The 115,343-nt window shown below is 42.9% G+C and carries 89 protein-coding genes, 2 tRNA genes, 1 rRNA gene and 2 pseudogenes (1 of these 94 running past the window's edge); 60 read left to right on the plus strand and 34 right to left on the minus strand.

From position 1 onward, the window contains the following. Positions 1-6 precede the first annotated feature (6 nt). The 6 genes from rrf to der all read left to right on the plus strand — a co-directional run bounded on the left by rrf (position 7) and on the right by der (position 4,523). Positions 7-117, plus strand: a 5S ribosomal RNA gene (gene rrf, locus BQ7997_RS17545). A gap of 205 nt (positions 118-322) precedes the next feature. Further along, positions 323-901: a YceD family protein gene (locus tag BQ7997_RS17550; RefSeq protein ID WP_073347495.1), complete on the plus strand. Its 579-nt coding sequence runs from the start codon at positions 323-325 to the stop codon at positions 899-901. Positions 902-913: 12 nt separating this feature from the next. After that, positions 914-1,099, plus strand: coding sequence for a 50S ribosomal protein L32 (gene rpmF, locus BQ7997_RS17555; protein ID WP_004296852.1), 186 nt, complete (start codon positions 914-916; stop codon positions 1,097-1,099). Between the two features lie 86 nt (positions 1,100-1,185). Further along, on the plus strand, positions 1,186-2,193 hold the full coding sequence (locus BQ7997_RS17560; protein ID WP_044654976.1) for a beta-ketoacyl-ACP synthase III: 1,008 nt from the start codon (positions 1,186-1,188) through the stop codon (positions 2,191-2,193). Between the two features lie 86 nt (positions 2,194-2,279). Continuing rightward, the gene (era, locus tag BQ7997_RS17565; protein WP_073347496.1) at positions 2,280-3,161 is read left to right on the plus strand and encodes a GTPase Era; all 882 of its coding nucleotides are present in this window, start codon (positions 2,280-2,282) and stop codon (positions 3,159-3,161) included. Between the two features lie 48 nt (positions 3,162-3,209). Then, complete coding sequence (der, locus tag BQ7997_RS17570; protein ID WP_044654978.1) at positions 3,210-4,523, plus strand: ribosome biogenesis GTPase Der; 1,314 nt, start codon at positions 3,210-3,212, stop codon at positions 4,521-4,523. Positions 4,524-4,588: 65 nt separating this feature from the next. On the opposite strand, the gene lptB is transcribed toward der, so the two are convergent. Beyond that, positions 4,589-5,350: an LPS export ABC transporter ATP-binding protein gene (lptB, locus tag BQ7997_RS17575; protein ID WP_044654979.1), complete on the minus strand. Its 762-nt coding sequence runs from the start codon at positions 5,348-5,350 to the stop codon at positions 4,589-4,591. A 75-nt stretch (positions 5,351-5,425) separates the two neighbouring features. Here lptB and BQ7997_RS17580 point away from each other — a divergent pair, with 75 nt between their 5' ends. Both BQ7997_RS17580 and BQ7997_RS17585 read left to right on the plus strand, forming a co-directional pair. Further along, entirely contained in the window at positions 5,426-6,169 is a 744-nt protein-coding gene (locus BQ7997_RS17580; protein WP_073347497.1) for an MlaE family ABC transporter permease, read from the plus strand. Next, positions 6,166-6,936 carry an ABC transporter ATP-binding protein gene (locus BQ7997_RS17585; protein WP_044654981.1) on the plus strand — a complete coding sequence of 257 codons (771 nt, stop codon included), beginning with the start codon at positions 6,166-6,168 and terminating at the stop codon, positions 6,934-6,936. Before BQ7997_RS17580 ends, BQ7997_RS17585 begins: the two co-directional genes overlap by 4 nt. A gap of 111 nt (positions 6,937-7,047) precedes the next feature. On the opposite strand, the gene BQ7997_RS17590 is transcribed toward BQ7997_RS17585, so the two are convergent. Next, positions 7,048-7,293: an RNA recognition motif domain-containing protein gene (locus tag BQ7997_RS17590; RefSeq protein ID WP_004297160.1), complete on the minus strand. Its 246-nt coding sequence runs from the start codon at positions 7,291-7,293 to the stop codon at positions 7,048-7,050. 398 nt (positions 7,294-7,691) lie between these two features. On the opposite strand from BQ7997_RS17590, the gene tig reads away from it, so the two are divergent. The 4 genes from tig (at position 7,692) to recQ (ending at position 13,448) form a co-directional block, all read left to right on the plus strand. Then, a complete protein-coding gene (tig, locus tag BQ7997_RS17595) occupies positions 7,692-9,047 on the plus strand; it encodes a trigger factor (protein WP_044654667.1) in 1,356 nt (451 codons plus the stop codon). Between the two features lie 142 nt (positions 9,048-9,189). After that, positions 9,190-9,852 carry an ATP-dependent Clp endopeptidase proteolytic subunit ClpP gene (gene clpP / locus BQ7997_RS17600; RefSeq protein ID WP_004297164.1) on the plus strand — a complete coding sequence of 221 codons (663 nt, stop codon included), beginning with the start codon at positions 9,190-9,192 and terminating at the stop codon, positions 9,850-9,852. Positions 9,853-9,854: 2 nt separating this feature from the next. Further along, a complete protein-coding gene (clpX, locus tag BQ7997_RS17605; protein ID WP_073347498.1) occupies positions 9,855-11,099 on the plus strand; it encodes an ATP-dependent Clp protease ATP-binding subunit ClpX in 1,245 nt (414 codons plus the stop codon). A gap of 168 nt (positions 11,100-11,267) precedes the next feature. Continuing rightward, the gene (gene recQ, locus BQ7997_RS17610; protein WP_022137750.1) at positions 11,268-13,448 is read left to right on the plus strand and encodes a DNA helicase RecQ; all 2,181 of its coding nucleotides are present in this window, start codon (positions 11,268-11,270) and stop codon (positions 13,446-13,448) included. A gap of 260 nt (positions 13,449-13,708) precedes the next feature. Here the strand turns inward: recQ and BQ7997_RS17615 are convergent, their stop codons facing one another. Then, positions 13,709-14,647 carry a hypothetical protein gene (locus BQ7997_RS17615; RefSeq protein ID WP_073347499.1) on the minus strand — a complete coding sequence of 313 codons (939 nt, stop codon included), beginning with the start codon at positions 14,645-14,647 and terminating at the stop codon, positions 13,709-13,711. A 122-nt stretch (positions 14,648-14,769) separates the two neighbouring features. Further along, positions 14,770-15,531 carry a hypothetical protein gene (locus tag BQ7997_RS17620; RefSeq protein WP_139260926.1) on the minus strand — a complete coding sequence of 254 codons (762 nt, stop codon included), beginning with the start codon at positions 15,529-15,531 and terminating at the stop codon, positions 14,770-14,772. A 431-nt stretch (positions 15,532-15,962) separates the two neighbouring features. Here BQ7997_RS17620 and BQ7997_RS17625 point away from each other — a divergent pair, with 431 nt between their 5' ends. Both BQ7997_RS17625 and BQ7997_RS17630 read left to right on the plus strand, forming a co-directional pair. Continuing rightward, the gene (locus BQ7997_RS17625) at positions 15,963-17,768 is read left to right on the plus strand and encodes a hypothetical protein (RefSeq protein ID WP_139260928.1); all 1,806 of its coding nucleotides are present in this window, start codon (positions 15,963-15,965) and stop codon (positions 17,766-17,768) included. 569 nt (positions 17,769-18,337) lie between these two features. After that, positions 18,338-18,742, plus strand: a complete 405-nt coding sequence (locus BQ7997_RS17630) for a hypothetical protein (protein WP_073347502.1) — start codon at positions 18,338-18,340, stop codon at positions 18,740-18,742. Positions 18,743-18,849: 107 nt separating this feature from the next. Here BQ7997_RS17630 and BQ7997_RS17635 read toward each other — a convergent pair whose 3' ends face one another. The 9 genes from BQ7997_RS17635 to BQ7997_RS17680 all read right to left on the minus strand — a co-directional run bounded on the left by BQ7997_RS17635 (position 18,850) and on the right by BQ7997_RS17680 (position 30,340). After that, positions 18,850-21,435, minus strand: a complete 2,586-nt coding sequence (locus BQ7997_RS17635; protein WP_073347503.1) for a leucine-rich repeat protein — start codon at positions 21,433-21,435, stop codon at positions 18,850-18,852. Between the two features lie 458 nt (positions 21,436-21,893). Further along, complete coding sequence (locus BQ7997_RS17640; protein ID WP_073347504.1) at positions 21,894-22,439, minus strand: lipocalin family protein; 546 nt, start codon at positions 22,437-22,439, stop codon at positions 21,894-21,896. A gap of 455 nt (positions 22,440-22,894) precedes the next feature. Next, positions 22,895-23,482: a tyrosine-type recombinase/integrase gene (locus tag BQ7997_RS17645; protein ID WP_073347505.1), complete on the minus strand. Its 588-nt coding sequence runs from the start codon at positions 23,480-23,482 to the stop codon at positions 22,895-22,897. Between the two features lie 157 nt (positions 23,483-23,639). Beyond that, positions 23,640-23,912, minus strand: a complete 273-nt coding sequence (locus tag BQ7997_RS17650) for a hypothetical protein (protein ID WP_073347506.1) — start codon at positions 23,910-23,912, stop codon at positions 23,640-23,642. A gap of 312 nt (positions 23,913-24,224) precedes the next feature. Then, entirely contained in the window at positions 24,225-25,241 is a 1,017-nt protein-coding gene (locus BQ7997_RS17655; RefSeq protein WP_073347507.1) for a DUF3871 family protein, read from the minus strand. Positions 25,242-25,876: 635 nt separating this feature from the next. Beyond that, entirely contained in the window at positions 25,877-26,509 is a 633-nt protein-coding gene (locus BQ7997_RS17660) for a helix-turn-helix domain-containing protein (RefSeq protein ID WP_073347508.1), read from the minus strand. Between the two features lie 502 nt (positions 26,510-27,011). After that, complete coding sequence (locus BQ7997_RS17670; RefSeq protein ID WP_073347510.1) at positions 27,012-27,656, minus strand: hypothetical protein; 645 nt, start codon at positions 27,654-27,656, stop codon at positions 27,012-27,014. Further along, on the minus strand, positions 27,643-27,852 hold the full coding sequence (locus BQ7997_RS17675; protein WP_073347511.1) for a hypothetical protein: 210 nt from the start codon (positions 27,850-27,852) through the stop codon (positions 27,643-27,645). The genes BQ7997_RS17670 and BQ7997_RS17675 overlap by 14 nt, the downstream gene beginning before the upstream one ends. Positions 27,853-28,546: 694 nt before the next feature. Further along, positions 28,547-30,340 carry a site-specific integrase gene (locus tag BQ7997_RS17680; protein ID WP_073347512.1) on the minus strand — a complete coding sequence of 598 codons (1,794 nt, stop codon included), beginning with the start codon at positions 30,338-30,340 and terminating at the stop codon, positions 28,547-28,549. 174 nt (positions 30,341-30,514) lie between these two features. Between BQ7997_RS17680 and guaB the strand changes: the two genes are divergently transcribed. From guaB to BQ7997_RS17720, 8 genes are all read left to right on the plus strand, one after another. Next, positions 30,515-31,993, plus strand: coding sequence for an IMP dehydrogenase (gene guaB, locus BQ7997_RS17685; RefSeq protein WP_022137749.1), 1,479 nt, complete (start codon positions 30,515-30,517; stop codon positions 31,991-31,993). A gap of 106 nt (positions 31,994-32,099) precedes the next feature. Then, a complete protein-coding gene (locus BQ7997_RS17690; RefSeq protein ID WP_083589349.1) occupies positions 32,100-33,644 on the plus strand; it encodes a peptidylprolyl isomerase in 1,545 nt (514 codons plus the stop codon). A gap of 54 nt (positions 33,645-33,698) precedes the next feature. Further along, positions 33,699-34,544 (plus strand): hypothetical protein, encoded by an 846-nt coding sequence (locus BQ7997_RS17695; RefSeq protein ID WP_044654670.1) that lies wholly within the window; start codon positions 33,699-33,701, stop codon positions 34,542-34,544. A 9-nt stretch (positions 34,545-34,553) separates the two neighbouring features. Beyond that, positions 34,554-35,936, plus strand: a complete 1,383-nt coding sequence (locus BQ7997_RS17700) for a peptidylprolyl isomerase (protein WP_022137746.1) — start codon at positions 34,554-34,556, stop codon at positions 35,934-35,936. Positions 35,937-35,957: 21 nt separating this feature from the next. After that, positions 35,958-37,628: an OstA-like protein gene (locus BQ7997_RS17705; RefSeq protein WP_073347514.1), complete on the plus strand. Its 1,671-nt coding sequence runs from the start codon at positions 35,958-35,960 to the stop codon at positions 37,626-37,628. A 1-nt stretch (position 37,629) separates the two neighbouring features. Further along, complete coding sequence (locus BQ7997_RS17710; protein WP_022137744.1) at positions 37,630-37,929, plus strand: hypothetical protein; 300 nt, start codon at positions 37,630-37,632, stop codon at positions 37,927-37,929. A 115-nt stretch (positions 37,930-38,044) separates the two neighbouring features. After that, positions 38,045-39,946: a DNA mismatch repair endonuclease MutL gene (gene mutL, locus BQ7997_RS17715; protein ID WP_073347515.1), complete on the plus strand. Its 1,902-nt coding sequence runs from the start codon at positions 38,045-38,047 to the stop codon at positions 39,944-39,946. A 103-nt stretch (positions 39,947-40,049) separates the two neighbouring features. Beyond that, positions 40,050-41,237: an OmpA family protein gene (locus BQ7997_RS17720; protein ID WP_022137742.1), complete on the plus strand. Its 1,188-nt coding sequence runs from the start codon at positions 40,050-40,052 to the stop codon at positions 41,235-41,237. Positions 41,238-41,406: 169 nt separating this feature from the next. Here the strand turns inward: BQ7997_RS17720 and BQ7997_RS17725 are convergent, their stop codons facing one another. Further along, positions 41,407-42,045, minus strand: a complete 639-nt coding sequence (locus tag BQ7997_RS17725) for an HU family DNA-binding protein (RefSeq protein ID WP_073347516.1) — start codon at positions 42,043-42,045, stop codon at positions 41,407-41,409. Positions 42,046-42,375: 330 nt separating this feature from the next. Between BQ7997_RS17725 and BQ7997_RS17730 the strand changes: the two genes are divergently transcribed. Then, complete coding sequence (locus BQ7997_RS17730) at positions 42,376-43,779, plus strand: DUF3874 domain-containing protein (RefSeq protein ID WP_083589293.1); 1,404 nt, start codon at positions 42,376-42,378, stop codon at positions 43,777-43,779. 145 nt (positions 43,780-43,924) lie between these two features. Here BQ7997_RS17730 and BQ7997_RS17735 read toward each other — a convergent pair whose 3' ends face one another. Both BQ7997_RS17735 and BQ7997_RS17740 read right to left on the minus strand, forming a co-directional pair. Beyond that, positions 43,925-44,239 (minus strand): nucleotidyltransferase domain-containing protein, encoded by a 315-nt coding sequence (locus tag BQ7997_RS17735; protein ID WP_022137739.1) that lies wholly within the window; start codon positions 44,237-44,239, stop codon positions 43,925-43,927. Positions 44,240-44,241: 2 nt separating this feature from the next. Next, on the minus strand, positions 44,242-44,679 hold the full coding sequence (locus tag BQ7997_RS17740; protein ID WP_073347517.1) for an HI0074 family nucleotidyltransferase substrate-binding subunit: 438 nt from the start codon (positions 44,677-44,679) through the stop codon (positions 44,242-44,244). 645 nt (positions 44,680-45,324) lie between these two features. Between BQ7997_RS17740 and BQ7997_RS17745 the strand changes: the two genes are divergently transcribed. Next, positions 45,325-46,533 carry a hypothetical protein gene (locus BQ7997_RS17745; RefSeq protein WP_139260930.1) on the plus strand — a complete coding sequence of 403 codons (1,209 nt, stop codon included), beginning with the start codon at positions 45,325-45,327 and terminating at the stop codon, positions 46,531-46,533. A gap of 43 nt (positions 46,534-46,576) precedes the next feature. On the opposite strand, the pseudogene BQ7997_RS17750 reads toward BQ7997_RS17745, so the two are convergent. Together BQ7997_RS17750 and BQ7997_RS17755 are read right to left on the minus strand one after the other, a co-directional pair. Further along, a pseudogene (locus BQ7997_RS17750) lies at positions 46,577-46,867 on the minus strand (DUF4411 family protein); the annotation flags it as partial. Between the two features lie 13 nt (positions 46,868-46,880). Further along, positions 46,881-47,999, minus strand: coding sequence for an ImmA/IrrE family metallo-endopeptidase (locus BQ7997_RS17755; protein WP_083589294.1), 1,119 nt, complete (start codon positions 47,997-47,999; stop codon positions 46,881-46,883). 199 nt (positions 48,000-48,198) lie between these two features. On the opposite strand from BQ7997_RS17755, the gene BQ7997_RS17760 reads away from it, so the two are divergent. Continuing rightward, entirely contained in the window at positions 48,199-50,577 is a 2,379-nt protein-coding gene (locus tag BQ7997_RS17760; RefSeq protein WP_073348431.1) for a DUF2339 domain-containing protein, read from the plus strand. 94 nt (positions 50,578-50,671) lie between these two features. On the opposite strand, the gene trpS is transcribed toward BQ7997_RS17760, so the two are convergent. Continuing rightward, entirely contained in the window at positions 50,672-51,766 is a 1,095-nt protein-coding gene (gene trpS, locus BQ7997_RS17765; RefSeq protein ID WP_073347521.1) for a tryptophan--tRNA ligase, read from the minus strand. A gap of 347 nt (positions 51,767-52,113) precedes the next feature. Between trpS and carB the strand changes: the two genes are divergently transcribed. Continuing rightward, positions 52,114-55,335, plus strand: coding sequence for a carbamoyl-phosphate synthase (glutamine-hydrolyzing) large subunit (gene carB, locus BQ7997_RS17775; RefSeq protein WP_044653941.1), 3,222 nt, complete (start codon positions 52,114-52,116; stop codon positions 55,333-55,335). A gap of 269 nt (positions 55,336-55,604) precedes the next feature. Here the strand turns inward: carB and BQ7997_RS17780 are convergent, their stop codons facing one another. Then, positions 55,605-57,587 (minus strand): family 20 glycosylhydrolase, encoded by a 1,983-nt coding sequence (locus tag BQ7997_RS17780; protein WP_083589295.1) that lies wholly within the window; start codon positions 57,585-57,587, stop codon positions 55,605-55,607. A gap of 136 nt (positions 57,588-57,723) precedes the next feature. Here BQ7997_RS17780 and yaaA point away from each other — a divergent pair, with 136 nt between their 5' ends. From yaaA to BQ7997_RS17815, 7 genes are all read left to right on the plus strand, one after another. Continuing rightward, on the plus strand, positions 57,724-58,497 hold the full coding sequence (gene yaaA / locus BQ7997_RS17785) for a peroxide stress protein YaaA (protein WP_073347522.1): 774 nt from the start codon (positions 57,724-57,726) through the stop codon (positions 58,495-58,497). A gap of 209 nt (positions 58,498-58,706) precedes the next feature. After that, positions 58,707-58,781: transfer RNA gene (locus BQ7997_RS17790), tRNA-Val, on the plus strand. Positions 58,782-58,815: 34 nt separating this feature from the next. Further along, positions 58,816-58,890 (plus strand) — tRNA-Val (locus BQ7997_RS17795). A gap of 144 nt (positions 58,891-59,034) precedes the next feature. Further along, positions 59,035-60,381, plus strand: a complete 1,347-nt coding sequence (purB, locus tag BQ7997_RS17800; RefSeq protein WP_073347523.1) for an adenylosuccinate lyase — start codon at positions 59,035-59,037, stop codon at positions 60,379-60,381. A 74-nt stretch (positions 60,382-60,455) separates the two neighbouring features. Continuing rightward, positions 60,456-61,949 (plus strand): pseudouridine synthase, encoded by a 1,494-nt coding sequence (locus tag BQ7997_RS17805; RefSeq protein WP_073347524.1) that lies wholly within the window; start codon positions 60,456-60,458, stop codon positions 61,947-61,949. 105 nt (positions 61,950-62,054) lie between these two features. Continuing rightward, positions 62,055-63,458, plus strand: coding sequence for an asparagine--tRNA ligase (asnS, locus tag BQ7997_RS17810; RefSeq protein WP_073347525.1), 1,404 nt, complete (start codon positions 62,055-62,057; stop codon positions 63,456-63,458). Positions 63,459-63,597: 139 nt separating this feature from the next. Then, positions 63,598-64,089: a DUF4488 domain-containing protein gene (locus BQ7997_RS17815; protein ID WP_073347526.1), complete on the plus strand. Its 492-nt coding sequence runs from the start codon at positions 63,598-63,600 to the stop codon at positions 64,087-64,089. Positions 64,090-64,183: 94 nt separating this feature from the next. Here the strand turns inward: BQ7997_RS17815 and BQ7997_RS17820 are convergent, their stop codons facing one another. The 11 genes from BQ7997_RS17820 to BQ7997_RS17870 form a co-directional block, all read right to left on the minus strand. Then, a complete protein-coding gene (locus BQ7997_RS17820) occupies positions 64,184-65,362 on the minus strand; it encodes a glycosyltransferase (RefSeq protein WP_073347527.1) in 1,179 nt (392 codons plus the stop codon). Then, positions 65,359-66,432 (minus strand): glycosyltransferase family 4 protein, encoded by a 1,074-nt coding sequence (locus tag BQ7997_RS17825; RefSeq protein WP_073347528.1) that lies wholly within the window; start codon positions 66,430-66,432, stop codon positions 65,359-65,361. The genes BQ7997_RS17820 and BQ7997_RS17825 overlap by 4 nt, the downstream gene beginning before the upstream one ends. A 28-nt stretch (positions 66,433-66,460) precedes the next feature. Beyond that, positions 66,461-68,449 (minus strand): LTA synthase family protein, encoded by a 1,989-nt coding sequence (locus BQ7997_RS17830; RefSeq protein WP_083589296.1) that lies wholly within the window; start codon positions 68,447-68,449, stop codon positions 66,461-66,463. Further along, on the minus strand, positions 68,449-70,269 hold the full coding sequence (locus BQ7997_RS17835; RefSeq protein WP_235817321.1) for an LTA synthase family protein: 1,821 nt from the start codon (positions 70,267-70,269) through the stop codon (positions 68,449-68,451). The genes BQ7997_RS17830 and BQ7997_RS17835 overlap by 1 nt, the downstream gene beginning before the upstream one ends. After that, positions 70,266-71,315: a glycosyltransferase family 9 protein gene (locus BQ7997_RS17840; protein ID WP_073347529.1), complete on the minus strand. Its 1,050-nt coding sequence runs from the start codon at positions 71,313-71,315 to the stop codon at positions 70,266-70,268. Before BQ7997_RS17840 ends, BQ7997_RS17835 begins: the two co-directional genes overlap by 4 nt. A gap of 6 nt (positions 71,316-71,321) precedes the next feature. Next, a complete protein-coding gene (locus BQ7997_RS17845) occupies positions 71,322-72,281 on the minus strand; it encodes a glycosyl transferase family 90 (RefSeq protein ID WP_073348436.1) in 960 nt (319 codons plus the stop codon). Positions 72,282-72,326: 45 nt separating this feature from the next. Continuing rightward, positions 72,327-73,457 carry a glycosyltransferase family 4 protein gene (locus BQ7997_RS17850; protein WP_073347530.1) on the minus strand — a complete coding sequence of 377 codons (1,131 nt, stop codon included), beginning with the start codon at positions 73,455-73,457 and terminating at the stop codon, positions 72,327-72,329. After that, positions 73,448-74,191 (minus strand): 3-deoxy-manno-octulosonate cytidylyltransferase, encoded by a 744-nt coding sequence (locus tag BQ7997_RS17855; protein ID WP_073347531.1) that lies wholly within the window; start codon positions 74,189-74,191, stop codon positions 73,448-73,450. The genes BQ7997_RS17850 and BQ7997_RS17855 overlap by 10 nt, the downstream gene beginning before the upstream one ends. Before the next feature lie 12 nt (positions 74,192-74,203). Then, positions 74,204-75,103, minus strand: coding sequence for a lysophospholipid acyltransferase family protein (locus tag BQ7997_RS17860; protein ID WP_073347532.1), 900 nt, complete (start codon positions 75,101-75,103; stop codon positions 74,204-74,206). A 2-nt stretch (positions 75,104-75,105) separates the two neighbouring features. Next, positions 75,106-76,365 (minus strand): 3-deoxy-D-manno-octulosonic acid transferase, encoded by a 1,260-nt coding sequence (locus BQ7997_RS17865; RefSeq protein WP_083589298.1) that lies wholly within the window; start codon positions 76,363-76,365, stop codon positions 75,106-75,108. A gap of 97 nt (positions 76,366-76,462) precedes the next feature. After that, a complete protein-coding gene (locus BQ7997_RS17870; protein ID WP_073347533.1) occupies positions 76,463-76,795 on the minus strand; it encodes a helix-turn-helix domain-containing protein in 333 nt (110 codons plus the stop codon). A 595-nt stretch (positions 76,796-77,390) separates the two neighbouring features. On the opposite strand from BQ7997_RS17870, the gene BQ7997_RS17875 reads away from it, so the two are divergent. The 14 genes from BQ7997_RS17875 to tsf all read left to right on the plus strand — a co-directional run bounded on the left by BQ7997_RS17875 (position 77,391) and on the right by tsf (position 102,226). Next, positions 77,391-79,148: an ATP-binding protein gene (locus BQ7997_RS17875; RefSeq protein WP_073347534.1), complete on the plus strand. Its 1,758-nt coding sequence runs from the start codon at positions 77,391-77,393 to the stop codon at positions 79,146-79,148. Positions 79,149-79,411: 263 nt separating this feature from the next. Next, complete coding sequence (locus BQ7997_RS17880; protein ID WP_044653749.1) at positions 79,412-80,611, plus strand: glycoside hydrolase family protein; 1,200 nt, start codon at positions 79,412-79,414, stop codon at positions 80,609-80,611. Positions 80,612-80,808: 197 nt separating this feature from the next. Next, a complete protein-coding gene (locus BQ7997_RS17885) occupies positions 80,809-84,948 on the plus strand; it encodes a hybrid sensor histidine kinase/response regulator transcription factor (protein ID WP_073347535.1) in 4,140 nt (1,379 codons plus the stop codon). A 465-nt stretch (positions 84,949-85,413) separates the two neighbouring features. Beyond that, complete coding sequence (locus tag BQ7997_RS17890; RefSeq protein ID WP_073347536.1) at positions 85,414-88,017, plus strand: DUF4962 domain-containing protein; 2,604 nt, start codon at positions 85,414-85,416, stop codon at positions 88,015-88,017. Between the two features lie 24 nt (positions 88,018-88,041). Further along, the gene (locus BQ7997_RS17895) at positions 88,042-88,782 is read left to right on the plus strand and encodes a DUF3575 domain-containing protein (RefSeq protein WP_073347537.1); all 741 of its coding nucleotides are present in this window, start codon (positions 88,042-88,044) and stop codon (positions 88,780-88,782) included. A gap of 39 nt (positions 88,783-88,821) precedes the next feature. Next, on the plus strand, positions 88,822-89,832 hold the full coding sequence (locus tag BQ7997_RS17900; RefSeq protein WP_073347538.1) for a DUF6562 domain-containing protein: 1,011 nt from the start codon (positions 88,822-88,824) through the stop codon (positions 89,830-89,832). A 48-nt stretch (positions 89,833-89,880) separates the two neighbouring features. Then, a complete protein-coding gene (locus tag BQ7997_RS17905) occupies positions 89,881-91,434 on the plus strand; it encodes a hypothetical protein (protein ID WP_073347539.1) in 1,554 nt (517 codons plus the stop codon). A gap of 134 nt (positions 91,435-91,568) precedes the next feature. Further along, positions 91,569-94,121: a DUF4962 domain-containing protein gene (locus BQ7997_RS17910; protein ID WP_073347540.1), complete on the plus strand. Its 2,553-nt coding sequence runs from the start codon at positions 91,569-91,571 to the stop codon at positions 94,119-94,121. Between the two features lie 46 nt (positions 94,122-94,167). Continuing rightward, positions 94,168-97,380, plus strand: a complete 3,213-nt coding sequence (locus tag BQ7997_RS17915) for a SusC/RagA family TonB-linked outer membrane protein (protein ID WP_073347541.1) — start codon at positions 94,168-94,170, stop codon at positions 97,378-97,380. 20 nt (positions 97,381-97,400) lie between these two features. Beyond that, positions 97,401-99,095: a RagB/SusD family nutrient uptake outer membrane protein gene (locus BQ7997_RS17920; RefSeq protein ID WP_073347542.1), complete on the plus strand. Its 1,695-nt coding sequence runs from the start codon at positions 97,401-97,403 to the stop codon at positions 99,093-99,095. A 203-nt stretch (positions 99,096-99,298) separates the two neighbouring features. After that, on the plus strand, positions 99,299-99,760 hold the full coding sequence (gene rplM, locus BQ7997_RS17930; RefSeq protein ID WP_004314716.1) for a 50S ribosomal protein L13: 462 nt from the start codon (positions 99,299-99,301) through the stop codon (positions 99,758-99,760). A 6-nt stretch (positions 99,761-99,766) separates the two neighbouring features. Further along, entirely contained in the window at positions 99,767-100,153 is a 387-nt protein-coding gene (gene rpsI / locus BQ7997_RS17935) for a 30S ribosomal protein S9 (protein ID WP_044656423.1), read from the plus strand. A gap of 120 nt (positions 100,154-100,273) precedes the next feature. After that, positions 100,274-101,110, plus strand: a complete 837-nt coding sequence (gene rpsB, locus BQ7997_RS17940; protein ID WP_044656424.1) for a 30S ribosomal protein S2 — start codon at positions 100,274-100,276, stop codon at positions 101,108-101,110. A 123-nt stretch (positions 101,111-101,233) separates the two neighbouring features. Further along, positions 101,234-102,226 carry a translation elongation factor Ts gene (tsf, locus tag BQ7997_RS17945; RefSeq protein ID WP_073347543.1) on the plus strand — a complete coding sequence of 331 codons (993 nt, stop codon included), beginning with the start codon at positions 101,234-101,236 and terminating at the stop codon, positions 102,224-102,226. Between the two features lie 69 nt (positions 102,227-102,295). Here the strand turns inward: tsf and BQ7997_RS17950 are convergent, their stop codons facing one another. Then, a complete protein-coding gene (locus BQ7997_RS17950) occupies positions 102,296-102,646 on the minus strand; it encodes a translation initiation factor (protein WP_044655136.1) in 351 nt (116 codons plus the stop codon). Positions 102,647-102,821: 175 nt separating this feature from the next. Here BQ7997_RS17950 and BQ7997_RS17955 point away from each other — a divergent pair, with 175 nt between their 5' ends. From BQ7997_RS17955 to BQ7997_RS17970, 4 genes are all read left to right on the plus strand, one after another. Continuing rightward, positions 102,822-103,472 carry a redox-sensing transcriptional repressor Rex gene (locus tag BQ7997_RS17955; RefSeq protein ID WP_022136512.1) on the plus strand — a complete coding sequence of 217 codons (651 nt, stop codon included), beginning with the start codon at positions 102,822-102,824 and terminating at the stop codon, positions 103,470-103,472. Next, complete coding sequence (locus tag BQ7997_RS17960; protein WP_044654853.1) at positions 103,472-104,086, plus strand: fumarylacetoacetate hydrolase family protein; 615 nt, start codon at positions 103,472-103,474, stop codon at positions 104,084-104,086. Before BQ7997_RS17955 ends, BQ7997_RS17960 begins: the two co-directional genes overlap by 1 nt. 65 nt (positions 104,087-104,151) lie before the next feature. Continuing rightward, positions 104,152-104,634, plus strand: a complete 483-nt coding sequence (gene ispF / locus BQ7997_RS17965) for a 2-C-methyl-D-erythritol 2,4-cyclodiphosphate synthase (RefSeq protein ID WP_024987607.1) — start codon at positions 104,152-104,154, stop codon at positions 104,632-104,634. Positions 104,635-104,653: 19 nt separating this feature from the next. Continuing rightward, positions 104,654-105,661 (plus strand): metallophosphoesterase family protein, encoded by a 1,008-nt coding sequence (locus BQ7997_RS17970; protein ID WP_073347544.1) that lies wholly within the window; start codon positions 104,654-104,656, stop codon positions 105,659-105,661. On the opposite strand, the gene BQ7997_RS17975 is transcribed toward BQ7997_RS17970, so the two are convergent. Continuing rightward, a complete protein-coding gene (locus tag BQ7997_RS17975; protein ID WP_022136508.1) occupies positions 105,651-106,514 on the minus strand; it encodes an exodeoxyribonuclease X C-terminal domain-containing protein in 864 nt (287 codons plus the stop codon). The two genes, BQ7997_RS17970 and BQ7997_RS17975, sit on opposite strands and share 11 nt — an antisense overlap. A 784-nt stretch (positions 106,515-107,298) precedes the next feature. Then, a complete protein-coding gene (locus tag BQ7997_RS17980; RefSeq protein WP_235817322.1) occupies positions 107,299-108,123 on the minus strand; it encodes a DNA-directed RNA polymerase subunit alpha C-terminal domain-containing protein in 825 nt (274 codons plus the stop codon). A 416-nt stretch (positions 108,124-108,539) separates the two neighbouring features. On the opposite strand from BQ7997_RS17980, the gene mnmA reads away from it, so the two are divergent. The 9 genes and pseudogenes from mnmA to trmB form a co-directional block, all read left to right on the plus strand. Continuing rightward, positions 108,540-109,631 (plus strand): tRNA 2-thiouridine(34) synthase MnmA, encoded by a 1,092-nt coding sequence (mnmA, locus tag BQ7997_RS17985; protein WP_073347546.1) that lies wholly within the window; start codon positions 108,540-108,542, stop codon positions 109,629-109,631. Beyond that, positions 109,628-110,011, plus strand: a pseudogene (locus BQ7997_RS26160) (RNA-binding domain-containing protein); the annotation flags it as partial. The gene mnmA and the pseudogene BQ7997_RS26160, both read left to right, overlap by 4 nt. 90 nt (positions 110,012-110,101) lie before the next feature. Then, the gene (locus tag BQ7997_RS26165; RefSeq protein ID WP_338128002.1) at positions 110,102-110,329 is read left to right on the plus strand and encodes a Fic family protein; all 228 of its coding nucleotides are present in this window, start codon (positions 110,102-110,104) and stop codon (positions 110,327-110,329) included. Positions 110,330-110,341: 12 nt separating this feature from the next. Next, positions 110,342-111,712 (plus strand): S8 family peptidase, encoded by a 1,371-nt coding sequence (locus BQ7997_RS17995; protein WP_044655266.1) that lies wholly within the window; start codon positions 110,342-110,344, stop codon positions 111,710-111,712. Positions 111,713-111,759: 47 nt separating this feature from the next. Continuing rightward, complete coding sequence (gene xseA / locus BQ7997_RS18000; RefSeq protein WP_022136503.1) at positions 111,760-112,992, plus strand: exodeoxyribonuclease VII large subunit; 1,233 nt, start codon at positions 111,760-111,762, stop codon at positions 112,990-112,992. 79 nt (positions 112,993-113,071) lie between these two features. Next, positions 113,072-113,281 (plus strand): exodeoxyribonuclease VII small subunit, encoded by a 210-nt coding sequence (xseB, locus tag BQ7997_RS18005; RefSeq protein ID WP_044655268.1) that lies wholly within the window; start codon positions 113,072-113,074, stop codon positions 113,279-113,281. Between the two features lie 41 nt (positions 113,282-113,322). Further along, positions 113,323-114,354, plus strand: a complete 1,032-nt coding sequence (locus tag BQ7997_RS18010; protein WP_262481155.1) for a branched-chain amino acid aminotransferase — start codon at positions 113,323-113,325, stop codon at positions 114,352-114,354. A gap of 47 nt (positions 114,355-114,401) precedes the next feature. Continuing rightward, a complete protein-coding gene (locus tag BQ7997_RS18015) occupies positions 114,402-115,025 on the plus strand; it encodes a DUF975 family protein (protein ID WP_022136500.1) in 624 nt (207 codons plus the stop codon). A 112-nt stretch (positions 115,026-115,137) separates the two neighbouring features. After that, positions 115,138-115,343 carry the start of a tRNA (guanosine(46)-N7)-methyltransferase TrmB gene (gene trmB / locus BQ7997_RS18020; RefSeq protein ID WP_073347547.1) on the plus strand. 553 nt of this gene lie beyond the right edge of the window, so only the first 206 of its 759 coding nucleotides appear in the window; the start codon lies at positions 115,138-115,140; the stop codon falls past the right edge of the window.

Below are 115,343 nucleotides of genomic sequence, written 5' to 3' on the forward strand. Positions count from 1 at the left end.
CCTTCTTCAGGTGGTTATAGCACGAGGGTTCCACCTCTTCCCATTCCGAACAGAGAAGTTAAGCCTCGTCACGCCGATGGTACTGCGTAACAGTGGGAGAGTAGGTAGCCGCCGTTTTTAAGAAGCCTCGCTTGTCTATTTGACGGGCGAGGCTTTCTTTTTTTACTGTTCCGGCATTTATACGACTCTTTTTAACAGTCGCAAACCTTATAATACGTATTAAAAAAGTGAATATTTACAGGTAATTTGTATGTTATGAGGATATTTATTTGTATCTTTGTCGCCCGAATTGTAAGCTAACGATTTAAAAAAGAGAGAAGCTTTGGGAAAATTTGATAAATACAAAATTGACTTGAAAGGTATGCAAACAGACTCTGTTAAGTATGAGTTTGTATTGGATAACCTTTACTTCGCTCACATTGACGGACCTGAAGTTCAGAAAGGAAAGGTTAATGTTACATTGACCGTGAAAAGAACCTCTCGTGCTTTCGAGATGAGTTTTCAGACAGACGGAATGGTATGGGTACCATGCGACCGTTGCCTGGATGATATGGAGCTAACAATCAGTTCTTCTGATAAACTGATGGTGAAGTTTGGAAATGGATATGCAGAAGAAGGCGACAACCTTATTGTGATTCCCGAGGAAGAAGGAGAAATCAATGTTGCATGGTTCATGTATGAGTTTATTGCACTGTCTATCCCGATGAAGCATGTACACGCTCCCGGTAAGTGCAATAAAGCGGTAACAAGTAAGCTGAACAAGCATTTGAAAACAGATGCGAATGATGATAGCGATGATAATTTCGACACGGGTGGAGAGGACATCGTAATAGAGGAAGAAGCGGAGGAACAAATTGACCCTCGCTGGAATGAATTAAAAAAAATATTAGATAATAATTAAAGTTTTAAGAAAATGGCACATCCTAAGAGAAGACAATCAAGTACGAGACAAGCAAAGAGAAGAACTCATGATAAGGCGGTAGCTCCTACTTTGGCTATTTGCCCGAATTGCGGTGAATGGCATGTATACCACACTGTATGTGGCGCTTGCGGTTACTACAGAGGTAAGCTCGCTATTGAGAAAGAAGCAGCTGTATAATTAGTACAGTCATACTGAAACAGCCTGAGGGTAATTCTCTCCGGCTGCTTTAAGTATTATAGTATTGCTAATTTAAAATAGGTTTGATGGAAAAAATAAATGCAGTAATCACAGGAGTCGGTGGATATGTTCCCGATTATATCTTGACTAACGACGAGATATCAAAGATGGTGGATACCAACGATGAATGGATTATGACTCGTATCGGAGTAAAGGAAAGACATATTCTGAATGAGGAAGGATTAGGTAGTTCATACATGGCACGCAAAGCTGCCAAACAGTTGATGAAAAAGACTGGCGCTAATCCGGACGATATTGATTTGGTTATTGTGGCTACGAGTACTCCTGACTATCACTTCCCTTCTACAGCTTCTATTCTTTGCGACAAACTCGGACTGAAGAATGCGTTCGCTTTCGATTTGCAGGCTGCTTGTAGCGGTTTCCTGTATTTGATGGAGACGGGTGCGAATTTTATCCGTTCGGGAAGATATAAGAAAATTATCATTGTCGGTGCCGATAAGATGTCGTCAATGGTTAACTATACAGATCGTGCTACCTGTCCTATCTTTGGTGACGGTGCTGCCGCTTTTATGCTGGAGCCTACTACGGAAGATTACGGAATTATGGATTCGATACTGAGAACGGATGGTAAAGGCTTGCCTTTCCTTCATATGAAAGCCGGTGGTTCGGTTTGTCCGCCGTCTTATTTCACGGTTGACAATAAAATGCATTATCTGCACCAGGAAGGAAGAACAGTATTCAAATATGCTGTTTCCAGTATGTCGGACGTTTCTGCTGCCATCGCAGAAAAGAATGGACTGACAAAAGATACAATCGACTGGGTTGTGCCGCATCAGGCAAATGTCCGTATTATCGAAGCGGTGGCTCATCGTATGGAATTGCCGATGGACAAAGTGCTGGTGAATATCGAACATTACGGTAACACAAGTGCTGCTACGCTTCCTTTGTGTATTTGGGATTATGAAGATAAACTCAAGAAAGGTGATAACATCATTTTCACTGCATTCGGCGCCGGATTTACTTGGGGTGCGGTTTATGTGAAGTGGGGTTATGACGGAAAGAAGGAACAGTAACACTCGTTACTAAACTATAACACTCAAAAACGCATCTTATTTCGGTTCGATGCGTTTTTTTGTCTCAACCAATAAAATGAAGAGAAATGCATAAAGCAGGTTTTGTAAACATCGTAGGAAATCCGAATGTCGGAAAATCGACATTAATGAACGCTTTGGTGGGCGAACGTATCTCGATTGCCACCTTCAAGGCGCAGACTACTCGTCATCGCATTATGGGAATCTATAATACGGATGAAATGCAGATTGTTTTTTCTGATACTCCGGGAGTATTGAAACCTAACTACAAGCTACAGGAGTCTATGCTGAACTTTTCTACTTCGGCACTGGCGGATGCGGATGTTTTGCTTTATGTGACTGACGTGGTAGAGACACCGGATAAAAATAATGAGTTTATGGCAAAGGTACGTGAAATGACGGTGCCTGTCTTATTGCTCATTAACAAGATTGACCTTACCGACCAGGAAAAGCTGGTCAAGCTGGTAGAAGAATGGAAGGAACTGCTTCCGCAGGCCGAGATTATTCCGATTTCTGCCGCATCGAAGTTCAATGTGGATTATGTGATGAAGCGGATCAAGGAATTGCTGCCCGACTCTCCCCCTTATTTTGGGAAAGACCAATGGACGGACAAGCCTGCACGTTTCTTCGTGAATGAGATTATCCGTGAAAAGATTTTGCTCTATTACGACAAAGAGATTCCCTATTCGGTGGAAGTGGTCGTGGAAGAGTTTAAGGAAGAGCCGAAGAAGATTCAGATTCGGGCGATAATTTATGTGGAACGTGATTCGCAGAAGGGAATCATTATCGGTAAACAGGGAAAGGCGCTGAAGAAGGTTGCTACTGAAGCCCGCCGTGAACTGGAACGTTTCTTTGGAAAGACTATTTACCTGGAAACGTATGTGAAAGTTGATAAGGATTGGCGTAGTTCGGATAAGGAACTGCGTAATTTCGGTTATCAGTTAGATTAAGAGTATTCATGCGACTGGGATAGTCGTGAAAAAACAAGGTATTGAACTATGAGTAATTTAGTTGCAATTGTAGGACGCCCCAATGTGGGCAAGTCTACCTTATTTAACCGTCTGACGAAAACTCGTCAGGCTATTGTGAATGAAGAAGCGGGGACAACCCGAGACAGACAATATGGCAAGTCAGAGTGGCTGGGCCGTGAGTTTTCCGTGGTAGATACCGGCGGATGGGTAGTAAACTCGGATGATATTTTCGAAGAGGAAATTCGCAAGCAGGTATTGCTGGCAGTGGATGAAGCGGACGTGATTTTGTTCGTAGTGGATGTGATGAACGGGGTGACTGACCTGGATATGCAGGTAGCGGCTATCCTGCGCCGTGCCAACAGCCCGGTGATTATGGTTGCCAACAAGACGGATAACCATGACTTGCAATACAATGCCCCCGAATTTTATAAATTGGGATTGGGTGACCCTTATTGTATTTCTGCTATGACAGGAAGTGGCACGGGTGATTTGATGGACTTGATTGTCAGCAAATTCAAGAAAGAGGCTTCTGAAATTCTGGATGACGAGATTCCTCGTTTTGCCGTAGTAGGCCGCCCGAATGCCGGAAAATCTTCTATCGTAAACGCGTTTATCGGTGAAGAACGCAATATTGTTACCGAGATTGCCGGAACAACCCGCGATTCTATCTATACCCGTTACAATAAATTCGGATTTGATTTCTATCTGGTAGATACAGCCGGTATCCGTAAGAAGAACAAGGTGAATGAAGACTTGGAATATTATTCAGTGATTCGTTCGATTCGTTCCATCGAAGGTTCGGATGTTTGTATTCTGATGTTGGATGCAACGAGAGGGGTTGAAAGCCAGGACTTGAATATCTTCTCACTGATTCAGAAGAACCAGAAGGGATTGGTGGTCGTTATCAATAAATGGGACTTGGTGGAAGACAAATCGGTGAAAGTGCAAAAAGAATTTGAAACGGCTGTGCGTTCACGCTTTGCCCCGTTCGTGGATTTCCCTATTATCTTTGCGTCCGCATTGACCAAGCAACGTATCCTGAAAGTGCTGGAAGAAGCGCGTAATGTATATGAGAACCGGACAACAAAGATTGCGACTGCCCGTTTGAATGAAGAAATGCTTCCGTTGATCGAGGCATATCCGCCCCCTTCAAACAAAGGCAAATATATCAAGATTAAGTATATCACGCAGTTGCCGAATACACAAGTGCCTTCATTTGTCTATTTTGCCAATCTGCCGCAGTATGTGAAGGAGCCTTATAAACGCTTCCTTGAAAACAAGATGCGTGAGAAGTGGAACCTTACAGGTACGCCGATTAATATTTATATCCGACAGAAGTAAGATATATATCCAATAAAAAACGCCCGGAAACGTAATGCTTCCGGGCGTTTTTTATCGGGTAGTTTTTATTTCTCCAACTGGAAATCCTTGCGGCGTAGTACGAAACTGTTACTCAGATACTTTTCACGTACAATCTGATTCTCGGACAATTCTTCGGGTGTACCTTGGAAAAGAATCTTTCCTTCGAAAAGCAGATAGGCGCGGTCGGTAATACTGAGCGTTTCCTGCACGTTGTGGTCGGTAATCAGGATGCCGATATTCTTATCTTTCAGTTTCCACACGATTTGCTGGATATCTTCTACGGCAATCGGGTCGACACCGGCGAAAGGTTCGTCGAGCATGATGAATTTCGGGTCGATGGCAAGGCAGCGTGCAATCTCCGTACGGCGGCGCTCACCACCGGACAACTGGTTACCGTTGTTCTTGCGTACCTTTTGCAGGCGGAATTCCGCTATCAGGCTTTCGAGCTTTTCCTTTTGATATTCTTTGGGCTTGTTGGTCATTTCGAGCACGGCGGCAATATTGTCTTCCACGCTCATCTGACGGAATACGGAGGCTTCCTGGGCAAGGTAGCCGATTCCCGTTTGCGCCCGTTTATAAACCGGATATTTGGTAATCTCCAGGTCGTCGAGGAAGATGCGCCCTTCATTCGGGGTAATCAATCCTACGGTCATATAGAATGAAGTCGTCTTGCCGGCACCGTTCGGCCCCAGCAAACCCACAATCTCACCTTGCTTCACATTGATGGAAACGTGGCTTACAACGGTTCGTTTACCGTACTTTTTCACCAGGTCTTCCGTGCGGAGCACCATCTTGCTTTCTTCCATATTCTAGTTATTTTGCGGCAAATGTAGTAAAAATAAGCCGAAATAATGTACATTTGCAGACAAATAGTGTGAGTTATGATAAAAGCATTGAGAACCGTCGGAAGATATTTCATGCTGATGGGACGGACTTTTTCCCGTCCTGAACGTATGCGTATGTTTTTCCGGCAATACCTTAACGAGTTGGAGCAGCTAGGCGTGAACTCCATCGGAATCGTGCTGTTGATTTCGTTTTTCATCGGCGCGGTGATTACCATTCAGATTAAGTTGAATATCGAAAGTCCGTGGATGCCCCGCTGGACGGTAGGATACGTGACCCGTGAAATTATGTTGCTGGAGTTTTCTTCTTCCATCATGTGCCTGATTCTTGCGGGTAAAGTAGGGTCGAACATTGCTTCGGAGTTGGGAACAATGCGCGTGACGCAACAGATTGACGCGCTCGAGATTATGGGGGTCAATTCCGCCAACTATCTGATTCTGCCTAAGATTTCGGCTATGGTGACCGTTATTCCCATATTGGTGACATTCAGTATATTCGCCGGTATCATAGGGGCCTTTTGTACCTGCTGGTTTGCCGGAGTGATGAATGCCGTCGACCTTGAATATGGTTTGCAGTATATGTTTAATGAGTGGTTCATATGGGCGGGTATCATCAAATCTCTCTTCTTCGCCTTTATTATTGCAAGTGTGTCCGCTTTCTTCGGATATACGGTGGAAGGCGGTTCGATTGCTGTGGGAAAGGCTTCTACGGATTCCGTAGTGTCGAGCAGTGTCCTGATTCTGTTTGCGGATTTGATATTAACTAAACTTTTGATGGGATGATTGAGGTTAAGGGACTTTATAAATCGTTTGACGATAAGACAGTATTGAGCGATATCAATGCGGACTTTGAGAATGGAAAGACAAACCTGATTATCGGCCAGAGTGGTTCCGGTAAAACGGTGCTGATGAAATGTATCGTAGGACTGCTGACTCCTGAGAAAGGTGAGGTCTTGTATGACGGACGAAATCTCGTGATGATGGGGAAGAAGGAGAAGAAGATGCTCCGCAAGGAAATGGGAATGATTTTCCAGAGTGCCGCTCTTTTCGACTCCATGTCGGTGCTGGACAATGTGATGTTTCCTTTGAATATGTTCAGCAATGATACATTGCGCGAGCGCACCAAACGCGCCATGTTCTGCCTGGAACGTGTCAACCTGACTGAAGCGAAAGATAAGTTTCCCGGAGAAATCAGTGGAGGTATGCAGAAGCGTGTAGCTATCGCGCGCGCCATTTCGCTGAATCCGCAATACCTGTTCTGCGATGAGCCGAACTCGGGACTGGATCCAAAGACTTCATTGGTGATTGACGACTTGATTCACGATATTACACAGGAATATAATATGACCACGATTATCAATACGCATGATATGAATTCGGTATTGGGAATCGGTGAAAAGGTGATTTATATCTATGAGGGACATAAGGAATGGGAAGGGACGAAAGACGATATCTTCACTTCTACCAATGAACGCCTGAACAACTTTATCTTTGCTTCGGATTTGCTTCGCAAGGTGAAAGACCTTGAAGTGCAAAGCATGGAAGGTTGAAATGGGAAAGAATTGGAATAAGGCAATAAAAAAGGAAATAAGGCTATAAAAAAACTTCTGTCATCAAGTGGCAGAAGTTTCTTTTTTTTCTTGGCTATGTAGCGTCGGCAATTAAGCTCTGGGTCTAGCTTCTTTAACTACCATAGTACGTCCCATGTATTCAGCTCCGTTTAGTTCTGCGATAGCTTTGGCAGCTGCAGCATCGTCTTCCATTTCGATGAAAGCGAATCCTTTTGATTTACCGGTTTCACGGTCCATAACAACTTTAACTGATGATACTGCGCCGTAATCTTCCATCACTTGTTGCAGATCTCCTTCCTTAACACGGTAGTTAAGGTTTCCAACATAAATGTTCATAATGAAAATGATAAAAAATAAATAAATGAATAAAACTCTCTGGACAGATGGTTACTAATAAAAGGATTAAAACGACAGAGAGTTTACAAAAGCGTTTCTGGAACGGAAGTAAAAACCTTGTAATCAAATCGAGAAACTAATGGTCCATCAATCCGGGACAAAGAAAAGAATAATTTTTGGATTGACCATCTTTTTGAAGATTTTATTTGCAGAAAATGAGCAAAAAAGGAAAACGATTGTTGCAATGAAGTATTGTTTATCAGCGATTTGTTAGTTATGTATTCTAAATAGATACGAAATAAATCAGCAATGTCTTTTGAAATTTAAAAGATTAGCACTAATTTTGCACCCTCATTTGAGTATAGAACAAAGTATAAATCAAATAAATAATTGTCAGAATGAACGTTTCATTACAAAACATTGACAAAGTAAGCGCAGAGCTTACTGTGAAGCTTGAGAAAGCCGATTATCAGGAGAAAGTAGACAAAGAGTTGAAATCACTCCGTCAGAAGGCGCAAATCCCGGGATTCCGTAAAGGCATGGTTCCGGTGAGCCTTATTAAAAAAATGTATGGTAAGTCTGTTATTGCAGAAGTAGTGAATAAAGCACTGCAAGAAGCTGTTTACAATTATATTAAAGAAAATAAGGTGAACATGTTGGGCGAGCCGTTGCCTAACGAAGAAAAGCAACAGAATATTGATTTCGATACAATGGATGAATTCGATTTCGTATTCGACATCGCTTTGGCACCTGAATTCAAGGCTGAAGTAAGCGCTGAAGATAAAGTAGATTATTATACAATCGAAGTATCTGAAGAAATGATCGACAATCAGGTGAAGATGTACACTCAACGCACCGGTAAGTACGATAAGGTAGATGCTTACGAAGATAACGACATGCTGAAAGGTCTGTTGGCACAGTTGGACGAAGAAGGTAACACGAAAGAAGGCGGTATTCAGGTAGAAGGTGCGGTAATGATGCCTTCTTATATGAAGAACGACGATCAGAAAGCTATCTTCGCTAATGCAAAGGTGAACGATGTATTGGTATTCAACCCGAATGTTGCTTATGACGGAAACGCTGCCGAGCTGGGTTCTTTGTTGAAGATTGACAAGGAAATCGCGAAAGACGTGAAGTCTGATTTCAGCTTCCAGGTAGAAGAAATCACTCGCTTTGTTCCGGGTGAACTGACTCAGGAAGTGTTCGACCAGGCATTCGGTGAAGGTGTTGTGAAGACTGAAGAAGAATTCCGCGCTAAAATCAAAGAAGAAATTGCGGCAAGATTCGTTGCCGACAGCGATTATAAGTTCTTGATTGACATTCGTAAAGTGATGATGGATAAAGTAGGTAAGCTGGAATTTTCCGACGCATTGCTGAAACGCATCATGTTGCTGAACAACGAAGAGAAAGGCGAAGAATATGTAGCTGAAAACTATGATAAGAGCATCGAAGAACTGACTTGGCACCTGATTAAGGAACAGTTGGTAGAATCCAACGACATCAAGGTGGAACAAGAAGATGTTCTGAAGATGGCAAAAGACACAACGAAGGCGCAGTTTGCTCAATACGGCATGCTGTCTGTTCCCGAAGATGTGCTTGACAACTATGCACAGGAGATGTTGAAGAAGAAAGAAACTATCAACAACCTGGTGAGCCGTGTTGTAGATGTGAAGTTGGCTGCTGCCCTGAAAGCACAGGTAACTTTGGAAAACAAGAACGTTTCTATCGAAGAATTCAATAAGATGTTTGAATAATCGTTCGGTTGAACAGCATATAATGTCACAGAAACACAGAGTTTTTATAAAATTATAACTCTGTGTTTTTTTGTGTCTCTGTATTCTTTTTCGTTTCTTTGTACTTACGTTTATTTTAAATTTTAAGAAAGGAACAATTAACATGGATGATTTTAGAAAATACGCAACCAAGCATTTAGGAATGAATGGCATGGTATTGGATGATGTGATTAAATCGCAGGCCGGGTATTTGAATCCCTATATTCTGGAAGAAAGGCAGTTGAACGTAACTCAACTCGACGTTTTCTCACGCTTGATGATGGATCGCATCATTTTTCTGGGTACCCAGGTAGATGACTATACGGCAAATACGCTTCAGGCACAGTTGCTGTATCTGGATTCTGTAGATCCGGGCAAGGACATTTCTATTTATATCAACTCTCCGGGCGGAAGTGTATATGCCGGACTGGGCATTTATGACACGATGCAGTTTATTTCCAGTGATGTTGCCACCATCTGTACAGGTATGGCGGCTTCGATGGCGGCTGTATTGCTGGTAGCCGGTGCCGAAGGCAAACGTTCTGCGTTGCCCCACTCACGCGTGATGATCCACCAACCGATGGGCGGTGCGCAGGGACAGGCTTCGGACATTGAAATCACGGCTCGTGAGATTCAGAAATTGAAGAAAGAACTTTATACAATCATCGCCGATCACTCGCATACTGACTTTGATAAGGTATGGGCGGATTCAGACCGCGACTACTGGATGACAGCGCAGGAAGCGAAAGAATATGGTATGATTGATGAGGTATTGATTAAGAAATAAAAATGGCTGATTCAAGAACAAAGAAAAAGTGTAGCTTCTGCGGCAGGTCGGAGAATGAAGTCGGATTCCTGATTACGGGAATGAACGGTTACATCTGCGACAGTTGCGCTACCCAGGCTTATGAGATTACTCAGGAAGCTCTGGGTGAGGGCAAGAAAAGCGCCGGAGCTACCAAACTCAATTTAAAGGAACTGCCCAAGCCGGTAGAAATCAAGAAATTCATCGACCAGTATGTAATCGGACAGGACGACGCGAAACGTTTCCTTTCCGTATCGGTCTACAACCATTATAAACGCCTGTTGCAAAAAGACAACAGTGATGATGTGGAGATTGAAAAGTCTAACATCATTATGGTGGGTAGCACCGGAACGGGAAAGACATTGCTGGCGCGTACCATTGCCAAGTTGTTGCACGTACCGTTTACGATTGTGGACGCTACGGTGTTGACGGAAGCCGGTTATGTGGGCGAAGATATTGAAAGTATTCTTACCCGTCTGCTTCAGGTAGCCGATTATAATGTGGCGGAAGCGGAACAGGGTATTGTGTTTATCGACGAAATCGACAAGATTGCCCGTAAAGGTGATAATCCTTCCATCACTCGCGACGTGAGCGGTGAAGGCGTGCAACAGGGATTGCTGAAATTGCTCGAAGGTTCAGTGGTGAATGTTCCTCCCCAGGGCGGACGCAAGCACCCCGACCAGAAGATGATTCCGGTGAATACCAAGAATATCCTCTTTATCTGTGGCGGTGCTTTCGACGGCATCGAGAAGAAAATCGCGCAGCGGTTGAATACGCACGTCGTAGGTTATACGGCTTCGCAGAAAACAGCGACGGTAGACAAGAATAACATGATGCAGTACATCGCTCCCCAGGATTTGAAGTCATTCGGACTGATTCCCGAAATTATCGGACGTCTTCCGGTGCTGACTTACCTCAATCCGCTGGATCGTGAAGCGCTCCGTGCTATCCTTACCGAACCGAAAAACTCTATCATCAAACAGTATATCAAACTGTTTGAAATGGATAACATCAAGCTGACATTCCAGGATGCTGTCTTCGAGTATATCGTGGACAAGGCGGTGGAATACAAGCTCGGTGCCCGTGGATTGCGCTCTATTGTGGAAACAATCATGATGGATGTCATGTTTGAAATCCCCTCGGAGAGTAAAAAAGAGTATGAGGTGACGCTGGATTACGCGAAACATCAACTGGAGAAAGCGAATATGGCACGACTACAAACCGCTTAAAATCAGAGCGTAAGGCGACAAAAAATGATTGTTACTGTATTTTCTTGAAAATATTAGTCACATTTTGCTTGGTAATTACGAAGTTGTTTATAACTTTGTTTGGCTCTCTTGAAAAAGAGGGCTTACTTAAAGTTGAACCATGAACTGAATAAAACAACCTAAGTTAAGATGGCAGGGAAGATTAATTTAACAAATGAACTGAAGAAGTATTTCGGATTTAATAAGTTCAAAGGAACTCAGGAGGCAATCATTCAGAATTTGCTCAGTGGTAGAGATACCTTTGTGCTGATGCCTACCGGTGGCGGGAAATCTTTGTGCTATCAGTTACCTTCACTCTTGATGGAAGGTACGGCTATTGTAATTTCTCCGCTTATTGCGTTGATGAAGAATCAGGTGGATGCCATGCGTAATTTCAGTGAAGAAGACGGCATTGCCCATTTTATCAATTCTTCGTTGAATAAAGGTGCGATAGACCAAGTGAAAACGGATATCCTTGCCGGAAAGACAAAATTGCTATATGTGGCACCGGAGTCTCTGACGAAGGAAGAAAACGTAGAATTTTTGCGCTCAGTGAAGATTTCGTTCTACGCGGTAGATGAAGCTCACTGTATTTCTGAATGGGGACATGACTTCCGGCCTGAATACCGTCGGATCCGGCCTATTATCAATGAAATTGGAAAAGCTCCGTTGATCGCGCTTACTGCGACGGCAACGCCAAAGGTACAGCATGATATCCAGAAAAACTTGGGAATGGTAGATGCCCAAGTATTCAAATCTTCGTTCAACCGCCCGAACCTATATTATGAGGTACGCGCGAAGACTGCCAATATCGACCGGGATATAATCAAGTTCATCAAGAACAATCCGGAGAAATCAGGTATCATCTATTGCCTGAGCCGGAAAAGAGTGGAAGAACTTGCTCAAATCCTTCAGGCGAATGGCGTAAATGCGCGCCCGTATCATGCGGGGATGGATTCGTTGACGAGAACCAAGAATCAGGATGACTTCCTGATGGAAAAGGTGGACGTCATTGTGGCTACTATTGCTTTCGGTATGGGAATAGACAAGCCCGACGTGCGGTTTGTGATTCACTACGATATTCCGAAGAGTCTGGAAGGATATTACCAGGAGACAGGACGCGCCGGACGAGATGGTGGTGAAGGTCAGTGCATAACCTTTTATACAAACAAAGACCTGCAGAAGCTCGAGAAGTTCATGCAGGGAAAACCTGTGGCAGAGCAGGAAATTGGAAAGCAGCTTCTGTTGGAAACCGCTGCTTATGCCGAATCTTCCGTATGCCGGCGCAAGACGTTGCTGCATTATTTCGGCGAAGAATATACGGAGGAGAATTGTGGAAATTGTGACAACTGTTTAAACCCTAAGAAACAAGTGGAGGCTCAAGAATTATTGTGTACCGTGATTGAAGCGATTATCGCGGTGAAAGAAAATTTTAAAGCAGATTATATAATAGACATACTACAAGGTAAAGAAACTTCGGAAGTACAGGCACATTTGCATGAAGACCTTGAGGTTTTCGGTTCCGGTATGGGTGAAGAGGACAAAACATGGAATGCGGTGATTCGTCAGGCTTTGATAGCGGGTTACTTGAGCAAGGATGTGGAACATTACGGACTCCTGAAAGTGACGGAGGAAGGGCATAAGTTCCTGAAGAAGCCGAAATCATTCAAGATTACAGAAGACAACGACTTTGAAGAGACTGAAGAAGAAGCACCGGCACGTGGCGGAGGTTCTTGTGCGGTAGACCCGGCTCTTTATTCAATGTTGAAGGACTTGCGGAAGAAGCTCTCGAAGAAACTGGAAGTTCCGCCTTATGTAATTTTTCAGGATCCGTCTTTGGAAGCGATGGCTACTATCTATCCGGTGACACTGGATGAACTGCAAAATATCCCCGGTGTAGGTGCCGGAAAGGCAAAACGCTACGGCGAAGAGTTCTGTAAACTGATTAAGCGCCACTGCGAAGAGAATGAGATAGAGCGCCCTGAAGACTTGCGCGTACGTACCGTTGCCAATAAGTCGAAGATGAAAGTGGCTATCATTCAGGCTATTGACCGCAAGGTGGCGTTGGATGACATCGCTCTTTCCAAAGGAATCGAGTTCGGCGAATTGCTGGACGAAGTGGAAGCGATTGTTTATTCGGGAACGAAACTGAATATCGATTATTTCCTGGAAGAAATCATGGACGAAGACCATATGCTCGATATCTACGATTATTTCAAGGAATCTACCACAGATAAGATTGACGATGCGCTTGATGAATTGGGCGACGACTTCACGGAAGAAGAAGTTCGCTTGGTACGTATCAAGTTCATCTCTGAAATGGCTAATTAAAAAAAAGCGAAAAAAATAGGCGTGCAGGTATGCTGTTTTGAATAAAAACTGTATATTTAGATTGGGTACTGTTTATCAGCAACTTACAAAGTTAGTTCCTCAAATTTGTACTTGTCTAGCCTTGTTTGAACGACACAAAGATAGGATTAATTATGTATAAGGCATAATTTTGAGATTAGAATTTTAGTCTGTATTTAGATGTGACAATTCATATTTAGATAAAAAAAGCCAGCTATCATCTCGATAACTGGCTTTTAATTTTACTCATCAGTAGAAGTACTTTGAGATTGTGTGTATTGCTCGTAGAAATTGTTAAGAAGACGATTTATAATGGTCTCTTTGGTATCGCCACCTCGCTGTCCTTTGGCTTTCTCTATCTGTTCTGCCTTCTCTTTGTTCAAACTTGAAAAGAACTTGACCAGATTGTCAATCGTAGCACCTTTTTGGTCATCGTCTGCTTCATCGTACTGATAGATAATCCAATCAATGAGAGTTCGACTTTTGAGAATCTCTTTAGAGAGGTGTTCTGCTGCTTTTAATAATCTTCTCCCCCTTTCCAATCCATTAGTTTTTCGTAATTTATCACTTATCTTACCCGCCATTGCATCTGCCATTACCTCTTTAGTAATACCCGCTTTAAACGTTCCCCATTTGGAAGCAGTGGGTAATGGATAACCTTCTTCGGTAAGCTCCACGATAAAATCAAGTAGCGGAAGCTTCTCTTTGCACGCCATTTTAGCCCCCTTAGGAAAGTCGCCTCCCTTCCAAGGATTTGTACAAATGTTAATTTCTGAAAACATTCTCGAGACTGCAATTTCTTCATTCAAAGCATAGATAAGATAGAACTCACCTTTGTACTTTTCTTCATCTTTTAAGTCCTTGTTAGCTTCCAGAAGATTTAGATGAGCTTTGTAACGGTGGTTTGCATCCACTAACACAACGTACCGGGCTGCATCAGCTTCACTAATGATTTCTCCCGTTTCAAAATCTACAATTTCCAATCCGGCTTCTATAACCTTCGTTGCATCCACTATGATAGCAGGAACTAACATTCCATTTGCCTTCATGGACTTCATTTTGGCTTTAACCACCTTTTCGTCGAAGTTACGATTACCTGACAGCCTAGCTATCTTGAGTCCTTTACTGGCTAGCACTGCTAGTGTTAAAACTTTAAGTGCTAATTCGTTTTTTTCGTTCATAAATTATACCCATGCCTTTGGGATTTATTTTGGTATCTAGCACACCAGTTGTTTTATGGTGGCAAAGCTATATAGAAAGATTGACCTAGATTAGGAGGGATTGGTCATCTTTTGGCAGTATTTTATCCTAAGAAAGCATGAACTTTATCTAATTCTCCCCTTATATATTCTTTCTTATCTTGTGCGGATATCCTTTCTTCATATTTATTTTTATTCGGTATTGGTATATTATATAGGCCCAACAAATCATATAGAAATGCTGCTTCTTCGTTTCTTATAGTCTTTACTTCTTTACTGAAAAAGGATGCATTTAATAAGTTCTTTCTCCAACAAGATAGTAATGTACCGATATAGTATTTACCATTCTCATTCAATAGGGCTTTCTCTCTCTGCATTAATTGTTTCAGTTTTATATCTAATATGCCAATAGGGTAAATTTCATTATTATCTTTATCTATGTATGTGACAAACTTCTTTCCTTTGTTGAATTTAATGCAAAAGCCATAAAAAGGGGCAGTCCATTCCATATAATCCCGATATTGGTATGGATTAGATAATAATATCATAAACAGTTTGTTGCATAATAATGATTTAATCATTGAGATTTGTTCAGTATCTATAATATGTTTCTTTTTCGATGTAATACTTTTAAGGGTTATTTGTTTATTCTCATGAATTAGATATAGAATTAGTTCACATAACTTTTTAATATTCGTTCTTTCATACTTAGACACTGTTTCAGTTGTAAATTGAAGTAAAAGCTTATCTGTATCATCATCATATTTGAGAATATTATACTTCTTAGCTAGTTTTATAATTATATCTTTCTTCTCTGGTTCTTGGGAAAATGACATATCAATGAGACGTTGGCGCAATTTCTTCATGGTATTATCTTTTAAAATCAATGACTGCAAAGAAACAAATTTATCCAATATTCCAGTCCACTGTATTATAAAAAAATAAGGCAGTAAATATATGTTTGTCATATAGCATATTATTGGCTATTATAATAACTTTAAAGAAGGTAAAACGAATATGGCAATTATAAATCAGGAGAATAAAAGGATTCTTTAATGTTAACTTAGTTTATAGCCTACAAGAAAATATGTGTGAATAAACATTATTTTAGGCAATATAAACACGAAAATAGTAACATATGCAATAAGTAAATATAATACGACTTGCATTTAAATGTTATAATATGTAATTTTGTGATTGGAAATGTTATTGATGTATATCAATAGAGTAAAACAACGATTACTGAAACAATATCTTTAATAGACATCCAAAGAAAATATTTTTATTGAATTACGATATGAAAGGAATACACATTTTATTTAGAAAAGGTGTTGGAGCATTTGTAGCCTTATGGCTTTGCATGAACATTACCGCTTGTCAAGAAAGTGAAGATAATACATTGCCAGAAGAAGATTATTCTATGTATTATACGTCAAATACAGAAAGTCTTCAAGGATGGGAAGAAGCCCTATTTTCGTCAACAGGAGCTTATGTTATGAAACAGAGGGATGAAGCTTATGGATATACCTATATGATAGGACTTGCTGATTCCCCTAATAACTGTGCTATGATTTTGTGTGATTTATCCAATCGTCCTCGTGAAATTTGCACACAAGGGACATTAATCAGTTTTAATGATTATACGGAAAAAGGAGTAGACATCAGTGTTTATGATAGTGAATCAGGAATTACAACAGAACATGTTCCTTGTATATTCCCAACGCATTTAGAAACTAGGACTGCATTAACTCGAAGCGATGAAATTCCCATTGCTATAAGTTTAGGTCTGAAGGTGCAAGCATTGGGCGAATTTGCGGCAAATGTTCATGATTATTATACGCTAGGTGGTTCTGGTGTAAAAGCTGCTCTTTCCACTGTTAGCGCAGTTGCCATGGTGTTGGGATATACTACAGATGGATGGGTAAATGCTTTAACGACTGCTGTTTCAGCCGCTTCTGATGTGACAATGTGGCTTAAATTTGGTGGAAAAACTTTAGGTGGAGCGGTTACTTTTACAGTTGGAACATATTTGGATTTATATTTGAAATATAAAGAATTGTACAAACAACAAATCGAGAACTTGTATGGTGATTGTCAAGTTACTACTGGAGGAGCACGTACAACAAGTCAGTCTTCTGCAAAAATTACCTTAGAAATTTCTGATTTTGAGACATTACCTTATACAGGTTATCAATGTGGTATAGCTATTAGCAAAAGTAATTTACTATATCCTACATTTAATGAAAGATGCCACCTGTTAGATGTAAATTCAGATGGCACTTATACTATTGATGTGGAAGGCTTGGAAGAAGGTCAGTACCGTTACCGTGCTTTTATTATCAGCTCCTCACGTGTTTCTATGTGGAAGGGTGATATTGCAGGTCCTTTGATTCTTTATGGAGAAATCAAAGAACTTGATTTCAAAAAGTCTGATGTGTATATAGGGGATGTACAACAGACTTCCGTAGATAATAATGGCGGACATAATTATATATTTGATTTCACGGTTACTGCTGAATGCAATTTGTTATTTGAGGATTGGGGAGTAGCTTTATATAAATGGGACGAGCTACAGGAGACAAAAACTGTATTGGCTAATAATGTCACTGGGAAGAAAACTTTTGCATTTCAGGTTAATGTAAACGATGTTTTTATGGACACTGAACATATACCATACAAACCTATTACAGAATATAAAATTGTACCATGTAAGAAAGAAAAAGAAGGGATGGTATACGACATTAATAAAGCTGTAAAAGTGGAACTTTCATATGACCCAATATCTCTGTTAACTAACACCACATGGACTGGATATTATAATGGCTTGTTTCATGATTGGAAATTTGGAAAGAGTGAGAGAGGTCAAAATTATTTAGGAATTGATGGATATACTTATGAGGGAGGGTATTATGTACGTTGTTATGAGGAATTTATATCTAGCTATTCTTATGATGCATCTACCCAAAGATTGCAATTCAATCCTCAATTTCCTTCTTTTGCTGGAAACTTTGATTGTTGCAGAATATTAACATTGACTAAAACGACTTTAATCATACTTCGTGAAGGTACAACGGAGGCTTGGACTTTTGAGAGAAAATTTTAGCTATTATGATGGCTATGTGTGTAAAGATAATTTCCAATTTGATATATAAAATATGTTTCATGTAGTCTTTAGGCACTTTTTGTGTAGTAGTTCATTAGGTTATTTATTTGTAATTGACTACCTTTACTGTAGATAAATCAATTACCAACCTATTTATTCCTACACAAATATGCAAGTAACGCCAAAGAAGAATAACACAATTCATTATTTACCACAAGAGATTAGAGAAACTAGATTGACAGAAGTCACATACCTACCTATTACAAGGGAGATGTTAGAACGGTTATTCTCAAATTCAGCTAAGAAGAATAAGCATAAATTAGTTAAGAAGAGAAGAAAATAAATTGAAGCAATAAGTCTTTTCAACTATTGTATAATTGTAATCATATTCCTACATTTGTTGGTGGAAGACTAAAGATAGATTATGGGATATTATGAATTACTATTGGATGAAAAATAGTAAGGAAATTAGTAGTTTGTTAAAATGGTATTATAGATGTAATGGCATTTGCATCCCTTCATCAACAGGTTTATGCAGTTTAATATTTACCATATAAAATGATAAGCTTATGAATACGTTTTGGAAAATTACATTGGGATTTATGATTGGAGTTGTATGCACACTTGCAACTTTAATCGTTTTTGGAACAGGGTATAATGATAATGCAGAGCACAAGCCAACAGAGCACAAAAACAGAGTGCTCCAGTTTCAAAGTGATGAAGAAGCCCCAGAGCATGATGTTCACTCATTTGAACTTTCCACAAAAAATGGAATAATAAAATTGCATACATATATGTCCAAAGATTCTGTTCAAATTCTTATGGGACGTCCTCAATCTACAGATATACAGGATATTGGTGGAATGGGTGTTTATGAAACTTGGAAGTATAAAGGACGGAATCAGTATGTTGACGAATTTACTTTGAGATTTAAAGACGGGGAGTTAGAATCTGTACATCAATATAGAGAATAATTGCAGGAAGGAAAGACATTTTGTTCTTTGAAAATCATAAAAGGCAGCAAGTGAATTATATTTCAAATGCTGCCTTTACCCTTATTTCCCAATTATGCGAGATATACTTAATCCCCTTCTGTTATATAATTTGATACAAAAGCCCAATTACTATTTTGGTATGTTTCTAAACAGCCTTTAGGGACAATCAATTGTTCACAACCAAGCTCACTGTAGTCGTAGCCAATGATTGGTGGAACAGTTGCATTACAATATATTTTACTAAATGAACTAGGTACACTGGCATTATCATCTGAACCTGCATCAAAGGCGCTATCTTCAATTTGTTTCAATCCTGTACCTAAATATAATTCACCTCCTTTGAGCACTCCAGTACACTCCTTAAAAGCTGCATAACCAATAGTTTCTACAGAATTAGGTATAATTAGCTTTCCTTTAAATCCTGTACATCCTTCAAAAGCAAACTTACCTATAGTTTTTACATTGTCTGGAATTACAAGGTCTCCAGTTAAACTCTTACATCCCTCAAAAGCTCCATCCTCTATTTCTTCGACTGTTGTTGGTAACTCAATAGAAGTAAGATTCCCACAACCACTAAAAACACACCAACCTAGTGTCGTGACTTTAGTTGAAGATAAGCCTTCAATTGAAGAGAGATTCTTACAATCCCTAAAAGCACTTTCACCAATATGATGTACAAGTGTGGAGAATGATATGTTTTGAAGATTATTACAAGTTCTAAAAGCACTACCTGCTATAGCTGTATATCCAAGTAAAATATTATATGACTTACCTTCCAATTTTGGAGGATAGCGAATAATTGTAACATCATCTCCGTCATTGGAATACAATACTCCATCTCTTACACCAATAATATTTCTATCATTATTGGTGCTAACTAATTCAAAATTTCGTAAATTGTCACAAAATGCAAAAACTTGGTCACCTATTGTCTCGACAGAATGAGGAATTGGCATTTCTTCGATTTGAGGACACCAAAAAGCTCCATACCCTATCTCCTTCAAGCAATTTCCTTGTTCATATTCAATAGTCTTAACTTGGCATAATTCAAAAGCCATGTCTCCAATTGATTGTACGTTTCTTCCAATTGTAATTTTAGATATATTGCTATAATAAAAGATTGATTGCCCAACTACAAGTTCACTAGAAGGAATGTTGCAATCAATATATAATTCTCCTGTTGTGTAATCTGCAAAGGCTCTTGAACTCAAAGTTTGGATGCTGTTGGGAATGTTAATATATTCAACATTGGTACAGTATTCAAAAGCTGATTTTCCAATATACGTTACAGTATTGGGTATTATAATATTAATTATTCCAGTTTTATGAAAAGCATAATCGCTAATCTTTGTGATATTCTTAGGATATTCAATACCTGTTAATTGACTACATTCTTCAAATGCGTGTTCCCCAATCTCTGTCACTTCATTTACAAAAGAAAATGTAACCGTATATTCACCTTGTGTAGCATAAGTATGTGTACTGGAAATTCCATTAGTTCCATCTCCATAATCAATACTAATCAAACGATTACCTGCACCCGCTATTGGATACGCATCAATATCATTTGCTATTTTAATGGTCTGATTGGATGAGATAGTTCTATATGTTGCAGTAAATGTATATGTGGGCAGAGAGGGAACTATGCCTATATAATCAGAAGCGTAAGTTGATTCACTGTCCTCCAACTTCAATGCCAGTTGTGCACCTTGTGTACCAGCGAAAAATGCATCATCCAGATTCTCACCAGAAACCTTCAAACTCAATATTCCATCTTCTGCACTGATAGACAATACAGGGAACTGTATAAAGTCAATAGCCCTGCTTCTAATGATGGTATATACTCCCTGTACTGATACTACACCATCATATTTCACCAACAAATCAGCACTTTCTTTGGGGGAAATCTCAAAGTCCAGTTCTATGTAACTGTCTGCTTTTGAAGTGCCAACAACAGTTGCCTTGCCATCGTCATAACGGGGAATGTATGAAACAGACTTAATGTCCTTTACTATTGACAGGGTATTTTTAGGAATTGTCAGCACAGTACCACTTGGGAGGGTAAACTCTACATATCCTTCTTTCTCTTCCACGCTCTTAAAGAAATTGTCACCATCTTTTCCTGCATCTCCAGTTGCCTGTCCTATGTCAGTCCATGTTTCACCGTTAAACAAAAACCACCTTCCATTTCTTATTTCCAGTTGTGGGCTTACAGCGTCTTGCCCATCCTCGCCAGTGGTGGGTATTTTATTTCCTTTCTTATCAGTCAACCATTCCCCATTCACCTTCCAATAATATGTTTCACCATCTTGGTCTACTGTAATTACAGGAGTAGTGCCATCATCACCTTTGTTACCCTGCTCACCTTTGTCACCATGATAGATGGTAATTGGTTCGCCTTTGGTGAATGAGATTGTATAGCCTATAACTTTCTCCCCTTCCTTGATTGGAGTAACTTTGGTTATACTGTTGTTGTCTTGTAATGCCTGTACCAGTTTCTGTAGGGAACTGATATTGCCATTCATCTGTTTGCATAATTCTTCCAATGAAGTAACCCTTTCATCCAGTTGGTGGATGCTGTCCCATAAATCATCTGTGTTTGTCTTGCAACTATAAAATGTGGTAGCCAGCGTTGCAATAACCAAGAAAAAGAATGTCGCCTTTTTCATCATAACCAATAAATAATAATAGCCATTTCACTCCTATAATGGCAGTAATATATTCATAAAAGAAAGTGTGGAGCAATTAGTCTTCCCATCAACTCTTGTACAGATTCCAAACCATATCCCTGTTTGGGTGAAACTGCATTGAAACCTTATAACAGGAAGATACTAAACACTTTCATTATGGTGTTGTCGTACAGATATTTAATTGATGTGACAAAGATAGAATTTTTTATTTATATTATCATATAAGACGTGTTTATTCTTAACGAACCTCAATTTAGACTAAATATCAATACAAGTATAAAATCCTCACTTTTGTATCTAAAGGTCAGATAATCATAAATCTGCACTTACTCTCTGTAATTGTTGACAATACGTTCTTTTACAAAAAAATATTCCTGTAAAATTAAAGGTAGCAGATGAATCTTACTTCAAGTGCTACCTTTATTGATTAATAATAGTGTTTATTCCATTTTAGTAAATGTTTCTGTAAAGTCTGCACTGTCACGATGATTAGGATTATAATCAGGGTCAGTTGGCTGACTGGTTTGTACATTGTCATATTTAACACGAATCGCCAACTTTTCTGCTGTTAAGGCTTCAATTATGAGATTGGCATAAGAATCAAAATAACCATAGTTTCCATTAGTCTTACTTACCGTTAACGTGTTACCGTTTAAAGTCAACGTTTGACTACCTCCATCAGCTCTCCATTCTGAACCATTATAGTAATATGCGGCTACAGAATAAGTGTTATCTGTTAGTTTTTTGATAACTAGTTTTTCGCACTCACCATCACCACTATCGGGATTGTAAGGGTCGCAAGTATAATCCCATTCTTCTCTTTCGGTTTCTTCGTTGCAGCTTTCCCAACCTGCACTACGTACCAATCCCCAAGTTCCCTCTAACTGGCTTACATCAATGTCATCATCGTCATCGCTACAAGCGGTAAAGTTCAAACACAACACAACCATTAACAAGGTTGTTCCAATAAATCTCAATGTTTTCATAATTGATATAAATTTAATTCTGCCAACCTGTTCCCTATAGTTGGCTACTACATACAAGAAGCGTGGGAACTATTGAATATTACTACTGTGGGGCTCTGGACTTGCCCAAGGTGAATAATAAACAATAGCCCACGCCAAACGATATATAGACTATCTTAACAAGATAGGTATATAACATTGACGTGAGCGTTCTTGCCTATTATCTTCACCTTTTGAAATTGTCCAGATTTCACAGTAAGATAATATCTTAAACGCTCTTCGTTAACTATGTCCTTTCAGAACTATCTCCATAGAAGTCTGAAATTGCTACAAAGTTACTAAAAGCTGTTTAATTTGCAAGAACTATTGTTTATTAAAAGTTGAGAACTGTCTCTACTCAATAATTCAAGGTTGGTATGAAACTTGCCAAATCCCCATATAAATAGAAATTCTGAATTTTCATACCAACCCAATTATCAGAAACTAAGACAATCATAGGTATTTAATAATTCCTCTTGCCTTAATCCCAAGTATCTCTTAGTAATTGACACACTGGAATGATTGAATAGCTCCATTAGCTTGACAAGTGCAAGCTCTGAATTATCGTTATTCATGTTATAAACCTGTCTGCCAAAAGTCTTCCTAAGAGAATGGCAACTGAAATTGCCTATATGCAACCTGTATTTTTTCTTAATCTCCTTTAACATGACATTGATTCTCTGAACTGTGAAGATAGTGCCTTTCTGACTTATCAATACAGGAGCATTTATGCCAACTGGATTTATATGCCCATAACAATCTCTGATATGTTGCTGTAGCTGCATATTAATCCTAATAGTCCTTTGCTTTCCTGTTTTAATCTCTATAATGGTAAATTCTTCCGCATCTAATATCTGATTCCACCTTAAAGCGAGAATATCAGAAATTCTTAAACCTGTGAAGCAACCCAAAGCGATAAGAAGTGACATCTTATAGTTACTATCCCTTGCCAACTTTCTTATTAAGTTCATGGCTTCGCTCCATTGCAGATAATCTGCTGTTGTACTTGAATATTTAAGTGACATAACGTTCTGTTTTATAGTGAAACTAATATAAGTGAATATTATTTTTTAGTTGGAATATCTAATTTGCTGATTATTAGCCAAACATTCACTAATTTACAAAGTGAACATTTTTATAAAGCAAGGACACTAAGTAAATAATGTCCTTACTTCATTCAACCTATATAAAAGGTAGGTGAGCTTCATCCAACACGCCACTGTCAACTATCCGTTTACAAAGTTCGTGTGATGCCTGATTTCTAAGGTCTGTGCCATAGTCCTTACTACCAACCATGCGAATAATCTCCACAATGGTTTTCATTAATTCCTGCTGTAGTGTACGGTGATAACACCTTGTACTCTCTGCAAACCTTTTTGGATTCCAACCATAATCATTCAAGGCTCTTTCAAGTTCTTGCGCTGCCTTGTATTCGCGACTGCCTTCTATTATCATATTCTTTAATATTTAAGAGGTTTATAAATAAAAAGAGCACCTGTATAGATGCCCTTTGTTTCTCTGCATTTTAATGTACTACTTCATTGTAATAATCTGGTATATAGTCCAAATAATCATCAAGAAGAATACAACAGGTGAAATTGCACACGCAATAAAGAAAACTATAATCCAGAATGTAACGACTACTAACGTTTGTAACATAAATCTTTGATTATTAATAAGTGATATAATAAAGAAAGGACACCTATACTTTATTATATAGATGCCCTTTTTTCTGTATTTGACAATCCTGTGTATTCTCAAATACCACTAACTAAGAAACCACTGATAATTATCATCACCATGTAAAGCGGAACATATACCTGTTGCAAGTTCTGTAGCATTATAGGCTCTATCCAAAAATGAATCTATATAGCTACTCTTATTTGCACCTGTGAGCAAATTGTAAAGTTTCCACATAGACAAGTCATTTCCCAAGCTGCCAAAGTTCTCGTCATTGATATAAGCCCTAGCCACATTGTTAACCTGTGTATCAGTAAATAACATACGTGGAATTGCTTTTTGATACCCCTGTGGTAGACATTGATAAAGTCTCATTCTGCCAAGCAAGGTCACAAATTGGTGCTCATTCAGGTAGGAATCGCCAAGCGTTTGCAACAAATGTATGTTTTTGGCTGCATTGAAATTATTAAGTAGTTCCAATGTAGCCCTAAACAGTTCCTTTGTGCTCATTACTTTTATGTCGTCCTTATATCCGTCTGTGAAAACGCACATATTACAACAAACCTGATTCTTGAATGAAACCGCCAGTCTGAATAACTCTGGGCTTTTCTTAGTTGCCAGATTCTCTCTATTCAAGGCACGAACGCCAACTATAGAAAGATTAAGCCTGTTGCCAGATACATCTTCATAGATAGATGGAATATCTATGGCAAAAGCGCATCTTTCGTAATATTGGGTAGTGTCAGCTTCCGTTAACTGGTTCTTTGGCTTGTTAATGGCTTCCGGTTTTCTTCCTTTTATCACATGGCTGCACCTTATATCTGGCTGCTCGATTTGTTCACCACTATAGAATGAGTTGGCAGCTTCCCAGACCGTTTCAATGAATTGCGGATGCGAAATAGTCAGTTCATTATCCTTGCTGAAAACTGGTATCACATTCTCATTCCTCAAATGGTCTAAAGTGACTTCTACAGAATTTGCTTCTATAAAGTGGTTTACTTTTTTGGGCTTTACTGGCTCTTCAATTATTACTGCTTCTTCTGCAAATTCACCAAAGTTTCTACTAATTCTCTGCACTGGCATAATCTGTAATGTTGATTCCATAATCTGTAATTTATTTAGTTAATATTAGAAATTCCTCTGTCTGAAAGCTAAGCAAGCCACAATCAGAATTAATAATCCAATAAAGAACTGTGGCATTAAGACTACTGGCACAATTAGAATTATCCCAAACGTAAATAATACTTTTAAACTCTCCATACGCATAATAATAGATTAGTAAATAGTGTATTTAAGGACAAAATGAGGGCTTGACATGAAGTTCTATTCATTCCACTTCTTTTTGTGCATCTTTATATGTAGACATATACAAATCATTGATAAGTCTGCATATTTCAGAAGTTCAAAAGGTTTGTGGGCTGAATAGCAATTCATGTTATCCTTTCATTTTTCCTAATGATTGGTGAGGGGATTATTGGGTAATAGAAGGGGCTTATGCACGATATACATCTGATACGCTCACTGACGAATCAAATATTTCACTCTATCAGAGCATAAAGTCTAAATAGAAAACACTTCCTCAATAAAAGGGGTGGGGGTATGAATTTCAAGTACCTATATTTTTGAGTTGGGGATATACATAAAAAGCCCCAAACCTGATTGGTTTGGAGCTTCCAATATTAATAATGAAATACAATAGAAAGAGAATTGCATCCTTACAGTTCTCTCTCTTTATTTTATTAATTGTGAACACACCTGTCTCTTAAATCTTCATCTGTAAGAATCTCTGGATAGTAGTTCTTTATTATAGCAAAAATTGTTTCAGATGTAATAATAAACATCTTCTTGTCTTTAAGGTGTATGCCTTTATCATCCCTCTTTATATACCCCATTTTTTCAGCTTGCTCCAAATATCTGGAAACAGTACTTCTACTAATATTCAATTCTTCTGCCAATTCTGTTTGGGTATATTTGCAAGTATTACTACCATTCAGACATTTACATTTTAGTAGGATGAGAAAGCCCTTTAGCTGTTTGGATATTGGCTCATCATATAGCTTATTACTGATAAAAACAAAATGCTCTGTATTCAGTATATATGCGCATCTGTCAAATGTACCATGCTTTCCTTTTGCTTCATACTTATTAATCTGGATAAGATTCAGTTCCTTAAACTTGTGTAACCATTCTCTTATCTGGTCTACTTTCTTGATTCCATAAAAGGTAGCCAGATTCTCTTGCTTGATATAGGATTTCATTGTGTAGCAATCTGATTTCAGAGCCAGACAATAGAACAGGTATGCTTCCAACAGATTTAATTTACCTGCAATCCGTTCCGTTATTTTCCTGTATGATAATTTGGCTCCCGTCATTAGCAACTGGTTTGTAATAGTTTGTAAAATATATCTTGTATTCCTTTACTAATCTTCTGTATCTATGGTTGCCAAAATAAGACTTGGCTTCTTTCTGGGTAGTAAATTCTAATCCTGTAGGTAAGTGGATTATCATAATTCTTAGATTATTTTTTAATTATCGTAATATAACTAATCTGTCTGTCACCATGCGACTTGCGATAGCAAGGCAAATGGTAGGTAGTGTATTTATATTCCATAGGTATTTATATATAGGTATTTATATGTAGCCCCCCTATTTGAAACTCCCGTACCCCCTAAATGAAAGAGCCATACCCCCTATTTGAACATTGGAATATTACAGCTTCAAATGCCAATAAGTTTTTGATTCCAATTACAGGTTCACATGGCAGTAGGTAATTGGATTTGGCTACATATCCATTTGGGGATATATGCCAGTCTGATATGTATGAACACGAAAAGGGAGAACCGTTTGCACAGTCCTCCCTTATACATTCTATTATCACCTCTCATAAAACACCTTATCACTACATTCATTAAAAGCTTTAAAGTCAACTACGTATCCTTCGTTGGGACTATCTTTTATCAACTTTGGCAGTAATTCTGGAGTGATATTATACTCCCTTAGTTCGTTCATATTATCACAAATGCATTGTAACTTGTTTAAAATGAATGATTCACTTCCACATTCTACATAGTCTGAACTCTCCAAGACATAGAAGCAATATGCTCTCAAATCTCTATAGATTTTATTATCTGATATGTGAAATGTCTCATTTTCTAATCCTTCATGAATGAAGTATCTGAAATGTCTATCTTCCATCCGCATCCGCCATTTTATAGCATTAAAATGCGTCTTTAATTGATTAATCTCTTTCTCGTAATTCTCAATATCCAAACCATCTGGTTGTGCAGAACGCTCATTCAAAATTCGTTCTGATATGATACCGAAATATTTGTCACACATGGCTTCATAATCATCACACAGTTCTTGAAGCACTTCTGTTGTTACTGGAATCCCCAACTTGGGAAACACACTAACAAGGTCGTTTAATTTATCTATATTCTCGTGAAATTCAATCATTGATTTATTAAAACGTTTAACATCAATGTATCCAATTAATTGGGGGAGTCTATACGTTTTCATAGTTATTATTCGTGTTAGATTTATTATTGCTCATCTTGATGTAAACGGTGTAAACCTTGTTATCTCTCTGCTTGCGTCTCTTGGAATATCCATTGAGTTTAGCCCATATTCCAATCACAGTTTTGTTGTCCTTTACTTGGTGAGCTAATGCAAGCTCACGTAGCTGTTTGAATGTAAATTCTGTTTCTCCATTCATTCTTCGTACTATGAATAATTATTAAATAGATAATCTGGCAAGATAAGGTGGTTTGAAGTTACAGGTAAATTCAGATGATTCAGTTTCAGATATACTTCAAGTGGGGTAATTCAGTAGTTTCAGTGATACCACCCTTATCTCATGTTGGTAGTGCAAAGATACTGCACTTCGGTGAGGTGTCCAAACGTTTCGTAAACATTCTTTAAACTTTGTGTTGAGAGCTTTATGAAGTGAAGATATGCCCTCTTCCGCTAGCTTGGTGGCAGGTTTGGAACTCGAAAATCATTCCTGTTCCTGTTTATGATGCGGTAGGTAGACTGTATACGTCTTACCTTGAACCATTTTGCGCATTTTGATGTATCGGTCAGTAGCCCAAAGCCCAATGTGAAGCCTTGTGTCCTTGATACCGTGCTCTAGTGCCATTTTACGAATGTCAGCGTAGGTCAGTTCTTTCATTTGGAGTAGATTTAGGTTTGTAGTGGTGAATCTGGGTGATGAGAAACTCGGTCATTTCTGACCTTCAATCACGTTGCAAAGGTATAAAGTTCCGACCGCATCACCAAACGACAAGTCGAAATTGTGGAATATTTGAGTTGAGGATGCGATGAAGCAAAAATTCTCCCCATAACCGTAGCTGTTCGGGGAGAATATGATGTTCAGGCTTACCAGAAACCTTGATTTCCTCGAAAACTTGTCAGCCCTTGTTTCTTTTATCCAATAAGGCTGTAGTGATTTCTTTTATATTGGTGAATCTTTCATTATCCAACAAGCCTATTTCCAAAGCCTTATTGATAAACTGCATAATTGCATCCTTACTGATACCAATCTTAACGCATTTGACAATCATTTCTCTAAAACTGTCATGCAAGTCTGATTGCTTTCCAACAGATAACTGTTTCACATATTGCTTTGCCACATCAGATTCAGAAGTGGAAGATTGGGAGAATTTTTCTATCTCACTTATAAGGGACGTGATTTCATTGTCATAACTACACAGTTTCCCATTTTTCAAATGACCTACCTGTGATTGTAGTTCAACAGCTTTATTGATTTTAGATGCAAAAAATTGAGTGTCTAACAGAGTATCAAAGGTGATATTATTAGTCACATCATTCATAGGCTTCGCTTCATTGAGAGAATTTGTCTCCACCTTGCCCATATTGAAAATGCCATTATTTAAACTTTTGAAAGCATTAGAGACTTTCTTTGCTTTATCTTTACTGTTTAAATGAGAATAAACTTTGTCTATCATTTTTGTATCTTCATGTCCTGTCGCTATAATAACAGTTTCCTTTGGGATGCCTTTTCTACACAATATTGTGATAAAAGTATGCCTTGCTGTATGTGTATGCAGTAATTTATAAAGAGGTTGGGTTTGTTTAATCCCGTTTTCTTCATAAGTGATAGGCTCGTCTAATCCTGCTTGTTCTGCTACTTCTTTTAAGGCTTCATTGACAATGGACTTTCTTTCTTTATAATATAATAATTCTTTATTCTCATATTTGGATATAATTTCTTTGGCTAATGGCAATAGTGGAATTATAGCTCTGGCTTTTGTCTTTTGTTGTATAATGGAGATGGTTCCTGCTTCTTCGTCCATTTCATTATCTCCATTAAAGAATTTTTGCATATCGCCAATTCGTTGCCCAACTAAACATTGTAGTATGAATAAGTCTCTGATTTCTGTGTATTTCTTTATTTGTCTTTCTGTTCCTGTGATGATATGCTTGTAGAATTTATTCAGTTGCTCTTCTGTTAATGAAACTTTTTTGTTGTCTGCTAATTCTTTGTTGGACTTATCTTTCACGAACTCAAAACTGTTTAAATTGCTGTCAGACCATTTGAAAGGAATATCCAGTCTTTTATCTGCTATCCCTAGTAAATTAAATATAGTTCCTTTAATTATGTTACGTAAAGTGTTATGAGGATGCAATGGGTTTTCTTTTATGATTTGCTTTTGGTAGCGATTGATAGTATCTAAATTCATGCTCTCCCATGTATTGGGAATTTCATTCTCTTTGAGAAAACGCTCAAACTTGTCTATGTTAGAACGATATTGTTTCTTACTGCTTTCTGCACAAGTCTTTGCTTCTATAATTTGTTTCATTATAAAAGTTGCGGGTTTCTGTAATTCTTTCTTCATCCTATCTTTATATATGTGTTGTTTTAATAGTTTCATACTTTCTCCAATCTCGTCTGGATGCATACAAAGATAATGCTTAAATTCGATGAAATATTCTTTTAGTTTTGTGATTTTCTTGTTCACTATAGTGTTATTTATATTATCTAATTCTGATAAGCGTACGCTGATATATGCTTCTTGTCTTTTTTCATTCCAGTGGTCTGGATATATCTTTACCCCTGTAGATAGTTTAACTTGTTTGTTGTTTATTCTGCATACTAAATAGAGATTGGTTGGCTTCTCGCTACGTGGTTTTCTTAAATTGAAACGAGCTTGCATCTCATTAATAAAAATCTGCCTTTCCATAATCTTGTTCTTTAAAGTTGTTCTTTAATTCGGTTCTTTGAATGTGTTCTTTTAAGGCAATTCTTTCTGATAAGTATTAATTAGCTCCCCTCATTAAATATTCTGGCGCACAGTTTGCGCATTTTGAATAAAAACTGTATATTTGCACGCAATAATTTTTAAACGCATAGCCCTATGTCATTTATTGCTGATAAGATTGTAATGGATGGGTTGACTTACGACGACGTACTGTTGATCCCCGCTTATTCTGAAGTTTTACCGCGCACTGTCGACCTCTCGACAAAGTTTTCTAAAAACATTGAGTTGAAAATTCCGTTTGTGACGGCTGCCATGGATACGGTTACCGAAGCGAAAATGGCTATTGCCATTGCTCGTGAAGGCGGTATTGGCGTGATTCACAAAAATATGTCTATCGAAGAACAAGCAAGACAAGTTGCCATTGTGAAACGTGCCGAAAATGGTATGATTTATGACCCTGTAACTATCAAGAGAGGTTCTACTGTCAGCGATGCTTTAGGTATTATGGCCGAATACAAAATCGGTGGTATCCCTGTTGTGGATGATGAAGGTTATTTGGTAGGTATTGTTACCAACAGAGATTTGCGTTTCGAAAGAGACATGGATAAACGTATCGACTTGGTGATGACTCCGAAAGAGAGATTGGTGACTACGAACCAGTCTACCGACCTGGAATCTGCCGCACAGATTCTTCAGAAACATAAGATTGAGAAACTTCCGATTGTGGGAATGGATGGAAAGTTGATCGGTCTTGTTACGTATAAAGATATTACAAAAGCAAAAGATAAACCGATGGCTTGTAAAGATGCCAAAGGTCGTTTGCGTGTAGCTGCCGGTGTAGGTGTGACTGCCGATACACTGGATCGTATGCAGGCTTTGGTAGATGCGGGTGCGGATGCCATCGTTATCGATACGGCTCACGGACATTCTATGTTCGTTATTGAAAAGCTGAAAGAAGCGAAAAAACGTTTCCCGGGCATTGACATTGTGGTAGGTAACATTGCTACCGGAGCTGCTGCGAAGGCTTTAGTGGAAGCGGGTGCTGATGCTGTGAAAGTCGGTATCGGTCCGGGTTCTATCTGTACGACTCGTGTGGTGGCAGGTGTGGGTGTTCCTCAGTTGTCGGCTGTGTACGATGTGGCGAAAGCATTGAAAGGTACAGGCATTCCTTTGATCGCTGATGGTGGTCTGCGTTATTCGGGCGATGTTGTGAAAGCGTTGGCTGCCGGTGGATACAGCGTGATGATCGGTTCACTGGTTGCAGGAACAGAGGAGTCTCCGGGTGACACTATCATCTTCAATGGCCGTAAATTCAAATCCTACCGCGGTATGGGTTCTTTGGAAGCAATGGAAAACGGTTCGAAAGACCGTTATTTCCAAAGTGGAACAGCCGATGTGAAGAAACTCGTTCCGGAAGGAATCGCTGCCCGTGTTCCTTATAAAGGTACGCTTTTCGAAGTGGTTTATCAGTTGACAGGCGGTCTGCGTGCAGGTATGGGATACTGTGGCGCTGCCAGTATTGAGAAACTTCACGATGCGAAGTTTACGCGTATTACCAATGCAGGTGTAATGGAAAGCCATCCGCACGACGTGACGATTACCAGTGAATCGCCTAATTATAGCCGTCCGGAATAACATAATAAACGGTAAACTGTTAACTAACGGTGAACGGTGAACAAGCTGTGTCAATCAGCATATGTTTGCTGCTCACCGTTCGTTGTTTGTAAAATAAGAATTGATGATGAAAAGAAGTCTGTTGTCAGGGTGTGTATGTCTCTTTGCAGTCTCGGTCTTTGCCCGGCAAGACCCTGTGTTGATGCGTGTCAACGGGAGAGAGATATCCCGTTCGGAGTTTGAATATTCATATCGTCGCAATACGGCCGATACGGGTACTAATCTTTCTCCGAAGGAGTATGCGGAACTTTTTGCCCGATCCATGCAGAAGGTGGAAGCTGCCAAAGCAGCCGGACTCGACACGACTTACGCTTTTCGTAAACAACAGGAGATAAACCGGACTAAACTGACGGAATCTTATCTGATAGATAAACCGACGTTGGATAGTTGTGCCCGTGCCCTATATCAGAAGATGGGACTAAAAGCACGTAGCGGACAAGTACAGGTCATGCAGATTTTTAAATATCTGCCGCAAACGATTAGTTCCCGTCACCTGGAAGAGCAAAAGACCCGTATGGATTCTATCTACCGGGCTATACAAAATCAACCCGGACTGGAGTTCTCCAGTTTGGTAGAAAAATATTCGGATGACAAGCAGAGCCGTTGGATAGAAGGTTTGCAGGCAACCACTGAATTTGAGAATGTGGCTTTCGCCCTGTCGAAGGGAGAAGTATCCCAACCTTTCTTTACTCCTGCGGGAATCCATATCCTGAAAGTGACAGACCGGAAAGAATTGCCTGCCTATGAGGAAGTTGTCGATAAACTGATGGAGCGTATGCGACGGAGGGAGATATTGGATAAAGCCACAACGAAAGTAGTGGAACGATTGAAAAAAGACTGGAAATATACTCCCAATCAGGCAGGTATAGATGAACTGTTAATGAAAGGCGGAACAGGACAAACCTTGTTCACCATTAATGGACAGAACTATACGGGAGCCATGTTTAAGTGCTTTGCCGCTTCACATCCGCAGGCCGTAAAACGGCAGCTTGATGAATTTACAGCCAAGTCGTTATTGGATTATGAAAGCAGAAATATGGATAAAAGGCATCCCGAAATTCGTTATGCCCTACAGAAATCCAATGAAGACTATCTCATAAAAGAGGTGACACGCCAGAAAGTTGATTTGCCTGCAATGAACGACCGTGCCGGATTGGCGACTTATTTCAAGTTTCATTCATCGGATTACCGTTGGGATACTCCCCGGTATAAGGGAGCAGTTCTTCATTGCGCAGACAAAAAGACCGCCAAACAGGCAAAAAAAATGCTGAAGAAACTGCCACAAAATGAATGGACGGATAAACTTCGGCAAACATTTAATACATCCGGAGTAGAAAAGATACAAATTGAACAGGGTATTTTTGCCGACGGAGACAATAAATATATAGATAAACTGGTTTTCAAGAAGGGCGGATTTGAATCTTTGGTGTCTTATCCTTTTACCATTACTGTTGGCGAAAAACAGAAGGGGCCGGATGATTATCGGGAAGTAATAGACCAGGTGCGGAGGGATTATCGAACCTATCTTGACACGTGCTGGACGCGGGAATTGAGGGAGTCCGGTAAGGTTGAAATAAACCAAGAGGTTTTAAAAACAGTTAATAATAACTGATGTAACCGATTATTCACTATCTTCGTACCTTAAATAAGTAGATTTCAGTTGACAATGCGAATATTAGTCCTCTTACTGATTACCCTTCTTACTTGTGGAGCGTGCAAGGAACGGCGCGACCACAAAGGAAAGACTCCTTTGGTAGAGGTGGACGGTAACTTTTTATATAAAGAAGATTTGATGTCTGTACTTCCTGTCGGATTGTCAAAAGATGATAGCATTCTCTTCGCCGAGCATTATATTCGTAGCTGGGCAGAAGAGATTTTGTTGTATGAAAAAGCAGCAAACAATATTCCCGACAATGTGGATGTAGAGAAGTTGGTGGAGAATTATCGGAAAGCGTTGATTATGCACACTTATCAGCAGGAACTGATTAATCAGAAACTGACGAACGATATTCCCGAGCAGGAACTTGCGGAGTATTACGGGAAAAACAAGGAACTGTTCAAGCTGGAAAGCCCGCTGATAAAGGGATTGTTCATTAAAGTGCCGTTAACGGCCCCGCAGTTGAATAATGTCCGCAGATGGTATAAGTCGGATAAACAGGATGCAGTAGAGAGTCTCGAGAAATATAGTTTGCAGAATGCAGTGAAATACGAGTACTTCTATGACAAATGGGTGCCGGTGACAGATGTACTGGACTTGATTCCGCTGAAGGACGAAGCGCCCGAGGAATATGTGAATAAACACCGGCAGATAGAATTGAAAGATACGGCATACTATTATTTCCTCAATGTGAGCGACTATCGTGGAGTAGGAGAGGAAAAACCGTATGAGTTTGCCCGCCCGGAAGTGAAAGACTTACTGGTCAATCAAAAACGGGTGAGTTTTATGGAACAAGTAAAAAGCGACCTGTACCAACAAGCAGCAAGCAAGAAGAAGATTATATATAATTATTAAATACAAAGAATGAAGAAGTTTGTGAACTTTAGATTTGTTGTTACCCTTGTCCTGGCAGTATTTGCTAATGTGGCAACTTATGCACAGGACAATGTGGTTGATGAAGTAGTTTGGGTAGTAGGTGACGAAGCTATTTTAAAATCAGATGTAGAAGAGGCACGTATGGATGCCCTGTATAACGGCCGCAGATTCGAAGGTGACCCTTATTGTGTAATCCCTGAAGAAATTGCAGTGCAGAAGCTGTTCTTGCACCAGGCAAAGTTGGATAGTATCGAAGTTTCCGAAGCGGAAATCATACAACGTGTGGATATGATGACCAACATGTATATCCAGCAGATTGGTTCTAAAGAAAAAATGGAGGAGTACTTCAATAAAACCGCGACACAGATTCGTGAGACATTGCGTGACAATGCACGTGACGGTCTGACGGTACAGAAGATGCAGCAGAAACTGGTAGGAGAAATCAAGGTGACTCCGGCAGAGGTACGCCGTTACTTCAAAGACCTTCCGCAGGACAGTATTCCGTATATCCCGACACAGGTGGAAGTGCAGATTATCACCTTGCAACCGAAGATTCCTATCTCCGAAATCGAAGATGTAAAAAAGACTTTGCGTGACTATACCGACCGTGTGACTAAAGGGGAGATTGACTTCTCTACACTGGCGCGTCTGTATTCCGAAGATAAGGCATCTGCCATCAAAGGTGGCGAGTGCGGGTTTATGGGACGTGGTATGATGGATCCGTCTTATGCGAATGTGGCATTCAGCTTGCAGGACCCGAAGAAAGTTTCCAAGATTGTAGAATCGGAATTCGGTTATCACATCATCCAGTTGATCGAGAAACGTGGTGACCGTGTGAATACCCGTCACATCCTGTTGCGTCCGAAAGTATCTGAAAAAGAACTGACCGAGGCTTGCGCACGTCTGGACTCTATCGCTGATGATATCCGTGCCAACAAATTTACGTTCGACGAAGCGGCTGCCGTTATCTCACAAGATAAGGATACCCGCAACAATCACGGTATCATGGTGAACATCAACGAGAACTCAGGTGTTACTACTTCCAAGTTCCAGATGCAGGATCTTCCGCAGGATGTAGCTAAGGTAGTAGATAAGATGAATGTGGGTGAGATTTCAAAAGCCTTTACAATGATAAACGAGAAGGATGGAAAAGAAGTCTGTGCTATCGTGAAGTTGAAAGCGAAAATCAACGGTCATAAGGCTACTATCGCAGAAGACTATCAGGACTTGAAAGAAATCGTAATGGACAAGCGCCGTGAAGAGATGCTGCATAAGTGGATTCTTGACAAACAGAAACATACGTATGTACGTATCAACGAAAACTGGCAGAAGTGTGACTTCAAGTACCCGGGTTGGGTGAAGAAGGATTGATGTTTAACAGCTTGATTTTATATGCTGAAACAAAATAAGAAAGATAAACAACAAGACAGGCATAGATGGCTCCTTATAGGCTTTCTATGCCTGTTTGGTGTATGTCTTGTGGCGCAAAACCCCAAGAAACCATCGGACGACAAGAAGCAGCCGGAGAACAAAAAGACGAAAGTTTATTTGCTCCATGCTGACGAAGGACAGGCTGACAAGTTGGCTCGTCCGGATGTGCAAGTGTTGATCGGTAACGTGAAAATGCGCCATGACAGTATGTATATGTACTGTGACAGTGCATTGATTTTCGAGAAAACGAACTCGGTGGAAGCCTTTAGCAATGTGCGTATGGAGCAGGGAGACACCTTATTTATATACGGTGACTACCTTTACTATGACGGAATGACGCAGATAGCCCAACTCCGTGAAAACGTGAAGATGATTAACCGCAACACCACCCTGCTGACAGACAGTCTGAACTACGACCGTCTCTACGACCTCGGATATTACTTTGAAGGCGGAACTTTAATGGATGAAGAAAATGTGCTGACTTCCGACTGGGGGGAATATAGCCCTGCGACAAAGCAATCAGTATTCAACCATGACGTGAAACTCGTGAATCCTAAGTTCGTATTGACTTCCGATACATTGCGCTACAATACCGATAATAAAATTGCCGTTATCCTCGGTCCTTCCAATATCGTGAGTGATAATAATCACATCTACTCCGAACGGGGATTCTATAACACACTGACCGAGCAAGCCGAACTGCTCGACCGTTCTGTCCTGACCAATCAGGGAAAGAAACTGGTAGGTGACAGTTTGTTCTATGACCGCGTCATCGGTTATGGCGAAGCCTTTGATAATGTGAGAATGACGGATACCATCAACAAGAATATGCTGACAGGCGATTACTGTTTCTATAATGAGTTGACGGACTCCGCCTTTGCTACCAAACGGGCTGTTGCCATTGATTATTCACAAGGCGATAGCCTCTTTATGCACGGTGATACTTTGCAGATGGTGTCATATAATCTGAATACCGATTCTTTGTTCCGCCTGATGAAGGCTTACCATAAAGTGCGTATGTACCGTACCGATGTGCAGGGAGTATGTGACTCACTGGTTTATAACTCGAAAGATTCCTGCATGACGATGTATGTTGACCCGATTCTATGGAATGACGGTCAGCAGCTACTTGGCGAGCAGATTAAGATTTATATGAACGACAGCACCATTGACTGGGCGCATATCATCAACCAGGCACTGACGGTGGAAATGAAAGACTCCATCCACTATAATCAAGTGTCCGGCAAGGAGATGAAAGCCTATTTTGAAAATGGAGATATGCGGCATATCGAAGTGATTGGTAATGTGCAGACCGCTTTCTACCCCGAGGAAAAAGACAGCACAATGACCGGATTCAATTGTCTGGAAGGTAGTGTGCTTCATCTTTATATGAAAGATAAGAAAATGGAAAAAGGACTGTTTGTCGGCAAATCCAACGGAACCATGTATCCGATGGACCAAATACCGCCCGACAAACTGCGTCTTCCTACTTTTGCCTGGTTCGATTATGTCCGTCCGCTGAATAAAGACGATATATTCAACTGGAGGAGCAAACGGGCGGGAGAAACCCTGAAACCTACCACCGACCGGCGACCGAAAACAGAAAAGCGAAACTTAATTAATATGAAGTAGTATGGGAATGTTTAATTCGATGAGGAAACCTCGTGGTTTTAATCATCAATACATTTACGTCAACGAGCGCAAGGAAAAGCTCGACAAGATGGAAGAAAAGGCAAAGCGCGACTTGGGCATGCTGCCGGAGAAAGAATTTGATCCGGAAGATATCCGTGGCAAGTTTGTCGAGGGAACGACCCATCTGAAAAGAAGAAAGGCAAGTGGCCGTAAACCGGTTTCCTTCGGAGTCATATTGGTTATCATTGCTTTCCTTCTATTTATATGGCATTATTTGGCGACAGGAAGCTGGAGTTTTTAAAAAAAGTGAATGAAAGATGATAACAGGCACGGATTACACGGATTTCACGGTTTTTATAATTTACCACCGCGTAATCCGTGAAATCCGTGCCTGAAAGAATATAAACAGGAGAATTATGAGCGATATTATTCATTTGTTGCCTGATTCGGTAGCTAACCAGATTGCTGCCGGTGAAGTGATACAACGTCCGGCATCTGTTATCAAGGAACTGGTGGAGAACGCGATTGATGCAGATGCGCAAAATATACATGTATTAGTGACTGATGCGGGGAAAACCAGCATACAGGTCATTGACGACGGAAAGGGAATGTCCGAAACGGACGCCCGTCTTTCCTTCGAGCGCCATGCTACTTCCAAGATACGTGAAGCTGCTGATTTGTTTGCTTTGCGTACGATGGGATTTCGCGGAGAAGCTCTGGCTTCCATCGCGGCAGTGGCACAGGTGGAACTGAAGACACGCCCTGAATCGGAAGAACTGGGAACGAAACTGGTGATAGCAGGCTCTACGGTGGAGAGTCAGGAAGCTGTTTCCTGCTCTAAAGGAAGTAACTTCTCCATCAAGAACCTGTTCTTTAACGTCCCTGCGCGCCGTAAATTTCTGAAAGCAAACTCAACGGAGTTGAGTAATATCCTTGCCGAATTCGAACGGATTGCTCTGGTTCATCCTGAAGTTGCCTTTTCACTGTATAGCAATGATTCCGAACTTTTTAATCTTCCGGTATCTCCGTTGCGTCAGCGTATTATGGCTATCTTCGGTAAAAAGCTGAATCAGCAGTTACTTAATATAGAGGTGAATACCACCATGGTGAAAATCTCCGGCTACGTCGCCAAACCGGAGACAGCCCGCAAGAAAGGCGCTCATCAGTACTTCTTCGTTAACGGACGCTATATGCGCCATCCTTATTTCCACAGGGCAGTGATGGAGGCTTATGAGCAGTTGATTCCTGCCGGCGAACAGATTTCTTACTTTATCTATTTCGAAGTAGACCCGGCTAATATTGATGTGAATATCCACCCGACCAAGACCGAAATCAAGTTTGAGAATGAACAGGCCATCTGGCAGATTCTTTCAGCATCGGTCAAGGAGTCGTTGGGTAAGTTCAGCGCTATTCCTTCCATTGATTTTGATACGGAAGATATGCCTGATATTCCCGTATTTGAACAAAAGACAACTTCTGAGCCGCCCAAGGTACATTATAATTCGGATTATAATCCGTTCAAAGTATCCGCAGGCGGTAGTGGCGGCGGTTCGTACAGCCGTTCAAAGGTGGAATGGGAAGATTTATACGGTGGTCTGACGAAAGCCAGCAAGATGAATAATCCGATGCCGGAGCCCGAAATGGAGTGGGAAGACTCGGTTGTCAGCGAAGAAACGTCTGTTATAGAAGAAAAAGTGGAGACAGTGACCTCTAGGGCTTCTTCTACTCTATATGCCAGCGAGCCTGTGATAGAAAAAGGGAACCAGCATTTGCAGTTTAAGGGGCGGTTTATTCTGACTTCCGTAAAATCCGGTTTGATGCTTATCGACCAGCATCGGGCGCATATCCGGGTGCTTTACGACCGCTATATGGTTCAGATTCAGCAGAAGCAGGGAGTATCGCAAGGTGTTCTTTTTCCCGAAATATTGCAATTGCCGGCTTCGGAAGCCGCTGTGTTGCAAAGCATTATGGATGATTTATCCGCAGTAGGTTTCGATTTGAGTAATTTGGGTGGCGGAAGCTATGCCATTAACGGAATCCCGTCGGGTATCGAAGGGCTGAATCCGGTCGAATTGGTGCGCAATATGCTACATACGGCGATGGAAAAAGGGAACGATGTGAAGGAAGAAATCCAGAATATACTGGCATTGACATTGGCGCGTGCGGCGGCAATCGTTTACGGACAGGTGCTTAGCAACGAGGAAATGGTCAGCCTGGTGGATAATCTTTTTGCCTGTCCCTCACCGAATTACACTCCGGACGGGAAAACTGTTTTGACGACAATCAAGGAAGAAGATATCGAACGTTTATTCAAATAAAGCAAATAATTTCATCTATTTCTAAAACCTTTTAGTTCAGTTCGTGTTATTTAATTAGTTCAACAAAGAAAAAGATTTAAATAACCACTTAACTATTAGGTATATGAAAAAGATTCTGATGTTGCTGGCTTTTGCCGGCGTTGCGTCTGTCGCTTCTGCGCAGCAGACTATGACGGTAACTGAATACGAAGTGATTCAGGTACAAGATAAATATCAAGTAATAACCAACCCGTTTTGGAGCAACTGGTTCTTCTCAGTAGGAGGCGGTGCTCAAGTGTTGTATGGTAACAATGACCATATCGGCAAATTCAGAGACCGCGTCGCTCCTACATTCAACGTGTCTCTCGGCAAATGGGTGACTCCGGGCTTCGGACTGCGTTTGCAATACAGCGGACTGCAAGCTAAAGGATTCACAATGAACGAAACTGCCAATTATGTAGTCGGTGGCCCGAGAGAAGACGGTTCTTACAAGCAGAGATGGGATTACATGAACCTTCACGGTGATTTGATGATTAACCTGAACGCGCTCTTCGGTGGATACAACCCGAACCGTGTATATGAAATCATTCCTTATATCGGTGCCGGCTGGGCTCATTCTTACTCAAAGCCTCACACTAATGCCGCTACTTTCAATGCAGGTATTATCAACCGTTTCCGCCTGTCCAGTGCTGTCGACTTGAACATTGAGTTGAGTGCGACCGGCCTTGAAGGCAAATTTGACGGTGAACATGGTGGTAAACGTGATTATGACGGTATCCTCGGTGCTACTGTCGGCGTAACTTATTATTTCCCGACTCGTGGATTCCAGCGTCCTGTACCACAGATTATCTCCGAACTCGAATTGAATCAGATGCGTAACCAGATGAATGCGATGGCAGCCGCCAATATGCAGTTGCAACAGCAGTTGGCTAATGCACAACAACCGGTTGAAGTGGAAGAACAGGAAGCGGTAGTCATTACAGACCCGAATATCGCTCCGCGTACCGTATTCTTCACGATTGGTTCGGATAAACTGTCTCCGCAAGAAGAAATGAACCTGTCTTATCTTGCCAGCCGCATTAAAGAATTCCCGGGCACTACCTATACTATCAACGGATATGCCGACTCTGCAACAGGTAGTCCGGCTTTCAACCAGAAGTTGAGTCTGGAACGTGCACAGGTTGTTAAAGACTTGCTGGTTAAGAAGTATGGTATTCCTGCTGATAACTTGAAGGTTGCCGCCGGTGGTGGCGTCGATAAGTTCGGTCAACCGATTCTGAACCGTGTTGTGTTGGTAGAAACTGCAAAGTGATAATGTGATTTCAGCGTTCAGCGATTCTCTGTAATCGCTTGCTGGAAAGGAAAAGCGGCTGAAAGCGAACCCTGAAATGAGAGGTTTGCGCTTTCAGCCGCCTTTTTTTATTGGTAGCTTATCTTATTGGCAAATGGTTACTGCTCCTGAACCTTTGCTTTATTCGTACTTATCTTACAGGCTGATAATCCCTGGATTTTCCATAAAATCCGGGAGCAGGCACATATATCGGCTGATTGGGAATACCGATATTCAGTAGCTTACCCTCTTTGCGAAGGCGGCGGATATGAATCATGGCTGTGGAGCGTACCATCCCTGTGATACCTTGAAAGTCGGAACGTTGCATAATCTGATGGTCGACGAAATATTCTTTCAACCGCATGTCTATCTCTATTTCCGATAATTTGGCGGAATGTCTGACCCGCTTCATCTGTTTTATTTTTATAGTTCCGACAGATCGTTTCAACCTTTTGTCCGAGCGGAATTGTATAGCTTTCAATTTCACTTTCGAATTCTTGCGGGGAGTATTTGCGGATATTTCCTCGGTGGCGGTCAGCGTAGGGTAGAAATAGCCGATGCCATCCAGATGCACCTGCCTTCCTTCTCCCAATTCTTCTCCCATTACTTGCGAGAGAGCATCCAATACGGCAGTCACGTCTACTTCGTTCAGTGTGCAACGCGCCTGTATTCTACTTCTGAGTTCTTCCGTATCTACCTGCCCGTTGGCGATGATGCGCGGATGGAATCTTTTCTTTTTGGGCTTGTCCGGTGATACCGGATTCTCGTACCAGTCAAATAATATAGCCATAGTTCCTTTCTTTTATAGATGTACTTCCGTACTGTTTTTCCTATACTTCCTTTGGATTGTTCTTCCTTTAAATGTACCCGCTAATCTTAATCAGCTTATACGCTAACCTTCGTTAGCATATAAGATAACCATAGCTAGCCTATCGGCTAACATTAATTAGCTTTTGTAATTCCTTATTGCAAAGATACAATACAAAGGCTTGCTAACCTAATAATAAAGGCTTTATTTCATAAATGCAATTAGTTAAGGACAAACTTGCAACCGGCTTGCAAACCGCTATCGTGAGGTTGTATATTTGGCATGTGAAAACATTAAAATAACAACAAAAATATGATGGAAAAAGTAACAAATTTGTTCTCTATGCTGATGAAAGTGTGGAGAACTGGAATGAAAAAAGAGATTGTTTTAGCAGAAGTGAAAACGAATGGGTTGAAAATGGTCGGGGTGAAAAAAGTAGAAGCAGGACTGTCTGTCCCGGAAGAGATACAGCCGGAATCAGTGGAACAACTGGAATCTGCGGAACAACCGGAGTGCTCTGAATTATCAGGAGTGTCGGATTTGCCACTATCTAAACCGGATGGTAAGAAAACCGCCTCTACCTGCCTGACGGAGCAGGTAAACGATTTTTTGCGTACACAGTATGATTTCCGTTATAATCTTCTGACAGAAGAAACGGAATTCCGTCCGTTGGATGATGCGGGTAAAGCAATCGGTCTTTTTCAACCGGTGAGCAAACGTGATTTGAACACCTTTTGTATGGAAGCTCATGCAAAGGGGATTAGTTGCTGGGATAAGGACGTGAGTCGCTATATTTACTCTACCCGTATTGCCGAATACCACCCTTTCCGGCTCTATATGGACGAATTGCCCGTTTGGGATGGCATTGATCGCGTCACTTCGTTGGCATTGCGCGTTTCCGACTTACCTCTGTGGGTGCGCGGCTTTCATACATGGCTTTTGGGAGTTGCCGCCCAATGGTCGGGAAAAACAGGGATTCATGCCAATAGTGTAGCTCCTATCCTCGTAAGTTCGGAACAGGGGCGGTTGAAGTCTACTTTCTGCAAGTCGTTGATGCCTGCGGCTTTGCAGCATTACTATATGGATAATCTGAAACTGACTTCGGAAGGGAAGGCAGAACGGCTTATGTCGGAGATGGGGCTGATTAATCTTGATGAATTTGACAAATATGCTGCGGGTAAGATGCCTTTATTGAAAAATCTGATGCAAATGTCGAGCCTGCATATCTGCAAGGCGTATCAGAAAAACTATCGTGACTTGCCGCGAGTCGCTTCATTTATAGGCACTTCCAATCGCTATGATTTGTTGAATGACCCTACGGGCAGCCGTCGTTATCTTTGTGTGGAAGTAATAAAACCGATTGATTGCGAGGGCATCGAACATGCACAACTCTTTGCCCAACTGAAAGCTGAACTGGAACAGGGAATTCCTTATTGGTTCAGCAAGGAACAGGAACGTGAACTGCAAAGGCACAACGTGTCTTTTTATCATGCCTGCCCTGCTGAGGATGTTTTTAACTGCTGTTTTCGTGTAGCTTTACCGGAAGAAGAATGTTTACATCTATCCGCAGCGGAGATATATCAGGAACTGAAAAAGATGAATTCAGCCGCATTGAGAGGTTTTAATCCGAACCAGTTTGCACAAGTGTTGACGAAGATGGGAGTGGGGAGGAAACATACGGAGTATGGAAATGTATATTCGGTAATACGCCGCTGATTGACCGATTGAATTCGTAAACATGAAACGGCTGAAAGCAATATTTTTTACTTTTGTGGTTCGCTTTCAGCCGGAATGCCGATGAATAAGAGGTTTCAGAGTGGCTGAAGAGGCTGGAAGCGAAATCTTGCAGAAGAAGTTGTTTTTAATCGCAACTCTCATTCTTGTTGTAGAAAGGCAGTCCTACCCGTATTATATGTTCTCCTATTGGAGTGTCGATGTTTTTATTGTAATCTATAACATCGACTTTATATAATAGTCCCAAATCCTCTATCTGAATATTAATGTCCATTAGTTGGTCAAAAGAAATTTCATTACCTACCGCAGCTAAATCTATATCAGAACCTTCCGAATATGTTCCTTTAGCTCTGGATCCAAAGATCAGAACCTTATCTATATTAGCGTGTTTGCGAAACACACTGCAAATATCCGATATGACAGTGTTGCTTAGTCCGTACATAATTAGAATAATGTATTCATTTCCGCTCTTAATTTCTCCTCATTCAATCTGGTGTCCAGTTGTTTTAACAGATGAGAGTATTCCTCATATATTTTTCGTGCAATCTGTATGGCGTCTCCTTCATTATAGGTATGCGAGGTGGTGACTCGTGCTTTTGCCATACGTCGCCAACCGTCGTGGTCGGAAATCAAACCGTCTTCGAAAGCTTGTTGGAGAGTGCCGTTGGGACCCTGTACAAATTCATATCCTTTATATTTTAAGAAATCCTGAAGAACTTTCCACCCAAGTTCAAAAGTATATTCAAATCGTTGGATTAACCCTTCCATTTCCAATTCGGATAAACTATCCGGTTGATTACCGGATTCTGTTATATCCAGGATTCTTTTATTAGCACGATGAAAACTATCATATCGTTGCAGCCAGCGTATATCTTGTTCCATATAAGTATCTTGTTTTTAAGTAAGGAGTTTCTGTATTGCAAAAATACGTATACTATCGGGAAAGACAAAGACAAAGCATGAATTCTTTCTCATATTTCTCACCTTGCAGCCGATTAAAGAGAATTGATATTTCCTTTTGCCTAATTATCTTATTAAGAGTGATTTGCTCCAAATGCATGATTTTATTTGCTGCCAACAAATGATTTCGTAGTTTATCAGCAAATGAATTTGTTTGTTACTGATGGATGATAATACTATTTCTTTCGGGGAAAGCATATAAGATAAAGCATTGATTGCTTTATTTTTATGGTTGGAAGAAAGGAGATATAGAAAAAATGTATATATTTGTATCATTGTTTCCGATAGCGTTCGGTAGCAAATTATTTTCTTTAAAATATTTGTAAGAAGCGTTGTGCTTCATTCTTGTTGTCGAAAACCTGAGAAATTTTCAAGATACACGAGGATGGCATGAGCGGTTCTCACGTTTTACAACGTGGGGCTGCTGTCCATTTAGTGTATCGGGTTTTCTCAGGACCTTCGGCAACGAAATGGCACGCAGTTCCGCGTTTCTTTATATATAATGAATAAAGCCGAGAAGGGACTGGTTAGGCGATATTGATGAACATGAATACAAAAATCAGGTTAATGAGAAAAGTTTGTGTACTAACTGGGCTATTATTCTCGACAATGAATGTCTATCCGCAGGATATTTTGACAAAAAAGAATGGTGACGAGGTAGAAGTGAAGGTTGTTAAAATCTCTAGTAATGAAATAGAGTATAAGAAGTGGGCAAATCAAGATGGTCCATCTTACACTCTGCCAAAAAGTGAGGTTTTCATGGTTAAGTATAAAAATGGCGAGAAGGATGTATTTAATGAAAGTAGTTTACCTTTGTCAAACCAGCAAAGTCAGTCAACAAATAATGCACCTGTCAAGGTGGAGCCTTCAAATGATAATGTTTCTCTTATTGAGCAATATAATAAGATGGGACATAAATTTGGTGGGCTGAAGGCTAAAGCTAAAGAAGCAAAATGTTGGTGGGGTACATTGGGGGTTACTCAATCATCTGTATTATCTTCCGATGAAATCCAAATAACTATTTCTCAAGAGAAAAAGAGTTATCCTTATTTTGCATACAACTATGACGGAAGTGTGATTAAAGGATGCTATGGTGAAAGATATATGTGGTTCAAGGGTAAATATTTAATAGAAATAGCTAATAAAACGTCTCAAACTATCTACATAGACAAAGCAAATTCCTTTAGAGTAGAGCCTGACGGTAGTTATCACATGTATTACAATCTTCAGCAGACAACGACTAATCAAGGAAGTGGTTCCGGAGGCGGTCTTAACTTAGGGGCTGTAACAGGTGCATTAGGTATTGGCGGTGTTGTAAATACGTTGGCTGGAGGCACGAGTGTGGGGGGTGGAAATGAGTCGTCTGTTTCGACAACATATTCAGACCAAAGAATTGTGGCGATTCCGCCATATGGAAAAATGATTTTATCCAAAGATGAAGCTATTCCAATAAAAAAATCATCTACTGGCTATGATAAATTTAAGATGAATTCATTTTCAGAAGATTTTAAAAATGGAAAAATTCCAGATTTGCAATATGGGGAATATAGGACATTCACAGAACAAGATAGTCCTGCTAATAAAAAATATATAATAACGTATTCCTCAGATTCTGATTTCAAGTCAAATAAACAGTTTGAATTTGGTGTATATATTAAAGATGCAATTGGCGGAAGAGCTAATTCCATTTCTTTTTATGATTATGATTATCTTGTGAAAAAATATGTAAGCAATGTTAGTGTTAATACTATTATTATTGGTGGTGGTAATTTGTAGAAATTGAAGATAGTATTGTTGAAATGAACCGGGGTAACCCATTCTAATATGTCTCTCCCAACTCTCTGAACATTTCTTCCAGTTGAATGCATTTTACATTATATTGCATACAGACATCTGGAAGTTTGATTTCTTCCGGACTGTTGGGAGCTGACCTCTCCATAGAAACAATTGTCCATTCTGCCGGATTGACAGAAGCGAAAGAAGCCAAATAAATATTGGCTTTATTCATACGAAGGAACTTTGTTTTAGCTTTGGGGATATAAAACGTGTTTGTAGTAGCCCACTGGACTATCGCTGTCAGCTTCTGAACCGACATGGCATTGTCGAATTTTACAAAGAATGAGTCATTGGGATTTTATAATTTTGTGAAATGTGTCGCCTTTTAATCCGGTAATCCGATAAGCATCCATGTGTAATAGCATATTTCTATTCAGTGCGTTATTGACATGGATAAGAAATGTACGACTATTCTTTTTTATTGCAGATGGATAGAAATTGCCACCTTTATTGTTTTCTATATGTATTATCGGTTCATTTACCCAGGAATTGTATAACTGAAAAAATCTGGAACTGGTAATTAATCCCAATTCCATAGCTCTCCTTGCTATAACAAAACGACTGACTTTGAAACGTTTAGATAAAGTCATATAGTCTTCTCCGAGATTTGTCCAGACTTCTTTGAATAATAGTTCCGGTACTAAGAAATTGGCGGCAACTTTATCACAAAACTTTTCTGTTTCAGAAGAATGTTCTATATCAATTTCACCAACTCCCGCGCTATATCCCGTTAGGATATGGGCAAACTCATGTATCAACGTAAACATTTGGGCTACTTTAGCATCCTTGCTGTTTACGAAGATGAATGGGGCATAATCATCTATTAGTGTGAAGCCGCGACAAATTTTCACCGGAATAGGACGAGAATTATTAAATCCAACGACACTGTTATAACTAATGATAACGCCTTTGTCTTCCATCCTTTTGGTGATATATTTTAAGGCATCATCAATATTCTTATATTCAAAAGCCCAATTATGAGGAAGCTGTAATATGTCCCTTATCTTGTCGCAGACTTCCTGAATACTATTTTCCGAAGTAAAAATGCCTACGTAATTTGCCTTGTCAAAATCCAGTTTGCGTAGGTAATTGGAAAGCCAGTCTTGCCGTTCCTGCATTTCTATTATCGTATCATAGACGTTTATATCATGAGAACGATCGTCTATATTACGGAAAAATGGGATTGGACAGACTTCTTGGGGAGGTTCATTGAGGAACATATATCCTAAAGGTACATAGAGTTTTCGAGCAAACTGTTCTATATTCTTGAAAGTCGGTAATTTTGTACCATCTAACCATTGCTGAAATGTGGGGTTTTCAGCTACATATTCATCAACTGTTTTTCCTATTCGTTCAACAGCCCAAATAAGAATGTTTTGATTAATATGTATTCTGGTTACGCTCATAATTTATTTTTGTTGGTTTGTCACTACAAAAGTAATATTTATCTTTCACTTTTGATGGATAAATTAGAAAGATGTAGTTTGTTTGAGATTTATATTTGCTTTTCGTAGTAAATAGAAGAAATAAAACTTTTTACAGGGATTGCTCCATGATATGATTAAATATTTTATATTTGTGATATTGAATCAAATACAAAATGCTATGGGCGATTTGAATAGTATATATCCGCTACTTGGTATAGTGATACTTATTGTTTTGCTATGTCGGTTTGATGGGCGGTTTACGAAGATAGAGAAAGAGCTTGATGCGATAAAAAAACAGATGGATGCTCTCCTGAAAGGGCAGGCAAAAATGGCTGCTGGTGATATGAAATCAAGTGAAGAGATACCTGAAAAAGTAGTAGCAGAAGTCTTGCCAAAAGAGAAATTGGTTGAAGAAGAGTTGGTTGTTCAAGAATCAGGTATAGTTGTTGAGACTGTGGTTGCTGAGAAATTGCAAGATGCTCCGGAATCTGTTCAAGAATCTATTCAGGAAGAAATTATTGAAAGTATCCCAGTTGAGGTTACAGTTCGGGAAGAGTCTGTAATGTCTCCCGAACTGATTCATATGGCACCGACTACTCCGAAACCACCGAAGAAACAAGTAAATTATGAGAAGTTTATCGGCGAAAACCTGTTTGGAAAGATTGGTATTCTCATATTTGTGATAGGGGTGGGCTTCTTTGTGAAGTACGCCATTGATAAGAACTGGATAAACGAGACTTTCCGTACCGTACTTGGTTTCCTGACGGGGGCGGCACTACTGTTTGTTGCCGAACGCTTGCAGAAGAAATATCGTACATTCAGTTCACTGCTTGCCGGTGGTGCTTTCGCTGTGTTCTATCTCACGGTTGCTATCGCATTCCATTATTATCATATCTTCTCGCAGACTGTTGCATTTATAATTCTGGTAGCTATCACTATATTTATGTCTGTTCTTTCTGTGATATATGACAGGCGTGAGCTGGCTATTATTGCACTTGTAGGCGGATTTTTAGCCCCCTTCATTGTGAGTAACGGCGAAGGAAGTTATCAAGTTCTGTTTACTTATGTGAGCATTTTGAATTTGGGAATGTTCGGGCTTTCCATCTATAAAAAGTGGGGCGAGCTTCCGATAATCTCATTTGTATTTACTTGTCTGATAATGGCTAGTTTCTTATTGTTGAGTTATTCTTCCCGCTCTACGGTCATTTCGGGACATTTGCTAATGTTCGCCACCCTGTTCTATTTTATCTTTTTGCTTCCTGTGTTTTCCATTCTCCGTGGAGAGAAGATGCAGGCAATGAGCCGCGGGCTGGTATTTGTCATCATCACTAATAATTTTGTCTATCTGCTTTCGGGTATTCTATTCCTGAAGAACATGGGACTGTCTTTTAAGGCGAGCGGTCTGTTGAGCCTGTTTATCGCTCTCGTTAACTTGGGGCTGGTTCTTTGGTTGTGGAAGAATAGAAAGGAATATAAATTCCTCGTGCATACCACGTTGGGGCTTGTGCTGACATTTGTCTCCATTACAGTTCCGATTCAACTGGACGGAAACTATATAACCTTGCTTTGGGCATCGGAAATGGTATTGCTGTTGTGGCTCTATGTTAAGTCGAAAATTAGAGTATATGAGTATGCGGCTAAAGTTCTGGTAGGACTCACTTTCGTTTCTTACTTGATGGATGTGTATAGTGTGATGTTTGAACATCATTCTTTGGATACAATTTTTCTGAATAGTTCATTTGCCACCTCTTTGTTTGTGGGATTAGCGACAGGAGCATTTGCTTTATTAATGGAATATTATCATTCCTTCTTCTCTACGGCACGTCGGTTGAAATATAGTTTCTGGAATCCTTTTATGCTTATAGTTTCCGTAGCCATCCTTTATTATACATTTATGATGGAATTCAGTTTGTATTTTGAAGGAGCGACGCGAAGCGGAGCTATGTTCTTGTTTACAGCCATATCCATTTCGAGTGTTTGCTATGCTTTCAGAAAACGATTCCCGATAACGAAACATCTCACTTCTTATATCTTGGCTATCGGGGCAAACGTACTTGTATATATCATAAATATATGGGGTGACCAGAGAATATGGACTTCCTCTCCTGTTGTACTACCATGGCTGACAGCTGCGTTCGTAATAGCGAATTTGTATTATGTAGCACGCTTGTACTATACAACCATCGGCATAAAGCCCCGATTTACCGTATATATCAATATCCTTGCCACACTCATTTGGGTGACAATGGTACGCTCTTTCCTTTGGCAAGTGGGAGTAGACGAATTTAGTGCCGGACTATCGCTTTCATTAAGCATCGCCGGTTTCGTCCAAATGGGATTAGGAATGCGTCTGCATCAAAAAGTACTCCGCATGGTGAGCCTTGCGACTTTCGGAACAGTCCTGCTCAAACTCGTCTTTGATGATTTATGGGCTATGCCGACCATTGGCAAGATTATTGTATTTATCATTCTGGGATTGATATTGCTGATACTTTCATTCCTTTATCAGAAACTAAAGGATGTGTTGTTCAAGAATGACGAGGAAGAAACAAACTGAATCTTTGAAAAATATCCGATAAGAAAGGCTGCCTGTTCTACAAAAGAAGGGCAGCCTTTACCTTATAATTATGTTTATTCCCAGACGAAATCTTTTACTCTTGCGAGAAACGTTTCACCTGCTCTTCAATCAATTCCTTGTCATCAAAGTAATTAATCTTCATTGCTTTCTTTACGTCAGCCAAAGTCTCGGCAGCCGTAGCTCTTGCCACTTCGCAGCCTTGCTGAAGCATCTCGTAGATAGCAGGGATATCCTTGCTGAACTCCTTGCGACGATTGCGAATCGGTTCCAAAGTCTCCTGCATGATGGAATTCAGGAAACGTTTTACTTTCACGTCACCCAGTCCGCCGCGTTGGTAATGAGCTTTCAACTCTTCCAGATTCGGATAGTCCGGCAAGAAGCGTTCGAAATGTTCGGGGCGGCAGAAAGCGTCGAGATAAGTAAATACGGTGTTGCCTTCAATCTTTCCCGGATCTTGTACGCGGAGATGTCCCGGGTCAGTGTACATACTCATGATTTTCTTCTGAATCTCTTCCGGTTCTTCCGACAGATAAATACAGTTGCCGAGTGATTTGCTCATTTTCGCCTTGCCGTCCGTTCCCGGCAGACGCAGGCAAGCCGCATTGTCCGGCAACAGGATTTCCGGCTCTACCAGAGTTTCACCATATATATAGTTGAACCGGCGGACGATTTCGCGTGCCTGTTCGAGCATCGGTTCCTGGTCTTCGCCGACGGGGACGGTCGTTGCACGGAACGCCGTGATGTCCGCAGCTTGGCTGATGGGATAAGTGAAAAAACCTACGGGGATACTCGCTTCAAAGTTACGCATCTGGATTTCCGCTTTCACAGTCGGGTTACGTTGCAGGCGGGATACGCTGACAAGATCCATAAAGTAGAAACTGAGTTCGCACAGTTCCGGGATTTGCGACTGGATGAAGATAGTGGCCTTGGACGGGTCGATGCCGCAAGCCAAATAATCGAGGGCAACCTCGATTACATTCTGACGTACCTTTTCAGGATTGTCTATATTGTCGGTCAACGCCTGCGAATCGGCGATGAAGATAAACATCTTACTGTAATCACCTGCGTTCTGCAAGTCAACTCTGCGTTTCAACGAACCTACATAATGTCCGATATGAAGTCTGCCGGTAGGGCGGTCTCCCGTCAATATGATTTTTTCTTTTCCCATTGTTATTACCTTATTAATATAGATTTAGCGGCAAAGATACAGATAAAAACTGAAAGGAGCACTAAAATGCGCTCACTTCACTGTAAAAAAGTAGGCGTTTCTTTTTGCCATGTGCAAAATATGTCGTTACTTTGCACAAATTTTGAAATCGACAATGAACCAACAAGAAATCAGAAGTAAGTATTATCTACATTCGGATGTTTTGCACCCGGAAACGACAGGCTTCTTCTCTTTTCTCCAAAAACGATATTTTAGTTCTTTGGTAATGCGTTAATCCTTTTTTGAGGGTAACGCATTTTTTTTATGAACGAACTTAGAAACAACAACTTATTATAACAACAAAAGAAATGGAAAAGGAAATCAAGAAAGTTCTCGTTTTGGGCTCTGGAGCACTCAAAATCGGACAGGCCGGAGAGTTCGACTACTCAGGCTCACAAGCACTGAAAGCTTTGAAAGAAGAAGGTATCAGCTCAGTATTGGTAAACCCGAACATCGCAACCATTCAGACTTCTGAAGGGATCGCCGATAAAGTGTATTTCCTTCCCGTAAACACTTATTTTGTAGAAGAAATTATCAAGAAAGAACGTCCCGACGGTATCCTGCTGGCATTCGGCGGACAGACTGCGCTGAACTGCGGCGCGGAACTCTACACACAAGGTATTCTTGATAAGTACGGAGTGAAGGTGCTTGGTACATCGGTAGAAGCCATCATGTACACAGAAGACCGCGACCTGTTCGTTAAGAAACTGGACGAAATCGACATGAAGACTCCGGTGAGCCAGGCTGTAGAAAGCATGGAAGACGCGATTGCCGCAGCACGCAAAATCGGTTATCCGGTGATGGTACGCTCTGCTTACGCACTGGGTGGTCTTGGTAGCGGTATCTGCGCTAACGAGGAAGAATTCCTGAAACTGGCGGAAAGCTCATTCGCCTTCTCCAAACAAATCCTTGTAGAAGAATCTCTGAAAGGCTGGAAAGAAATCGAATTTGAAGTAATCCGCGACGCTAACGACCACTGCTTCACAGTAGCCAGCATGGAAAACTTCGACCCGCTGGGTATCCACACAGGTGAATCTATCGTTGTTGCTCCTACTTGCTCACTGGACGACAAGGAACTGAAAATGTTGCAGGAACTTTCTACGAAATGTATCCGTCACCTGGGTATCGTAGGTGAATGTAACATCCAGTACGCATTCAACTCTGATACGGACGACTACCGTGTGATTGAAGTAAACGCCCGTCTGAGCCGTTCTTCCGCTCTGGCTTCCAAGGCTACCGGTTATCCGTTGGCATTCGTTGCCGCCAAGATTGCTTTGGGGTACTCACTCGACCAAATCGGTGAGATGGGAACTCCGAACTCAGCTTATGTCGCTCCGCAACTCGACTACTATATCTGTAAAATCCCTCGTTGGGACTTGACGAAATTCGCCGGTGTATCCCGCGAAATCGGTTCAAGCATGAAGTCGGTAGGTGAAATCATGTCTATCGGCCGCTCTTTCGAAGAAATCATCCAGAAAGGTCTTCGTATGATTGGTCAGGGTATGCACGGTTTCGTAGGAAATGACGATTCACATTTTGACGACCTCGACAAAGAACTGTCTCGCCCGACAGACCTGCGTGTCTTCGCTATCGCGCAGGCAATGGAAGAAGGATATACTATCGACCGTATCCATGAACTGACTAAGATTGACCCTTGGTTCCTCGGCAAACTGAAAAATATCGTTGATTATAAAGCCAAATTGTCTACTTATAATAAGGTGGAAGATATCCCGGCAGACGTAATGCGCGAAGCTAAGATCTTAGGTTTCTCTGACTTCCAAATCGCCCGTTTCGTTTTGAACCCGACCGGAAACATGGAGAAAGAAAATCTTGCTGTACGTGCTCACCGTAAATCTTTGGGTATCCTTCCGGCTGTAAAACGCATCAACACCGTCGCTTCCGAACATCCGGAACTGACCAACTACCTGTATATGACCTATGCAGTGGAAGGTTATGACGTCAACTATTACAAGAATGAGAAATCAGTAGTCGTACTGGGTTCGGGTGCTTACCGCATCGGTAGCTCGGTAGAATTTGACTGGTGTTCGGTGAACGCTGTTCAGACTGCCCGCAAACTGGGTTACAAGTCTATCATGATTAACTACAACCCCGAAACGGTTTCTACCGACTATGATATGTGTGACCGTCTGTACTTCGACGAACTTTCTTTTGAACGTGTACTTGACGTAATCGACCTTGAACAACCTCGCGGCGTCATCGTTTCCGTAGGCGGACAGATTCCGAACAACCTGGCTATGAAACTGTATCGTCAGTCAGTTCCTGTACTGGGTACTTCTCCGATTTCCATCGACCGTGCCGAAAACCGTAACAAGTTCTCCGCTATGCTCGACCAACTGGGTATCGACCAACCGGCTTGGATGGAACTTACCAGCCTTGAAGAAGTGAAAGGTTTCGTAGAAAAAGTAGGTTATCCGGTATTGGTTCGTCCTTCTTACGTTCTTTCGGGAGCTGCAATGAATGTTTGCTACGATGACGAAGAACTGGAGAACTTCCTGAAGATGGCTGCCGAAGTTTCTAAGGAATATCCGGTAGTTGTTTCTCAATTCCTCGAAAATACAAAAGAAATTGAATTTGACGCTGTTGCGCAGAACGGTGAAGTGGTAGAGTACGCAATCTCCGAACACGTGGAATTTGCGGGTGTTCACTCCGGTGACGCTACGTTGGTATTCCCGGCTCAGAAGATTTACTTCGCGACTGCACGCCGCATCAAGAAAATCAGCCGTCAGATTGCCAAAGAACTTAATATTTCCGGCCCGTTCAACATTCAGTTCCTTGCCCGCAACAATGAGGTGAAAGTTATCGAATGCAACCTGCGTGCTTCGCGTAGCTTCCCGTTTGTTTCCAAAGTGCTGAAACGCAACTTTATCGAAACCGCTACCCGCATCATGTTGGATGCTCCCTATTCACAACCGGATAAATCGGCGTTCGATATTGACTGGATCGGTGTAAAAGCTTCTCAGTTCTCTTTCTCCCGTCTGCATAAGGCTGACCCGGTATTGGGCGTAGATATGTCTTCTACTGGTGAAGTGGGATGTATCGGCGACGACTTCTCCGAAGCATTGCTGAACGCGATGATTGCTACGGGCTTCAAGATTCCTGAAAAAGCAGTAATGTTCTCTTCAGGTGCTATGAAGTCGAAAGTTGATTTGTTGGATGCAAGCCGTATGCTGTTCGCAAAGGGATACAAAGTGTATGCTACCGCCGGAACTGCCGCATTCTTGAATGCTCATGGTGTAGATACGACTCCGGTTTACTGGCCGGATGAAAAACCGGATGCAGAGAACAACGTAATGAAGATGATTGCCGACCACAAATTCGACTTGATTGTCAACATTCCGAAGAATCACAGCAAACGCGAATTGACGAATGGTTACCGTATCCGCCGTGGTGCTATCGACCATAATATTCCGTTGATTACAAATGCCCGTCTGGCAAGTGCCTTTATCGAGGCATTCTGTGAACTGAAACTGAGCGATATTCAGATTAAGAGCTGGCAGGAATATAAATAAAAAAACTGCTTTAGCTGATTATCCCAATAAAAGAACTCCCTCTCCGGTTTGTCCGAAGGGGGAGTTTTTCTTTTGCGGTAAGGACTAAATTTCAGAGCCATAATGATAGAACCGTTTCCCTATAAGGGAACGTGAGTATCCACACTGGGAAACGCTAGTATCCTCGTAGGGAAACGGTTGTTTCCCCGTAGAGATACGGGAGTTTCCGTTGCAGGAAACGATAGGAAACTATAAGTCTCTGATTTTTAAATTAGTAGGATTACTTTCTATTATTTGTTTACACAGTAATTATATACCTTTAGATTTTCTATCCGGCTATTGAAATCTCCGGCTTTTTCCAACGGGAAAACCAATGTGCGGATATAGTTCATGGAATCTTTTCCCGCATTGAAGTAAAGTTTCTGCATATTCATTTCTTCAATTACCTTTCCGTTCACTCTAAGTGTAGTGCTACGGCTGTCACCTTCAATCTGAACCGTAGCCTTCTCTCCCGGATTCACCTTATATGGGAAAGTATTCAAATAACCGTCGCGTGCAAAACCCATCATGCCGCGAATCGGGTCTGTCAGGTAGAAGACGGCGTTCGGTGAACGGAATAGTTCTGTTCCGCTTTTCTCCAGTGCTCCGGTGATGTCGAAACTTACCGTATAGTTATAGCCGATTTCAGGATAATCGGACGTACTGCCGGGAGTAACTGTGGAACGTTCATAGACTAATGCGGGGCTCTTGCCGATTCTTCCCATCTGATTGACTCCGGGGGCTTCGCTGATGGCGGCACGCTTTTCATTATATGTTTCGTAAGACAGACTCGTATCTTTGCCTGTCCACATTTTCACGGCAAGAGTTTGCAGGGCGGGGAATACACGGTGATGAATATCTTTCACTGAAATTCCATTACCAACGTGGTCGTTCCAGACAGCAAACATACCTCCGAGGATGGCAGGGTGCTTTTCTTCAAATACGGCTTTGCCGATATGCGCCGGTGTCCATTTGTTATATAAGAATGATTCGTTGAGGTAATCGTAGTAATATCCGGCTATGGGAACCAGGTAAACCATTCCATCGGGAATACTGATAAGCTGGTAGCCGTCTTTTATCATGGTTGCCGGGTCGGCATATCCGTTGTACCAAGCATTCATGAGGACGTTCTCTGATTTGACGGGAGTGTCACCTTTGGCATGGGTGAGTGCACCCCAAACCATGGCTTGTTTGCCGAATCCTTCTACCAGGCGGATATAATGATCGGTGAACGCACGGAATTTTTCTACCACGTCCTTCTTCGCATTCGAGTATTCGTCAGTACCGATATGTACGCGGTTTCCTACAAATACGGGATTGTCTCCTTCCAGATATTCTTTGAACAAGGCATCCATAAATTCATAAGTTTCCGGCTTGAACAGGTCAAGATGATCCATTCCGTACTCCTTGCTGCCGATTTCCGGTTTGTAATGGGCGAACGCAAGTGAATGGGCGGGGATATCAATCTCCGGTATGATTTCTATAAAGTTGGCTGCTGCCTGTTTTTGGAAATCAATAAATTCTTTTTTTGAATAAGAACCGTCGCGGGCAGTCAGTCCCGGATAAGTGTCAGACTCCAGGCGGAAAGCGGCATACGTCTTGTCCCAGTTGTGTTCAAAGTATTGCTTGAACCCGTTATCATTCAGATGGACTTGCAAGGTGTTCATCTTGTAGTAAGCCATGATTTTCACCAGGTCTTGCAGATAAGGCATCGGGATAAATTTCCGACCGCAGTCTATCATAAACCCACGGATGGGATAGTCGGGATAATCACGGATAGTCCCTTTGGGGAGTTGATGGTCGGTGGTCTGTTCCGCTATTTGCAGGAGGGTGCGTGTACTCCAGTAAAGTCCGGTGGGAGTCGGGGCGGAGAGCGTCACGCGGTCGGCTATTTTGATGGCGTAGCCTTCTTGTCCCAGTTTCTTGTCTGTCGACAATGACAGGACGAAATCTCCGGCTTTCGCTTTGCCTTCCGTCACGTTCAATACCTGTCCGAACATTTGTTGATAATCATCGGCGAACATTCGGGCTATTCTCAATAGTTCGGGATTGGAAGAAGTGCAGACGATTTTCGCGTCCGTTTCCGGAATAAAATTACCGTCTTTTCCCGTCCATTGTTTCAGTTCGGGAACTACGAACGGTTTCGGATTAACGGCTGCGCGGGATAAATTCCCGGTCAGACAAAAGATTGTCAATAGGCATAGCACTTTCAGGGGGATCAGTGTGTGTCTCATAAGGGGGATTTTTGTTATTAATAAATGATTAAAGTTAATTGTCGGGCGAAAATAAGGATAATTTGGCTATCCGCCGGTAAGAGAAGCGATTTATTTTTTATTTTTGTTCTTTAAAAAGATAAAATCAGATTTAAACATGTTAGTACTTCTATCCTGTGCCAAGACTATGAGCGGGACTTCAAAGGTGAAAGTGCCTTTGAATACAGTTCCGCGTTTTCAAAAAGAAGCGTCGGGGATTGCTTTGCAGATGTCCCAGTTTTCGGTGGACGAACTGGAACGCTTGTTGCGTGTGAATTCGAAGATAGCCGTAGAAAATTATAAGCGTTTTCAAACCTTTCATGGGGAAGGAACGCCTGAACTCCCCGCTTTGCTGGCTTACACCGGAATCGTGTTCAAACGTCTGAACGCGAAGGATTTCTCCAAAGATGATTTTGAATATGCGCAGGAACACCTGCGACTGACCTCTTTCTGTTATGGCCTGTTGCGGCCGTTGGATACCATTCGTTCCTATCGTTTGGAAGGCGACGTGGTGCTGCCGGAATTGGGAAATCAGACCATGTTCTCTTATTGGCAGTCCCGCCTGACGGATGTGTTCATAGAAGATATAAAGAAGGCGGGTGGAGTACTCTGTAACCTGGCAAGTGACGAGATGAAAGGCCTGTTCGACTGGAAACGGGTGGAGAAAGAAGTGCGTGTCATCACCCCCGAATTTCAAGTGTGGAAGAATGGAAAATTGGCTTCGATAGTAATCTATATAAAGATGTCCCGTGGCGAAATGACACGTTTCATCCTGAAGAATAAGATTGAAAATCCTGAAAAACTGAAAAATTTCTCTTGGGAAGGATTCGAATTCAATGCATCTCTTTCGGACGAAAAGAAGTTTGTATTTACGAATGGTAAAGAAGTATAAGGTATGCTTAGGCAGAAGTATAAAATAGTTGCGGCGGTTATTAGCTTAAAGAATTGACATCTGCACGAAAAAAAAACTTTTTTTGTTATTTGTTGATAATCAGTAGTTTTGTCAAAAGGGTAAAAACTTTCTTGAAAAATAATAGGAGAAATGTTTGGAGGTTTCAAAAAAAGCCGTACCTTTGCATCGCTTTTGAAACGGAAGTGTAAGGGCGTTTAGCTCAGCTGGTTCAGAGCATCTGCCTTACAAGCAGAGGGTCGGCGGTTCGAATCCGTCAACGCCCACACTAAAAACGAAACACTTCCGGCTCATTAACAAGGGCGTTTAGCTCAGCTGGTTCAGAGCATCTGCCTTACAAGCAGAGGGTCGGCGGTTCGAATCCGTCAACGCCCACTACCAAAAGGGAAGTCTTACGAAGTATTTCGTGAGACTTTTTTTATTTCTTACCGCTTTTATACAAACTTTCTCTATCCTTTTGCCTTATAACTCAGGAAAAAGAGTTAATTTTGCAGTCTGATAATTATCTTAAGAAAACGTATGGAACTTGATGTATTAACGGCCATATCCCCGATTGATGGTCGATATAGAGGCAAAACTAAAGCTTTGGCAGCCTATTTCTCTGAATTTGCACTGATTAAATACCGTGTACAGGTAGAGGTGGAATACTTTATCACCTTGTGCGAACTTCCTTTGCCACAACTAAAAGGAGTCGATAGCAGCGTGTTTGAAACTTTACGGAATATCTACCGTAACTTCTCCGAAGCAGACGCACAACGCATTAAAGATATCGAAAGTGTGACGAATCACGACGTGAAGGCCGTAGAATACTTCCTCAAAGAAGAATTTGACAAGATGGGCGGGATGGATGACTATAAGGAATTCATTCATTTCGGACTGACTTCGCAGGATATTAACAATACGTCTGTTCCCCTTTCTATCAAGGAAGCACTGGAACAGGTTTACTATCCGTTGGTTGAAGAACTGATTGCACAGTTGAAAACGTATGCGACAGAATGGGCTGATATCCCGATGCTTGCCAAGACTCACGGTCAACCGGCTTCTCCTACCCGTTTGGGCAAGGAAGTGATGGTATTCGTTTACCGTATGGAACGCCAGTTGGCAATGTTGAAGGCTTGTCCGATTACTGCCAAGTTCGGCGGTGCTACCGGAAATTACAACGCGCACCATGTAGCATATCCCCAGTATGACTGGAAACAATTCGGCAATCTATTTGTTGCAGAAAAACTAGGATTGGAACGTGAGGAATATACAACGCAGATTTCGAACTATGATAACCTTTCCGCTGTTTTTGATGCAATGAAGCGTATCAATACCATCATGGTAGATATGAACCGTGACTTCTGGCAGTATATCTCCATGGAGTACTTCAAGCAGAAAATCAAAGCCGGAGAAGTGGGCTCAAGCGCCATGCCGCACAAAGTGAACCCGATCGACTTCGAAAATGCGGAAGGGAACCTGGGCATTGCAACTTCTATTTTGGAGCACCTGGCAGTGAAACTTCCGGTTTCACGTTTGCAACGTGACCTGACCGACTCTACCGTTCTGCGTAACGTAGGCGTGCCTTTCGGTCATATCGTGATTGCGATTCAGAGTTCTTTGAAGGGATTGCGCAAGCTGCTGCTGAACGAACCGGCCATTTATCGTGATTTGGATAATTGCTGGAGCGTAGTGGCGGAAGCTATTCAGACAATCCTGCGCCGTGAGGCTTATCCGCATCCGTATGAAGCTTTGAAAGCTTTGACCCGGACGAACCAGGCGATTACAGAAAGTTCTATCAAAGAGTTTATCGAAGGATTGAATGTAAGCGAAGAGATTAAAAAAGAGTTAAGAGCAATAACCCCGCATACTTATACGGGACTTTAATTGTTTACTTATACAATAAACGTGTTTTTTAAATAGGCCGTGAGGCCAAAGTCTAATTTTATTCGAATAAAAAAATGAGCACAGAAAACGAAGAATGGCGCGAAAATTCTTTCAATGAGGAGAATACAGGTGCCGGCCGTGATGGTAACAGGTCTTACAACAGAGAAGGTGGAGAACGTCCGTATCGTCCTTCTTACAACCGTGAAGGCGGGGAGCGTCCGTATCGCCCGCGATTTAATACCAATAATGAAGGTGGAGAACGCCCGCAGCGTTCTTATGGCGACCGCTCTTACGGCGACCGTCCTCAACGTCCTTCCTACAATCGTGAAGGTGGCGATCGCCCGTATCGTCCTCGCTTCAATAACAATGAAGGTGGCGAACGTCCGCAACGTCCCCGCTTCAATAGCGAAGGTGGTGGCTCTTACGGTGACCGTCCCCAACGTCCTTCTTACAATCGTGAAGGTGGTTCATATGGCGAACGTCCTCAACGTCCCCGCTTCAATAGCGAAGGTGGTGGCTCTTACGGCGACCGTCCCCAACGCCCTTCTTACAATCGTGAAGGTGGTGACCGTCCGTACCGTCCCCGCTTCAATAACGAAGGTGGTGGCGACCGTCCGCAGCGTCCTTACAATCGTGAAGGCGGCGACCGTCCGTATCGTCCCCGTTTCAATAACGGCGAAGGCGGCGGCTATCGCAGCAACAACGGTGGCGGTGGTGGTTATCGTCCGAGATACAACAACGACCGTCAGGGCGGATACCGTCCTCGTCCTCGTACCGGCGATTATGATCCGAATGCCAAGTACAGCATTAAGAAACAAATCGAGTACAAGGAACAGTTTGTTGATCCGAACGAACCGATTCGTCTGAATAAGTTCCTGGCTAACGCAGGTGTTTGTTCACGTCGTGAGGCTGACGAATTTATCACGGCAGGTGTGGTTTCTGTAAACGGTGAGGTGGTTACTGAATTGGGTACAAAAATCAAACGCTCGGATGTGGTGAAGTTCCACGAGGAACCGGTTAGCATCGAACGTAAGGTATACGTACTGCTGAACAAGCCCAAAGATACCGTTACTACATCGGATGACCCGCAGGAACGCCGTACGGTAATGGATTTGGTGAAAGGCGCTTGCAACGAACGTATTTACCCGGTAGGACGTCTTGACCGTAACACAACCGGTGTACTGTTACTGACGAATGACGGTGACCTGGCTTCCAAGCTGACACACCCGAAGTTCCTGAAGAAGAAAATCTATCACGTTCAGTTGGACAAGAATCTGGCAAAAGCGGATATGGAGCAGATTGCAGCCGGCATCCAGTTGGAAGACGGCGAAATACATGCAGATGCTATCAGCTATACAGATGATTTCAGAAAAGACCAGGTAGGTATCGAAATTCACTCCGGCAAGAACCGTGTTGTTCGCCGTATTTTCGAATCACTGGGTTATAAGGTAATAAAACTCGACCGTGTATTCTTCGCCGGACTGACCAAGAAAGGTCTGCGTCGCGGAGACTGGCGTTACCTGACGGAAGCAGAAGTAAACTACCTCCGCATGGGTTCGTTTGAATAATAAGTCAATAAATAACAACTTGACAGGGGACGAGGAAAGAGAGCAGGAAAAAATGAATCTTGCAATTGAAACCTCGTCTTCTTGTATCTAAAAAGAAAAAGTTAAATGGAAAAGATTGGTAGAACAAAAATTGTTGATCTGTTGAAGCGCACAGATATTGGCGCTATGGTCAATGTGAAAGGATGGGTTCGCACCCGCAGAGGTAGCAAACAAGTAAACTTTATCGCACTGAATGACGGTTCTACAATAAATAATTTGCAGGTCGTAGTAGATTTGGCTAATTTCGATGAAGAGATGCTGAAACTGATTACCACCGGCGCTTGTATCAGCGTGAACGGAGAAATGGTAGAATCAGTTGGTTCCGGCCAGAAAGTGGAAGTACAGGCTCGTGAAATCGAAGTGCTGGGTACTTGCGATAACACATATCCATTGCAGAAGAAAGGTCATTCTATGGAATTCTTGCGTGAGATTGCTCACTTGCGTCCGCGTACCAATACATTTGGTGCAGTGTTCCGTATTCGTCACAACATGGCGATTGCTATTCACAAGTTTTTCCATGACAGGGGTTTCTTCTATTTCCATACGCCGATCATTACAGCTTCTGACTGTGAGGGTGCCGGACAGATGTTCCAGGTAACTACCATGAATCTGTATGACTTGAAGAAAGACGAGAAAGGTTCCATCTCTTATGAGGACGACTTCTTCGGTAAGCAGGCAAGTCTGACCGTATCCGGTCAGTTGGAAGGTGAACTGGCTGCTACTGCTTTGGGTGCCATCTATACATTCGGGCCTACGTTCCGTGCCGAGAACTCCAATACTCCCCGCCATTTGGCAGAGTTCTGGATGATTGAGCCGGAAGTTGCCTTCAACGACATTATCGACAATATGGACTTGGCTGAAGAGTTCATCAAGTATTGTGTGAAGTGGGCGTTGGATAACTGTGCGGACGATGTGAAATTCTTGAACGATATGTTCGACAAGGGATTGATTGAACGTCTGCAAGGTGTATTGAAAGATGATTTTGTTCGTCTGCCTTATACAGACGGTATCAAGATTTTGGAAGATGCCGTAGCAAAAGGTCATAAGTTTGAATTCCCGGTTTACTGGGGCGTAGACTTGGCTTCCGAGCACGAACGTTATCTGGTGGAAGAACATTTCAAACGTCCGGTTATCCTGACTGACTATCCGAAAGACATCAAGGCTTTCTATATGAAGCAGAATGAGGATGGTAAGACGGTACGTGCAATGGATGTTCTTTTCCCGAAAATCGGTGAGATTATCGGCGGTTCCGAACGTGAATCGGATTATAACAAGCTGATGACCCGTATCGAAGAAATGCATATCCCGATGAAGGATATGTGGTGGTATCTGGATACCCGTAAGTTCGGTACATGTCCTCACTCCGGTTTCGGGCTTGGTTTTGAACGTTTGTTACTTTTCGTAACAGGTATGTCGAACATCCGTGACGTGATACCGTTCCCGCGTACACCGAGAAATGCTGATTTCTAATATTTCGGTATATTTATGTAAAACTCGCATAATCTTTCGGTTATGCGAGTTTTTTTATGCCCTTGATTGTTATTTTCTCAAAATAAATATTTATATTTGGACATACGCATAGAAGAGTGTTAACTAAAATAATACGACAATGAAAAAGCTCTATTTCTTTACCATGCTTTCAATAATGTTGTTGGCGGTAACAGGTGCGATGGCCCAGAAGAAAACCAAATTCAAGGTGGCCGAGTTGAAAGGCATTTGGCAGCTATGCCATTATGTGTCGGAATCTCCCGATGTTCCGGGAGCGTTGAAACCTAGTAATACATTCAAAGTCCTGAGTGACGACGGACGAATCGTGAACTTCACCATCATTCCCGGTTCGGATGCCATCATCACAGGATATGGGACATGGAAACAACTGACAGACGATTCTTATAAGGAAAGCATTGAAAAGAATATCCATCTTCCGATGCTGGATAACCAGGATAATATTCTCGAATTTGAAATCAAGGATGGCGACTATCTGCATCTGAAATATTTCATCAAGAATGACCTGAACGGGAATGAGTTGAATACCTGGTATTATGAAACATGGAAACGGATGAGGATGCCGGCTAAGTTTCCGGAAGATATTGTGAGATAATCTCCAATGCACATGTGAAGGAAGAATATATAATCGATATAGAAATAAGTGGCAGATAGATATTGTTATGTAAATATCTGCCTGCCACTTGTTTTTAGTATATGAGGTATGAGCTATTGGAAAAAGGTAATCGTTCAAAAAGACGAATCCATTGCGGTATAATGTTCTCCGGATAGAACCTTTGTATGCTGGCAAAAGAATTTTTTTGAAGGTCAGTTCTAAGATTGTCATTTTGCATCAACTCTACCAGGCGGTTTGCATATTCTTCTTGACGAAAAGTTGGAATAAGGATGCCATTATTCATTATGATGTCCGTAACTCCGGCGCTACAATTATAGGCAATTGGAACACAACCGTAGCTCATGGCTTCAGTCAGGCATAACCCGAACGATTCGAAAGTTGAAGTTAAGCAGATAATTGAGGCTTCTTGATAATATTTCTTCACGTCTTTTTGCCAACCTTCAAAACGGACTCTTGGCAGTTGGAGTTGCTCTGTCAAAGCTTTTAGTGTCGGTAGTTCTCTTCCGTCTCCCACTAATACCAATTCCCATTGAGGAACTTTGGAATAGATTTGAGCCCAGATTTTAATCAGGCGGTCTACTCTCTTGTCCATACGGCTCATTCGTCCGCTGTACAAAAGTTGTTTCTTTTTGTTTTCGTATAAGAATCCCGGTTCTATCATATTGGGAATAGCTACAAATTTTTCTCCTTTTCTTTTGATGGCGGTTTGTATGGTTTGGCTATATTGAGGATGCAAAGTAACGTAAAAATCACAATGGTCATATATGATGGCATATCGTTGTTGCCAACGTTTGGTATAGCTTCCAAACAGTTTTTCCTTAGTCCGGTTGATTAAAATAATCTTTAGTTTGTGAAAACTCCTTGTAAAACTGGCATCCAAGCGACTTTCCTTCTCCCAAAACGGTTGTCCGTGCTGTATATAAATGAGTTTGGCGGGACAACCTCTTTCTTTTAATTGGCATAAGGTCGGGATAAACTCATTGCAGGATATACAAAAGTTTGAAATGTCGTATTCCTTGATTTTATCCAATAAATAGTTGACATTCTCTTCTGAATTGATAGTAATGGAGTCCGGCATGATTTGAATGGTGTAATAGTCCTCTGTAGGGTTCGCTAAGTCTTTCCGGTAATCTGTACAGAATACATATATATGATAACCATGCCGGGAAAGTCCTTCAGCCAGTCGTAAAGTGGCCGTTTCAGCTCCGCCGTATGGGAAACTTTGATGAAGAATTCCGATAGTTTGATTCATGACGCTAAAATTTCAAGATAATATTGTATATATTGGTTGACGCAGTTATTCCAGTTGAAGCGCTCTGCGTTTTGTTTCATTAGAGAGGCGTAGATTGGGTTATTGTAGAATAAGGGTAACATTTCCCTTATCTTCTCTGCCATGAATATTGGTGAGAGTTCGTGCCAGTAAAATGCATTTTCCCCACCTATTTCCGGCAGACTGGTGAGAACTGACAGAAATACAGGTTTTCCGAATTTCATAGCTTCTATGGGTGGCAATCCGAACCCTTCGCAAAGAGAAGGATATAGAAAAGCCCGGCATGAAGCATATAGGTATGCTTTCTCTTTTTCGGTGACATTGGGCAGGCTGTATACATTGTGAGTGGGTAGCTCTTCAATCATTTTCCGTAACGTTCTGCCATAGTTGCTATTCCAGTTTCCTGCTATTACCAGATTTTGTTCAGGAAGAAAACGCATCATTTCGATAAGCAGATGCACATTCTTTTTAGGAAGCAGGCTGGATAAGTGTAACAGAAAGTTATCCGGCAACTGTTTTATTATTTGGGAATTTGTTTCGGAAGAAACAGGCAGACTGGACACGCCGTTATAAATAACCTTTCCCGGCACTTGAATATGGAAATGCTTGTTTGCATCTTCCCTGACAAACTTCGAAATGTAGTTTGTATAGTCCATTTGCTTGATTTTATGTTCGAATCTTTGTATGGCACGTCCCAGTTTCTTACCTTGTTTTTCATAAATGAAATTGATGTCATGAATGGTCATCAGGCGTTTGGTCACATGCCGGAGATTTTTAAAAAGACAATATTGGTGAGGCATATGAAAAAGGTCTGTTTTAAATGGATAAAAGGTGAGGAGATGCCTCATGAATATCGGCATACATATATAATGTACTTCATGTCCGAAACATCCACGGAAAGATGGCGGCACAATGAAATAGATTTCTATTCCGTGCCGTTCACGCAGCAGGGCGGCCTGCTTGCCCAGTCCGTTGCCCAATTGTTTGCAAAATTCGCCTACACCTACATATGGGGTGGTTATGGCATATGCTTCTATAACAATTCTTTTCATAGTTGGCGGGTATATTTAGTTTATTAGTTTATTCTTGGCTTATGGTGACGCTGTCTGCTTCCATACGTTCCATGAAACTTTGTATGATTGCCTTCATTTGTCGCTCCATGGCTGCTTCTTCGGGCAGTTTTCCTTTAAGATTCTTTTTCAGGAGCGGATCGGAACGATAATCATAGATACCTGTGATAATTTCACTATCCGATTGCAGCAGATAATTGTTTTTGATGAATTGCGGGATATGATCCCAGTTGAAAGCCCACGTATCGGCAGGATTGGTTCGGAACAAGTCTTGTCCGAAAGCGATATAAGGTTTGTCATATCCCAAATATCCTAACAGAGTCGGCATGATGTCTATCTGTTGTGCGATACCTTTGTGGCAATCGGCCGGCATTTTACCTGACGGATCATAAAAAAGTATGGGAATACGGAATATCCCTAAGTCTGTCTTATATTCATCATGAGTGATCCTGCTACTGGCATGGTCGGCAGTAATGACAAAAAGTGTATTTTCATACCAGGGTTGCTGTTTGGCAGTCGCGAAGAACTGTCTTAACGCATGGTCGGTATAACGGATACATTTATGCAAAGGATAGATACCTTCATCTTTGAACACATTTTTGTATTGCTCGGGGAGAGCAAACGGGTGATGGGAAGTGGCGGTAAATACCGAGGTCATGAACGGTTCTTTCATCTTGTTCATTTCCAGACAGTAATACTGCAGGAAAGGTTCGTCCCAAATGGCCCATGTGCCGTCATAATCCTTGTCACCGTTGAAACGGGAATCTTTATTATATTCGGTACGTCCGTAATAACTGCTGAAACCTGCTGTGCGTGCATAGGCCTGGAAGCCCATTGAACCGTTGGCTGCTCCATGAAAGAACGCCGTAGTGTAACCCCAGTCTTTCAGTATTCCGGGCAGGCTGGTAAGTCTGTTTAGCGAGAAAGGAGTCAGTACAAATGGCTTGTCCATCCGGGGGATGGAACTGAATACAGCCGGCATGGCATCTATACTGAAACCGCTGTTGCTGAAGCTTTCTTCATAATAGAGGCAATGGCGGAGCAATGAGTCGGTAAATGAGGTGTAACCCTGATATTGCCCGTTGTCGAGATGCTTGTTGAGAGCTCCGACAAACTCTTGCGCGAAACTTTCTACAATCAGGATTACTATGTTCTTCTTTTGCGCTACTGCACTGTCTGTTGGTTGGTGAATGGGTGAATACAAACTATCCAGTTCTGCAGGGTTGGTGAAATAACGGGGGATGCGGATATTTTTTTTGCCGAGTGTACGCAGCAAGGCAAACGGAGTGTTGAGCACGATACCCGTTTCAACCGGACGGTTTACATATTGAAGTGCGTTGCTTATGCTGATAGGGCGGGTGGCGGTGTTGAAGAATGTCCCCCGCATACAGGCTATCGCTAACGGAACGAGAATCAGAAGTGATATGCCTTGACGTATATAGTACTTCCATAGCGGCTTGTCCTTTTTTACGCTTCGGTTATCACAGTACAGTTTTGTGAGGAATATAATCAATAGTATAGCCAGAAGTACCAGATACCAATGTTTTACTACCTCTATGCCGAATATGGTGGACAGGTTGCTCTCATTCTTGAATTCATCGAACACTATGGCGGTGGAACGGTGTTGGGTATAAGAAAAATAGACAGCGTCCATCAAATTGATGACGATGCACAGCGAGTTACTGAGCAGAAACCACCATTTGGTAATTACCCTGACAGGTTTTCTTTCTTTGTAATGCAACGGTAGCAATACCAGTAAAAGGTAGAGACTGTTGGTATAGAATATGGCGGAATTGTCGAATATCCATCCGCCGTAAAGTATTTCGCTAAGTGAGTGCCAGGTAAGATTCCCTTTATATAGTTCCCAGTTTACAAACAGGAAGGCAAACCGGCAGGCTGTATAACAGATATATACACTTGCCAGGTTGCAAATCACACACCATGGTGTCTGGTGGAGCCTATTGTTCAGGATAGGATTGTTAATCTTGTTTCTCGTCATTATCTTTTATTTAAGTCTCTATAAAGAGTTTGTAAGATAGCCTTTCCTGTTTCCTCTCTGCGTTTGTCGGAGCCTGTCAGTGCTTTGTCCGCTACGTTGTCATATACAGTACATCCTGTTGAGTCTCTGAAGTTGAATCCATTATTGAACGTATTGAACGCGAAAGGATAGGTATAAGTATCTGCGAGGACATCTCGGCTGAATATAAACTCTTCATGAGGAATATCCAGTTGCCCTAATATGGTTGCCGGTAAATCAGTCTGGCTCATGATTACGTCTATACGGTCTGGCTCTTTGATTGCCCCACCTGTCAGTAGCATCGGAATATGTGGAAAATCCGGTGATGTTATTTCCCGGTGATTGAAACCGTGGTCGGCTGTACATACAATCAGCAGGTTGTCCCAAGCCCGAGTTATCTTTATTCGTTCCACGAAATCGTTGAAACAACTGTCAGTATAGGCAAATGCGTTAAGCTTTTCATCTCTTAACTTATGATAAGGTACATCAAATGGCGTATGTGAGCTAAGCGTAAGGAATGTTGTGTACCATGGCTCTTCCGGGTGTTGTTGCTTTTGCTGTATGTTCTGATAAAGCCGGTTGAAAGCTTCGTGGTCGGGAACTCCCCATTTGGCAGTGCGCATTGAACGGGGAAAATCATTTTGACTGATTAATTTGTCATGTCCGGCTGAAATGAAATAGTCGGACATATTAAAGAATGTCATGTCGCTGGCGTACAGTACTTCGGTCTTATATCCATACTTTTTTAAGGTTTTGGGTAATCCGGGAAGCGATTGTATCTTGTGTGAATAACGCATGATACTGGTAGTGGGCTGTCCCAAATATCCGCTGAGGGCGGCCACGATTCCTCTGTCTGTACGGAAACTGCTGCAGTAACAGTGGGTAAAGTTTACGCTTTCTTTACTTATTCTGCTGATATTGGAGCCGACTTCTTTCAGTCCGCCTAATTCTTCGATGAAACAGGCTCCGAAACCTTCAAGAACGACGACAAGGATATTAGGACGCGTTGTTCTTAGAATATGTTTAGTCTGTCCCTGAAGTGGAAACAGGGGCGCATATATCCGTTCACATTTCTCTTGGGGGAAGAACTGGAACTGTTCACCGAACTTTTCAGTCTGCATGGAAGTATAAGCTATATTGAAAAGCGGATTTAGTGCAGCATGGTTATGAAATGCTGTCTTTGAGTAAAAAGCCCTTCCGGGCGTGTTGGGCCAGATGCGTACTCCGCGTATAGCACCGAACAGACAGCCGCCTGCAAGCAGCATGAACAATAAAGCCGGTATTCTTCCTGAGCGGGTGGCAAGGTGGAACTTAATTTTGTTTGCGGGGAAAGCCAGGATAAAATAGAGTGCGGTAGCCAGCAGTATGATAGCAATCCCTCTGACCGCAATGTACCAGCCGGATACACTGGCGAATGCATTTTTCGGGTCGTTGAGATAGAAAAATACCGTTGCGTCCAGCTTGAACTCCCAAAATTCATAAAGGCTTGCATCTGCCAATGTGGTAATGGCTAGCAATATGGCTATACAGATGTCATACGCAATCATTGTCTGACGTGGGTTGAACGCCGGGAATATGCTGTAAATTAACAGCAAAAGCCATGGAAAGACGGTCAGGTAACCGGCAGTAGCGGCATCCAGGGCAAAACCATGATAGTATATCGCTGCAAGGTCATGAAACGTACATCCGGAAGTACCGTGATTCCAGTTGAATAACAAGAATAGCGGCTTCTGGATACATAAAAAGATGCAAAGGCATAGCAAATAATGCATGACAACATAAGTAACTGTTCTTTTTATCATATACATTCGTTTTTGGACGGTAGATTCAATTCTATTCGGTTACATACTTCTTTTGGGGAAATCGACATCATGCAGGAGAAATGTTGTAAGGGACACTTTTTTCTTCCACTGACGGAACAAGGCTGACAAGGCAGATGCAGGCAGAGCGCGTCTTTTTCGCTCTGTCTCCAACCGAGAAATCCGCAAGCGGGTGTGGTACTTCCCCAAAGGGATACTACGGGTGTACCTGCGAGCGAAGCCATATGCATATTGGCAGAGTCCATTGTCAACATCACATCCATATGTCCCATGAGCAAAAGTTCTTCCCGGATGGTCAGCAAGCCGGGGAGTGCTATGCAGGATTTGTATTTTTGTTCCCATGTCTTCAGGACTTTCTCTTCTTTGCCTTGTGAACCAAACAGGAACAGATGGTAACCTTTATCATTCAAGTAACCTATTACCTCTTCCATCAGTGGAAGAGGATAAGTCTTGGTCTGGTAACGCGCGAAAGGGGCAATCCCGATAAGGCACTTGCCGTCGTCCGGTTGTGGGATAGGAAGACAAGTGCTGTTCAGTTCTTCAAGGGACAAAAGTGAAGTGAAATCCGGTACAACGGGTAATTGTAATTTACCAAACACGTCCGAATAGCGTTGGACATAGTTTCGTTGTCTTATTTCCCTGTTTTCGGAAGATAACAAAGCTTTGCGTTTGCGCCGTTCTTTGTCTACGATACGGACAGGGATTCCTTTCAACAGAAAACAGGCATCTATCAGCCATGAACGTAGTACGTTGTGCAGGTCGGCTACACAATCGATACGGTGCATCAGCAGTTCTTTAAGTAACCGGCAAATACCTCTTGCTCCCTTGTGTTTCCCTTTCCAGTCAGCCAAAATAAAAGAAATATTGGCGGGGGCATTGACAAACAGGCGGGCGAAGAAAGGTTGTGTCAATACTTTTATATCGAGGTCGGGATAACGTTCGGCCAGAGAGTAAATGACTGGAATACACATGGCTACGTCGCCTAGCGCTGATGTACGGATGATGAGGATAGTTTTCTTCTTTTTCATACTGCGCTATACGTTATGGCTTGTTTGTCTGGTCTGATAGAAATATTTCTGCATGACAGATAATGAGATGACAGTCTCCTGTCTGGTATTCATAAATTGCCGGATATATTCATGGGCATGTCCGATGATGTATTCCGCCTCTTCCGGGTGGCGGATGTAGTATTCCATTTTTTCGATAAGGTCGGAATAATCATCTTTGATTTCTACGTAGTGATAGTCCGCTATAAGTCGTCCTTCCATAAACCAGGTTTCATAGGTGGGACGTGGCATGATAGCAAGAGAATTGGAAGCCATTACCCATTTCAGATTGGTGGCTACATCATTTCCTTCGATACAACATACGAACTTGTATTCCAGTTGTTGCGGAATGGTGAGATATTCTTTCACCCATTCCGGATGTCCGTTGTCCGTATCCCGGTTGATTTGTCCGATGTTGCACATCGGATGTTGGCAGTAAAGTTCCAGGAAGCGCTTACGGTGTGGCTGCCTGACGACATTACGGCTGACAAGCATGTTTTTTTTCTCGCGGAAAGATTTATGGTCTTTTACGAATACGAAGTGGCGTACCTGATTCAATTTTAATAATACGGAGTTGGAGTTTCCGTCTGTTATCGGGCGGCTCTTTACGAATGCCGGAACCTCTGTTTCTTCGGTAATGTCGCCAAACCGGTAAGCAAACCGGTACTGCGGGTTGAAATAGCGTGTGTATCGGTGTAAATCAAAGAAATAAGTAGAGAACTTCTCTTTCTTTTTGAAGGGATAGCGGAAGTCTGCGACAGAAATCCATCTGGAAAGGTCATAGTCCTGTCTTTCCGGCAGACGGTTGTAATAGGCTATCCGTTCTTCAACCGCTTTCCTGTCGATGGCGGACGTATTACCTAGTATTTGTGCCAGTTGACGACGGTACAGGCCGTCCGGTAGAAAATAGCGGCTGAAGTTTCTGATAAAGAAGTGGACCTTCTTCATCCCTTTTTTAAGTTGAAGGAAATAGCGTATATTCATGTAGAATGTTTATTCTCGTTGAAGAAGTTGGCGATAAACGGACAAAAGTTGTCCGGTGACTGAAGATTCGCTGAACGAACTTGCATATTTTAGTCCGGATTGTATCATTTGTACTCTCCGTTCCGGGCATGCCAATAGTTCATTAAACTTGTCTGCTATTTGTGCGGGATTTGACGGGTCGCAGTAAATGCTGTCCGGTCCGCCCGCTTCTTCGAGACAGGAGCCGGTGGCGGCAATTACCGGTACTCCTGAAGTGATTGCTTCCAGTACGGGAATGCCGAATCCCTCGAAGAATGAAAGAGAGGCGAAAAGGGTGCTTCCTTGATAGATGGCAGGCAAGTCCCGGTTGGGTATCCTGTTGAAGATGTGTACCCGCTCTTGTATGCCCAGCCGGTGTGCTTCTTCTTCTATGACATGTTGGTAAGGAGTGGACTTGCCTATCAATACCAAATGTATTTTCTCGCGGAGTTCGGGTAGGGTGCGTACGAGGGTAAGCTGGTTCTTGCGTGGTTCGATTGTTCCTACACATAGGATGTAGCGTGACGGAATCTGATAGAATTTTTGAGTAGCCAGTTGTACGTCCTCAGATACTTTGTGCTGAAAAACCGGATTACAGCCTTGATACACTACCTCTATTCTGGATTCCGGTATATGATAGAAATCCATGATGTCCTGTTTGGTCTGTCGGCTGATAGCTATAATCTTGTCCGCATGCCGGCAGGCATAGTATGTTTTGGCTTTGAGTATCTGCCGCATGATGAAGTTGTAGTATTCAGGGTGGCGCAAGAATATCAGGTCGTGTATGGTTACTATGGATTTGCATTTTGTTTTATGCAAACCCATAGGAAGTTCGTTGCTGAGGCCGTGAAAAATATCTATCTGCTGTCTGGCTATTTCTCCGGTGATTCCCCGGCACCGCCACCATTCTTGTCCGAAGGAAGAATGGGCGGACGGGTAGACAAAGGAAACCGAAGCGGATTCTTTTAAGTCCCGCAAACATTCTTCAGTTCCTTTTTGTGGGGCGAACAGGACATACCGGTTGTCGGGATATGCGGATAAGGCATTGACAATGTTCCGGCTATAGTTACCTATTCCGGTCAGGTTGGAGACGATTTTCTTTGCATCAAACCCTATTCGCATATACTTTCTCCTTGTTCTTTAAAGTATTTTTCCACTCCCTCTATGTCTTTAGGAGTATCGACGGAGAGCGACTTGCAGTGGCAATTGTAATAATAGATGGGAACATGGTTCTCGATAAAACGGAAAGAATCGTTCTCTTCTATCTTTTCTATCGGGCCGCGCGGGGTGTTGTGGTAAAAATCCAGTGCCTTGCGGGTGAAAGCGCCTACGCCTACAAATTTGTGATATACATAGTCCATGTTTCCTTTAGGGTAAGGGATGGGACTGCGTGAGATGAAGAGGCAGCGGTGGTCTGTTGCTGTGACAATTTTCAGATTTGTGCTGTCCACTACTTCTACCGGATTGCTGAAGTCGGTCATAAGGTTTGATACGAATAGGGTATCCGTATCCAGATGCTCGGGAATACATTGTTTGATATACTTTCCGGTCAGCAGGGGTTCGTCGCCGTTGACCATGACATAGAGGTCGGCGGCCAATCGGGTGGCTACCTCGTAAAGTCGTTCGGTGGCAGTGTCATGGTCAGACGAAGTCATCACGACTTGTGCGCCGAATGTTTCGCAGGCCGCTTTTATCTTTTCGCTGTCGGTAGCTATATACACTTCTTCAAAATATTCGCAGGCTTTGCAGTGGGTATATACCCATTGTATCATGGGTTTACCACAAATCAAAGCCAATGGCTTTTCAAAAAAACGGGATGATTCGGCTCGTGCCGGTATAACACAGATAATTCTCATATTACGTTGTTTTTAAGTTGTTAAGTTTTTGTTGGCAGGGCGTGAGAAACGCCATCTTTTGTGTGACCACAGCCAATACTCCGGAGCACGCCTGATAGAGTTCTCCAGCATATTCATGAATTGCCGGGTATAGGGATATTCTTGCCCGTCACATGGTGGTGAAATCAGGTGGAATGTCATTTGGTAGTATCCTCTTTTCCTTTTTTCCGTTTCCAGATAAACAAAGTGCGCGCCGGTTCTTTTTCCGATTTCCTCACCACCGATGCTGTAAGCTGTGTCCTGATTCAGAAAGGTAGTCCAATGGTATAGGTTGCCGCTGTTAGGACGTTGGTCGGCCACGAAACCGATGAGGAACTGTTTGTTTTCCTGCTTCATTTTAAGTAAGGTGCGGAAAGCGCTTTTTTGCGGAATGGAAAGCGTGTGAAAACGTGAGCGTATGGTCAGCATCACTTGTTCCATAGTGCAATTGTGTAACGGGCGGTATATTTGTCCGTTGAGAGCGGGGTGGGTGTAATGGCGTGTAACGGCAGGTGTCCACTCCCAATTACCATAATGTCCGAGATATAGGATAATGGGAGCTCCGTCTTCCGCTAATTGGTCTATCAATCTTCCGTTCGTCACGCTGATACGTTTATTCATTTCCTTGTCAGTCAGATGCAGTAATTTAATCGTTTCCATGATACAGTCGCAGAAGTGTTTATAGAACTTCCGTTCAATTTTTTCCCGTTCTTTATCACTTTTCTCGGGAAATGAATTGCGCAGGTTATCCCTTACCGTTTTTCTTCGGTATCTCATGATATAGTAGACGATGAAATACATTCCGTCGCTGATAGGGTAAAGAATACCGAAAGGGAGAAATGCCCCAAAGCGCAACAGGCTTATGAGTAGGTTATACAGAATACGATTTTTCATGATTATGCCAGTATTTGGATAATGTTTGAGGTGGCTCCGCTGTTTTCCCGGCTGTAATCCAGTGCAGTGCTTTTTATTCGTTCCAATTGTCGGGGCGCGTCTTTGAGTGCTTCAAACCATTGTTCCAGTTCTTTTTCTGAACGGACGACCCTTCCGATGCCCAGTTGTATTAATTCATTGGGCGTCACTTTTCGTTGAATCATCGGGCCGAAAGCTACGGGCAGGCCATACACGGTAGCTTCGATGATACTGTGCAGGTAAGGGGTGAAACCACCACCTACATACGCCCATTTCCCATAACGGTATAAGAAGGCAAGTGCTCCCAGAAAATCAATGATGAGTGTTTGGGTGTCGCTGAAATCAGTGTTATCATCGCACTCGGAATAGCAAAGTGCATACCCGTCCAGATTGAACTTGATATCGTTCAGGACTTCCTCGCTTATTTCATGCGGAACGATGATGAAACGGACATCCCGGTAGCGGTTGGCGAGGTGGCAGACGAGTTGCAGGTCTTTCCGGTCGCTGACGCTGCCTGCGATAAAGACTTCTTTTCCGTAGGTGAATTTCTCGACGATAGGATTTTGATAGGGGGTGGATGCTACGGCAATGGCATTGTCGAAGAGTGGGTCGCCTATTACACTAAAGTTTCTATATCCCAGTGACTTCAGGTTTTCACCCGATTGCCTGTTTAGTACCAGAAAGTGAGTGAATGCTTTTAAAGACGGACGGAATAATCCGCCATACCATTTGAAAAAAGGAGCGTTCCGGCTGATGACGGCCGAAATGAGAAAAGTCGGGATACTTCTTACCCTTAATTCATTCAGGTAATTTACCCAATATTCGGAGATGATGAATATCGCTTTCTGCGGATGAACCGTTTCGATGAATGTACGGGCATTCCTGGCTGTATCCCATGGCAGATAAAAGATATGGTCTATTTCCGGATGGTGTACATTTAACGCTTCATATCCGGTAGGAGAGAAGAAAGTCACCACGATGCGGTATTTGCCTTGTTGTTTTAGATGCTTTATGATGGGACGGGCGACACCATATTCTCCTAAAGAAGAAGCGTGCAGCCAAATGACGGGAGTTGCGTAATCTCTGCGGCAGGACATTTCAGCCTGAATCTGTTTCATCAGCCCTTGTTGCCCTTTGGCGAATTTTTTAAGTTTGCTTTCCGGTGTCAGGAGAAACGATAGCCGGGCTATGATACTTAAAAGAACTTTTCCGTTGATAAGGATGATGTTATATAATCTGTTCATTCCAATGCTTGATAATAATCGCTGCAAAGGTAGGTCAATTGTAAAAGATGAAAGCTGCGGAAAGTGTCGGTATCTTGTACGGATGTGACCTTTTTTGCTACAACAATTGTTGCTTCAACCACTCCAGTAGTTCGTTCGGAAGCTGTGAGGTGTCGATGCCTTTCTCTTTGAAAGGGATTACTATGCAAGGTATATTCTCGTCCGTGGATTTCAGTTTCCGTAGATAGACTTCCTCGATGAAGTTGTATTGAAGTACTTCCGAGATGAGCAAAAGACGTTCTACATCTATGTTCTTGCTGTTGAAGATGTGGTAGAGGGAAGTCCGTGCACAATGTATCTGCCGGGCGAATTCCGCATAGCTGATACCGCGTTCGTCTACTTTCTGCTGTATGAGTTTTCCGATATAAATGTCTTTGAATTTGGTTTCCACAGTCTGTGCTTGTAATACGCCTGCACCTGTTCCCCTGTGGCAGCGGGCTTCCGTTAGTTAAAAAGCGTGAGGAACTCTATACTGTTCATCAAAAAACGTGGTATCGCCAAACACCAGACCTACAAGATGAACCGAATAAACACCCCACGCTGATAGTATATATGTGTGCACCCTTTTGCAAGGGTGCAGATACATACAACAACGGAAGCATCATACTGTTCCATCCTTTGTCGGTCGAAATTTTGGCGATTTTCGTTTTTTAGGATGAAGCTGATAACGCTTTCTTTTCTTATTATAATAATGCATGCCTGTCCGGGAAGTTTGTCGCTTTTCCATTCAGACCCTGCAAATATATAAAAGAAAACTGAACAGCATGATATAAAAGGGTGTTTATTCGTGCAAAAGGTATTAATTCTATTTTTACACTTGTCTCTAGGGAGAGGTTATCTTTTTCTTTCGTGTATGAGATAAAATCTACCTATAATGCTTAAAAATATACTCGGATACCTTCTCTCGACAATAACTTTCACTATCTTTGTGTGTGGAAGTTTGTAAAACAGTTGATTAAGATAAGGAAATAGCAGGAGGACAGAAAATGGATCCAATGAAATATATTGTACCGGACAGAAAACGTTTGCCTTACGGCATGATGAACTTCGCGGATATCCGCCTCGAGAATTATTATTATGTGGACAAGACCCGTTTCATCTCCATGATAGAACAGGCCGACCGCTATTTCTTCTTCATCCGTCCGCGTCGTTTCGGCAAAAGTCTTACATTGAATATGCTGAGACAATACTATGACGTGTATACCAAGGACAAATTCGATACCCTTTTCGGTGATCTCTATATCGGAAAGTATCCCACTCCCGACCGTAACAGTTATCTGGTGCTTTATCTTAACTTCTCCGGTATTATCGGTGAGCTAAACAACTATCGCAACGGACTGGATGCTCATTGCAGAATCACTTTCGAGAACTTTTGCAAGAAATATGCCGACCTTCTGCCTCAAGGCACGCTGGAAGGATTTTACCAAGTTAGTGGAGCCGTAGAACAATTGGATTACCTCTATCAAGCCTGCGAACGTGCCGGACAGAAAATGTATCTTTTCATTGACGAGTACGACCACTTCACTAACGCTATCCTTTCCGATGCCGATAGCCTACACCGCTACACCAATGAAACACACGGCGAAGGCTATCTGCGTGCCTTCTTCAACAAAGTAAAGACAGGGACGGATTCCAGCATCAAGCGTTGCTTCATTACCGGTGTCAGCCCTGTGACGATGGACGACCTCACCAGCGGCTTCAATATCGGCACGAATTACTCGCTTACATCGGAATTTAATGAAATGATGGGATTCACTGAAGGAGAAGTACGCGAAATGCTGACTTACTATTCAACCAACAGTCCCTTCCAGCATAGCGTAGATGAACTGATTGAAATAATGAAACCGTGGTATGATAACTATTGTTTTGCACAGGAATGTTACGGAGATACCACTATGTACAATTCTAATATGGTGCTCTACTTCGTTAAAAACTACATCATGCGCGGCAAAGTTCCCCAAGATATGGTAGAAGATAATATCCGCATCGACTACGAAAAGCTACGTATGCTTATCCGCAAGGACAAAGAGTTTGCTCATGATGCTTCTGTCATTCAAACGCTAGTAAGCCAAGGCTTCATCACCGGCGAGTTAAAGAAAGGTTTCCCTGCCATCAACATCACCCATCCGGACAACTTCATAAGCCTGCTCTACTATTTCGGCATGCTCACCATCAGCGGAATGCATGAAGGAAAAACCAAACTGACCATCCCTAACATAGTGGTTCAGGAACAACTTTACACTTATTTGCTGAGTACATACAATGATGCCGACTTGAGTTTCAGCAGTTACGAAAAGAGTGAACTCTCTAGCCAACTCGCTTATCGAGGCGACTGGAAAGCCTATTTTGGCTACATTGCCGACTGCCTGAAACGTTACGCTTCCCAGCGCGACAAGCAGAAAGGCGAATTTTTCGTTCACGGCTTCACTCTTGCCATGACTGCGCAGAACCGCTTCTATCGCCCTATCTCCGAACAAGACACGCAAGCAGGCTACGTAGACATTTTCCTTTGTCCCTTGCTCGACATCTATCCCGACATGAAGCATAGCTACATTGTTGAGTTGAAATACGCCAAATATAAAGATCCAGAAACCTGTGTGGAGGAACTGCGTCAGGAAGCCATCGTACAGGTCAATCGCTATGCGGATACCGATACGGTGAAACAAGCCGTCGGCTCTACGCAGTTGCACAAGATTGTAGTGGTATATAAAGGTATGGAAATGCGGGTATGTGAGGAACTATAATTAGTTGCTATTTCCTTCAGTGTTATAGGTTATAAGTTTCTACATGATGTGTGTTTGAGGGGGGAGCGGATTAACTTCCTGAAAGTAAATGGAAGGAATTGTGGAATCCGTGCTGTTTTTTGTATAAAAGATAAAAACGAAACAGTTTTGGACGAAATCAAAGTCCGTTGAAATAGAAACGGAAATGAAAAAGAAGATATATAAACTCTGTTTCTCCGCATAGCCTTACCTTTGCCTGCATCAACAATAGTAGAATTATAACAATGAAAAACAAACTTTTACTGGCTGTAGGAAGTCTTGCTTTCCTGACTGCCTGCAATGCTCCGAAAGGAAATGAGATGGAATGGTTCGACCATGCAGTAAAAACATCCGGGCATCAGTTGCTCTATATGGCGGAACAATTGAAGGATGAGCCGGACACCGCCTGCTTCCCCCGTTCGATAAAAGAGGGAAAATACCGGTTGGAACATCCCACGGACTGGACAAGCGGTTTCTACCCCGGTTCGATGTGGTTGGCATACGAGTTGACCGGTGATGAGGCTTTGGCAAAGGAAGCGCGGAAGTACACGAACCGCCTGCAGGATATGCAGTATTATACGGGGAATCACGATTTGGGTTTTATGATGTTTTGCAGTTACGGGCAAGGCCTTCGATTGAAACCGGAGCCGGCTGACAGTCTGATTCTTGTTCATTCATCCGAAAGCCTTTGCTCCCGTTTCAGCCCGAAAGTAGGGTTGATTCGTTCATGGGACTTCGGCGACTGGAGTTATCCGGTGATTATTGATAATATGATGAACCTCGAAATGCTGTTCTGGGCTTCGGAACAGACCAATAACCCTAAGTATCGTGATATTGCTATTTCCCATGCCGACAAGACGCTGAAGAATCATTTCCGACCGGACATGACTTCTTATCATGTGGTAAGTTATTCGGCGGACAGTGATACGGTGGAATCAAAAGGAACTTTTCAGGGATATGCCGATTCTTCCGCCTGGGCACGTGGTCAGGCATGGGGAGTGTATGGTTACACCATGTGTTACCGTTTCACCAAACAACAGAACTACCTGGATGCCGCCCATAAAATAGCCCGTTTTATTATCGACCACCGTCCGGCGGAAAATGATTATATTCCTTACTGGGATTATGACGCGCCCAAGATACCGGATGAGCCGAGAGACGCTTCCGCCGCCGCTGTAACAGCTTCCGCATTACTGGAACTGAGCGGATATGGGGACAAGAAACAAGGGGAGGAATATTTCCGTTATGCGGAAAATATCCTGAAACAACTGTCGTCCGAAGAATATCTGGCGAAAGAGGGAGAGAACCACGGTTTTATCCTGCTTCATTCTGTCGGCAGTTTCCCGCACGACAGCGAAATTGATACGCCGTTGAATTATGCCGATTATTACTATCTGGAAGCTTTGAAACGCTATAAGGATTTGAAAGAGAAATCGGATAATTAATTTGAGTTTCGCATATGCTGCCTTCCGCATGGCTTCAGGAAGGAGGAGAAACCATGCAGAAACTTGCGGGACTTCAGAAATATAGTATTAGTTTTTTTAGGTAGATGCCGTTCTTTATATGAGTTAAAAAACAGGATTCCTTTATAAGATTGAACTGAAAATTCCTATCTTTACAATAAATTCTTCAATATCAGCTCATGAAAGACCGGCATTTGCTATTTAAGTACGTATTCGGATTATCCGTTTGCTTATTGTTTCTTCCTCTATATACCGTGCTGGCTGACGACAGCCCTATCCATTTCAAGCGTCTGTCCGTAGATGACGGACTGTCGCAGAATACGGTGCTTGCTTTGACGCAAGACCATAATAATAAGATTTGGGTAGGCACGATAGACGGGCTGAACTGGTATGAAGGTTCCCGTTTCGCTTCTTATTACAGGGCGCCGGACGATACGGCAAGCCTGGCGAATAATCATATTTATTCACTACACACCGACCCGCAGGGAGCGGTATGGATTGGCACTCAGGTCGGCTTGTCCCGTTATAATATCGTAGGAAATAACTTCACCAACTACTCCTCACCGGACAATCAGCCGATGCAGGTACTGGCTATCGGCGAACCGGAAGAGGGCGGCCGGCTCCTGCTTGCCACGAATGCCGGACTGATGATTTTCAATAAGAACACGGGACAGATGAAGGTACAACCGGAGCTTGCCGGCAAAACAATCTATTCCGTCTGCCGGATGAATGACGGCTTTTTGCTGGGAACTTCGGAAGGCGTCTATTTCTACTATGAACGCAATGAAAACGTGACACGGCTTCTTCTTCAACTGAAAGGGGAAGTGATTTCCGGCATGCTCTATGATGACAGAACCGGTAACTGCTGGCTCGCGTCATTGACCAACGGAGTGTATTGCATTGATAACAATTTTCAGATAAAAAAGCACTATAACAAGCAGAATACGCCCGCCTGCTTCCTGACAAACTCAGTCAGGACATTGTGTCAGGACGATAAGGGAAGAATATGGATAGGCACGATGGAAGGGTTGCTTATTCTTGAACCGGAGACGGAGAATTTCCAACTCTGCCGCTTCTCTTCCGAAGACCCTACCTCGTTAGGACACAATTCCATCCGTTCTATTTTGAAAGACAACCAAGGCGGTATGTGGATCGGTACGTTCTACGGCGGACTGAATTATTATCATCCTTTGGCTCCTGCTTTCGGACGTCTGCAACATTCTGCATGGCGGAACTCTCTGAGTGACAACACCGTGAGCTGTATATCCGAAGAACCGGACAGCGGGAATCTGTGGATTGGTACGAACGACGGCGGGCTGAATTACTACAACCGGAAAACCGGAAACTTCTCATACTTCCGTGCAGGCACTTCCGCCAATTCCCTGAAGTCTGATAATATAAAATGTATATGGACGGATAAGGACGGCACCGTTTATGTGGGTACTCATGGCGGAGGATTGAGCCGGCTGAACCGCAAGAGCGGAAGGATAGAGACATACAACTTCCCCCATTCTGTTTCCCTGAACAACAGTTGCTATTCCATATTGGACGGAACTGATTTGGATGAAACAGAGTTGGACGGAATAAAATCGGCCGGAACGCTTTGGGTAGGAGGGATGAACGGGCTTTTCCTCTTTAATAAACAGACAGGAGAACTCTCGCCGCATCCGTTGGCCAAGAAGCATAACAAACTGGAGAATGTACTGATATATACTTTGTTCCGCGACTCGAAAGGCCGAATCTGGATAGGAACGGAAGAAAGCCTGTTCCTGTATGCCGGTGGGAAACTGGAAGAACTGCATCTTTCCTCTTCCGCCTATCTGCACGGATTGATACAAGCCTTCTGTGTGTTGGAAGACAGCCGTCACGACATCTGGGTAGGCTCTTCCACAGGGCTGTACTGCTATAAAGAGGGCGCACCGACCGTATGGGAGCAATATACAATGAAAGACGGTCTGCCGAACGACTTTATTTATAGCATACTGGAAGATGAACGGGGGCGTTTGTGGCTCACAACGAACAAGGGCTTGTCCTGTTTCAACAGAGAAGACGGCACTTTCCTCAATTATACGAAGCAGGACGGACTGCCGCACGACCAGTTCAATTATTTCGGAGCTTGCAAGGCGAAGGACGGTACTTTCTTCCTGGGCTCTTTAGGCGGTGTCGCCTACTTCAAACCCTACGAACTGGGAGATAACCCGTATTCTCCGGACGCCGTTGTCACAGGAGCCGTAGTCTTTAATCAAGTGATTACGGATATGAAAAGCGATCGGGTACGCTATTATCAGGACGCGCAGGGACGTATGCTCGGCATGTCGTTCCCTTCCGACCAGAAGTTGTTCAATATCCGGTTTGCTGTTATCAACTATCTGGCGGGCAAACGGAACCAGTTTGTTTACAAGTTGGAAGGATTTGAAACGGAATGGAACTATTCCCGTCATGTTTCATTCGCACGGGCGAGTTACTCCAATCTTCCGCCGGGCGAATATGTCTTTAAAGTGAAGGCTTGCAACAACAACGGCAAGTGGAGTGAAGCGACCACCGAATTTTTCGTGCACATCATCCCGATGTGGTATCAGACTTGGTGGGCAAAGACCCTCTTTGCCTGTTTCTTCCTGGGGCTTCTCTTTTTCATCATCTACTTCTTCATAGCCCGTGCCAAGATGAAGATGCAGGTGAGAATCGAGCAGATAGAACGGAGCAAGATAGAAGAAGTCAGCCAGGAGAAAGTGCGTTTCTATATGAATATGTCCCATGAACTGCGCACACCGTTGAGCCTGATACTGGCTCCGCTGGAGGAGCTACTCGGGCAGAAAAGTGCGATAGACACTCCTGTGCGGCAGAAATTGGATTATGTATATAAGAATGGGCGGAAGCTGTTGCACATAGTCAATCAGTTGCTCGATTTCCGCAAAGCCGAAGCGGGAGCGCTGCCGGTTCATGTGATGCCGGTGAATGTGGAAGGATTGTTGCAGGACGTTCTTGCCCTGTTTAATGAAAACGCGCAGAAGCGTGCTATCAGTGTCAGCATGGAGTCCGACCTGAAAGGGCGGCTGCTTCCGGCAGACAAGGCATATCTGGAGACTATCCTGATGAATCTCCTGTCAAACGCCTTTAAGTTTACGCCGGACGGTGGAAATATCTCGCTCTCTCTACACGCGGAGGGGGATACGTACAGTTTCACGGTGAGGGATAGCGGCATCGGTATATCCGCGGAACAGCTTGACCGTATTTTCGAACGTTTCTATCAGGTGGACGGGCAGCGGAAAGGAACAGGCATCGGACTGTCATTGGTGAAAATGCTCGTAGAGAAACATCACGGAACTATCACCGTGGCAAGTGAGCCCAACCGATACACGGAATTTAAAGTCACTTTGCCTGCCGATATAAATACCTTCGCGGAAAAAGAACGGGAATTGCCGGAACAGGAAGCCGTAGCAACCGTTTCTTCGCGGGAGCTACCGTTGCCTGATGAATATTTCTCCGGTGAAACTCCGGCTGCGGTATCCGAAGAAACGTCTCCGGACGGCGGACAACCGGAGACTGCCGGTGAAGAAGAACGTCCTACTATCTTGTTGGTGGATGACAATAAGGAAATGGTGGATTATCTGAAAGAGAATTTCCGGCAGACGTATGTGACGCTTACGGCCGGAAACGGGGAAGAAGCGTTGGCTATCATGAAGGAACATCGGGTAGATATTGTCCTTTCCGACGTGATGATGCCGGGAATAGACGGAATCAAACTTTGTCAGCTTATCAAGAGAAACCTGCAAACCTGCCATATTCCGGTACTTCTGCTGTCCGCCAAAGGAAGTGTTGACGCGCAGACAGAGGGTATTCAGGCGGGAGCGGACGATTACATGGCAAAGCCATTCTCCATTCAATTGCTGAAAGGGAAGATAGCCAACCAGTTGAAAGCTCGCCAACGCTTGAAACATTATTATTCGAACACGATTGATATTGATACCGCCAAGATGACTTCCAATAATTTGGATGAGGAGTTTATGAGCAAAGCTATTCAGGTGGTGGAAGAGAATATCAGCAACGAGGGCTTCACGTCTGACGAACTGGCGGGCAAACTTTGCATGAGCCGTTCGTCGCTTTATCTCAAGATGAATTCCGTATCCGGTGAACCGCCCGCAAACTTTATCCGGCGTATCCGTTTCAATAAGGCTTGCAAGCTGCTGCTTGAAGGGCGTTATTCCATTTCAGAGATTAGCAGCATGGTCGGTTTCGGCTCTTCTTCCTATTTCTCTACCAGTTTCAAGAAGTACGTAGGCTGCTTGCCCTCGGAATATGTAAAACAGCATACTAAATAACGTCAGTTACTCAAACTTATATTGAACTGACGTTAAATAAATCTATCGGGCTTATGCAAGATTTAGTTTTCCGGCCATAAGGAATTAGTCTTTCGCCATGCATGATTTTATTCGTCTGCCTATAGGCAAACTTGCGAATCCCTATAGGCATCTTTTCGTTTGCCTATAGGCGGACGAAAGCTCAACTATAGGCGGACGAATTAAGTTATGCACTACCGGAAGTAATTTTATAGAGCGTAGTTATTACGTTTTCGTATACACACATTTAATGTCAGGTTTATCTTCTTTTTATACCTTTATTCCCTCTGTAGCTGTCTATAACCCCTGTTTTGGACGATTTTTAAGTTGAAATGAACGAAAACAAAGTCGTATTAGACACTATCAGATAAGGAAGAAATGAATTGAAAGTCCCGTTTCGGAGGGTTTACCTACATTTGCCTACAGAAAAACCAATCATTTGATATCATGAAAAAAGTAGTATTGATTTCATTCGTAATCTTATCTGCGGCAGCACAAATGACATACGCGCAAAAACAGGCGGTCATCAAGTTGACGGAGACAACATTGATGCACGAGATGCGTGCCACCCCTTATCCGCTGGATAAAGCTGTGGTAAATGACCGTGCCGTTTCTTTCCAGTGGCCGCTCCGTTCGGACATGAACTCGCAGGACAGTCCGTTGGACGGATTCGAACACAAAGTAAAGAAGGTAGATAAAACGAAAGTAACCTATCGGTTGCGTTACTCACAGGATGCCGGATTGAAATCGGGCGTCACGGAAGTGAAGACCCGCTGGCCGTTTTATAATCCGGAGAAACCGCTTGCAGCAGGTGTCTGGTACTGGCAGTTCGGCTATGTAGAGGGCGGACAGGTAACGTGGGGAAGCGTGCAGCAAGTCACCGTAGAAGAAAAAGAGGGGAAATTCTGTCCACCCTCGCTGAAAATAGTCTTGTCAAAGCTGCCTGCCTCTCATCCGCGTGTATGGATGATGAAGGGCGACTGGAAAGACTTCATGAACCGCAATAAGGAAAAGGCGGAGAGACAATGGTATCTGGAACGTGCCGACAAGGTGCTTCAGACACCGATGAAATCGGTAGACGACATCAATACCTCTCAAGTGAAGAACCTGAAAAATGAAATGCAAATCAATTCGTACCTCACCCGTGAAAGCCGCCGTATCATTGATGCGGAAGAAGGAAACACCGAGGCATTGATACGGGCATGGTTACTGACGCAGGATACCAAATATAAGGAGGAAGCTATCAAGCGCGTATTCATCATGGCAGACTGGGATAAGCACCAGAATGTGAAGGGGGACTTCAACGCTTCCACTCTGTTGTCACTTTGCTCCATGGCGTACGACTCTTTCTACGACCAACTGACTGCCCCGCAACGGAAGCAACTGCTTGAAGCCATCAAGGAGAAAGGGGACGATATGTACAAGAACTTCAATAACCGGCTGGAAAACCACATCGCCGACAACCATGTGTGGCAGATGACACTCCGTATCCTGACCATGGCGGCATTCAGCGTTTACGGTGATTTGCCCGAAGCGGATACATGGGTGGACTATTGTTATAACGTCTGGTTGGCGCGTTTCCCCGGACTGAACAAAGACGGTGGTTGGCATAACGGTGATTCCTACTTCACTGTCAACACCCGCACATTGATAGAAGTACCTTATTATTATAGCAAGCTGACCGGATATGATTTCTTCTCCGACCCTTGGTATCAGGGAAATATCATGTACACTATCTTTCAGCAACCACCTTTCTCCAAATCCGGCGGAAACGGAAGTTCGCATCAGAATGTGGGACGCCCCAACAGTATCCGTATCGGATATTTGGATGCACTGGCGCGTCTCACCGGAAACACGTATGCCGCCGACTTCGTGCGCCGTACCTTGAAAGTGGAACCGGAATATATGAAGAAGGCCTTGTTGAGCAAGCCCGGTGACCTTGCATGGTTTCGCCTGCAATGTGACAAACCTCTGCCGGAAGGTGAGGGGTTGACATCGCTTCCTGCCGGCTATGTGCTTCCCGAAACGGGACTGGCTTCTTTCCAGACTAACTGGGACAGGGTAGGCGGCAACGCCATGTGGAGCTTTCGCTCCAGTCCTTACGGCTCTACTTCTCACGCACTTGCCAATCAGAATGCGTTCAACACATTCTACGGAGGACAACCGTTGTTTTATAGCAGCGGACACCATATCGAATTTACCGACGTGCACAGTATGCTGTGCCACCGTGCCACACGTGCTCATAACACTATTTTGGTGAACGGCATGGGACAACGCATCGGAACGGAAGGATACGGATGGATTCCCCGTTATTACGTCAGTGAGAAAATCGGCTATGTGTTGGGTGACGCTTCCAATGCGTACGGAAAAGTTATCTCACCGCTTTGGCTGACACGTGGCGAGCAGTCCGAAGTGCACTATACCCCCGAGAACGGTTGGGACGAAAATCACGTAAAGACTTTCCGCCGCCACATCGTGAACTTGGGAAAGACGGGACTGATATTTATCTATGATGAACTGGTGGCGGATGAACCTGTCAACTGGAATTATCTCTTGCACACTACAGCCAATCCGATGACTGTCAACAAGTCAGACAACCGATTTGTACATATTCAGGCCACCAACCGCGGGGGAGCGTCAGACGCTTATCTTTTCTCAAGCGGAGCATTGCAGACGGATACCACCAGCCGTTTCTTTTATCCGGCAGAGAACTGGCTGCGTGCCGATGATAAAGGCAATTTCAAGAAATATCCGAATCATTGGCATTTCACCGCCACGTCGGAAAAGTCGCAAGTATATCGCTTTGCCACTATCATCAATACGCACGCGCTGAAATATCCCGCCAAAGACCCCGAGATTTTGTCCGACGGACGTATCAAGGTGGGCGGATGGCTTATCAGCGTGAACCTGAAACCGAACGGTGCCCCTTCTTTCTTTATCCGCAGCACTAAGGAGAATGTGAATATCACATACAAAGGAGAAGCTACCATCGTCAGCGAAGACGGATACGAGACGGTTATGAGGGACGAATTGCCCGAACTGGAAATCTGATAGAAACATGAAAGATATGGAACTATGAGACATTCGAACTTTAAAATGAGAACTATATGCCTGTTGGCTGCCTTATCGGGCGTAGCTGTCTTGTCTGCACAGACTCCGGCGAAACCCCGTGTGCAGACTTCCGCCGCGCCGGAAGAGACTACGGTCTACAAACCTGACGGGAAGAAATCGGTAACGGTAACCGGCGTACCTTCAAACAAAGGGGAGGGGAAACAGGACGTTTCCGGCAAAGCTGACAAAAAGAAGAATACGGCTGCCTTGGAGGGCGGACGCTATCTGGCACTGAAGACCAATGTGCTGTATGATGCCTGTGCTTTGTTGAACCTTGCGGTAGAAATGCAGGTGAGCAAGAAGATAACTGTGGAGCTGCCTTTGACTTGCAGTTTATGGGACTTGGGGAGTGAGCACGGTGTACGTACCGTAGCGTTGCAACCGGAAGCCCGTTGGTGGATGGGAAACGAAGCGGGACGGGGACATTTTGTCGGACTGCACGCTCACGTGGCATGGTTTAATGTGAAGTGGAACGATAACCGCTATCAGGACGTAGACCGACCCTTGTTGGGAGCGGGACTAAGTTACGGTTACAAACTGCCCTTGTCCGAACATTGGGGAGCGGAATTTACTTTGGGACTGGGGTATGCCAATATGAAGTATAACACCTATTATAATGTAGACAATGGCGCGCTGTTGGATACCCGTGTCCGTCATTACTGGGGAGTAACCCGTGTGGGAGCGTCACTGGTATACCGCTTCTGACTTTGACAGGAACATACATATAAATAATATGATAACAATATGAGAAAAAGTTTATATATACTGGCACATTGCGCTTTCCTGTTGTTTACCGTTCTTCTGGCGAATGGATGCAGCCTGCATGAAGAACCGGAAATGACCCCTGACGGCGAATGGGGAGTAGACCCGACAGCAGTGACGCTGAACCTCAATCTGACAATGAACCTTAGTTTGGTGGAACGTGCGCCGGTGACGGTCAGCCGTGCGGCGGAAACTAAATATCTGCGACGTTTTATCGTTGAGGCTTACTTGGATAGACAAGTAGTTGCCCGGCAGACGGTGTATGAGGAAGATTTCAACCGTTCCACTTTGCCCGTCAGCATGAAGTTGCATGCCCGCAATTACCGCATTCTGGTATGGGCTGACTACGTGAACTCGGAAACACCTGAACAGGGACTTGTGTATGACGCGGAGAATCTGGCTTTTATTCTTCCTGCGGGAAAATATATAGGGAACAGTCGCTACAAAGATGTATTTGCCGCTTCCACATCGGCAGACCTTACTTCTTACCGCAACCAGTGGGGAGCTGAAACCGGACTTGATGTTGCATTATACCGTCCTGTAGCACGTTATGAACTGATAGCCAAGGATGTGAAGGCGTTTCTTAACAAGCTCGCCACAGGAGGACTGAAAGGCGAGAGCTTTACTGCCCGTGTGAAGTACAGCGATTATCTGCCTACGGGTTATAATCTGATGGATGATGTGCCCAAGAACTCGCTGATGTATATGGAATACAAAGTGGATTTTGAACGTCCCGCGGATGGTACGGAAGAACTGAAACTGGGATTTGACTATGTACTGGTCAGTGCCGGAGAAACCGCTTCCATCCCTGTGGAACTGGAGATACTGAACGAGAAGAATGAAGTACTGGCACGTACCGTATTGCGTATTCCTTGTGAAAGAGGCAAGAATACGACCGTACGCGGCAACTTCCTGACTTCCGACGTGAATGGCGGAATAGGTATCGACCCCGGTTACGATGGTGACTTGGAAGTAGACCTTGGAGAATTATAAAACAGAATGAATTACATAAAGAATTGCTTAACCATAAAAATTACAATCATGAAAAAGAACTTATTTTATTCGCTGATGACTTTGTGTGCGGTGCTTTTTGCATCCTGCGGACAGGAAGAAATTGTTTCGGACAATGGAAATGGAGTTAAAGCGCCTGTTACTATCTCTGTACAGGCTCCTGTAAATAATCCCCTTAGCCGTGCGGGTGTCACTGTACCTGATGGCTATACTATGCAGTGTATCATGCAACTATTGGATGCGGATGGCAATACGGTAGGCGCGCAGGATATTAAACCGGTTGCGGACGGAAAGGTGTCTTTCACTATTTCAGTAGATGAACAGAAAGATGCGGCAAAAGCACTATTCTGGGCTGAATATGTTCCGACAGCGGATGTTGCCAATAAAGTATATGATACTTCTGATTTGAGAGCTGTAGGATATAACAAAGCGTCATTCGATATGACTGATGCCGCGTTAATGGCAGCTTGTGACGCTTTCTGCGGAAAGTTGGAAACTATCGGCAATGCCAGTGTGACATTGAAACGTCCGTTTGCTAATATTAGCGTACAGCCGAAGAATCCGGCACAGGCAGTAGGTGCTACCAATTTGGAAGTGAAATACGATGCTTTGAGCGGATATGATATTTTGGAAGGAAAATGTACTGCCACTGCTCCTGTGACTTATACGAATGCTAGTTTTAATCCGGCAAATGGGGCTTGGTTCTCTAACTTCTTCTTTGCTCCTGCGGACGTGACGAAATTCGGGGGAGAGGTTAGTATGGCATTGACTGGCGGATATGAAAGAACGATAACAATACGTGCTGACGCATTGCCTTTGGATGTTAATATGCAGATTATGGCGAAGTTTGAGATTGGTGATGGTAACTTTGAGGTTGATGTAGAAATAGACCCTGATTACGAGGCTTTGGAAATGAAAGTCGGCAGTTATATCAATGCGGAAGGTAAAGTGGTACGTGACGCGGCAGATGCTGTCGGTATCGTTTTTGCGATGGAAGCTATCGGTAGTGATGTTCCGGCTAATTATCCTGCGGAACTTCAAGGGAAAGAAATTGCCGGATATGCGGTAGCGATTGAGAATGTGGCGGCAGGTCGCCAGTCTCTTAATACCGAATTATTGACGACCTTAATTGAAACTGAGAAAGCGCTAACTAATGGAACCCAGACTACGGATGCTTTGTTTACTGGCATTGGAGATGTTACGTTTAAAACAACTTATGAGAAGTGGGTGGGAGAACATACTTTGAACAGTGAAAATCTTACTGCATGGTATATCCCTACGTTGGTACAATTGAGTGCATTTATGAATACATTGTTTACAATGAAAGATATTCCTGCTACTGGTAGTGACGATTTCAGGAGTATGAGTGAGTTTGATTTTGTTAATGGTAAAATGTTTGATAGAGATGTAATTGCTACAGTAAACTATGCTTCTAGTACAATTAATAATCAAGGCAATATTTCGGGTGTACGTATCAATGTTGTTGATGGCGCAGTAACCAATGCGCAAGAAGCTGGTATTGATGTAAAAGGTAAAGTCAATCAGCAAGCTCTTTGCCGCCCGATGATTACCATCTTCAAATAATCTTTGAACACTCGACCTTATTCAATAGGAGATTTAAGAAAGTGGGATACTCCCCCCATTCCACTTTCTTACTCTCTTCTTCATTGAAACTTTTGAAAATAGCCCCTAATCTTATACCTAGAAACGAAGATAATATGCACACCAAATTTCGCCTATCGGTCTACCTTTTGTTCGTTGTACAGTTGTTCATCGGCTGTTCATCCGACCCGCTGCCCGAACCGGACGTAACGCAGCCCGAAACGCCCGCCGGAGTTCCCGATGCTTATCAGGATAAGATACGGACACAACCCTATCCTAAAGCAGATAATGAACTATATCTGAATCCTGCTCCTCTTATTGTTCCCCAAGCAATGAAAACAGGCGAAAGACTGCAATTCTCCCTCTCACGCACCGAAGATTTCAGCAGCCCCGAAACTGTGGTTACCGAACCGCAAGAATGGTGTATGTATAATCTCCATCGCCGACTGGATACCGGCACATGGTTCTGGCGCTTCCGTTCTACAAATGCCAATGGAAATATGCCCGGTGAATGGGGTACAACTTATCAATTTGAAGTGAAAAACGATGCACCGGAATTTGTAACACCTGCTTTTAAAGCATTCTTGGAAAACGCTCCCCGTTTGCACCCCCGTCTTTACTGTTTCCTTGACGACCGTATCGAAGAAGCCCGCAGCCGTGTAACTTCACATCAGGAATACAAAGAACTGCAAAGCCGTGCTTCTCAGGCTTTGAACACCGACTATACGACAATGGCTGATATGTACAGCCGTGCCGAAGAACTCCGGCAACACGCCACCTATCTCTATCAGGCTTATCACCTGACTCAAAAAGAAATTTATGCGGAAAAGTTGCGTCAGCTTCTCGAAGCCTTGGTCACTGCTCCACCTACTGACAAACAGCTTTTTGCGTCCAACTTTACCGCTACTAACATCGCATGGTGTCTCGTCGCAGCTTATGACTTGCTTTATGACAACCTGTCTGCTTCCGACCGCACCGCTGCCGAAGAACAGATGATGCGTGTAGCCCGCTATTATTATAAGGTAAATTGTGGTTATCAGGAAAACCATCTCTTTGACAATCATTTTTGGCAGCAGAATATGCGTATCCTCTTCCAAGTGGCTTTGTCGCTCTATGACAAACCAACCTGTTCTTCCGAAGTACTGCCGATGATGGAATATTATTATGAACTGTGGACAGCCCGCGCACCTGCTTCGGGTTTCAATCGTGACGGCATTTGGCATAACGGTACAGGATACTTTAGTGCCAATATCTTGACTTTGTCATATATGCCGGCTTTATTCTCCTATATTGCCCGTCAGGACTTTTTGCAGCATCCGTGGTATCGGAACGCAGGATGTTCAATGGTCTATACTTGTCCGCCGAACTCGAAAACCAACGGCTTTGGTGACAACAGCGAAAAAGGAACCGAGCCCAATCGTCTGATTGCCGCTTTTGCCGATTTTCTGGCGTGCGAAACGGGTGATTCTTATGCCGGTTGGTATGCCGGAGAATGTAGTGAGTTAGTGCGTAAGGACTATGAATTACGCCTTTACCGTATGTGCACCGACCGGAATTACGATACGTCTTTCCCTTCGGATGCGGCTAAAATGGTGTGGTATAAAGACGCGGGCGAAGTAGCTATGCACAGTTGCCCGGATGATAGGGGAAAAGACCTTGCGCTCTCGTTTCGTTCCAGTACATTCGGTTCGGGCAGTCACACTACCGCCAGTCAGAATGCTTTTAACTTATTATATAAAGGTGTTGATGTCTATCGTAGCACGGGCTATTACCAGAATTTCAGTGACGCGCATAACCTGATGTCTTATCGCCATACCCGTGCGCACAATACGTTGTTGGTGAACGGCATAGGTCAGCCTTATTCCACCGAAGGCTATGGCAGTGTGATGCGTGCCATGGGCGGACAACATATCAGTTACTGTCTGGGCGATGCTTCGCATGCTTACAAGGGTATCAGTAATGACCCGATGTGGATAGATTACTTCAAACAGGCCGGCATCACACAAACGCCCGAAAATGGTTTCGGTGCTACACCGTTGACTAAATATCGCCGGCACATACTGATGCTTCATCCTGCTACGGTGCTGATATATGACGAGTTGGAAGCTTCGGAAGCTGTCCGTTGGGAATGGCTGTTGCATAGTCCTACGAAGTTCGGAATCGACGCAACGAAAAACACGTTGGCTACGAATAATAATACCAAAGATTTTGTGGCTGTGACCCGACTGTTCGCAGGACACGTCTTTGCTCTGTCACAGACGGATAAGTTCGTAGTACCGCCCGCTGTCACCGGAGCAGAATATCCCGACCAGTGGCATCTGACTGCGCGGGTGGACGGCAGTTCCGCCACCCGTTTTCTGGCCGTCATTCAGGTAGGTGATACGCAAGAATCCGTCCCTGCCATCCACCGTGACGGTGATACATTCAGTGTGGGAGACTGGACGATTGAGGTTGTTCTCGATGCTTCCAAAACTCCGAAACTTACGGTAACTCATCGTGCGGAACCGGTCGTATTCAGTTATGGAACGGACAATCCCGTATTGAACGGTGCGTCTTATGCCCGTCAATCCGCCGGCTCTTCATTGCTTTATGACGCGATGGACGGGACTTGGCAAGTGACGGAAATGACCGACCGGGCACCGGTGTCTACCCGTGCAATCAGCCGGTAACAAAACAATTGAAATATAAGTGAATATAAATAACGAATAGAATATCATGAAAAGTAAGATTATTAGTATTTTATTTCTGTTTGTCGGTATATCCGGCATTCACGCCCAAAGTCTGACCGTCACCGGAAAGGTGGTGGACAACGAAGGACTGGAAGTGATTGGGGGAAATGTAACAGTGAAAGGCAAAGCGAACACAGGTACTATCACCGACATTAACGGTAAATACACCATTACCGTCAGCGACCTGTCCAAAGATGTACTAGTCTTTTCCTTTATCGGTCTGGAAAATATGGAAGTTCCCGTGAAAGGAAGGAAGCAGATTGACGTGACTATGAAAGCGGCATCCGTACTGCTGGACGAAGTGGTGGCTATCGGCTATGCCACGGTGAAGCGTAAAGACCTGACTGGTTCTGTCGCTTCCGTTAGAAGTGATGATTTGCTCAAAGTTCCTTCGTCCGACGTCACCCAAGCCCTTGCGGGACGTATGGCGGGTGTGCAGATTATACAGACGGACGGACAGCCCGGTGCTGCCATGTCAGTGCGTGTGCGTGGCGGTATATCCATTACGCAGAGCAACGAACCGCTTTACATTATCGACGGATTCCCGACGGAAGACGGGATGTCCAGTCTCGACCCTGCCGATATTGAAAGCATTGATGTGTTGAAAGACGCTTCGGCTACCGCTATCTACGGTGCTCGTGGAGCGAACGGGGTAGTGGTAATCACAACTAAAAGCGGCGCGAAAAGCGAAGGAAAGGCAACTTTGACTTTCGACTCTTATGTAGGTGTACGTACACTTGCCAAACGCCTGAATGTGCTGAGTGTGGAAGAATTCGTACTGGCGGATTATGAAAGGACATTAGGCGACGCCACAGACCCCGGAGAGAGTATGCGGGCATGGCAGAACCGTTACGGCGGCTTTGTCGATTTACATGAGAATTACGGCAACCGTGAAGGTATCGACTGGCTCGACCGCACTATGGGACGTACTACCGTCACGCAGAACTACCGCGTAGGCGTGAATGGTGGCAATGACAAACTGAATTATAATATGTCTTACGGCTACTTCAAAGACGAAGGAGCTATGGTATATAGCGGAAGCGACAAACACAATATCTCGCTTAGTGTAAAGAGCGAAGTGAACAAGCGCCTTTCCGTCACAGGACGTATCAACTTCGATTATCTGAAAGTGTATGGCGCGGGTGTTGCCGGAAACGGTACGAACGAAGGCGGTAGCAATGTGGACGCGAAGTTCAACAAGATAGTGCAGATACTGCAATACCGCCCTACAATCGGTATCCGTGGAAGTGACGCCGAGTTGTTGGCGGGTGAAGACCCTGTATTGAGTGATTCGGAAGGCAACGTGATGCAGAATCCGTTGATAGCCGCTGCCGAAGAAAAAGACAATAAGGAAACACGCACGTTGCAAGCCAACGGCGGACTGACTTTCAAGATTATAAAAGGACTGACCTTCCGTAATAATACGGGTATGCGTTATCAACTTTACCGCCGGGAGCTTTTCTACGGCGACCAGTCTATAATGGGAAGGCGCAACGGTATCTACGGCTCTATCAGAAATACGGAAACCGGAAGTTTCCAGACCTCTAACGTACTGACTTACGACAAACGTTTTCAGAAGAAGCATAAGGTGGTCGTGCAACTGGGACAGGAATTTGTGAAACGTTGGACACGTGTGCTTGAATCCGGTGTCAGCGGATTGCCTACTGACGAATTTATTTTGGGAGATATGAGCCTTGGTACTCCGTCCGTTGCTTCGTCCGATGAAAATTATGACGACAACCTGCTTTCTTTCTTCGCCCGTCTCAACTACGACTTCACCGACAAATATCTGTTCTCCGCCACATTCCGCGCGGACGGCTCTTCCAAATTCGGCAAGAACAACAAATGGGGGTACTTCCCCGCCGTATCGGCAGCCTGGCGTGTGAGCGAAGAAGATTTCATAAAGAGCCTAAACCTCTTTTCCGACCTGAAATTCCGTATCGGATACGGTTTGGCCGGTAACAACCGTATCGGTAGTTATAACAGTCTTGCCCTGATGTCTTCTATTGTCACCGCCACGGGGGATAATCTCACTTCCGGTTACGCTTCCAAACAGATTCCGAATCCCGACCTGAAATGGGAGGCGAACAAGACATTTAATATGGGAGTGGACTTGGGTTTCCTGAACCAGCGTATCACCGTTTCGCCCGAATTCTATATTAACAGAAGCAGTAATCTGCTGCTGAATGCCCAATTACCTTATTCTTCGGGCTATCAGACCATGTTGATAAACGCGGGTGAAACGAAGAACGTGGGTGTGGAACTGACTGTGAATACAGTGAATTTCTCCACAAAGAAATTCAGTTGGAATACTACGCTGACATTGTCACACAACAAAAATTCCGTGAGGGCGCTGACCGGTGAAGCGGTACAACTCTATGAAGCCAAGTTCGGCTTTAATCAGAACACGCACCGTATTGCTGTCGGAGAACCGTTGGGACAATTCTACGGTTACATCACCGACGGTCTGTATCAGGTGGATGATTTCAACTATGACGCTTCCACCCAAACTTACACGCTGAAAGACGGTGTACCTTATCATGGTGATAAAGGCAGGATTCGTCCGGGAATGTGGAAGTTCAAGAATCTGACCGGTGACGATGATATCATCGACGAGAATGATAAAACGGTCATCGGCAACGCCCAGCCGAAATTCTATGGCGGTCTGAACAACTCTTTCACCTATAAAGGTTTTGATTTGAGCATATTCCTCACTTTCAGCTATGGCAACGAAGTGCTGAACGCTACCAAACTGACCACCAGTAAAATAGGCAGCCAGAACTATAATGCATTGGACGTGATGAACAGCTCCAACCGTTGGATGACAATCAACTCCGCCGGACAGACTGTGACCGACCCCGCGGAACTGGCAGCCCTGAATGCCGGTAAAACGGTGGCCGCCTACCATGATGCACAGCAAGGTGACAATTATATCCACTCTTGGGCGGTAGAGGACGCTTCCTATCTGAAACTAAGCAATGTGACCTTGGGATATACATTCCCGAAACATCTGATTGCGAGAGTCGGATTGAAGAACCTGCGTCTGTATGCTACTGGCAACAATCTGCTGACATGGACAAAATATACCGGATTCGACCCGGAAGTATCCACCATGAAAAGCGGCTTGACACCGGGTGTCGATTTCGGGGCATATCCGCTCAGCCGTTCCTTTATTTTCGGTCTTAACGTAGCTTTCTAATTCATTAAATATATAGCATCATGAAAAAGATACACCTATTATATATAACATTCGCCTTGTTGCTTACAGGACTTACCTCTTGCGAGGACTTGCTGACGGAAGAACCCAATTCAAAATATGACCGCGACCGCTACTTCGATTCGGAAGAAAAAGCGGAAATGGCTGTCATGGGGATATACAGTTCCTTGTCGGATTTCAATCATTACGGTTGGTATGAAATGGCTGCTCCTGCATCGGATGATACCTACTATACCGCCCGTACACAATCCGACAATCAGGTTCACGACATCGCGCACTATCAGCTCAACTCCACGAATACATGGATTGAAAGTCTGTGGAAACTGAAATATGAGGGAATCGACCGTGCCAACCTGACTATTGACGGCATCAGCGGCATGACGGGATACAGTGAAAACACCCGTTTGAAAGCATTGGAAGCCGAAGCGCGTTTCCTGCGTGCCTTTCTTGCGTTCGACCTGGTGAAAGGTTGGGGGGATGTCCCTTTCAAAACCTCTTATTCCTCATCTTATGAATCCGCCTTCGGCGAACGGGTAGACCGCGAGACGATTTACGATGAAATAATAACCGACCTGACTTTCGCTAAGAATAACCTCGACTGGGCGACAGCTTCTTCCACTCCCGAACGGGTGACGCAGGGAGCAGCCCGCGCATTGCTGATGCGTGTATATCTGCAACGTGCCGGATACAGCCTTCACGCCAACGGGCAGTTGGTACGTCCGGACGACAGCAAGCGCAAAGAATACTTCGATGCAGTGATAAAAGAATGGGAAGCCTTTGAGGATAAAGGATACCATGACTTTTATGACGGCGGCTATGAAGCGCTTTTCAAAAGTTTCTCGCAAGGCGTGTTGAATACAAAAGAAAGTCTTTGGGAAATTGCTTTCTATCATTCGCAGGGACGCCGCAACGGTGGAGCTTGGGGGATTTATAACGGCCCGCAGGTGGCGGAACCTACCGGAATAGCTCCGTCTGAAGCTAATAATTACATGGGACGTGCCAATGGTTTCTTTATTGTAGTTCCCGAATGGCGCAGCTTCTTCGAGGAGAAGGATAAGCGTCGTGACGTGGCGGTTTGTACTTATCGCTACACTTGGAACGCTACTAAAAAAGAGCATGTAAAGGAAGAAAGAAGTGCCGGAAGCTGGTATGTCGGAAAATGGCGCAGGGAATGGATGCCGAAAGACTCATGGAACAAGAATATCAATTATGCCGATGTGAATTATTGTCCTTTACGCTATGCCGATGTCGTATTGATGGCCGCCGAAGCGTACAATGAGACAGGAACCGACCGTGAGAAAGCATGGAGACTGCTGAATAGCGTCCGTACGCGTGCCGAAGCTACCTCTATAACAGAAGAGAATTATGAAGAGATGATGAGCGCACGGAAAAAAACGCATAACCTGACTTTTATTGACGACTCGACTCCCGAAGGAAAATTCCGCACGGTTCTCTATTGGGAACGTGGTCTTGAGTTGGCTTTTGAGGGGCAACGCAAGTACGACCTGCTCCGTTGGGGCGTGTTGGGTAAAGCTCTGAAACTATTTGGTGAAGCCAGTTCCGTGAATCAGAAAGAGAACAAGCCTTATCCCGCTTACCGTAATTTCACGGAAGGCAAACATGAACTCTTTCCCATCCCTTTGAAGGAAATGCAAAGTAATCCGAAACTCAATGGAATGAATAATAACGGCTACTAGTGAGCCCCTCGATAGAGGTATCTACCGGAAAAATATACAAAAATAGTTTGCCAATTCAAAGAAAAGCCGTACTTTTGCAAGCCGATTATTATCACAAAATGATAAGAGATTAATTCATAGCAAGTTAGTACTCCTTTGTCCGGGGAAGACTAATGAGTGGTGAAGAAAATTTTTAGTAGTAACATTTAAAAAACAAAATTAGAGTGGATACTTTAAGTTACAAGACCATTTCTGCCAACAAAGCAACTGTAACCAAAGAATGGGTTATTGTTGACGCTACAGACCAAACACTGGGTCGTCTGGGAGCAAAAGTTGCAAAATTGTTGAGAGGAAAGTACAAACCGAACTTTACTCCTCACGTAGACTGCGGTGATAACGTTATCATCATCAATGCAGACAAAGTAAAACTGACTGGTAACAAGTGGAATGACAGAGTGTATTTGTCATATACAGGCTACCCTGGTGGTCAGAGAGAAATGACTCCTGCCCGTTTGATTGCAAAACCGAACGGTGAAGAGAGATTACTGAAAAAAGTAGTGAAGGGCATGCTTCCCAAGAACATTCTGGGAGCTAAATTGCTGAACAACTTGTATGTTTACGCCGGTAGCGAACACAAACAGGCTGCGCAAAACCCGAAAATGATTGATATTAATTCATATAAATAAGATATAATGGAAGTAGTAAATGCATTAGGCAGACGTAAACGTGCAATCGCACGCATTTTCGTAAGCGAAGGTACAGGAAAGATTACTATTAACAAGAGAGACCTTGCAGAGTACTTTCCATCAACTATTCTTCAGTATGTTGTAAAACAACCATTGAACAAGCTGGATGTTGCTGAGAAGTATGACATCAAGGTAAACTTGTGTGGTGGTGGTTTCACAGGTCAGTCTCAAGCTTTGCGTTTGGCAATTGCTCGTGCACTGGTTAAGATGAACGCTGAAGATAAAGCTGCTCTTCGTGCAGAAGGCTTCATGACTCGTGACCCTCGTTCTGTTGAACGTAAGAAACCGGGACAGCCGAAAGCTCGTAGAAGATTCCAGTTCAGCAAGCGTTAATGGGCTGCCTGACCGAGGAATATGTTTAGTATCTAAACTACTGGGACTCTGCTCATAGACTACCCGGCGGTTGGTTTAGAAAAAACAAAAAAGAAAGTAAACGATTTAAAGAAAAACAAGATGTCAAGAACAAATTTTGATACATTATTGGAAGCCGGATGCCACTTCGGACACCTTAAGAGAAAGTGGAACCCTGCAATGGCTCCTTATATTTTCATGGAACGCAATGGTATTCACATCATTGACCTCCACAAAACTGTTGCAAAAGTAGACGAAGCTGCTGAAGCTTTGAAACAGATTGCCAAATCAGGCAAGAAAGTTCTTTTTGTTGCTACTAAAAAACAAGCTAAACAAGTTGTAGCTGAGAAAGCTCAATCTGTTAATATGCCTTATGTAATCGAACGCTGGCCGGGTGGTATGTTGACCAACTTCCCGACTATCCGTAAGGCTGTGAAGAAGATGGCTACTATCGATAAATTGACTAGCGATGGTACTTATTCTAACCTTTCTAAAAGAGAAGTTCTTCAGATTTCACGTCAACGTGCAAAATTGGACAAGACTTTGGGTTCTATCGCTGACCTGACTCGTCTGCCGTCTGCATTGTTCGTTATCGACGTAATGAAAGAAAATATCGCTGTTCGCGAAGCTAACCGTTTGGGTATCCCTGTATTCGGTATCGTTGATACTAACTCTGATCCTTCAAACGTAGATTTCGTAATTCCTGCTAACGATGACGCTACTAAATCAGTAGAAGTGATCCTGGATGCTTGTTGCGCTGCAATGATCGAAGGCTTGGAAGAAAGAAAAGCTGAAAAGATCGATATGGAAGCTGCTGGTGAAGCTCCTGCTAACAAAGGCAAGAAGAAATCAGTAAAAGCTAGACTCGACAAGTCTGACGAAGAAGCTATCAACGCAGCTAAAGCTGCTGCTTTCATTAAGGAAGACGAAGAGGCTTAATATATAAAATGTGCCAATTTGCTAATGTGCAAGGGTATTGTTATACGCTTGCATCTTGATTGGCAGATTGGCACATTTTTTTGTTTCGAAAATTATTATTCATTAAAATAAAAGGAAATTATTATGGCTGTAAGTATGGCTGATATTACCAAGCTGCGCAAAATGACCGGAGCTGGTATGATGGATTGCAAAAACGCGTTGACTGAAGCAGAAGGCGATTTCGACAAGGCAATGGAGATTATCCGTAAGAAAGGACAAGCTGTTGCTGCTAAGCGTTCGGAACGTGAGGCTTCTGAAGGTTGCGTTTTGGCTAAAACTACCGGTGACCGTGCTGTTATCGTTGCTTTGAAATGCGAAACTGACTTCGTTGCTCAGAATGCTGATTTCGTGAAACTGACGCAGGATATTCTTGACCTTGCCGTGGCTAACAAATGCGCTACTTTGGACGAAGTAAAAGCATTGCCGATGGGTAACGGTACAGTACAGGATGCTGTGACTGACCGTAGCGGTATCACTGGTGAAAAGATGGAACTTGACGGTTACATGACTGTAGAAGGTGCATGCACTGCTGTTTACAACCACATGAACAGAAACGGCCTTTGCACTATCGTTGCTTTCAATAAGGAAGTGAACGAGCAACTGGCTAAGCAAGTAGCTATGCAGATTGCTGCCATGAACCCGATTGCTATTGATGAAGACGGCGTTTCTGAAGAAGTAAAACAGAAAGAAATCGAAGTTGCTATCGAGAAAACAAAAGCTGAACAGGTACAGAAAGCTGTAGAAGCTGCCCTGAAGAAAGCTAACATCAACCCGGCTCATGTGGACAGCGAAGAACACATGGAAAGCAACATGGCTAAAGGCTGGATTACTGCTGAAGATGTAGCGAAAGCAAAAGAAATCATTGCTACCGTTTCTGCTGAAAAGGCTGCTCACTTGCCTGAACAAATGATTCAGAACATTGCTAAAGGTCGTCTGGGCAAGTTCTTGAAAGAAGTTTGCTTACTGAACCAGGAAGATATCATGGACGGTAAGAAGACTGTAAGAGAAGTGTTGGCTGCTGCTGACCCTGAATTGAAGATTGTTGACTTCAAGCGTTTCACTTTGAAAGCTGAATAATATTCTTCTGAAATATATCATAAAGAAAACGGTCACACGAATATTCTCGTAGTGACCGTTTTTTTATGTTCAACCGCCTATGCCTTTCGTCTTCGTATATCCTTCCTTGACAAGCAATTCCATAATCTTAGTCTTGAAATCTCCCTGTATGATGATTTCACCGTCTTTAGCCGAACCGCCCACTCCGCATTTGCTTTTCAGCAGCTTGCCGAGTTCTTTCAGGTCATTATCCGTACCGATGAATCCGGTAATTAATGTTACCACTTTTCCGCCACGGTTCTTTTTATCGATGGAAACCCGCAGGTTTTGTTTGGCTTTATCAAGGGTGGTCTGTTCTTCGTCGTCATCCATCTCATAACCGAAGTCAGGATTCGTTGAATACACTACGTTCAGTCTGTCTTTCCAATCATTCTTTTTCATATTCGTCATTTTTATTTCTTCTCATTTCTTCTCAAAAGTATCAAACTTATGGAAAAGAGCAAAATTTGTACCACTTTTCATTGTTTTGTTTAATCTCTATTAAGGTTTTCCATTATACGGTTGTCAGTCTCAAAAAATAATGTACTTTTGCAAAATACCAAATTTTGTAAGAAGTATGAGCACTTATATACGAAAAGAGGCGGATAAAGTGCCGGAGCCTACCTTGCGCAGACTTCCCTGGTATCTGTCTAATATAAAACTAATGAAAGAAAAAGGAGAGCAATATGTCTCTTCTACACAAATCTCTAAGGAAATAAATATTGACGCTTCCCAAATCGCCAAGGATTTGTCGTATGTTAATATTTCAGGACGTACGAGAGTTGGTTACAACATCGACGCGTTGATCGAGGTGTTGGAAAGCTTTCTTGGATTTACCAATATGCACAAAGCCTTTTTGTTTGGTGTAGGTAGCTTGGGTGGAGCCTTGCTTCGTGATTCCGGTTTGCAGCATTTCGGATTGGAGATTGTAGCGGCTTTTGATGTCAACCCGGAATTGGTGGGGAAGGACTTGGACGGAATCCCAATTTTCCATTCCGATGATTTTGAAGCGAAGATGAAAGAATACGATGTGAATATCGGTGTGCTGACAGTGCCTATTAATATTGCCCAGGAAATTACAAATAAAATGGTAGACGGCGGGATAAAAGCAGTATGGAACTTTACTCCTTTCCGTATTCGCGTACCAGAGAATATTGTTGTGCAAAACACTTCTCTGTACGCTCACTTGGCTGTTATGTTTAACCGATTGAATTTTAACGAGAAATAATGAAGATTATAGCAGTAGGAATGAACTACGCCCAGCACAACAAAGAGCTGGGGCATACACAAGTAAATACGGAACCGGTCATTTTTATGAAGCCGGACTCTGCTATTCTTAAAGATGGCAAACCGTTTTTCATTCCCGACTTTTCTAACGAGATACATTACGAAACGGAACTGGTAGTCCGGATCAACCGGTTGGGGAAGAATATCGCTCCCCGTTTTGCGAACCGGTATTATGACGCAGTGACAGTAGGTATTGACTTTACAGCCCGTGACCTTCAACGGAAGTTTCGCGAACAGGGAAATCCTTGGGAGTTGTGTAAAGGTTTCGATTCATCTGCCGCTATCGGAGAATTTGTCTCCATAGACCGATATAAGGATATTCAGAATCTGAACTTCAATCTGTTGATTGACGGTAAAGAAGTGCAGAATGGATGTACGGCGGACATGCTTTTCAAAGTAGACGATATCATAGCGTATGTCAGTCAGTTTGTTACCTTGAAAATCGGTGATTTGTTGTTTACAGGCACTCCTGTCGGTGTCGGGCCTGTCAGTATAGGACAACACTTGCAAGGCTATCTGGAAGGGGAGAAGCTGCTGGATTTTTATATCCGTTGATTGCCCTTCGAACATTTATTATTAACCATTATCACGATTACTAGTACTCATTTATTAAACAAATTATGAAGATAAGAGTAGGTTTTGGCTTCGACGTACATCAGTTGGTCGAAGGGCGCGAACTGTGGCTCGGCGGTATCCTTTTGGAACATTCGAAAGGATTGTTGGGACATTCGGACGCTGATGTATTATTGCACGCCGTTTGTGACGCCTTGTTGGGGGCGGCAAATATGCGCGATATTGGCTATCACTTCCCGGATACAGCGGGAGAATATAAAAATATAGACAGCAAGATTCTGCTGAAAAAGACAGTGGAATTGATTGCTTCTAAAGGATATAAGGTCGGCAATATTGACGCCACCATCTGCGCCGAGCGTCCGAAACTCAAAGCTCATATCCCTTTGATGCAGGAGACAATGGCGACAGTTATGGGAATTGATGTGGATGATATCTCCATTAAAGCGACTACTACCGAGAAACTCGGGTTTACGGGTCGCGAAGAAGGTATTTCAGCCTATGCCACAGTACTGATTGAGAAGAATAATTAACCCCCTAATATAAATAATTATGATTCGACTTTTGAGATTTCACTTAACACTAATCTTACTGTTGGCAACTACTTTTTGTATAGCTCAAAAAAGAGAACTGAAATTCAGTAAAGATGGTAAATTCAAGATTGTGCAATTTACCGATGTACACTTCAAGTATGGTAATCCGGCTTCTGACGTAGCATTGGAACGTATCAATCAAGTACTTGATGCCGAACGGCCGGATTTGGTTGTCTTTACCGGAGATGTTGTTTATGCAGCGCCTGCGGATTCCGGTATGCTGAAAGTCTTGGAACAGGTATCCAGGCGTAAGCTTCCTTTTGTTGTGACTTTTGGCAACCATGATGATGAACAAGGACTGACACGCTCACAGTTGTATGACATCATCCGTACCGTTCCGGGTAATCTGCTGCCTGACCGGGGAACTGCTTTGTCACCGGACTATGTATTGACCGTGAAATCGTCTTCTGATTCTAAAAAGGATGCAGCTTTGCTTTATTGCATGGACTCTCACTCTTATTCACCTTTGAAAGATGTGAAGGGATATAATTGGCTTACGTTCGACCAAATAAACTGGTATCGTCAGCAAAGCGCCGCTTATAAAACTCAGAATGGCGGACAACCGTTACCTGCCCTTGCCTTTTTCCATATTCCTCTGCCCGAATATCACGAAGCCATTCGCGATGAAAACGCAGCTTTTCGCGGAACACGTATGGAAGAAGCCTGTGCACCTAGAATAAATACAGGAATGTTTGCTGCCATGAAAGAAGCGGGAGACGTGATGGGTGTATTTGTCGGTCACGACCATGACAATGACTATGCGGTCATGTGGAAAAATATCCTTTTGGCTTACGGGCGTTACACCGGTGGGAATACAGTGTACAACCATTTGCCGAACGGTGCCCGTATCATCGTATTGGATGAAGGCGCACGCACGTTCACTTCCTGGATTCGTCAGAAAGACGGTATTGTGGATAAAGTCTCTTATCCGGCAAGCTTTGTCAAGGACGATTGGACTAAACGTTGAGACTTGCAAACTTCACATGGCTAAGGCGCGTATATTTTGAACCGTAGCTTTCGTACCGGCGTGATACTTTCGCCGATGCGACGTAGATAATCTCTCCCAGTCGGTATTCATGCTCTATCCCGGATAAAGTACATGATACCGCACTGGGATTTTTTGAAGGAATGCTCATGACGACCAGATTTCCGCTGGCATCCGTCAGCGTGAGCATCTGCTTGACAAAAAACTGTGGAGTAGTACCATTCACCCTTGTTTTGTACGGATCGTCTTCCAGCCGTACACGGGTCACTTTCAGTTTCAAGTCTGTAAGTTTCTCTCCCAACTCTCCCAAATACCGGCTTGACGAGCGCTTCTCTCTGGACTTTCTCTGCATAATGTCCAGATGTATGGAATGGTAAGCCTGCGCTATCTTGACAAAGCGTTCCTGTTTCGGAATCTTCGGAGTAAACTTATAGGCTATCCAGCTTAAATAAGCAGGGTCTATCTTCAGTATTTCATGCAGGAAATGTCCGCGATATTTCCCGAAGAAGATAAGGTCGTCGCCATTGCTCTGCATTCTTTTTTCATTATAATCCACAAGGATAAGGCAACGTCTTGAGTAATAAAACATCGTGCTTGCCATCCGTAGAGATTCATTAATATCCGGTGACAGGTCATGTATGTAAAGAATTGATTGTTTCTCGGGCAGGGGAGAATAGAGCCAAAGGGAATAGTTTGGTTTCCCCGGTCGGGGCGTCACCACCAAGTAAACACCCGCCTCTTTGAAAGAGGCTCTGCCTCGGTTGTATTCATTCAGTTTGGCATACAATAAGGCTTGCTCGTTTTCGGAAATGCCCGGTAATCTAGGGTTAGCCATAATTGTTCTCGCTTTTGTTATATTTCAAATATAGGGAATTTTATTTGGAAAAGCAACATTTTGTTTGCTAAAAACACTTATCGGTTATGACCTTCTTCTTCAAGTTCCTCTATATTCTCACTCAATTGTCGCATTTATAAATTGAACTCAGGATTCAACTACATAGTGAAGAAAATATCTATCATGCCATCATTCATTTCTGTATTTTGTTAATTGTCAGAGTAATAAGTATGATAGATGTTTTTCTAAAAAGGTATCTATCATACTTACACCACCAAAAATAGGGTATCTATCATACTTATATTGCACCTGTTTTAGGGTAGCATTAGGTGAAACCATCCATTTAAAGGCATAAGGATACCCCTTTTATAGGATGATAACCTGTATTTAGCAGCTTAATAATCCATTTGGAACGGTAGTCTTTTTATAGCTCACACATGCAGGCTGTACAGCCCGCATGTGTAAACCGTACAGCCCACGTATGGGGGCTGTATATCACACATATGTGGGCTATAAACTTATCGCCATTAAAGTTGTATTATTAAGCCATGATGGTTGGATCTATGCGGGTTTATTGTAACAAAAACGAGCTGTCTTACGTTTGTTCAGCCTTTATCCGACTGTTTTATTAATGATAGATAGCCTGTTTTTGGTGGTGTAAGTATGATAGATACCTTTTTGGAAAATTATCTATCATGCTTATTCTTTTGATAATTAATAGAATACAGAAATGAATGATAGCATGATAGATGTTTTTTCGCTATGTTATATTTTATAAGCTTGGTTACAATATCAAGGCGGATATTTCAGGTGATAATCCGATGCTTTTGTTTTCGTGGAAGACGATAAAGTTGGCATTGTATAATGCATTGATTATTTCATTGTAAGTTATCTCCCCTAATCCTTCAAGACGTTTCAGGCGAGGCCATCCGTTTTGGGCGGTGTATTGCAGAAGCTGATGTACGGTATGTATATTCAGTTTGAACAATGCATTGCAAGCACGGTCACTGATCATCCGCCTTAATGGAATATTTGTGGGATCATCCGTATTGTATTTGCCGAAAAGGGATGTCATTGCCCGGTCGCGGAAAGTGGCTATCCGTTCGGTATTCTTGCTTAGATTTATGAGGAGTTCACTATAAGTGTTGATTGTGTCTTGATATGTCATATTATGTCTTACTGCTACTCGTGAGATTGTTTCCCCACAAGAGATACTAAGAAATATCTCCCGCTGACTGGCGTCGGTAATCAGTTGGCCGAGTTCCTTGATGATAATATGAAAGAGTGGTTGGTGGAGCTTTTGAGTTTTTAACAGGAAAAGTTCATCGTCAAGTTGAGAAAGAACTATTTCATATTCCGATTCTTTTTCTTTGATTAATTTTTCCAAGGATTCTTTGTTTAGTCCTTTTGTTTGGTGAACATTCAGATAAGAGGTCAGACTGTCATCATCTAACATGATAATGCCATCAATAGTTGCAGAAGTGATGTAGCCTAAGTTTGTCCAATTGCGTAAAGTTGATTCTGTAAGACCTCGTTTTGCGGACAGTTGTTTGATTGTTAGCCAGTTTGCCATAGGTAAATAGGGAATTAAGTTAATAATATGTTTCATGTTTTGTTTTCTATGAATATTAATCCCTGTCCGTATTCTGATGTATACCCTGTATATAAAAGAAGCCGGGCGCTGAGTTCATATTTATCCGCTAAGAGGTAGTACCAATACCTACATGGTTTAATAAATACGCTCATACGCCCGACCCTACGTCGCACGTATGAAACAGATTTATTGAAACCATGTTTTTTTGTTTAAATGAAATTTGGTACTTTTCTTAGCGCAAAAAACGTTTCAATATGCCGTATTTCTCTTCGGCTTTGTAAAAGGCAAAGATAGGTGAATTATTGGGGATAGCAAAGAAGTGACAAGGAAATTCAATAGAAAAAGATATAGGATATGAAATTACATCTTCTCTCTATGGCTATCTGAATAGAATCTCGTACATTTGTGTCCACGTAATTTATAAAATTCGGATGAAAGAACGAAATAAGCGAGTATTAGTCGGAATGAGCGGTGGTATTGACAGTACCGCCACTTGTCTGATGCTACAGGAACAAGGATACGAAATAGTAGGAGTGACCATGCGTGTATGGGGCGACGAGCCGCAAGATGCCAGGGAATTGGCTGCACGGATGGGAATCGAACATTATGTGGCGGATGAACGTATTCCTTTTAAAGAGACTGTCGTAAAAAACTTCATAGACGAATATAAGCAGGGACGTACGCCGAATCCATGTGTGATGTGCAACCCTTTGTTCAAGTTTCGTGTTCTGACGGAATGGGCGGATAAGTTGGGCTGTGCCTGGATTGCTACCGGACATTATTCGCGACTGGAAGAACGGAACGGACATATTTATATAGTAGCCGGAGACGATGATAAGAAAGACCAGTCTTATTTCCTTTGGAGATTGGGACAGGATATACTAAGGCGTTGTATTTTTCCTTTAGGGGATTATACAAAGGTGAAAGTTCGGGAATATCTTGCGGAGAAGGGCTATGAAGCCAAGTCGAAAGAGGGGGAAAGTATGGAAGTCTGCTTTATAAAAGGCGATTATCGTGACTTTCTCCGTGAACAATGTCCGGAACTGGACACTGAGATAGGGCCGGGATGGTTTGTCAATTCCGAAGGTGTGAAACTGGGACAACATAAGGGTGCACCTTATTATACTATCGGTCAGCGGAAAGGATTGGAGATTGCCTTAGGTAAACCGGCTTATGTGTTGAAAATCAATCCGCAGAAAAATACGGTGATGCTTGGTGGTGCCGAGCAGTTGAAAACCGACTATATGCTGGTGGAGCAGGATAAGATTGTTGATGAACAAGAGTTGTTCCAGTGTGAGAATCTGGCTGTGAGGATTCGTTATCGAAGCCGCCCGTTACCTTGCCGGGTGAAGCGATTGGAAGATGGTCGCCTGCTGGTGCGTTTTCTTGAGACGGCTTCGGCTGTTGCTCCCGGCCAATCGGCTGTATTCTATGACGGAAAACGTGTATTGGGAGGAGCTTTTATTGCTTCGCAGCGAGGAATAGGACTGGTGATTATAGAGAACGGGGACGAATCAAGATGAATGAAGACCAGAATATAGAATATAAACAAAGTTGGCGTGATGAATATCTGAAATGGATATGCGGCTTTGCCAATGCTACGGGAGGAAAGATTTATATCGGGATAGATGATAACGGTCAGGTGGTCGGCGTAGAAGACGCAAAGAAACTGATGGAGGATATACCGAACAAGATAGTCAACTTCTTGGGCATTGTGGCGGATGTGAATACTATGGAAATGTTTCTTGGGAAGCATGCCTCGAAACCATATAATAAGAATATTGCGGATATATTCTTCAAAGCCGGGTTCATTGAGGCCTGGGGGAGAGGTATCTCCAAGATAATGAAGGGGTTTGCGGATGCCGGAATGGAACTGCCGACTTTTGAATTTTCGATGGGAGGACTTTGGGTTGTTATGAAGAGAAAGGTGTTTGGGGAGGTTACCCCCCAAGTAAGTGTACCAGTAAGTGTACCAGTTACTGCACCAGTTATAATGGAAATTTTGAATTCAAAAGAATATGTCAATTCCTTTATATATCTATTCTCTGAGAAACAAGAATGTAGCTCCAGGGAAATAATGGAAGCATGGGGATTGTTGAGTTTACGATATGTCAGGCTTAATTATATCACTCCTTTGTTGAAAGCTGGTATTTTAAGGTTGAAATACCCTGACAATCCTAACCATCCGCAGCAACGTTATCTACTTAATGAAATAAAATAAAGCAATCATAATATGAAGAAACTAATTACATTGATTCTTTTTACAGCCGTAGCCATCAGCATGTCGGCTCAATTCACGCCGGGTGATACTTTGAAATACCGTATTAGTCTGAAAGACAAGGCAGCTACGGAATACTCTCTGCAGAAGCCGGAAAAATACTTGTCCGTGAAATCTATTGAACGGAGAAAAAGACAGGGATTGGCGATAGATTCCACCGACTTGCCGGTATGCGGAAAATACATAGATGCGATACGGAAGAAAGGCGTTCACGTACTTGTTACTGGAAAATGGGATAACTTTGTCACTGTCTCCTGTAATGATAGTATGCTGATAGATGAAATAAGCAAATTGCCTTTTGTACTTTCTACCGAAAGGGTTTGGAAGGGTAAAATGGAGAAATCTACCAAAAGGGATTCGTTGATAAATAATCCGTTACGTACCGATAGTCTTTATGGCCCTGCTATTACACAAATAAGGATGAGTCGGGCGAATCTTCTCCATGATGCAGGTTTTAAGGGACAAGGGATGACAATTGCTGTTATTGACGCTGGATTTCATAATGTGGATAAGATTGAAGCAATGAAGAATATCAATATACTGGGAGCGCGCGACTTTGTAAATCCCGAAGCAGATATCTATGCAGAAAGTAGTCATGGCATGTCCGTTCTCTCCTGCATGGCGATGAATCAGCCAAATGTGATGATTGGTACGGCTCCCGAAGCTTCCTATTGGTTGTTGCGCAGTGAGGACGAATATTCGGAGAATCTGGTGGAACAGGATTATTGGGCGGCGGCAATCGAGTTTGCCGATAGCGTGGGAGTGGATTTGGTAAATACTTCCCTCGGCTATTATTCATTTGACGATCCAACGAAGAACTATCGTTACCGTGACCTGAACGGGCATTATGCGTTGATGTCCCGTGAAGCTGCAAAGGCTGCTGATAAAGGGATGGTGGTTGTTTGCAGTGCCGGAAATTCCGGTGCCGGCTCCTGGAAGAAGATTACTCCGCCGGGAGATGCGGAGAATGTAATTACTGTAGGGGCTATTAATAAAAGAGGAGAACTGGCTCCATTTTCTTCCGTTGGCAACACGTCGGACGGACGGGTGAAACCGGATGTAGTAGCAGTTGGGTACGGTTCGGATGTAATGGGGACAAACGGCAATCTTCGCCATGCCAACGGTACTTCTTTTTCTTCTCCAATCATGTGCGGAATGGTGGCTTGTCTATGGCAGGCTTGTCCGAAACTGACGGCGAAAGAGATTGTCGAACTGGTTCGTCGCTCGGGTGACAGGGCGGATTTTCCGGATAATATATATGGATATGGTATTCCTGACTTGTGGAAAGCGTATTTAACGGTTAACGGGAAAGTGATTAGTGATTAACCACTGGTTACTGGTACGTTAACACTAATCATTAATCACTAACCGTTATGGATTCCTCTCTTTCCCTTTTAGAACTGAATGCGCTTGTCCGCCGTAGTCTGGAGCAATGCCTGCCCGATGAATATTGGATACAGGCAGAATTGAGCGATGTCCGTTCCAATACGACCGGACACTGCTATTTGGAATTTGTGCAGAAAGATCCTCGTAGTAATAGTCTTGTTGCGAAAGCGCGCGGTATGATATGGAACAATATTTATCGCTTGTTGAAACCCTATTTCGAGGAAACTACCGGACAGATGTTTATGTCCGGCATCAAAGTATTGGTGAAGGTGACGGTTCAGTTCCACGAACTTTACGGTTACAGTCTGACTGTGCTTGATATCGACCCTACATATACTTTAGGAGATATGGCGCGCCGTCGTCGGGAAATATTATTGCAGTTGGAAGAAGAAGGAGTACTCACGCTGAATAAAGAACTGGAAATGCCGGTTCTTCCGCAGCGTATTGCTGTTATATCCTCTGCCACCGCAGCCGGATATGGCGATTTCTGCCATCAGTTGCAGCATAATCCCGGAGGATTTTTTTTCTATACGGAGCTTTTCCCGGCATTGATGCAGGGAAATCAGGTCGAAGAGTCGGTATTGGCAGCCTTAGACCGTATCAATGCCCGTGTAAACGAATTTGATGTAGTCGTTATCATCCGTGGTGGTGGGGCAACTTCCGATTTATCCGGTTTTGATACCTATCTGTTGGCGGCTGCGTGTGCACAATTTCCGCTGCCTATCATTACCGGAATCGGACATGAACGGGACGATACAGTCCTTGACTCAGTAGCGCATACACGTGTGAAAACCCCTACGGCTGCTGCCGAACTTCTAATTCATCGGATCACGGAAGTAGCCGACCATTTAGAGGAACTATCTGTCCGTGTCCAACAAGGAGCCTATGCGATTCTTGAACAGGAATGGCGAAGACTGGAGAATCTTCAGACCCGTATTCCGAATCTTGTTCACCGGAAACTTACTGATGCCCGTTTTGCATTACTGGCAGCCAAGAAAGACTTGTCACAAGTGACGATGTCGTTGTTAGCGCGCCAACGACATCGGCTGGAGCTCCTGCAACAGCGTATTGCGGATGCTTCACCCGATAAATTATTGAGCCGGGGATACAGTATTACACTAAAGGATGGAAAAGCTGTGACAGATGCTTCTTCACTGAAAGCGGGAGACAGGTTAGTCACCCGGTTTTCGAAAGGAGAAGCCCGTTCGGTGGTGGAATAGTAAGCATCGGAATAGAAATTATAAAAGAAACGGAATTATAAAAGAAACATTCATCATTAACCATTAATAATCAATCATCGTGGCAGCAAAAAAGGAAACATATCTTCAGGCGATGGAACGTCTTGAAAAGATTGTCCGCCAGATAGACAATAATGAATTGGATATCGACATTTTGAGTGAGAAAATCAAAGAAGCCAATGAAATAATTGCCTTCTGTACCGAAAAACTGACGAAAGCCGATAAAGAAGTCGAAAAATTATTGAAAGAAAAGCGGCAGTCTGAAGAATAAAAGTTATTTTTGCGAATCAAAGCTTAAGAAAAAATAAACTAATACATTACGATATGGAACAAATAGACTGGGCGAATCTGTCATTTGGATACATGAAGACAGACTACAATGTGCGAATCAATTTCCGCAATGGAGCATGGGGAGAACTGGAAGTTAGTAGTGACGAGCATCTGAATCTGCATATGGCAGCTACGTGTTTGCACTATGGACAGGAAGCATTCGAAGGATTGAAAGCATTCCGTGGAAAAGACGGTAAAGTGCGTATCTTCCGTTTGGAAGAAAATGCGGCCCGCCTGCAATCTACTTGTCAGGGAATCCTGATGGCTGAACTTCCTACTGAACGTTTCAAAGAAGCTATCTTGAAAGTCGTGAAACTGAACGAACGTTTCATTCCGCCTTATGAGACGGGTGCTTCTCTCTACATTCGTCCTTTGTTGATTGGTACAAGTGCGCAGGTAGGTGTACATCCGGCAGATGAATATATGTTTGTCGTATTCGTGACTCCGGTAGGCCCGTACTTCAAAGGTGGTTTCTCTACCAATCCGTACGTTATCATCCGCGAATTTGACCGTGCCGCTCCTCACGGGACAGGTATCTATAAAGTCGGAGGTAACTATGCAGCCAGTCTTCGTGCCAACAAGAAAGCACATGACTTGGGTTATTCCTGCGAGTTCTATCTCGATGCTAAAGAAAAGAAATATATCGACGAATGTGGTGCTGCCAACTTCTTCGGTATTAAAGATAATACGTATATCACTCCGAAATCATCTTCTATCTTGCCGTCTATCACCAACAAGAGCTTGATGCAGTTGGCAGAAGATATGGGTATCAAGGTAGAACGTCGTCCGGTGCCGGAAGAAGAACTGGAAACATTCGAAGAGGCAGGTGCATGCGGAACAGCAGCGGTAATCAGCCCGATTCAGCGCATTGATGATTTGGAGAACGGAAAGTCTTATGTAATCTCCAAAGACGGTAAACCGGGGCCGATTTGTACAAAGTTGTATAATAAATTACGTGGTATTCAGTACGGTGACGAACCGGATACGCATGGCTGGGTAACTATTGTGGAGTAATACACACACTAAACTAAGACACATTTATTTATTTAATTAATTATATCATGTTAAAAGAGAATTCGCAATTACGTGCAGAAGCACGTCAGGCACTTCAAGGTAAGTGGCCTATGGCAGCCGTTGCTGCACTTATTTATTCAATCGTTGCCGGTGGTTTATCAGCTATCCCTTTCATTGGAGGATTGTGCTCATTATTTATCGGACTGCCAGTTGCTTACGGTATTGCTATCGTGATGTTTGGCGTATTCAAAGGTAAGGATGTTGATTTTGGAGTATTATTTGAAGGTTTCCAGGATTATAGCCGTATTTTTGTAACGAAATTGCTTCAGGGCATTTACACTGCTTTGTGGTCATTGCTATTGGTTGTTCCGGGCGTCATCAAGTATTATTCTTATGCAATGACGGACTATATTCTGAAAGAAGAACCGGAAATGAAAAACAATGCGGCTATCGAAAAGAGTATGGCAATGATGGAAAACAACAAAATGAAATTGTTCTTACTTGATTTGAGTTTCATCGGTTGGGCTCTTCTTGCTATCGTTACTTTTGGTATCGGATTCTTGTTCCTGCAGCCTTATATGCAAGTATCTCGTGCAGCTTTCTATGAAGACCTGAAAGCACAGCAAGGCGGAAATATTGAAGTAGACGTTGAAGTGAACGTTACTATTTAATAGACGAATACATTCAGCTATATAGAAGAATGGAGTACGGAGAAATCTGTACTCCATTTCTTTTTGCCGGTTGCGTCAAAATCAGTACCTTTGCGACCTAATCAGGATTGATATGGGTAAGAATAAATTAGAAAAGTTTGCCGATATGGCGAGTTATCCGCATGTGTTCGAATATCCTTATTCGGCAGTAGATAACGTGCCTTTTGACATGAAAGGGAAATGGCACAAGGAGTTCTTTAAAAATGACCATCCGATAGTGCTTGAACTGGGCTGTGGACGCGGTGAATATACCGTCGGATTGGGTAAGATGTTTCCCGA

Origin of the sequence: Bacteroides congonensis, from assembly GCF_900130125.1 — a bacterium.
GTDB classification, from domain to species: Bacteria; Bacteroidota; Bacteroidia; order Bacteroidales; family Bacteroidaceae; genus Bacteroides; species Bacteroides congonensis.

Excerpts from the sequence above, each read along its gene's own strand:
- BQ7997_RS26165 (WP_338128002.1), top strand. The coding sequence starts at position 110,102 with ATGGAAATTTTGAATTCAAAAGAATATGTCAATTCCTTTATATATCTA.
- BQ7997_RS17850 (WP_073347530.1), bottom strand. The coding sequence starts at position 73,457 with ATGCGAATAGGGTTTGATGCAAAGAAAATCGTCTCCAACCTGACCGGA.
- BQ7997_RS17720 (WP_022137742.1), top strand. The coding sequence starts at position 40,050 with ATGAAAAAGATTCTGATGTTGCTGGCTTTTGCCGGCGTTGCGTCTGTC.
- BQ7997_RS17910 (WP_073347540.1), top strand. The coding sequence starts at position 91,569 with ATGCACACCAAATTTCGCCTATCGGTCTACCTTTTGTTCGTTGTACAG.
- xseA (WP_022136503.1), top strand. The coding sequence starts at position 111,760 with ATGGATTCCTCTCTTTCCCTTTTAGAACTGAATGCGCTTGTCCGCCGT.
- BQ7997_RS17915 (WP_073347541.1), top strand. The coding sequence starts at position 94,168 with ATGAAAAGTAAGATTATTAGTATTTTATTTCTGTTTGTCGGTATATCC.
- BQ7997_RS17645 (WP_073347505.1), bottom strand. The coding sequence starts at position 23,482 with ATGTCACTTAAATATTCAAGTACAACAGCAGATTATCTGCAATGGAGC.
- BQ7997_RS17855 (WP_073347531.1), bottom strand. The coding sequence starts at position 74,191 with ATGAGAATTATCTGTGTTATACCGGCACGAGCCGAATCATCCCGTTTT.
- BQ7997_RS17640 (WP_073347504.1), bottom strand. The coding sequence starts at position 22,439 with ATGAAAACATTGAGATTTATTGGAACAACCTTGTTAATGGTTGTGTTG.
- BQ7997_RS17830 (WP_083589296.1), bottom strand. The coding sequence starts at position 68,449 with ATGACGAGAAACAAGATTAACAATCCTATCCTGAACAATAGGCTCCAC.
- BQ7997_RS17840 (WP_073347529.1), bottom strand. The coding sequence starts at position 71,315 with ATGAAAAAGAAGAAAACTATCCTCATCATCCGTACATCAGCGCTAGGC.
- tig (WP_044654667.1), top strand. The coding sequence starts at position 7,692 with ATGAACGTTTCATTACAAAACATTGACAAAGTAAGCGCAGAGCTTACT.
- BQ7997_RS17905 (WP_073347539.1), top strand. The coding sequence starts at position 89,881 with ATGAAAAAGAACTTATTTTATTCGCTGATGACTTTGTGTGCGGTGCTT.
- BQ7997_RS17970 (WP_073347544.1), top strand. The coding sequence starts at position 104,654 with ATGATTCGACTTTTGAGATTTCACTTAACACTAATCTTACTGTTGGCA.
- BQ7997_RS17670 (WP_073347510.1), bottom strand. The coding sequence starts at position 27,656 with ATGAAAACGTATAGACTCCCCCAATTAATTGGATACATTGATGTTAAA.
- BQ7997_RS17865 (WP_083589298.1), bottom strand. The coding sequence starts at position 76,365 with ATGAACAGATTATATAACATCATCCTTATCAACGGAAAAGTTCTTTTA.
- era (WP_073347496.1), top strand. The coding sequence starts at position 2,280 with ATGCATAAAGCAGGTTTTGTAAACATCGTAGGAAATCCGAATGTCGGA.
- mutL (WP_073347515.1), top strand. The coding sequence starts at position 38,045 with ATGAGCGATATTATTCATTTGTTGCCTGATTCGGTAGCTAACCAGATT.
- BQ7997_RS17745 (WP_139260930.1), top strand. The coding sequence starts at position 45,325 with ATGAGAAAAGTTTGTGTACTAACTGGGCTATTATTCTCGACAATGAAT.
- BQ7997_RS17760 (WP_073348431.1), top strand. The coding sequence starts at position 48,199 with ATGGGCGATTTGAATAGTATATATCCGCTACTTGGTATAGTGATACTT.
- BQ7997_RS17650 (WP_073347506.1), bottom strand. The coding sequence starts at position 23,912 with ATGATAATAGAAGGCAGTCGCGAATACAAGGCAGCGCAAGAACTTGAA.
- BQ7997_RS17615 (WP_073347499.1), bottom strand. The coding sequence starts at position 14,647 with ATGAACGAAAAAAACGAATTAGCACTTAAAGTTTTAACACTAGCAGTG.
- BQ7997_RS17675 (WP_073347511.1), bottom strand. The coding sequence starts at position 27,852 with ATGAATGGAGAAACAGAATTTACATTCAAACAGCTACGTGAGCTTGCA.
- BQ7997_RS17920 (WP_073347542.1), top strand. The coding sequence starts at position 97,401 with ATGAAAAAGATACACCTATTATATATAACATTCGCCTTGTTGCTTACA.
- BQ7997_RS17620 (WP_139260926.1), bottom strand. The coding sequence starts at position 15,531 with ATGAAGAAATTGCGCCAACGTCTCATTGATATGTCATTTTCCCAAGAA.
- BQ7997_RS17755 (WP_083589294.1), bottom strand. The coding sequence starts at position 47,999 with ATGAGCGTAACCAGAATACATATTAATCAAAACATTCTTATTTGGGCT.
- BQ7997_RS17690 (WP_083589349.1), top strand. The coding sequence starts at position 32,100 with ATGAAAAGAAGTCTGTTGTCAGGGTGTGTATGTCTCTTTGCAGTCTCG.
- BQ7997_RS17585 (WP_044654981.1), top strand. The coding sequence starts at position 6,166 with ATGATTGAGGTTAAGGGACTTTATAAATCGTTTGACGATAAGACAGTA.
- BQ7997_RS17980 (WP_235817322.1), bottom strand. The coding sequence starts at position 108,123 with ATGAAACATATTATTAACTTAATTCCCTATTTACCTATGGCAAACTGG.
- rpsB (WP_044656424.1), top strand. The coding sequence starts at position 100,274 with ATGTCAAGAACAAATTTTGATACATTATTGGAAGCCGGATGCCACTTC.
- BQ7997_RS17995 (WP_044655266.1), top strand. The coding sequence starts at position 110,342 with ATGAAGAAACTAATTACATTGATTCTTTTTACAGCCGTAGCCATCAGC.
- BQ7997_RS17700 (WP_022137746.1), top strand. The coding sequence starts at position 34,554 with ATGAAGAAGTTTGTGAACTTTAGATTTGTTGTTACCCTTGTCCTGGCA.
- BQ7997_RS17845 (WP_073348436.1), bottom strand. The coding sequence starts at position 72,281 with ATGAAGAAGGTCCACTTCTTTATCAGAAACTTCAGCCGCTATTTTCTA.
- tsf (WP_073347543.1), top strand. The coding sequence starts at position 101,234 with ATGGCTGTAAGTATGGCTGATATTACCAAGCTGCGCAAAATGACCGGA.
- BQ7997_RS17895 (WP_073347537.1), top strand. The coding sequence starts at position 88,042 with ATGAGACATTCGAACTTTAAAATGAGAACTATATGCCTGTTGGCTGCC.
- yaaA (WP_073347522.1), top strand. The coding sequence starts at position 57,724 with ATGTTAGTACTTCTATCCTGTGCCAAGACTATGAGCGGGACTTCAAAG.
- der (WP_044654978.1), top strand. The coding sequence starts at position 3,210 with ATGAGTAATTTAGTTGCAATTGTAGGACGCCCCAATGTGGGCAAGTCT.
- lptB (WP_044654979.1), bottom strand. The coding sequence starts at position 5,350 with ATGGAAGAAAGCAAGATGGTGCTCCGCACGGAAGACCTGGTGAAAAAG.
- BQ7997_RS17580 (WP_073347497.1), top strand. The coding sequence starts at position 5,426 with ATGATAAAAGCATTGAGAACCGTCGGAAGATATTTCATGCTGATGGGA.
- BQ7997_RS17900 (WP_073347538.1), top strand. The coding sequence starts at position 88,822 with ATGAGAAAAAGTTTATATATACTGGCACATTGCGCTTTCCTGTTGTTT.
- BQ7997_RS17815 (WP_073347526.1), top strand. The coding sequence starts at position 63,598 with ATGAAAAAGCTCTATTTCTTTACCATGCTTTCAATAATGTTGTTGGCG.
- clpP (WP_004297164.1), top strand. The coding sequence starts at position 9,190 with ATGGATGATTTTAGAAAATACGCAACCAAGCATTTAGGAATGAATGGC.
- BQ7997_RS17835 (WP_235817321.1), bottom strand. The coding sequence starts at position 70,269 with ATGATAAAAAGAACAGTTACTTATGTTGTCATGCATTATTTGCTATGC.
- trpS (WP_073347521.1), bottom strand. The coding sequence starts at position 51,766 with ATGGGAAAAGAAAAAATCATATTGACGGGAGACCGCCCTACCGGCAGA.
- BQ7997_RS17635 (WP_073347503.1), bottom strand. The coding sequence starts at position 21,435 with ATGATGAAAAAGGCGACATTCTTTTTCTTGGTTATTGCAACGCTGGCT.
- ispF (WP_024987607.1), top strand. The coding sequence starts at position 104,152 with ATGAAGATAAGAGTAGGTTTTGGCTTCGACGTACATCAGTTGGTCGAA.
- BQ7997_RS17710 (WP_022137744.1), top strand. The coding sequence starts at position 37,630 with ATGGGAATGTTTAATTCGATGAGGAAACCTCGTGGTTTTAATCATCAA.
- BQ7997_RS17875 (WP_073347534.1), top strand. The coding sequence starts at position 77,391 with ATGGATCCAATGAAATATATTGTACCGGACAGAAAACGTTTGCCTTAC.
- mnmA (WP_073347546.1), top strand. The coding sequence starts at position 108,540 with ATGAAAGAACGAAATAAGCGAGTATTAGTCGGAATGAGCGGTGGTATT.
- BQ7997_RS17885 (WP_073347535.1), top strand. The coding sequence starts at position 80,809 with ATGAAAGACCGGCATTTGCTATTTAAGTACGTATTCGGATTATCCGTT.
- asnS (WP_073347525.1), top strand. The coding sequence starts at position 62,055 with ATGGAAAAGATTGGTAGAACAAAAATTGTTGATCTGTTGAAGCGCACA.
- BQ7997_RS17825 (WP_073347528.1), bottom strand. The coding sequence starts at position 66,432 with ATGAAAAGAATTGTTATAGAAGCATATGCCATAACCACCCCATATGTA.
- BQ7997_RS17975 (WP_022136508.1), bottom strand. The coding sequence starts at position 106,514 with ATGGCTAACCCTAGATTACCGGGCATTTCCGAAAACGAGCAAGCCTTA.
- BQ7997_RS17805 (WP_073347524.1), top strand. The coding sequence starts at position 60,456 with ATGAGCACAGAAAACGAAGAATGGCGCGAAAATTCTTTCAATGAGGAG.
- recQ (WP_022137750.1), top strand. The coding sequence starts at position 11,268 with ATGGCAGGGAAGATTAATTTAACAAATGAACTGAAGAAGTATTTCGGA.
- BQ7997_RS17655 (WP_073347507.1), bottom strand. The coding sequence starts at position 25,241 with ATGGAATCAACATTACAGATTATGCCAGTGCAGAGAATTAGTAGAAAC.
- BQ7997_RS17560 (WP_044654976.1), top strand. The coding sequence starts at position 1,186 with ATGGAAAAAATAAATGCAGTAATCACAGGAGTCGGTGGATATGTTCCC.
- BQ7997_RS17730 (WP_083589293.1), top strand. The coding sequence starts at position 42,376 with ATGATGGAAAAAGTAACAAATTTGTTCTCTATGCTGATGAAAGTGTGG.
- purB (WP_073347523.1), top strand. The coding sequence starts at position 59,035 with ATGGAACTTGATGTATTAACGGCCATATCCCCGATTGATGGTCGATAT.
- BQ7997_RS17960 (WP_044654853.1), top strand. The coding sequence starts at position 103,472 with ATGAAGATTATAGCAGTAGGAATGAACTACGCCCAGCACAACAAAGAG.
- BQ7997_RS17860 (WP_073347532.1), bottom strand. The coding sequence starts at position 75,103 with ATGAAAAATCGTATTCTGTATAACCTACTCATAAGCCTGTTGCGCTTT.
- BQ7997_RS17820 (WP_073347527.1), bottom strand. The coding sequence starts at position 65,362 with ATGAATCAAACTATCGGAATTCTTCATCAAAGTTTCCCATACGGCGGA.
- guaB (WP_022137749.1), top strand. The coding sequence starts at position 30,515 with ATGTCATTTATTGCTGATAAGATTGTAATGGATGGGTTGACTTACGAC.
- BQ7997_RS17955 (WP_022136512.1), top strand. The coding sequence starts at position 102,822 with ATGAGCACTTATATACGAAAAGAGGCGGATAAAGTGCCGGAGCCTACC.
- BQ7997_RS17725 (WP_073347516.1), bottom strand. The coding sequence starts at position 42,045 with ATGGCTATATTATTTGACTGGTACGAGAATCCGGTATCACCGGACAAG.
- BQ7997_RS17880 (WP_044653749.1), top strand. The coding sequence starts at position 79,412 with ATGAAAAACAAACTTTTACTGGCTGTAGGAAGTCTTGCTTTCCTGACT.
- BQ7997_RS17705 (WP_073347514.1), top strand. The coding sequence starts at position 35,958 with ATGCTGAAACAAAATAAGAAAGATAAACAACAAGACAGGCATAGATGG.
- BQ7997_RS17695 (WP_044654670.1), top strand. The coding sequence starts at position 33,699 with ATGCGAATATTAGTCCTCTTACTGATTACCCTTCTTACTTGTGGAGCG.
- BQ7997_RS17660 (WP_073347508.1), bottom strand. The coding sequence starts at position 26,509 with ATGACGGGAGCCAAATTATCATACAGGAAAATAACGGAACGGATTGCA.
- carB (WP_044653941.1), top strand. The coding sequence starts at position 52,114 with ATGGAAAAGGAAATCAAGAAAGTTCTCGTTTTGGGCTCTGGAGCACTC.
- BQ7997_RS17625 (WP_139260928.1), top strand. The coding sequence starts at position 15,963 with ATGAAAGGAATACACATTTTATTTAGAAAAGGTGTTGGAGCATTTGTA.
- BQ7997_RS17890 (WP_073347536.1), top strand. The coding sequence starts at position 85,414 with ATGAAAAAAGTAGTATTGATTTCATTCGTAATCTTATCTGCGGCAGCA.
- rpsI (WP_044656423.1), top strand. The coding sequence starts at position 99,767 with ATGGAAGTAGTAAATGCATTAGGCAGACGTAAACGTGCAATCGCACGC.
- BQ7997_RS17780 (WP_083589295.1), bottom strand. The coding sequence starts at position 57,587 with ATGAGACACACACTGATCCCCCTGAAAGTGCTATGCCTATTGACAATC.
- BQ7997_RS17630 (WP_073347502.1), top strand. The coding sequence starts at position 18,338 with ATGAATACGTTTTGGAAAATTACATTGGGATTTATGATTGGAGTTGTA.
- rpmF (WP_004296852.1), top strand. The coding sequence starts at position 914 with ATGGCACATCCTAAGAGAAGACAATCAAGTACGAGACAAGCAAAGAGA.
- BQ7997_RS17590 (WP_004297160.1), bottom strand. The coding sequence starts at position 7,293 with ATGAACATTTATGTTGGAAACCTTAACTACCGTGTTAAGGAAGGAGAT.
- clpX (WP_073347498.1), top strand. The coding sequence starts at position 9,855 with ATGGCTGATTCAAGAACAAAGAAAAAGTGTAGCTTCTGCGGCAGGTCG.
- BQ7997_RS17950 (WP_044655136.1), bottom strand. The coding sequence starts at position 102,646 with ATGAAAAAGAATGATTGGAAAGACAGACTGAACGTAGTGTATTCAACG.
- BQ7997_RS17735 (WP_022137739.1), bottom strand. The coding sequence starts at position 44,239 with ATGTACGGACTAAGCAACACTGTCATATCGGATATTTGCAGTGTGTTT.
- BQ7997_RS18015 (WP_022136500.1), top strand. The coding sequence starts at position 114,402 with ATGTTAAAAGAGAATTCGCAATTACGTGCAGAAGCACGTCAGGCACTT.
- BQ7997_RS17740 (WP_073347517.1), bottom strand. The coding sequence starts at position 44,679 with ATGGAACAAGATATACGCTGGCTGCAACGATATGATAGTTTTCATCGT.
- BQ7997_RS17680 (WP_073347512.1), bottom strand. The coding sequence starts at position 30,340 with ATGGAAAGGCAGATTTTTATTAATGAGATGCAAGCTCGTTTCAATTTA.